Source organism: Flavisolibacter ginsengiterrae DSM 18136, assembly GCF_059568575.1.
The window spans coordinates 1-115,343 of the sequence record NZ_JCANTR010000005.1; the positions used below are offsets into that span (position 1 = coordinate 1).

Genomic DNA, 115,343 nt, shown 5'->3' on the forward strand with positions numbered 1-115,343 from the left:
GCAGCAACGAAAGCCAGCAACACCAGAATATTTGGAAAACCCTTGAAAGTCAACGTAACTTTATGAGAACAACCAGCTATCTCTTTACATAGGATACTTTTGTTAGCGGAAGTTTTTATTTATTTCTTTCTGCTGTAAAGTTTACAGGATAAAAGGTAACTACATTAGTATCATGATTCGCATAATAAAGTCTTTACTCCCTTTATTTGTAGTACAGTTCTTTACCTGGCTGGCTTTATTTTCTCTATGGATCTACTCGACTCCTGTAATTACTCGTTATATATTTCATAGCACAGACTCGGAAAGCCCTGCTTTTGAAAATGGGGTAACCTGGGTAGGAATATGTTTTGCTTTCTATGCAACGCTAGCGGCTTTATTAGCTTTTTTTATTCCAAAACTATTGAAGTACACTACTAAAGAACGATTGCATTCTATTGCTTTGCTGATTGGCAGTATTGGATTAGGTCTGGTTGGGTTTATCAAAAACCAATATCTTTTACTTATAGCTTTTGCTTTTATTGGAATTGCTTGGAGTAGTATCTCCAATGTACCATATAGTATAGTTGGCGATAAAGCTCCGGAAAGGGAAATGGCTACCTATTTTACCATATTCAATTTTTCTATAGTGATTCCACAAATAACAGCCGCATTTTTATTGGGATATATAAATAAACATTTTTTCGCAGGCGAGACAATAGATATTATTTTATTAGGTGCTTGCTCTATGTTCCTAGCTGGAGTAACAATGTTATTTACAAAATACGAGATTTCAAGTAAATGATCTTTGGTTTATTACCTAAATGCTAATTGCAAAATTTCCACTAACGTTAAAGTGTTTATGAAGTTGTAGTATTTGAAAAACGGCAGCTTCAATTAACCACATAAGCAAAATAATGATTTAAAGTAGAATGCTTAACCTCCAGTCACAATTTCATAAACATACTGTTACTGGCAGTTTTTATAGCGAGAACATTCTTTTTAGATCGTATTCTTCTTTAACCTCTCCATTAACCTCAAATAGCACTTTATCATCGTTTAATGAGTACCAAACGGAAAAATTTAAGTCTTTCATTTGAACACCAAATCTGTTATTATCGAGCCACTTATTTTGCTTTGCAACTTGATAGGCACTATCGTACCAAAACCAGTTCTGTTTTTCGAATAGCTTTCGCTTTATTGATTGGTGGTCTGTGTGAATGACAACCGACATTGTCGTTGTTCTTTCTGTCTTTTCAATTACCAGTTTGCCTTGTTTCTTTTTATCCTTTGCTGTCTTAGTAGAATAGTCAATGACGAAAGAAAAATCACAATCGATAATCTCGCTGTATGCCCTTTCAAAAACTTCTTTGTCCCATTTATATTCTTCACTTAACTGGAGCATACTACTGTGAACGATGTCAAGGATGTAATGATATTTTTTTCGCTTGTTCATTGCCTCATATTTCTCGCGTTCAAAAAGAGGCGCAATCGAAAAAAGAGAACCGTTTTTCCATGTTCTTTTCCAAACATTATAGAATGCTGGTTGTAATGTTACTCGTGTTGCTTGCGGAGGCTTATATCCATACATCTTTTGAACATAGAGGTCACAGACAAAATTAATGAGTGAAGTATCCTCCCAATATTCAGGACTGTCATTTTTATACGGTGTCGGAGCGTATAAGGTTATGTCATTGAATGTTGTCCCCATAAATTGCCACTAACGTTTCACGGCTTTGCGATGTGGTGGCATTCCGTGTTTCGTCAGTTTAAATTAATTACTAAAGTTCAATAGTAGTACAATCGCTCAGCACTTATTCATCAGCCACCATATTGAAAAGCCGATGTTATAGGCATACCTATTTACGGTTCATCTTTTTCTTTCCAAAATAGATGCTTTCTCTGCTATCAGGATCGCCAATAACAAACTCGATTCTATGATCTTTAAACCCTTTATCGATGTGCGCCATATAATATCCGCCACATTTAAAGGCAATCTCATTATAATCATTCGCATAGTCTACTTCGTATGTGCCGCTTTCACAAAGGTCTATATATGGAGTCTTTGTCAATTTAAACGTACTGTCACTGTTTAGTATCAGTTTATATTGGTCATATGAACTCTTGTCAATATTCAAATTACTCGCGTCAACGATCTCATATTCTCCGAAAAATTCTTCCGATGAAGGGTCATGCTTAAACAAATCACCCACATATCCAAAGACGGTAATTATGATCATTATAACAAATGGAAAACCGATAGTAAGCAGACCTATTCGTATCAGTCGTCTATTCTTCTTACTGAAAAGACCAACCAATGTCAATACTGCACCAAGAACTGCTGCGAAACAAATAAAAAAGAAAAAGAGAAACATTTATGAAGGTTGTTAAAGTTGCCTATAACGTTTTTGGGCTTTAAGAAGGACGGGCATTTGGAATACTGTTGTCTCACTTACTTCCTATAGTCCATTATAGTTTATTGTCGAAAGATAGATATTCAGCCCGACTTTTTTAAAACCCTGTTAGCGGTTCGGCTTTTTGTCTGCCAAGAGTTTTGTGCCGCCAGATGGCTATAACGTTTGTGTCAGCATGGTGCTCATCGGGGTTGTTCTCCAACAGTCGTCTTTGGACATCGTACGCCTTTTCAAAATCACTTATCAAGCCGAATTGGTTCAAGTCAGAAGGCAAGAACGTTTCGTCAAACCCGCCGCAGTTAGACAGAGCACTGTGGGTGTATTCCTGGTCTAAGAGGTCATATCCCAAAAACTCAAAATCATTAAGAGTAACGGATTTGCAGTCCTCTGATGGATTGATAGCAACTGCCAAAAGGTTGAATCGTTCTTTGGGATTCATTTTCCGCAAGACGTAATCCAAAGAACGATAGAAGCCTGTTTCATAATACCCGTCGTGAACAATATAATTCCAATCTTCCTCATTGTCTCTGTCTGGCTCAAATAGTTCTTCGTTGAGCGAGAGGTCAACTGAAACAAGTTCCGTTAAATGAAACAACTTACTCCATTCGGTGTAATCTTTCCAAGCCATGACATCAGAATCATAGCCTTTGCCGTATGGTTCACGTGCGGTGTAATAAATATTCATTGTCGCAGGAATGGTTGAGATCTAAGCTGACCGCTAACGGGGAAGATATTGCTGTCAGTAGGTGCATTTGAAATACCGCAGCTTCACTTTCATTCCGTTGCTCAATAAAGATAATGAGTTGAATACATATTCTTCAGCACCTATTGCAGCAAACCTTGTTAGGCGAAGTTTTGTGACATTTTACTTGGAAGTTGTCCAGATTATTTCACCTATGAAGGACTTATCGACTGTAAACATAGCTTCACCATTATACTCATGATTAGTACCATCCTCTTTTACAAATTCAATTTCGAAACTATTGTCATCCCACATTTCCAAGATAACACCTTGCATGCCTTTTGTTATTACAGGATTTAAATCCTTTGCAAGTAAAAAGACGTCATATTGTTTGATTGTCTGCTTTTTTGGGCTTAATTGAGCATGGCTCGTCGAAGTATTACTTTCTCTATTTTCTTTTCTACGATCTAATAAAAACCACTTTACGTTTAGATAGATAATTAGAAGAAGCACAAACCCAAACCAGATATAATTTGACCATCGTAAGTTTTTAAAGTTTGGCTTTTGGATTTTTTCTGAAATCCCTATTGTATAAGCTAACACTAACAGCGCTGTGAGCAAGATTAAAGGAAACTTCAAAAAGGATTTCATTGGAGTATAAAGTCTGTCTAAATTGAATTGCGCCTAACGAGTGCCGGCTTTGCGTTTGTGGCAGCAACAGCGTTACGTCAGCCGAATATAGAACAAAAGATAAATTGAAAAACGATTGTTCAGCATTTATTCGTCAAGCCGCCATAACGCAAAACCGAATGTTAGCTGTATTTATTCTCTCTTTTCAGAATTAAAGGTGTCAATATTAGTGCAGCAAGTCCGGCTGAAATTATTGTCACTATAAGATTTCCATATTGGTTTAATTGTAACCCGAAGAAAAGTCTAAGTAGCACAATAGCCAACATTATTAGAACAATGGAGAGCCAATATTTAGAAATGTTGTCACTTGTCATAGTTGTAGTCCTTTCAATTGTCAAAAAAGCGGTTACTGTGATAAGTCCACCAATTAAGCTGCTTAGATGTTGAATGACTTTATAAATTGGTACTGCCAAGCCATTCAAATGCACTGATTCTTTTAATAGAGAACTTCTTTCAACAAAATAGCCTGTTTCATGAGTAAAACTGTCCCAAAGCAAGTGAGAAAATGCTCCGATTATAACAGAAATACAGACGATAAACCAGTTTAATGAAAAATATTTTATCCAGTTAAATGACTTGAATTTGTCGAGCCGCTTTTGAATGAAAGCGGGAGCATTGTCAATAAAGCAGTTCCGAACAATACCGTGATAAATAAAACATAGAATAAGTCCTAATGGAAGGTCAAACCAAAAGACTCCGGCTAATGTGTGGCTGTAATCACTTTGAACTTTCATACGAATGAAATATTCGAAGTCAGGTGTCATGCTACCAACAATAAGTCCTGTCGCTGAAAGCCGAAGCCGTTTAGTTGTTGTCAACGGAAGTATTATGGCTGGATGAGAAAAGGTAAACGGCATAGATTATTGTGTCCAAATATAATTACAGCTAACAGTTAGTATTTGTGCTAATATACGCTGTTCTTTTAACCACGACAATATGAGATATCTCTTGTAAATGAAGCAGATAGAATAATAAACGCGGATTATCCTTTATAGCGCAAATACAACTTACAGTAGCTTTAGATCATCCAGACGACTGACAATTTTTAATATATTTTATTGCAGGTATGCAGATAGCGTAGGGTCGTTTTGATACTATTATGGCCCAATAAGCCTTATTCCATCCTCACCCATTCATCAATGATCTTTGGCTTTGGTTTGGTAAGCAGGGTTTGCAGACCTAGTTTCCTAACCTTATCTACCAGGTGGCCTGTAAAGCAGATTGGGATCTTGTAATCCTTTGCAAACTCTCCATGAAAAACTGCCTTCCAGTTATAATCATCCATATAATTCATGAAATGCTCTTCATCTTCCTCATTGGGCTTTGCTTCAATGACCACCAGGAAGTTTTCCTTCTCCGGCTTTGGCTTTTTTTCCTTTTTCTGTGCTTTACGCTTGTCTGCCTCCCTGATCATTAAAGGAAGGTATAGCTCCATGTCTTCTGCCTCCAGGGCTAAACAATGCAGGGAAGCCAATAGCTCATACAAGGCCCTTAACACCTGTTCATCTTCCATCCCCTGGTTCTTTAAGGCTATGGCCTTCCTTTTACATTGGTTATATAAGATATTACTCCTCCGGTGAGTATACACATGCCGGTACATCAGCGAGGCGAGTGTGCTTGACCTTCCAAAATGTGAGGAAGTCCGCCTGCTTCCTTCAAAGGCAGCATCCTTAAAAAAACGCTTAGTATCCACACCCGGTTTGGTGCGGACCCTGTACTCCCCTCCGGAGAGATAAAAATTGATATTGCCATCAATGGTGCCAATGCCCTTGATGTAGCCTACTTGTTTTGGCATAGGATATTGTTTTTAGGATTTGAGCACTCAAAATACTAAATTATTTAGTATTTCGGGTGCTTGTTTCCAGGAAATATTTATCCACAGGCATGCTTAAGCGCATTAACCCCCAAGCCTATCTTATGGCTGAAGTATAGCTGCGCCCTATCTACTCCCTGGCTGAAGTATAGATACCCCGGGCGAACACGGAGTATCCATACCGCAGCTATACCGTAGCTATACCCTAGATAGGGGGCTGGTAGGGAGAAGCCAGGAATGTCGAATATGGAACAGATGAACAAGTAACGATGAATGATGATAGGCAGAGTGGAATAGGAAGACATAGCCGTACCAATTATCACAGTTCATCTAAAAGGATTACAGGTTCAATGGAATGAGGAGGCCGGGGTGATTAGTTGCTTAGTTAACGAGGTAAGGGTAATTCGCTACATGCATGAAGGTTTTATTAGGATGCTGAAGAAGGTTTAGCAAATGATCACTGGAAGGGACGGCCTACCAGGTAAACAGGCAAATGATATTTTATACCCTTCAGGTCAAGGTTGATGGCATCTGAAGCGGGAGGGTTTTCCAGCAGGTCATACACATCTTTTGATACAACGAAGCTGTTGTTCAATTCCCTGGTAGCAGCCTGCAGCCTTGACGCCACGTTAACGGGTAGCCCCATGACCGTAAGGTTATTATTGACGCCTATGCCCACATTTCCTACAATGACATTGCCGGCATGAAGGCCAATGCCCACCTGGAAAAAATGATTGAAATACTTTTCCAGGTATTGCTCATTGAATTTATCCAGCTCCTCTAAAATAGAAAGGCCTGCTTTTGAAGCATTGTTAACCGAAGTGGTTATATCTTCCTTAAAACCAAAAACAGCATAGAGCCCATCGCCCGCGGTTTCAATGATCTGGCCAGCGTGCATCTCAATACATTTCCGGAACAATCCAAACAAACGGCGCATGACATGGATCACATCAAAAGCAAGGTAATTTTCTATGAAGGGCGTAAAATTCTTTATATCAAGGAACAGTAATGCCAGCTCTTTTTCTTCACCAATATTTTGAAGATCAGATTGTGTATCCCCATCTATGTATAAATGGATGTCGGTTTCATCGCGGATGATGCGGTGAACATGTATGGGAGAACCATTAACATAACTCTGGCAGGCCAACCGGACATTTGGAGGAAAGTAAAGGATCTTTTGAAGGGCCTTTTCGGCATCAGTCTGTGGGGTGATGTGGTCAATACCTTCTATTACCAATATGCGGCAGGTGGAGCATTTGGCATTGCCCCCACAGGCGTGGTAATGAGGAATGCCTGCTGCAAGAGAGGCTTCCAATATGGTCTGGCCTTCTTCTACTTTTACTGACCGGTCGCCGATAAATTCTACCCAGTAAGACCTGGAATCAATCATTGTAAAACAATTGTATTAAAATTAAACAGGAAAGGTGAACAATTGCAGCATGATCATTCTTGCTGGTTAGTAATCCATTTATTTAACCATCCTGCTGCAGTGTATTAACTACTGCTTAACCTCAGCATGAGCGGTTTTGATGTAAATTACTTCGTTGATTCAGGCACAGTTTTTAATACACATATGTGTATAAGTAAGCCGTAAAAATTACGGATTGTTTTAATTATCTTGTTTATGTAACAGCCATTTGTACCTGAAGTAAACACCGGCAAGGCCATGACACTGCAAATGATCACAAGGGCATGACCGGCAATTTTGAATAACGAAAACCTGAAACGAATTTGAGAGACACAATTATCAACCTGGAGACCGTTAACCCTATTGAATTTTTTGGAGTGAACAACGGCAAGCTGGATATTTTGAAGAAGAAATTCCCCCTGCTTAAGATACTTTCCCGCGGAACACAATTGAAGCTGAGCGGAGCACCTGAACAGGTGGAAGGCGCCAGGGAAAAGATCGATCTCATTGTGCAATACCTTGAAAGAAACGGCCATATGAGCGAAAACTATTTTGAACAGATCCTTGGAGGCGATGATGCCGAAACCGTGGACCATTTTGTGGAGAGAAACCCCAATGATGTTTTGGTGTTTGGACCCAATGGAAAAACAGTCAGGGCACGTACAGCCAACCAAAAGAGACTGGTAACTTCCTCTGAAAAGAATGATGTTGTTTTCGCCATCGGCCCCGCCGGTACCGGTAAGACCTATACCGCGGTAGCCATGGCTGTAAGAGCTTTAAAAAATAAAGCAGTGAAAAAGATCATCCTGACAAGACCGGCGGTGGAAGCAGGTGAAAGCCTGGGTTTTTTACCGGGCGACCTGAAGGAAAAGATCGATCCGTATTTGCGTCCTTTGTATGATGCCCTGGATGATATGATACCTGCTGATAAGCTGGGCTATTATATGAGCACACGCACCATAGAGATCGCACCTCTTGCCTATATGCGTGGACGTACGCTGGATAATTGCTTCATTATCCTTGATGAAGCGCAGAATGCCACGGACCTGCAGATAAAAATGTTCCTGACACGTATTGGTGGTAATGCGAAGGCGATCATCACTGGTGACCTTACCCAGGTGGATCTGCCGCGTAACCAGCGTAGCGGGTTGGCAAAGGCCAGCAGGATACTGCGCAACATAGATGGCATAGGTTATATAGAACTGGATGAAGAAGACGTGGTAAGGCATAAACTGGTGAAAGCCATATTAAAAGCCTACGATAAGGAAGGACAGCGGGAAGCGGAAATAGAAGAAACAGAAAAGAAGGAAAGAAAAGAAAGGCGATGGGACAGGAATGATGCCTGAACCTTTCAATAAAAGAATAAAAAGACTGCCCCTTTTCCAGGGTCAGTCTTTTTATTACAGGTAATTCCAGGTTCCAAAGTGAGCCTCAAGTGTATTTCCCAATAGCTGCGATTGCAAAGGGTTACCTTATTTTTGCTTCATGAGAGGATTTACATGGATCTGCCTGGCTTTATTTCTTACTGTTGCCGGTTGTACCAATGACAAGGAAGAGAAAAAGGAAGTGACCTCGGAAAATGATGTGGACGCAGCCAGGAATTTTATTCGATCAGCGCTTGACGGTAACTGGAGAGAAGCACGGCGGTTCATGCTGCAGGATAGCACCAATACCCAGCTGCTTGATGCATATGAGAATAATTACCAGACCCATATGAACAAGGAAGATAAAAGAGGTTACAGGGAAGCTTCCATAACACTTTATGATACGCGTGAAGTAAATGACAGTGTGGCGATCATCAATTATTCCAACTCTTTTAAAAAACAAAAGGATTCACTACGTGTAGTACGCATGGATGGTTCCTGGCTGGTGGACCTGAAATATTCATTTCCTCAAACCGATACATCTGCACATGCTCATTAATATCTTATTGGTGGGATTAGGGGGCGCTTCAGGAAGCATTGGAAGATACCTTTGCCAAAAATGGGTGAATGAATCTTACGATCATAGTTTCCCGCTGGCTACTTTCCTGATCAATATAACAGGTTGCCTGCTGATAGGCGTTCTTTATGCACTGGGTGAAAAAGGAAACATCCTATCGCAACAAACAAGGCTGTTGCTGATCACAGGATTTTGCGGTGGCTTTACTACGTTCTCAACCTTCGCCTTTGAAAATGTCAGCCTATTAAGGACAGGTGACCAGTTTTACTTTTTCCTGTATAGCATTGGCAGTGTGATAGTGGGCATTATTGCCGTGTATTTGGGTAGCCTGTTGATCAAACTGATGTAATATGAACCTGCAGGGACAATCAAAATTGCTACGCATATTTGCCGGTGAATCTGACAAGATCGGTCACGACCTGCTGTACGAGCTCATATTACTTAAAGCCAGGGAAAAAGGCCTGGCAGGCGGCACCGTCATCAAAGGCATCATGTCCTACGGAGCCAGCAGCCATTTGCACAGGGCCAGGTTGATAGAATTATCAGAGGACCTGCCTGTAGTTATTGAGATCATTGACCACGCTGATAAAATAGAAGCTTTTCTTCCCATTGTTAACGAGCTGTTTGAACAATGTGGAAGAGGAGGATTGATCACCCTTGAAAATGTTGATGTTATTTATTACCAATCCAAGAAATGAATTATGGAAAGAACAGTTTTACACCCATGGCACGGAGCACATTTCGGAGAAAATCCTCCAGAAAAAGTAAATGCATTGATAGAGATACCGCAAGGTTCCCGGACAAAGTACGAGATAGATAAAGAAACAGGGTTACTGAGGCTTGACAGGGTTATTTATTCCTCCTTTCATTACCCTGTCAATTATGGTTTTATTCCTCAAACACTGGGACATGACGGCGACCCGCTTGATATCCTGGTATTGTGTTCACAATCCATCCAGTCGCTTTGCCTGGTGGAAGCTACGGTCATTGGCAATATGCAAATGATCGATTCGGGAGAGAAGGATGATAAGATCATTGCCGTGGCTACCAATGATCCATCGGTCAACCATATATCCACCATTGATGATATGCCACCGCATTTCATTAATGAGTTGAGAAATTATTTCGAACAGTATAAGGTACTGGAGAATAAACAGGTGTATATAGAGGAATTCCAAACCAAGGATATTGCCTACCAGATCATTGAAGAAGCCATCGAATTCTATAAAAAGAAATTCAACAAATAAAAATACAGGCTAACTGAAAATAGGGTTGCTTTTACCGGCAACCCTTTTATGTTTTCGTAGACTCTTGAGCATTCATTAAAAAAAGCGCCTGAGTGAATGTAACTGGTGCGTTCTTTTGCCAGTGGTGCTACTAATAATGCCTTCCTTATTTAAGGTATCGATCCTGACCCTTCCTGAAGCATGAATGACCTGGTGTTTATTCCAAACCAGTCCAACATGCGTAACGCGCCCGGCTTCATTGTGAAAGAAAGCAAGATCTCCCAATTGTATTTCTTGCAGCGTAACCGGTTGCCCTTGCTCCGCCTGCTGGTAGGCATCCCTGCAAAGCTTTATGCCCAACAATTTGAAAAGGGTTTGAACAAATCCACTACAATCAACACCCATCAGTGTTTTACCACCCCACAAATAAGGTGCGTTCAACCAGGAGTGAGCAGAGCGAATCAACAGGTCCTGGTTAAATGGTTGCCGGATATCTCTGAAAGTACCATGGTATTTATAATCTTCATTCCATAACAAACGGGTTTCTGCATCATAGCCAACCAATGCCGATCCCATGGGAACATTGAGTAATGAATCCGGCAGTGTGATGGGATTTATCAATCCAGATGCATAATAATATATTTCTTGCTTTGCCAAAGGTCCAGGCACCTCATTGACCAAATGCCAGGTCAGCCAGCCTTCGTAATCATCATAAGTACTCTTTACTTTCAGCCACTCCCCTTTTTCTTCCAGCACTTCCATGGTATCACCAAACAGCAATTGGTTACTCATTTCAGACCGGTGTGCAGGTTCAGTTCTTACAGGGGCAGCAGGTACCGTGCAAATGGCGAATTGCATAAAAGAATGAATATTTAATTATGCAAATTTGCAGGGTTTGCATCTTATTACAGAGTCCTTTTCGTTAATAACATGCGAAGGCTTTGTAAGAAACATTTAAACCTATGGTCAGGCATTAAGTGTTAAGTTTGGAATGACCCTAATATGGAATACTATATAAATTGATGTGAAAGCCGGGCGCAGCGACCATATGACAGATTCGGAATTGCTGGAGCTTTATTATATCGATAAAGATCCGGAATGGGTGGGCCGTTTACTGGAACGCTATACCCTTTTACTATTGGGTGTATGCATGAAGTATGTGAAAGATGAAAATGAAGCAAAGGATTGCGTGCAACAGATATTTCTGAAAGTATTGACAGAAGTATCTAAATACCGCATTGATTATTTTAAATCATGGCTGTACATGGTAGCAAAGAACCATTGCCTGATGCGATTAAGGAATAATGGTATAAAAGGTCCGAAAGAACTGAAAGAGGAAATGTTGGTGCATACGGAGCCGGAAAAGGAAGAATTGATCAAAAATGAGCAGACCTACGATCTTTTGGAAGATGCCATAGCGGAATTAAGTGAAGAGCAGAGACAATGTGTAATTTTGTTTTACCTGAAGAAGAACAGTTACCAGCAGGTAACGGAAAAAACAGGGTTTAATTTGCTACAGGTTAAGAGCTATATACAAAACGGCAAGCGCAACCTGAAGATCATCCTCGAAAGAAATCTCGGGGAAAAGAAAGCGCATCAAAAATGAGCGAAAGCCTAAAAGACATATTATCCAATTTAAACCCAGGCATAGACCAGGAAACGCTGTTGTTGTACCTGCAGGGCAAGCTATCTGCGGAGCAACAACACGAGGTAGAAAAACAATTGCTGGATGATGATTTTGAATCTGACGCCATGGAAGGGCTGGAAGGCTTCAGCGACAAGAAAAAGCTCAAGGGTCTTTTAGAACAACTGAATTATGACCTGAAGCAAAAGACAATCAAAAAGAAAAAGCGCCGTAGTAAACTGGAATTATCGGTTGATCCCTGGATACTGGTGACTGTGCTGGTGGTATTGATTCTGGTGATCATTAGCTTTTTCATTATCCACCGGTATTTACAGCAATAAGGATAATAACATTCCCGCATAAAAAAAGCCCCTGTTCTTTACAGAAAAGGGGCTTTTTCAATCTATTGGTACCAGGGTTATTGGTACTGTATGTAAATAGGCTTTGGTCGCAGGTTCAAAACTTCCTGCTGGGACATCATTTCCTTTTGACCTGACTTCTCAGTATCATTCACGTAGAAAAGCTTAAATCCTGTGAATTGCACCGGCTGTGGAGCGATCCAGCTATAATAGGTGCTTTTTTTCTTTTCAGGATAGCCCCATCCATCCATGTCCATAACGATCTGCAATTCGGGCCTTGTTTTGATCTTGTTGGCGTTGGTAACCATTCCCTGTGTAAAACGGTGCACCATGAATATCTTGGGAGGAAGATTGTTTTTCTTAACCAAACCGGCTAGGTAATCACCAACGAAATTGATATCGGCTGCATCCAGGCTTCCGATAACACTTCCGGGCTTTTTGTTGCCTTTTGCCTTCATAGCGAATTCGGGGTCAATCCCAAGGTGCACATTGGGCAGGGAAAGGTATTTTTCAAACACAGGCACTTCTGTTTGAACATCGCTCAAACCAACCTGGATATCTATGAATACGATAGCATTGATCTCTTTAGCCCAGTTCAACAAGGTATCGATCTGGTGAAGCGGCATGCGATAGCGCCATTTGCCATCTTTACCGGGAGCACCTTGTGCCGTTACAGCAATGTAGTGCAGGGCCGGTATTGATTTGATCACTGTATCGGCCTGGTTCCATTTCTTAACCTCAGCCATCAATTTAGGGATCATTTCATTTTTTGGCCATTTGCCCAGGGCACCCATCCTGTTGGAGTAAAGGTTGCCATAATAGGCCACTACGCGGTTGAAAGGTAAAATAGCCCCTGGAAGAGGGTATTCGTGCTTTACCGGCCATCTTCCTGTGGTATCGCCATTGGCCAGGTATTTCTGCAGGTAATTGTACCGTGCGGTATCCAGGGCAGGATATCCATTAGAACCGGTATTGACTTTAGTTTCAGTAGCAGTAGAATCGGTTTGCTTAGCTTTTACTTCAGGTGCTGCCGAACTACCGCAACCCAATGAAAACAATGCTATAGCAGGAACCAGGAAGTTTTTCATACCCATGATATTGAACAATTAATTCGTTTTGTCAAAGAAAATGAAAAATATCATTGCTCCGTAAGAGTTTCGTCGATTTTGCAAAACTTTCTATGGCATATGTTTTTAAACTGATAGAAAAACGCGCATATGGAAGACAAGGAAAAAGTTGAACGCAACCGGCCTTCAGAAGAAGGCAGGAAAAATGACCCTGATCTGAGGGATGAATCAGCAGCTGAACCCGGGGCCAGTACCATTAGCAGCAGCAGTACTGATGAAGCCAACCAGCACCTGACCCAAACGGCAGGTGATAGTTTCAGAGATACAATGCCTGATAAAAAGGCTGATAAAAAGTTTGATGATAATGAAGAAAGCCGGGATGATTAAGCTTTCGAGATAAAATCACAAGTTAGGGATCATATTTGATCTGTAAATAAGTGGCTGTATAAAACGGCTATAACTTCAATAGAAACGCCTGGATCAATGACCCAGGCGTTCTTGTAAGATTACCTTAGTAGCACGATTTATTCGGCACTACCTTCATTCTTTTGTCCGCGCCTGTTGCCGGAACTTTGACCACCTCTCCTTCCGATCTCACTCATGTGCTCGCGATTACGGCTAACGATCTGTCCGCCCTTACGGCCGGCTTCTCTTGCTTCATCGCTACTCCACTCATGTGCCACACCCTGGCGGTGGGCAGCCCTTCCACCCTCACTGGCAATCTCTTTTTGCTTTTCCGGGTCCATAGCTGCAAATCCCCGGTTGGAATTTCTTCTTCCCCGTTCGCCCTCAGCATCACTTCTTCCATTTCCGGATGATTCTCCATTCAGTCTTGAAATTTCCTGCTGTTGCTGATCGTTCATACTTCCAAATCCGCGATCCATCTGCTCTTCCCTACCCTGGTTTTCTGTTTCTGCCATAACACATTATTTTTTAAAAGGTTAACAATGGTGTTGGATTTGAACTATGACAACAAAATAATGCCGAACCAAACTAAAGCGGGACAATGACCGCTTTGGGTAATTTTTGCTATACTCTTCAACATATTGAGCAATAGAGTGGGTAAGCGAAGTGAGCAGCCATTTTCAACGCTTTACAGATGTAAAAAGTATTAATAACGGAGTACCTGGAAGGAATCAAAGGAGTAATCACTTGTTTCAGTCACCTGAACCTTTGTGACGATTGCCCGGGGCGGACCTTTTTTGCACCAATCAATAAATGCCTGCACTTTTTCCTCATCGCCAGATGCTATTAGCTCCACCTCGCCTGCAGGTGTGTTTTTCACCCAACCCTTCAAATGAAGTGATTCAGCGACGTCCCTGGCTGTTGCGCGGAAAAATACACCCTGCACCTTGCCTTGCACCAACAGGTGAACAGATCTCATATGGTTGATTTAAAAAGCAAATTTCGTTGATGGCATAACATTTTACCCCTTTACACAAAACAATTTTATGCAACCTGGCGATCAAAAACAGGATAACCCTGTTCAAAAACCCCAACAGCCCCCCGAAGAAAAAGTAGCACAAAATCCAAACCCCAGGGCTAATGAAAATATTCGTGAGCGAACTGAGATCCCCGGAACTGAAAGTGCAGATATGGAAGATGAAGTGGGCACCGAGATAACAGATGGTGAAGATGGCTAAAGTTTGCCCCCTGTGTAATGCTTACCAGTTAACAGGTCCCTGTTCTTTTTCTTTTTTTAAGGTACGGAGCATTTCCGAAAATGTATTACCCGCAGCCAGGAATCGGATGGTATAGACTATCCGTTTAGCCTTTGTTTCATTTGTTTTTGCAGATTCGATCCACTTACTGAAATAATTCTGGTGACCCTTTGTAAGCCCATTGAATTTTTTCAAAGCTTCAGGTTCATCTGCAAGTACCTGCAGAAGGTCAGAGGATGGTTTTAATTCTTCAGTATCTAATTCCAGTTTAACAAGCAGTTTATCCCCCTTCTGTTTTTTGATTCCCTTTCTCATTTCCGCATTCAGGGCCATGATGAACGACCCATCTCCCATTGGCAATAAAGCCACTGCTTTTATAGGATATTTATCCAGTTTCCCTTTTACCCTAAAAGATCTTTTCACACCTGGATTTAATTGCTCAGACAATTCACCGGAAATCTCTATATAGGTCCAGCCGGTTTTCTCTCCCTGCCGGCCAAATTTTTGTATGGTTGTTGTAAAAGAAATCATGTATTTGTGCCCTGGTTAACTAACAATCCCATCTGTTCACCCTTGTAAATGATGGTCTAATTTAGCAATACTCCTCCACCTGGGTTTACCCTTTAAAAAATTAATTATGGATAACAGAAGAACAATCCTTATCTGCGATAATGATTATGGATTTTTAAATGAGATGGAGAAAGGGCTTTCACTGGAAGGCTTTGATGTAGATACCATTGATAATGCATCCGATCTTATTCCCAGCGCTATCCGCCTGCAGCCCCATGTCATATTGGTTAACCCCGACATGAAAGGATTTAATGAATATGATGTTTGTAAAAACATCATCCAGGAACAGCGGGCACAGGTGATATTGCTGGTAGATCCACATTCTACTTCCCGTGCAATGGTGGGAGAATGCATGATAGAAGATGTACTGACCAAACCAGTGAAGCTTGCCGACCTTGTATTCCTGGTGGTTAAGCATTTGTCAGTGGATCAATAGACATATGGGTTTTTAACTTGCCGGAAACATTCATGGCATCACTTTGGAGGAAAGGTGGTAAAAGGTATAGTGATGAACAAGATGAACCTTGGAAGTAAATTCATGTTTGCAACCGGAATTGAGAACAGCTATCCCACGATACTTTTACCTGATGGCAGCATCAAAAGAGTGGATGAAATGGAGAAGTGCTGCCACTACAAAAACTGGGAAAAAGATTTTGAATTAACCAAAGAGCAGGGAATAGAATTTCTACGCTATGGCCCGCCTTATTATAAAACGCATACAGGCCCGGGAACCTATGATTGGGACTTCACTGATACAACATTTAATCGCTTAAAGGAACTGGATATTACACCAATAGTCGATCTTTTACATTTTGGTGTGCCGGACTGGATGAGTAACTTTCAAAATCCGGAGTTCCCGGAACTATTTGCAGAATATGCAGGCGCTTTTGCGGAACGATTTCCAGACCTGCAATTATATACGCCTATCAACGAAATATTTATTACCGCTTTGTTCTCTGCGCAATATGGATGGTGGAACGAGCGGCTTAATTCTGACAGGGCCTTTGTTACCGCTTTAAAGCATTTGTGCAAGGCCAATGTAATGGCCATGCATGCCATCCTGAAAGTAAGGCCAGATGCCATCTTCATTCAAAGCGAATCATCTGAGTATTTTCATCCAATGAGGCCCGAAGTGCAGAAACAAGCCAATTTCCTGAACCGCAAACGATTCCTGGCCCTGGATCTTACATACGGGTATCCCATTTCCGTACAGATGTATGAATACCTGCTGCAAAATGGAATGACCTCTGGTGAGTATTACTGGTTTGAACAAAACCAGGTAAAAGCCAGGTGTATCATGGGAAACGATTACTATGCTACGAATGAGCACCTGGTATTGCCAAATGGTACTACACAGGCTTCAGGTGAGGTGTTTGGCTATTATGTGATCACCCATCAATATTACAACCGCTACCGACTGCCTATTATGCATACTGAGACCAATATGAAAATGCCGGATTCAGTAAATTGGCTATACCGTCAATGGGCCAACCTTCACAGGTTAAAGCAGGATGGTGTGCCCATAGTAGGATTTACCTGGTATAGTCTCACCCACCAGGTAGATTGGGATACTGCCCTACGGGAAGACAATGGCCGCATTCACGAAGTGGGGTTGTATGACCTGGAAAGAAACATTACTCCTGCAGGTAAAGCCTTTAAAAGATTAATAGAACAATGGAAGGAAGTGCTGGCTGCTGAAACATTTGGCATGGTATACACGCATTAAAAATACAGGCTCATAGTTCCGCGGCTTTGAACACTTCTGTAAGCGCATAAACATTCACTTTATTACCTGTATGAAAAGACACGTTGATCATTGCCTGCGCCACAACCCTTGCAGGCACAGGTTTTTGTTGTAAAGCTATTCCCAGCTTATTGACGAACTTCAAAACAAACAGTCCTATTACTTCTCCTGGTCGTTTTTCCTTCCGGTCACCCTCCAGCATACCGGGTTGCAGAATATGGATAGCTTGAAATGGCAACCTTTTGATATCTCTTTCCAGTTCCCCTTTCATCCTGGTGTAAAATATTCTTGATCTTTCAGAGGCCATAGCAGATGATACCAATACGTACACCGGAACATTGTTTTCCGCAGCTGCCCGTGCAAATTCATATTGATAGTTATGATCGATTTTATATTGCGCTTCTTTACTTCCGGCCTTCTTTATGGTAGTACCCAGAGCGGAAAATAATACATCTCCCTTCACCAGGTGCTTCCATTCCCCGGGATGGTCAAAATGTACCAGGTGCTCTTTTAATTTCGAGTGCTGAATACCTGTGGACCTGCGCACAAAAACCAGTACGGTTCCAAACCTGTTATCTGCCAAAAGTTGGTGCACCAGTTCATTGCCCACCAATCCGGTAGCGCCAATGACCAGGGCTGTTATATCTTTCATTCCTTAAAGTTATTTAACAATGAGTGCAACCTGCATGTAATTAATTTTTACGGTTGTCATTCACTGAGATAATAGAATATGTAACTTGGGATATGGCACTGATTGAAGTTATTCAAGGGGATATTACAAAGATTACAGTGGATGCGATAGTGAATGCTGCCAATAGCTCTCTTATGGGTGGCGGTGGAGTGGATGGGGCCATTCATCGCGCCTCTGGCCCGGTGTTACTAGAGGAGTGCAGGCAAATAGTAGCGAGGCAAGGTGGATGTAAAACAGGTGAGGCTGTAATAACCTCCGGTGGTAATCTGAAATGCCGTTATGTTATTCACACGGTTGGCCCGGTATGGAGGGGTGGGAATAATGAAGAAAAAGAGAAACTGGCTTCTTGCTATAAAAACTCACTTAGACTGGCAGTTGAACACGACATACGATCCATAGCTTTTCCTAACATCAGTACCGGGGTATATGGCTTTCCAAAAGAACAGGCAGCCCAGATAGCTATTGAAACAGTAAAGGCTTATTTGGCTAAACAGTCAACGATAGAGAAGCTGGTCTTTGTTTGCTTCGATACCGAAAATTTAAACCTATACACTTCAATATTAAAAAACTGAAAAGGCTTTTTTCTCAGGATAGCTTTTTCCTGAGCCCTGGATTTAATGAAGGGAATAAAAAGGAAGCCCATTTCATCAGTGTAGATGGCTGGTCCTTTACCTGCTGACCAACGGGTTTATAATAAGCCAGGTCGCCTTTTAAAGCTGCATGAATGGCAGATTCAAAATCATGCAAAGCAAATCCCATATCAGGATCTTCGTAAAATGCATGACCATTTGTATGAGAAGCATGGAGACTGATCCTTGTATACTGGTCGTTTAAAGGAAGTACCCTTACATCAATTATGTATTGCAGCTTCTTATCAGCCTTTTCATATGAAAACCTGTATGATTCAATGATTGGGTTTTCTGAAACCAGGACTATGTGGGAAACATAAGCTGGTATGGAAGAGATGGTTTCCCTTGTTTGTTTTTCAGTAGCATCTACAAAAGATTCCCTGGAAAGAAAAGTTTGTCGTGGCATGGGTTTTCATTTTTAGGATACGGCGTTACGCCTGCAAATTAGGCAATGCCCAAGGCATTGTCAATGGGTAAATACCTTTACTTATAACAAGTAATTTCCCTATATACGTAAACGTAAGCAAGGGTATTTATCCATACCCGCGCCTGTATATTTTAATTTCCAACTGCCCCATTGAAGATATAATCCTGTTTAACTGGCAGATTTATAACTATTTGTAACAAAAGGCAAGATGGCACGCCTTTGGAGAGCATATTAGTAGCACAAAGAATAAATTATGCCTACACAACAAATGAATGCCAGTGATTTCAAAGAAAAAGTTTTCAATTATGACAATGGTGAAGAATGGGAATATGCAGGCACCTTACCTGTCATAGTGGACTTTTATGCTGACTGGTGCGGGCCTTGCAAAGCGATTGCACCCGCCCTGGAAGAATTATCTAAAGAATATGAAGGAAAACTGGTCATTTATAAAATAGATACGGATAAAGAAACCGAGCTCTCCGGTCTTTTCGGGATTCAAAGTATTCCAACCCTGCTATTTATTCCAACAACCGGCGCACCCATGATGCAGAAAGGCGCACTACCCAAGAATGTGTTGCAACAGGTTATTGAAGAAAAGTTATTACCGGGTGTGAACCATGATGAAAAGAGTCAGCAATAGCAGTGTTGAAAAGAAATAAAAAACAACTGGTTGAATGGCCAGTTGTTTTTTTATGCAAATCATTTCCTTGTGATCAGCTCCTTGAGCTTATCAGATACAAAATGTCCAAAAGGTGGATTACTGTTTGAAAGTATAATCACTATGCTTTGGCTCTTTGGATAAATATTTAACTCCGTGCATTCATTAATATATCCACCACTGTGACCAATCACATGTTCCTTACCCAACCTGTAATGTTCGGTTCCCCAACCATATTGTTCATTTAAGGGAGTTGTATAGTTTAATAACTTAGTCGTTGTAGCAGGGTTTAAAAGTTTATAGTTCAATAAGGACCTGGCAAAACTATACAGGTCATTGATAGTTGATGTTCCTCCTCCTCCACCGCCACCAGGAACTGAATGCGTCATACCTGCCTTTAAAAAGATATTTTCCCTTATATAGTTTTCAAACGACGCACCGGTAAACTTTTCGATGATGATACCTAGCAGAACAAACCCAGTATTACTATATTGCCAGCCTTTACCAGGTTCAAAAGCAAGCTTTTCTTCCTCTATGACGGGTAATAAGCCTATTTGGTTTTTTACACTATCCTTGATCCTGTTATAGGTAGCATTCTCAAAAAAATCACCCATACCGGAAGTGTGTGTCAATAATTGCTCTATAGTAATTGCTGTTACAGCTTTATTATGCAGTTCAGGCAGGAATTTACCAACAGAATCAGAAAGATTTATTTTGCCTTTTTCCATGAGCTGCAGCATGCTGACAGCTGTAAATATCTTACCCATAGAAGCAAGGCCAAATTCCTGGTCTATAGTATTGGGAGCTCCTTTAGCATTATTACCATAAGACCTGGAAAATAATACTTTGCCTTTGTGGTTTATAAATACATTGCCCGAGAACTGGCTGCCTAATTTCTGATTTATATACCGGTCCACCTGGTCACCAAGATGTGAATAGTCCTGTTTTCCGGTCTGCACAAATTCACCTGGAAAGCGATCAGGCTTTACCAATCGTTGTTTGAATTGTTGGTTGGAATCTGTAATGATTGAAAACTTCCACCAGGAATCGAATTGTTCATCCTTACTCCACACATCGGCCTGTACCGGGGATATAAAATTTACTTTCTTCACACTCACTTTTCCAATAACAGCGTAAGTAAATTTATACCTGTCCATTAAGTGGTTTAATTCAGCAGTGTCTTTTACTACTGGTTGCAGCAACCGGTAATATTGAGAACTGTCACCGGAATTATAAATTTTGAAGAATTGGTCAACGGTTACCTGGAGTTTTTGCTGTTCTGCAAAGGATTGGCACCAGGCATTTGAACTCAGGCAAAGGCAGCATATGACTACCTGTAAAAAGAATTTTGGCTGTAACATAAGGCATAAGACTATTACACCTTTTTAAAGGTTACAGCTATCAACGGGTTAACCTATATTTTAAATAATCCTAACTCCTGCCCTTTTCCACAGAGCTTTCTTCAGCGGTAGTTTTCCGTGACTCTTCGTTCATTTTGTCCTGGTTGCTGCTATCTACTCTCTTATCAGGAGAACCATCTTCCTTTACTTTCACAAAAGCATGATCAGTATTTTTTAAAGGCGCGTCCTGCTCATTAAAGCGTTGTTGATCTTTATTCATAAGAATTAATTATTGCGTCAATCGTTTTTATCCCTTTGTTCTTCGTTAATGGATCCCTGGTCGAAATTCCCACCCTTAATGCCCGGATCCAAATCTCCTTCCTGGCGATCCATATCACTAAGGTCCCTGCTTACTTTTTCTATATTGGCTTCATTTTCTTTGATAAAATTGGTCCGGCCAATACCGCCCAGGCCAGGTTTTGGTGAAATATTTTCTTTGTCGCTCATATTGCCCTATTTAAAGAATAAAAGTTTGAAAGAATTATGCCATTTATCAGCAGTTGCAATATTTACCTGACCATTTAAGAGTTAGATATATCCCTTAAAAACCTTAGTCAGCAATTAACCTATTAATGCTTCCTCGTTGAATCTCCCAGGTTTCTTTGTGGCAACCTGGTACCATATGGTCCTGTACCTGTAAAAGGGCTTTTACCGTTTACACCCATAAATGGACTGATTGAACCTATCCCACCAGGACTGCTGCCGGTTCCTACTGATCCACTGCCTGTGCTGGTTCCGGTAGAGGTGGCACCTACCTGGTAAAGGCTGATCTTTCCATTGGCAAATCCATAGGTGCCCGACGGCACGCCGATCAGTGATGATTTGTCTATAGTATAGGGAGATCCACTTGCTTTTGCGTTGAGCAGGTTAATAACAGGGTCTGATATTCCCTGTGAAGAGGTGGGTTCAGCATAGGCATTATGAGAAGATGCATTAGATAAGGTATACCTTTTACTTTCCCGTGTATTTTCCAAATTCAATGGTTTAGATCTTTTTGAAGACATTGAAGCGTTATTTTGGGGAAGAGTGGCAGTTTTCTGCTGAGCCATTGAACTATTTATAATCAAGAAGAGAATGGCTATACAATGAAGAATGGGTTTCATATGAAGCTATTTCTATAAATGCAGCAAATGCGCTGCCATATTGCGAACTGGGTGAACCCGGTGTAGTGATTAGAAAGTAAAGCTGAGGTAACTTAAATAATAAACCCCTGTAGAAACAGGGGTTTGATTTCAAAACGTAAATATTTACCTGTTAAGGAAATAAAGTACAAAATCGGGCATTTATTTAAATATTACAATAGTATAAATACCACGGTAATGCTCAAGCTAAAATAGTATTATAGCTTAGTAGAATATTTTATCAAAAAAAGAAAACAATGTATACCGCCTATTGATTAGGCATTATTGATTCAATAAATATCATCAGATACCTGGTCATTTTTTCTTCCCTCTTCAATACCTTCCTGCCATTGTTTTTGCCTGTCATTCATATCCCAGGAATTTCTGTTAGTTGAAACTTCATCATCCAGGTAATTGATATGCTTTTCGCGGTTGGCTTCTGAAGGGGTACTCAAACTTCTGTCTACATCCTCAGTTGAACGGGGTTTTCTATCTTCTTTCATAGCTTTTTTTCAACTAACCGCTAATATGATGCCACTAAACAATTCTATTATTTGTATTCTGCTGGTATTCAGAAGATTTTTTTGATAGCGTTTACTTTTTTAAACCTTTTAAACGCTCACAAGGTATTAGATCAAGTTTCTGACCATCCTGGTAATGTATGGAGTTGTGGTCTTTATAAAAAACGGTATCATTTCTATTGACCATCGTACCTATGCCTCTTATCAAACTGCTCCCTGATTTTAATAAAGCTATTTCCATAACGGATCTCATACCCTCTGATAAGAAATTGTAGAGCACATACATTGTGTCTTTATTACTATATCCTTTGATCTCACCATGGCTGGAATCTTTCTGGTAATTATCAAATGCCATGAATCCACTGATTGAATCCCCGGTTTGGCGAAGCTGGAGAAGAATGGTATCACGCTTTAGCACAAAACGGTAGCAGTTCAGAGATTGCTTTTCGGCCTGGGAAGCATCAAGATGATTTATTTTATCAGGCGGCAGGGTGTCAGATTTTGCAGAACCCACTGAAGGATTACTATTACAAGCAGCCAGCTCAAACACAATAAGTAATAGAAGATATATTCTTCCGTAAGGAATCATTGAATAGTTAAGTCAGGATTATATAATCAGAGCAAACCGAAACTGATCCTGTAATAGATCAGCAATGCCCCAACAACCAGTAGATCAGGATAAAAACGACTATAGTACCTAAACATCCCCCACCCATTTTTTTTGCTCCATATCCTGCTATTAAAGCCCTTAACCAATTTTGCATATTCTATAAATTATAGGCTATCAGGATAAAAAATTATGCCATACCTCAGGTATGGTCCTGAATACATAAAAAAAACTGGCAGGCCTACCAGTCAATAAACCGCTCTTAGTTGCCAGTTTAAACTACAAACCACCTTATGTTATAAGGAAAAAACCGCAGTTCCACTCCAAAAGGCACGATATCCACTTACCTTATACCAAAAGATAAAGCGCAAAAATCTATGCGGTAATAATAATGCCTACAAGAAAAAGCCATTTCTGGCGAAATGGCTTTACTATAACACATGAGAAACTGGCTGCTGTGTGCAATTATCTAAGGGCAAAGGTGGTTATACATTTAAGAAATAACAACAGTATTATCACGCAAATCTTACCGTGTTTTATACATATAGGCACTAATCATATGCCTGCACTTTACACCCAATACCGGTATTAACTGCTATAGAACTGATGTGGATAAATTATAAAGAAGGGTTCAATTTCAATATCTATCCTCTGAAAACAGGGATGTGAATAAATAGTTTCCCATGGGGAATGTGTACTTTCCACACAGTTTTTATTAGATTTACTTTGATCTAAAATCTAAACCACCATGGAAAAGCGAACCCTTAAATTTAACTGCCTTATCAATATGGCTAAGTTTTCTAAGATGGTTGCTGTAGGATACCTTATGAACACCAATAATTTCACCCTGACCGGCCGGTTTTCAGATGCAGACATTGTTTTAGCTTCTGAAGAATTTGAAGCCACCGAGATTGACACAACAGAAAAAGTATTTTCCTACGAATCGATGTAGTTCAGTCTTACACCTTATTAAAAAAGCCCGGATTTTACCGGGCTTTTGAATTTATTGCTACTTATACTGTGTGGGGCTGTTCAACATCATTTCTGAATACCACAACCCTATCAAAGACATCGACCAACACCGGGTGAGTTTTATCTATATCTCCTGCAAGTATCTTTTTACTTAACTGGTTAACGATTTCCTTTTGAATCAGGCGCTTTAAAGGCCTGGCACCGAATTGTGGATCAAATCCATTTTCTGCCAGGTAATCCAACAGGTAATCAGAGAATTTCAACTGGATACCATTTTGGCCTACAAGTTTCCTTAGTCCATCCAACTGGATCCTGATAATTCCCCTGATCTCACTTTTCATCAATGGCTGGAAGAGAATGATCTCATCAACCCTGTTTAAAAATTCAGGCCTTATCGTTTCCCTTAGCCTGGCCATCACTTCCACTTTTGTACGTTCCACTATCTGTTCCTGATTCTTTTCTGTAACATCGGCGAAGTTTTCCTGTATGATATCGCTACCCATATTTGAGGTCATGATGATGATGGTATTTTTAAAATTCACCACACGCCCCTTGTTATCAGTAAGACGGCCATCATCCAATACCTGCAGTAATACGTTCCAGACGTCAGGGTGCGCTTTTTCAATTTCATCAAGTAATACCACCTGGTAAGGCTTACGACGAACAGCTTCGCTTAACTGGCCTCCTTCATCATAGCCTACATATCCCGGAGGTGCACCAACCAGGCGGCTAACCGTATGCTTTTCCTGGTATTCACTCATATCGATACGCGTCATCATGTGCTCATCATCAAAGAGGTAATCTGCCAGGGCCTTGGCCAGTTCAGTTTTACCTACACCTGTTGTTCCAAGGAATATGAATGAACCTATAGGTCTTTTGGGATCCTGTAAACCTGCACGGCTTCTCCGGATGGCATCTGCAACTGCAGTTATTGCTTCATCCTGTCCCACTACTCTTTTATGCAATTCATCTTCCAGGTTCAACAACTTTTCTCTTTCGCTTTGCAGCATTTTACTTACAGGGATGCCTGTAGATTTAGCGACGCTTTCAGCAATATCTTCAGCATCCACTTCTTCTTTCATCAGCCTGCGGCTATTGGCACTCATTTCATTCAATCCAGCCTGCAACTCTGTTATCTTTTCCTCCTGCTCTTTCACTCTTCCATACCTGATCTCGGCAACCTTACCATAATCTCCTTCCCTTTCAGCCTGTTCTGCCTGTTGTTTCAGCCGCTCAATTTCTGCCTTGGCATTCTGAATCTTTTCTACCAGGTCCTTTTCCTCCTGCCACTTGGCTTTTAAAGTATCCCTTTCTACCGCCAGGTTGGCCAGTGTAGTATTCAGGTCCTTCAGTTTTTCATCATCGTTCTCCCGCTTTATAGCCTCCCGCTCAATTTCCAGCTGGCGGATCTGCCTTTCAAGCTTGTCCAGCTCTTCCGGCATTGAATTCATTTCGAGTCGCAGCTTGGCTGCACTTTCATCTATCAGGTCAATAGCTTTATCCGGAAGAAAACGGTCTGTAATGTACCGCACAGAAAGTTCTACAGCTGCAATAATGGCTTCGTCCTTTATGCGCACATGGTGGTGTGTTTCATATCGATCCTTCAAGCCCCTTAAGATAGAAATGGCATCCTCAACAGAAGGCTCGTCGATCATCACTTTTTGAAAACGCCTTTCCAATGCCTTATCCTTTTCGAAGAACTTCTGGTATTCATTCAGTGTGGTAGCCCCTATAGCTCTCAATTCACCCCTTGCCAGGGCTGGCTTTAAAATATTAGCGGCGTCCATGGCACCCTCACCACCACCAGCACCAACCAACGTATGTATCTCGTCAATAAACAGGATGATCTCTCCTTCACTTGTTGATACTTCCTTTACTACGCCCTTCAAACGCTCTTCAAATTCACCCTTATACTTGGCACCGGCGATCAACTGCCCCATATCAAGGGCATAAATAATTTTAGACTTGAGGTTCTCCGGTACATCTCCGTTAACAATACGCATTGCCAGTCCTTCTGCTATAGCTGTTTTACCAACTCCAGGCTCACCCACCAGGATAGGGTTATTCTTACTACGTCTTGAAAGTATATGTAGTGTTCGCCTGATCTCTTCATCCCTGCCGATCACGGGGTCCAATTTGCCCTGGCGGGCTAATTCATTTAAATTCTTAGCATACTTGTTTAATGCGTTGAATTGTGTTTCCTGTGTTTGAGAGGTGACAGTAGATCCTTTGCGTAACTCTGTAATCGCAGCGGTAAGGCCTTTTTCTGAAAGACCAAAATCCTTTAATAATTTGGCCGTATTATCATTACCCTGGAGTATGGCTAATAAAAGGTGCTCGGGTGTAATAAATTCATCTCCGAATTGTTTCAATAAGGCACCTGCTCTGAGTATTACATTATTGGCTTCCCTGGATATAGACTGGGCCGGCTCCCCGCTTACTTTAGGCAGTTTATCAATTAATCCATCCAGTCGTGTTTCCAGCTGCTGCGTATTCACCGCATTCTTTTTTAGCAGGTATTCCACTGGTGAATCCTGCTGCTCAAGCAACGCTTTAAGAAAATGTTCCGTTTCTATATTCGAGTTGCTATAATTAAAAGCCAGCTGCTGCGATTGTTGTATCACTTCAGCGGCCTTAATGGTAAAATTCGATAAGTTCATATCTGAATATTATAATTTGATTAGTAATTTTTCGTTCTATATTGTCTACAGAAGTTGGGATCTGTATCCCATTCTGCTTGCAGATCAACTAAAGCCACAAAGAACAATCCAACCATAAATTCACCGAAAGAATGTCATACAAATTACGAATTAACTGCCTGAAATTCAGGTTCCTCACTCTTCTCCTGTTATTTCTGCAGCCTTGTTTTGCCCAGAAAAATAAAAAGAATGATAAAGAATGGGGAATTGAGAAATACCAGCAGCTTAATACAGTTCTTACCCAAAATCAGAAATCATTGGGTAATGATGTAGTTACGCTTATCTGGACTGATACGATTGCATTTAAAAAGGAAATGGGAGAGCTAACAACAAAGTCAGAACTGCCACTGGCCGGAACCAGTCAATGGTTAACAGCCGCCCTGGTTTTAAAACTGGTGGATGAAGGCCGTCTATCCCTTGACGATAAAGTAAGTAGCTACCTGCCCATTTTTGAGAAATATGGCAAAAGTTATATCACCCTTCGACATTGCCTTTCTCATTTTACAGGCATCCAGTCAGACCCGGGCATGTTGGGCATTTTTCAGAAAAAGAAGTTTGCTTCCCTGCAGGAAGAAGTGGAATCATTTGCCAAAAAAGAGATCCAAACAAATCCCGGGACTGAATTCAGGTATAGTAACATGGGGCCAGAGATTGCTGGTCGTGTTGCGGAAGTAGTCATGAAGAAAACCTTTGACCAATTGATCAAGCAAAAGTTGTTGAATCCTCTTGGCATGTCCAAAACATCCTTCAGTACGCTAGATGGTTCAGCCATAGACCCGGCTTCTGGTGCCAGGTCAACTCCCAATGATTACATTAAGTTCCTTGCTATGTTATTGCATAATGGAACTTTTAACGGCAAACAAATACTTACAGAAGCAGCCGTAAAAGAAATGAGATCCATCCAAACCTCTTCTCAAAATATCAAATTGACGCCCAGGGCGGCTAATGGTTTAAATTATTCTCTTGGTAGCTGGGTCCTGGAAACTGAAGGTCAAAAAGCAGAATCATCAAATGTAGCGTCAGCACTTACCTGCCCGGGAATAATAGCTAACTGGCCGGTTGTCGATTGGTGCCGTGGATATGCACTCATGGTTTTTACCAAACCATTGCGCGAGGAACAAAAACCAGATCTTTTCCAGCAAATGAAACTTGCTGTAGATGAAACCAGGAATGCCAACTGCAATACCCGGGAGTAATTCTATTGATACAAATAAAAAGAGCTGCCCATTGAAAGAATGGGCAGCTCTTTTTATTGTAGTATGATCCTATGGCGCAGACTTTTTCACTAATACCATCCTGCTCCTGTCTGACCTGTAAACAGATTCATAGAATTGAGCCAGGGCAATACCTTCCTTTGCAGGATACCTACCTGCAAAATGTTCTTTAACACGATTATAAATGATCTTGTTTCCAACCAGTTTGGCAGTGCTGGTATAGGTTCCAAATTTGGATTGTAAATGAACATCCGAAGGCACAGACTCTAATTGATAGCCTTCAGGAATTTCTATTTCATAAGTATCTTCATGATGAAAAGCATCATTAAATACATAATCAAAAGCCCTGTCTTTCTGATCGTTTAAAACATATCCACCCCTGTTTAAAATATTGGGCATGATAAACAGGCGCTTACCACTTATCGTTGCATACTTACTTACAGATATTTCCAGGTGCTCATCCACTTTTGGTAACACATCCTTAGTCTCTTCGTATTTAAAACTGTTGATATCATAGGTGGAAAGCTCCAATTCTCTTTGTAACACTTTTTGAACCTTTTCCTTTGACAACCCATTGATCAGGGAACTCACATCGTCCTGTTCAGTACCACCATAACTTGCACTTACGCTCATGCTAAGGTTGCCAGCTTCATCAAGCTTAGCTTTTATGGCTCTCTGCTGGGTATTTTCCTTGATTCCATATTGTGGTGTTTTTACGACTACTCCTCCCTCCTCAGTGATCATTAATGCTTTTCTGTTTCCAGTGAAGTCAGACATATAACCTGCAGGCAGGCTTTGGCTGGTGCATTCCAGCCACATACTATCTTTTGTAAGGGGTACGCAAAGTATCGCATGATTAAAACATCTGCTTGGGAAATCCTCGATTAGAACATCTTTATTTGCTCCTGCATATACCAAAGTATAGTTGGACTTAATACCAGCAGCCTTTAAAAGGCTATACATATAATTGGTCAATGCCTTACAGTCCCCATATCCCTTTGTGGCTACCTCATTGGCAGGGAATGGCTGCCAGCCGCCAATGCCTAATTGAATACCTATATACCTTGTATTCTTCTGGAGAAAATTATACAGTATCCTGACCTTTTCCCTTGTATCAGTTATTCCAGCCGTAAGATGATTAACGGTTTCCAGAATATTGGATGGTAACACATCCCTTCCTGCATTTAAACTGTTCTGGAACTTTCCCAAATCTTTCCAGGAATTCATATTTCCCTTAAATCCCTGGATCTCAAAATCAGATGGTGCAAGGGTTACCATTGTTGTTATTTCTCTCCAGGAAGGTGTAGCAAAAGGCAACTTAATGGCAGGAACAGAAGTTATACTCCAATGCATCTTCTTTTTGCCTTTTTCCATAGTAATTTCCGGCTCACCCTTATAATTAAATGCCCTGAATCGTATTACATATTCCGCAGGGCAGATCACAGTATAACTACTTTGTTCTACCGCATATTTTTCATCTTCCTGGGGATTCCAATCTGGAAAGAACAATGTATTGTTGAACTTTTGCTCTACTTCATATTCAACAGTATATGGATACTCCCGGAAATAAAAATGATGTGACTTCACACGGTTGTCATCCATAAGATTAATATCATTTACAGCACTTAGATCCGAGATATCTTTGTTTTTTGTTTTTTTCAATACTTTACCTGCAGCGTCATACAAAGTACCTTCCATGGAGGTGATGGAAGTAAGCTTATCATAATATTCAGAGATACCTGCATACTCATCACCATTTTCGTTTAAAATAGTCAATGCATATTTCTTATGCAATATGGTTTCCCCGGTACTGATGATCTGGAAACTAATTTCTTCCATGCGTTTCACCACATCAGCGTCTTTTTTCAGGTTTTCAGGAATGGCGCTAACAGGGTATTTTGGATCAGCAGCTTTCAACCCTGATACGCAGAGCAAAAAGCTTATTAATATAATAATGCGCATACTAGATTTTCTTTTTCAATACAATTTGTTCATTCTGTTTACTAACCACCATATTAAAGAATTCACGGAGATTAGCATATTCCTCCGGCATGTATAAAGAACGATTGAACTTTATACGGCAACGGAATGAGATCCTTCCCATTGAATGAGATATGCGGTATTCAAACAAGCCCGACCCCTCTTCATCTACTTTAGCGATCATTTGTTTAGGTAATTCATCAACCTCGTATCCTTTTGGTACTTCCATACTCAGTACATATGTTTCATCCATGACGTACGGCATTTCTACGGGATAATACCTTTCTGCAGCAGTAAAAAGATTTTTTTTGTATCCTTCACCAAACATAGGATTCACATATATCGTGCTCTCCCCATTATTCATGAATTCAACATCATAATGTAATGAAACAGGAGCTTCGTAATTCTTAAGCGAATCAATAGAAGGCGATACTATTTTTATATCAAGCCCAAAAGCTTTTTCAACATCTTTAAAAAATTCTTCCTTGCCTTTGTCTTTTACTTTTTCCCTGATATCATAAGAGCCATAATATCCTGGGGTTTGCGACATCCTGCCTTTCCATTTACCATTTTCATCATTATTGATGATCAGCAGGGTAGTTTTTGATTCTGTGAGAGAGTCAGGAGAAAATACCAACGGATCCGCGTTTTCATTAACCAGGCGGGCATGCCCGTTATAACATTCCAGCGGGAGTTTATTAAATCCCAATTGATTATCACTGGCATCCAGGTAATAGGTCTTTCCATTATCCTGCATCTGTACAATCACATAATCAAAGCTGCTGGTCATGGGTGAGTATTCCATAGCATAGCCATGTTTGGTAGTACTTAAAATGACTGGCGTCGCATCAAGCCCTGAATAACGCAACATGGTCGTAAGTAAAAGATTGATCTCGGAAACAGTACCCTTTTTGGTTTTAAGTACATTCTTAAGCGATTGGTCCATCCAGATATAACCTGCGCTACCTGTGCATGAAAAATTATCTCTAACATAGTTATAGATTTTTTTTGCTTTTTCTTCACCCGAAGAAACACTGGCGTAAACAGGTTTGATATCATCTGACAACCAGTTGTTACTATTATTCAAAATACTTCCAAAGCTTTCACTTTTCAGTAGACCTTTTGTCAATTCTGTCCAACTTGTGCGATAGTTATAAGGCTCGAGTGGATATTGTTTAGATGCCAGTTGAAACTCCATCCTTGACATATGATTCCTGATAGAAGATGTGAAAGATTCTCTTTTTAATTCAGGAACATCTTTCATTACCCACCTGTAATCGGTGACGCCTGCAGTAAAATTATAGGACTCTGTACTGCTAGCTGTTTGCGTCTGTCTGACCGTGAAACTAGCTGTTCTGTCTTTTCTTTCATTGATATCTATACTATGAAATCCGCGGCTTAAGAAATTATAGGTAAAGAATTCAGGAACGGTGAATGTAAACTCGCTCCATAAGGTTGGACTGGTGCTGCTTTGGAATAGCCATGGATCCAGGTTATCTATAAAATCAGAAGTTACCTGGTAATCATATTCAATAATGCAACCTTCCTTTACATTAGGCATGGTAAACTTTTTGACCAACCGGTTCTTATTGATCTTTTCTTTGAAAATAGCCGACTTCTCCAGGCTTGTTTCAACAACTTTTCCATTTTCAAGATTGTAAGTAACTGCCTTGACCCTATCTAATTTTTCTTCCTCACTTCCATTTGTGTATAATAAAACTTCTACATTGGCTTCATCATACCCATTTTTATTAAGTATGTGCACTACTTTATGTTTCCTGGAAACAAGAGAAAACCAGCCTTTACTGTTTCCTTCCAGGGAAGTGGAGCCGATATCACTCAGCACCACTGCATTAGCGCCGCTGTCTATGGCATATACTTTTTTTTCAAAATTTGCAAGTGAGATCTTTCCGAATTTTGTAAATGCACTTTCTTTCTGTGAAAATGCAGGCATAGTTAGGGTACAAAAGATCACAAGTGGGATCAGTCTCATGAGAAGTTAGTTTAATAATTCCGCTCAATATCTTATAAATAAATTGAATTTGAAAGCTATTGCATCAATACCTAACCCTCCTAAGTGTTTTCATGTATTAAATAAGGTTTGCTTAATAAATAAGGAGTTGTAGTTTAATGCCAAAAAAATGTACGAGCACAGATCACAAAAGATGCTACCTATACACTTGTTTTACAGGCGTGTACTTAAGAATATACTGGTTGCCTCTATTATACTTGCCATCAGCCTTATAATCGGGATAATCGGTTTTTATTTAACTGCCGGTTCCAGTATTATAGATGCCGTTCACAATTCCTGTATGCTGCTCAGCGGCATGGGACCCGTTTTAAATATTACCAACTTTGGAGGTAAGGTCTTTTCTTCAGTGTATGCATTGTTCAGTGGGGTGGTGTTTATAACCAATATAGGTGTGATATTGGCGCCAGTCATGCACAGGCTCTTTCACAGGCTGCATTTAGAAGACAATGATGCAACTTCGCCGTCCAAATAACATCTTTAGATCGTGGGATCAACAGCAGAACATACAAGATTGGTAAAGCAAATGGCTGTTCAATTTGGCTTTGATTACTGTGGCATAGCCAGGGCTGTTCCTTTGGATGATGATGCACGAAGACTGGAGAACTGGCTCAACAAGGGTATGCATGGCAATATGCAGTATATGGAGAATTACTTCGACCTGCGCATAGATCCTGCCCGCCTTGTGCCAGGAGCACGTTCAGTTATCACCTTATTAAAAAATTATTATCCTGCTGAAATACCCGAACAGGAATTGAAAATTTCCAAATATGCCTATGGAAAGGATTACCATGAAGTGATAAGGGCAGGGTTGAAGTCAATGATCTCAGAACTGCAGGATAAAATAGGTCAATTCAATGGGCGGGGCTTTGTTGACTCAGCCCCGGTGCTGGAAAGAGCCTGGGCCCGTAAAACCGGTTTGGGATGGATCGGGAAAAATGGAAATCTTATCAACAAACAAAGTGGTTCCTTCTATTTCATTGCCACACTGATCACAGATCTTGAACTGGATTATGATGATCCTCTTGCCAAAGATTATTGTGGCAGCTGTACAAAATGTATTGACGCATGCCCGACGGAAGCCATACTTCCGGGTAAGGTTATTAATGGCAGCAAGTGCATTTCCTACTTTACTATTGAATTAAAAGAGGAGATCATCCCATCTGAAATGAAGGGCAGGTTTGACAACTGGATGTTTGGTTGTGACATCTGCCAGGATGTTTGCCCATGGAACCGCTTTAGCCAGCCTCACCATGAAGAGGCTTTCAAACCTTTGCCGGAAATACTGAATCTGAACACAAAAGAATGGGAAGAACTAAGCGAAGAAATGTTTAGAAAGCTTTTTAAATTTTCCCCACTTAGCCGCAGTAAACATAAAGGCATCCAGAGGAATATACGGTTTCTAAAATCCTAAGCCCACCTTGACTGAGATTCTTCTGAATGTGTAATCGAAATACATCGTATTGCCCCAGTTCTCCGTATCATAGGGAGGAAAATCCCTGTATATCTTAGTGTACTGCGTTTCATGCAATGATTTCTGAGAATATCCCAGGCTAAAATTTAAAAACAGGCGTCCCTTGACCGGAATCTTATACCCAACGCCTGCTTCGTAAAATATTCCTTTGTTGTATTCACTCCTTTGCCAGGCGTTAACAGGTCCATCTTTCACCCATGGCAATGAGCTTCCCAGTGCAGCATAAATAAAGGGCGTTTCTCTTTTATTAAAAATGTCTTTTCTTACTTCCCCGAAAACCGGGACAGTTCTATAATAATATTGATCAACACCCACACCAATACCTAATGAATAACCCCAGTAACGAATGCCATTGATTGATTGATACTGCAATGCATCATTATTATGACCCTTTAGAAAACCTGCCTGGTTAATGGACTGGAACTGAATATTTTTTTGTGCAGACAACTGAATGCACATGAATAAAATACAAACAGGTAAAATGATTCTCATATACTATTTTGACAAGCTGATCTTGCTTAATAATTTGATGTCTGAGAGGTTGGAATAATCATACTGGTACAATCCATCGCTGGCAACTACCAGGGCTATTGAATTATGTGCGATCACATCATAAGTCTCTATGCCATTGATATGGTTGATGAGGCTAAGGTTCATCACATCAGCTGCATTATATATTTTGAGACCATCTGTTCCATCACAAATAAACAGGGTGTTTCCATCCTTCGATAATCCATGAGGATTGTGAAGGGAATACACTTTTAATAAAGATGGATTGACCACGTTGTTCAATTCCAATACTTCAAGTTGATTATTGAATCCCTGGCAAGTGGTACCTGACCTGAGGGTAACATAAGCGTATTTATTATCTGCAATTACAGGATCACAACTCTGAACATGACTGAACTGTCCTGTCTGAACAGGATTGTCAGCATTTAGAATATTAAAGATGAACATGCCTGCCTGCGAGCCAATGAACAGGTTATCCATGAAAGGATAGATCGTTTCAATATTCCAACCGATCTCCTTGTGTGCAGTTTGAACAGGATCAAAAGAACTGGTGATATTGAACACAGTAAGGTCTGTGATTCCTACAGTAAATAATCGTTCTTTGGCAATGGTAAATCTAGCCATTGACCCCCCTACTCCGTATGGAGCCACAGCAGCAGACCCCGAGTTTTGCGAAGCTGGTATTCCTGAATTTTGTGATGAAGCGGCATAATCCAGGAATATACCACCGCGGTTGTTCTTTAACCAGGATTCGGCATCGCCTTTTTCCCTGATGGTCGTATCTCTTTTTTCCCATGCCGCTATCACCATTGAGGAATCAGGCCGGAAATATCCATTGTAGTATCGGTGTGGGAAAACATTTTCAACTGTCTTTTTAAGTACCACGTTTTTTGGATCAGTTATATCGATGGCAACCAGGTCGGTATACAGATCGGCATATAATGTATTGCCTTTTACAGCAAGATCCATATTGCCGGGAATATCTATAAATCCAGCATTCCGTGGCTGGGCAGGATTTGAATTGTCAATAATGTGTATACCCTTGTCAATCTCATTCAGAAAAATATAGGAACCGTATAGATATAATTTACCAGGTCGCTCCACATTTTGAGGCGCATTGCTTTTAATATTGGCCCTCACCTCTGCCGTTGTTTTATATACAGGCTTATAGTAAGTATAAGTGTATGTTCTTTGAAAACTATCTTTCAGGCATCCCTGCATGAGCCAAAGGCCCAGGAAGGCAAGCACAATAACGGGAAGGGGCAATAGTTTTTTCATACCTTTTTTTGTCCTTGACAACAGCTTGTACCATACCGTTGCTTTGGTTATTATTTATTTTTAAAAAAGTACCGGGCCTGCAAACCCGCATAGACCAAATGATTGGATGATCCATTCTTTTCCATATTGCGGAGTCCAAAATGCGCCTGTGGTCCAAGAAATAAAGATGAGTGCAGCAACCCGTAGGAAAGTCCCAGGCCGGTCATAAACTGTGTTTTATTATAGGCGGATTGATCAGTATAATAATTTCCTGTCCTTCCATTAAAAATCAAACCATTGGTATGTACCATTTGCTGCAAGGAAAAACTGCCCTCAAGGTAAAGCGGTATATGGGCACCTGTTTTCCACATCAGGGAAACCGGGAGAGATAAGAAATGGTATTGATTGGAATAGTTCTGTAAAACGGGGCCATATCCCATATATGATCGGCTCACGCTATTATTCAATCCAATAAGTGTATCCTGTAATTTTTGACCCACCTTTACCTGGGTGCTGTAATAACGGTAATTAATTCCCAATTCAATAGAAAGACGCCGCGTTATATTCCTCCTGGCCTGAACACCAATGGCATAAGCATGGTTTTTATTTACCCGCGCGGGACTGTATCCGTTACTGTTATAGGAACCGGAAACAGAGCCCACATCTGCCTGCAATGAAGCAGGAATAACATCAAAACTTTTACTGATTCCAGAATAACCTGCACTCGCATTGATCCCTATTTGCCAATGATGCTCCTGATCTTTTTTTACTTTCACAATAGGACTATCCATAACATTTCCTGGTCCTGGTATTACATGCCTTGCCTTAACGCTGTCCACTATTAAGATAAACTCAGGATTATATAATGGGCGCCCAGGAATGAATGGAACAGGTGGCCTGGAATCAATTTCTGTTTCATTTATTTCAATAGCAGGTTCCTGCTCTTTTAATAATTCATTAGCCTGCTTTGGATGGGATATCGCTTTAGATACCTGCCTGGTTGTAATACCATTTATTGTTGGAGCATGTTCAGAATATGATCGCCTGGGACTGTTTGCAACAGTAATTTTTTTGAAGTTATTGATTGTTGGTGCAGCGGCGCTTTTAAAATGTTTATTTTCTTCCTGGTTATTTTCTTTAATGGTTTCGTTATTATACCCCGGTCTTGTTCCAATTTCTTTAGGGTTTTGTACACCAACCTTTTGGCTTATTTCTTTATTAAATTGCCTGTTATGTAACAACCAGGTGCCAGTCCCCGTAAGCAGTAAGACTAACGGCAGCCATAAAAAGAACCTTCTCCTGTCCTTTTTTGCACGGATCTGCTTTTCGATATGCTCCCAAACAGGCGCCGTTGGAACGAATTGCAATTCGTCCATTTTTTCCTTCACCTGTTTTTCAAAATTATTTGGCATACACCGTCTTTTTTATATCGTTATTCGTTTGTTCTATCCATTGAATCAATAAAGCGCGGGCACGGGCATATTGAGACCTGGAAGTACTTTCCCTGATACCCAACATTTTTCCTATCTCAACATGAGAATAACCTTCCACCGCGTATAAATTGAAAATTGCCTGGTAGCCGGGAGGTAATTGCCGGATGAGGTCTGCTAATTCCTTTGCCTGAAGTTTCACTTCCGGGTGCTGTTCATTATTCACCACATGCAAATGATCCTCAGTGAAAACGAGCTCAGATTGGTACCTGGCATTGCGTTTTAAATAATTAATGGCGGTAGTCACCATGATCCTCCTGATCCAGCCACCCAATTCACCCTTGAATTTATATTGATGGAGATTCAGGAAAACTTTTACAAATCCTTCCTGCAATACATCCTCCGCATCGGCCATAGACTTGGTATAGCGATAACAAACGCTAAGCATTAACCCCGCAAATTGATCATACAATTCTCTTTGCGCGGCAGGTTTCCCTTTTAAACAGTCTTTTACCAATGCATAATGGTCCATGAATAGCTATACGATGCCTTGACAACACTGTTTACAAAAGCGTTGCAGCATTCATAAAATAAAGTACAAATAAAAAAGGTTGCCCGAAAGCAACCTATGATATTTAACCAATCTTATTCATCAAAAGCTGGGATCCGGAAAATTCAAGGAAGGATTATTATCCCTTTCCCTGAAAGGATAAGGCATCAGGTTTCGTGTTCTTTCTGCATTTGGCCTGTTGAAACGGCGCTCATCCTCAATCCTAAGACCCGACATATACAATTCAATGCTTCTGAACTTATAGATCAGGTCAAGAATTTCTGCCTGGGTGTAAGGACCTGTTAACGGAGGAAGACCGGCACCAACTCCAAATGGATCGCTCGCTGGTGTTTTTGTTACCACCTTGTTTAACTCGGCCAGGGCATTGGTCAGGTCAGGTGGATTCATCCTGGCATAAGCCTCTGCCTTGATAAGTGTTATCTCGCCGGGAAGGTATATGGGGAAAGGTGTTGTAGTGGCAGCAGCAAATCCTTTCATGGCATATGGCGTGGCAGTAGAGCCACTGGGTACCATGTAAAAAGGAATACGCATATCTGCGGCATCAGGTTGCAGGCCAGTTGGCAATCCCATATCAGGACCTGCAGGCTGGTATACATTGAAATTTGATCCTGCCACATCATAAATTGGATTGGGATTGGCAGCTTCAAAATTAAGAACTGATTTTTTGGTCAGATCCACGGCGTTAGCCGCTGTTAATGCCTGGGTGTAATTACCACTAAATAGTGAATACCTGGCTTTGAGTGCCTGCAGTGTGTTAACAATATCAATACCTGCAGGTATGCTGGATGTAAATGAAGTGCTGATAGGATTGGCATTGATGGCTGCCAATGCATCATCTATCACTTTAATAGCTTTTGCATACCCTTCCATCCTTGTAATAAAACCAACATTTTGTCCTATACCCGCAGGGATCTTTTCCCAGAACATGGATAAAGCACCCAGGGACAGAGCTTTAAAAATGGAAGCATAGCCGATCAGGCCACTGGCGTAATTTTTATCTGCCAATCCTGAAGCTTTATTGATCACATTGTCCGCATCATAAATGATCTTATTACTGGTGGTCCAAAGTCCTGCCAACATTGTATTGGTACCATCCACCTGAGCACCACCCTGTACCAATTGGTATTCGGGCAAATTGCCCGGGTTTAGCAAGACCAGCTCTTTCGTTACCAATCCATTGGTGGATACTATATTGTAAAGAGAGCTGCCTCGACCCAGTGAATACGTGCGTTGCAATCCAACTGCAACACCTGTCAAACCGCTGGGTGAGTTTAAAACCTTGTCGTCTGTGGCCCTTGAAGGGTCCGAGTAATCCTTCTTACAGGAAGTGATCGACAATACTGACAATAGCAGTACTGAATAAAAATATGTTGAGTGTTTCTGTAGCATTTTCAATTGATTTAGAATTAAAATTTGGCTTGAATACCAAAACTATAGGTACGTGGAATAGGTACAGCACCAAAATCAATTCCCCGTAAAATAGTGCTTTGCCCCCCTGCATTTACTTCAGGATCATAACCTTTGTAATTATCCCATGAAATAAGATTTCTTCCGCTTAATGAAACAGAAAGGTCCTGGAAAATGTTTTTGATCTTTCCAAAGGAGTAACCCAGTGAAACTTCGCGGAGTTTTACAAAAGATCCATCATCAATACGCCATTCTTCAATTCCGTAAACGCCTATCACATAGCCTCTAGGAATCTCGCCTTTTTGTTCCTGTTCTGCAACCTTTCCATTACCTACCCCCTGCCGTGTGCGCCAGTCAGCATTGAATACATCTACACCCTGCACAGCATCCAACTGTACGCGCAGGCTCAATTTCTTATATCCTACTTCGTTTACCAGGCTTGCCGTATAATCAGGATTGGGATCACCGATCACTTTTCTTAATACTACTGTACCTGTTGTTGAAGGCAGGCCATTAGCATCGCGCTGCGGAGTGTATTGAAGGGGAGAATTTTGAATTCCTCTTTCTGTGAGAGGTATTCCTGTTGGATTCTTGATCTGGTTACCATTGCCGTCAACAGCGAAGAAAGTACCATAGAATACTCCAATAGGCTGACCTTCTAATATAGCCACAGGTGCGCCACCATTGGTGCTCAACAAGGTCAATGCCTGGCCGATCTTTACTGCTTTATTACGGTTATGATTAAAAATACCTGTGATATCCCAATGCAGATCGGTCTTTCTTACGGGTGCAACATTTACAACCACTTCAAATCCTTTGTTCTCCAGCGAACCAAAGTTGTCCAACAAATTGGAGAAACCTGTAGTCGGTGCTATTACCCTGTTGATCAAAAGATCACTAACCTTTTTGATGTAATAATTGAACTGCAATCCAAAACGATTGTTTAAAAAAGCCATATCAACACCTAGCTCTGTTTCCTGCTGGCGCTCCGGCTTTACATGTGTATTAGCGAGAGTAGAACTGGAGAAAAAGGATGTTTTTCCTAAAAAGGCAATGCTGGAGTAACTATTGAACCGATCATACGCGCCTATACCTGTAAGGTTACCCGATTGGCCATAAGCCGCCCTGAGCTTCAAAAGATCCCACCATTTATTGAATCCTGAATTAGCCCAGAAATCTGTACCTGATATCATATAGCTGCCACTTCCTTTCAGGTACACCTGGTTGCGTTCATCCTGTCCGAAAACAGAGGAACCATCCACCCTGACGGCGCCTGTAAGAAACAAATGATTCTTGTATTTAAAGTTTTGCTGCAAATAACCACCTGAGATAGATAACTCCCCACGGGCATCTGTTGATGGTAATGAAGTACTGGCCCCGTTAACTGTTTCTACAAATGGTGCCAACCCTCTACCCTGCAACAAGGAATAGGTAGATTTTTCATATTGCAAAGAGTAACCAACCTGCGTAGTAGAAGCAAGATCTTTCGTTATATCAAGGTTGTAGGTACCATTTAGCTCATTATTGATCTGGAAGTAATTGCTGGTGGCAGTACTGGCATAACCATTCTGGGCAGGGTCAAGACTAATACCACCTCCATAAAAACCAGTATTCACCGGGTAGGCAAACGGTGGAATAAATGTTTTACCATTCTGGGTATAATTATCAATACCCATGGTGTAGTCAATAGTAAAATTTCTAAAAGGCTTGATCTTTAATCCTGCATTGGCAAGTATCCGGTTAGTTTCCTCGCGTTGCCTGATATCTTCGATAACAGAAACAGGATTCACCCTTTGTCTTTCACCTACAGCCTTAATATTACCTAATGCATCCCGCGCAAATATGTCGTGGAAGTTTCCAATGATATTAATGGAGTTCAATGGAGAAAAGAAAGAGTTGCCATCAGGCTTTTCATTGGAACTGCTATTGATATAGTTCAGTCCCAGGGTAAAACTGATCTTATCATTCAGAGCCTGGTCCAGGTTACTCCTGAAACTGTATCTTTTAAAATCTGTATTTCTAACGATGCCCTGGTTATAGAAATAGGAACCCGAAACATAATACTTTGTCCTGTCCCTTCCACCGCTTACAGAAACGTTATTATCGGTGCCTATACCTTTCCTGAATATATAATCCTGGTAATCGTAACGATTGACTGGGGTTGTAGTTGTTTGTAACGGGGTTGCGATCACATCCTGTGTAAAAACATCCGGCGAGCCGCCAAATTTAACTGGTGAGTTATTCACCGGAACTTTTTTCCTAAGTTCATTACGCATGATGCTGGTAGAAAAACTTACCACCGAGGTGCCTGCGCTTCCACGCTTGGTAAAGATCTGGACTACGCCGGCATTGGCCCTTGATCCATAGATGGCTGCCGCAGCAGCACCATTCAAAACTTCAATTCTTTCAATATCGGCAGGATTGATATCTGCCAGCCTGTTTTGTCCTATGGTTCCAACGAAATTCTGTCCATCATAGTTTCCCGAAGTATTGGTAACCCGCGTCGTCGCATTGTTCACGATGATCCCATCAACAATGTATAGCGGTTCAGAAGAGCTGCTGATAGAACTGATACCTCTCAACCTTACAGAAATACCACCACCAGGATCTCCGTTGTTCTGTATGATCTGGGCACCCGCTGTCTTTCCCTGCAATGCTGCCAAAACATTGCTGGTAGCACCTTTTGTTAACTCGTCAGCTTTAACAGTGCTTATATAACTTCCCAACTGTCGTCGCGTAGTACCCTGGGAAGTACCTGTAACCACCACTTCATCCATCTTCAGGAAATCCTGTGTCAACTGTGCATCTGCGGTATAGGAGCCGTCGCTACCCACTTGCACCGATTTTGTGGCACCTTTAAATCCCACACCCGAAAAGATAAGCTCGTAGAGACCGGGCTTTAAATTGGACTGAAAAGAATAATTACCTGAAGCATCTGTAGCAGTGCCCAAACTGGTGTTGCGAACAGTAACAGAGATGTCAGGGATACCCTTGTTCTCTTCATTGGTCACTTTACCACTGATCCGCACCTGGGCCCACATCAGCATAGAAAAACATTGAAATAGCAAGAGTAAGGAAACATGCCTATGTCTCCTGGAAATAGCAGAGTGTTCAATCATATAAAAGCAGTTTAAATGAAGAATCTTCAGTTAAATTACTGCTTTCTATGAAAATGAATATACCTTCTGTACTAATTATTGGAAAGCTTCTTCAAATTATTTAGTCCCTGCTCCATCATCCTCCCATAAGTACCTTCATAAAGCAGGCTGCCGAATTTTTGCCATGGATACCAGGGTAAATGAAAATCCATATACCACTGCAGTGTAAGCGAATCTGTAGAAGCATGATGGTAAACCTTCCATCCACTGATCAAGGGTCTTGTTCCCGGTTGCTGCATCTGGTAGGCTACTTCTGAATCATTATCCAGTTGTGGCGTAATCACAAGGTTTTTATTGCGTTTGGTACTATCCTGCATAAAAGCAGGGTGCCATTGAGGCCATGTATTTTTGTTTCGAACATAATAAAGGATCGACTCATTGGTACCCCCCATATTGATAGCTTTTGAAAGCCTGATATGCGAAGGAATGAGCAATGAGATACCTGTAATGACCAGGAACAAAAAAAAGAAACTTATTAAGCCGAGTTTTATCAGTTGCACAATAGGTAATTTATTCCCAGCGAAAAACTCTCGCCGTGATTGCATATATAAATATTCCCCAAACGGTAAGGATCAATATCTGTGGCCAGCAGCTTGACAATGAAGCCCCTTCAAAAGCCACATTGCGCATGGCGTCATTGAGAGCTGTCAATGGCAGAAACTGTATAATGGGTTGGAGGAATGCCGGAAGCGCGGATTTTGAAAAAAATGTCCCGGATAAAAAATATTGAGGGAACATGAACAGGTTCGCATATATAGGAATGACGTTTTGATTCTTTGCAATACCCGTTATAAAAAAACCAAAACCCATAAATACCAGTAATGCCAAAAAGCTCAGGAAGATCATATCCAGGAAGGTAAAAAATCCATTGGCCAGCGTAAAATGATAAACATAATAACCAAAGGCGATCAACACCACTACCGTCATCAACTGGAAAATCACTTTGGCCAGGCTTTCACCAAGAATGATGTATTGTTTTTTCACTGGTGTGGAATACATGCGTTTAAGCACCAGCGTTTCCCTTAACGAGTAAAAGCTGAAAGCTATACCAAACACCGCCGCACCAATCAATGAAAATCCTATCATGCCCGGTAAAAAGAAATCGATCATCCTGTATCTTCTTCCACCCTCAACCATTGTCTGGCTAACAGTGGCCATAGTAGGCCTGTTGGGGTAGGTCATACTATCAATCCCGGTAATGCTTGAATTCAGCGCTGAAATCAAAAGGCCAAAATCCTTTTGAGCAGCCGGCGAAGTACGCAGGTGAATATCGTAGGGTGCATGTTGTGCCGTGTCCCGGTGCCGTGTTACGTTGATCACAGCCGTCACCCTTCCCTTTCTTAGTTCATCCTCTACATCTTTCTTTTTTTCATCCACAAAATGAAGTACAGGATTATATAAAAGGGCCTTTGATACAAGGTTATTGCTGTCAGCACCTTTTTCCCATGCTACATCCACTTTGGGAATTCCATTGCCACCCAATGATCCGAATATCCATATCAGGACAATGGGAAAGAATAAACTGAAAAAAATCGATTGCGGGCTTCTGAAAGTGGCTTTCAGGCTTGCCTTTGTGATGGCCAGCATGGCCCTGGCCTGGCTATAAGGTTGTGGCATGTAACAGTGTAAAAATGCTTGTTATCAAGAGTTCACATTATTCACTAAATCCATAAGCATATCCTGGCAGACTTGCAAAACTTGCTTTTATTCACCGGTTACGCTGTTGTAGATCCCTTAAATAAGCGCAGCAAAAGTAGTATTAATGTGTAATGAAATCAAAAGGCAGCCTTGCCTGTACTGACCCGGTCATTTCCTTGATGCGGACCAGTTGCTGGTAGATCCTGAAGTTTTCTTCTCCGACCTGCTGCTTTACCAGGGCTTCCGGCCCTGATTTCTTTTTATTGAGAATTTCATTGATCCAGCTTTGTCTTTCGGGAAATTCCTTAATACCATAACTCTCCAGTTTAGACATCCGCGACGCACAATTAATCGCATCCTGCAAATTACCCAGTTTATCCACAAGCCCTAATTGTAAGGCGTCCTCGCCGCTCCAAACCCTACCCTGCGCTATACTATCAATGTATGCAATATCTTTTTTTCTTCCCTGCGCCACTCTTTGCTTGAACTGCATGTAGATACGGTCAACACCTGCCTGCACCAGCTTTTGCTCTGTTTCATTCAATGGCCTGTAAACATTACCAGCATCTGCATAAGGAGCGGTTTTCACTCCATCGAAGGTCACGCCCAGTTTATCCTTGAAAAAAGATTCCATGTTAGGAATGATACCAAATACACCAATGGATCCGGTAATGGTATTGGGATTGGCAAAAATGCTGTCAGCACCACAGGAAATATAATAACCTCCCGATGCTGCCACATCACCAAAACTTACCACCACAGGCTTTCCATCTTCCTTTGCCAGTTGCAATTCCCTCCAGATATTTTCACTGGCCAGGGCACTCCCCCCGCCTGAATTCACTCTTAAAACAATGCCCTTTATTGATTTATCCAGGCGTGCTTTCCTAATGATATTACGGAAATTATCACCACCTATATTATTGTTTGAACCCATTCCATCCACTATATCTCCTTCGGCATAGATCACTGCAATGCGGTCACTGCCGGTTTTTCTCAGGCTTACACTTTCATTGTAAGAGTTGAAAGGAAGCACATTCATCTTGTCATATTTTCCTATCCCAAGCTTTTTCTTGATCTCATCTTTCACCTGGTCATCATACTTCATCCCATCTATCAACTTATGGGCAACGGCATCCTGGGGTGTTTGAATGGAGGCGTTATTAGCCAGTCCGTGTAAGGTGGCTGTATCTATACCCCTTGACTTACCTGATTGTACCAGGAAATAACGATACATATCACCCAGCCATTCCAGGGTCTGCAACCTGTTCTCGGGGGTCATTTTATCCACCCTGAATATCTCGGTGGCACTTTTAAATTTACCGGCATAAAATATCTGGGCTTTTATTTCCAGCTTATCCAGCATGCCTTTTAAAAACGGCAGCGTTACACTATAACCACTCCACTCCAATTGACCGGATGGATTGACATACACTTTATCAGCCGCACTTGCTATAAAATAAGCTTGCTGGGACATTACATCCCCTTGTGCGAGTACAAACTTTTTTGACTTTTTAAAATCAAGGATAGCATTGCGGATCTCATTGCTTGATGCAAAGCTGTTGGCATTGTTATCGGCCTTTATATAAATACCTGCAATATCATCATCTGTTTTGGCATTTTGGATCAACCGTACCACGTCAAACAACCCGGGAGCATCACCCTCCTGTGTAAGTGCATTGAATGGCTGCGATTCATGTTGTTCCTTAAAATGCTGTCCCAGGTCAAGCAGCAGCACGGAGTTTTTGGCCACTTCGGGTTTCTCTTTGGAAGTGAACTGGCTTACAACTGCCAGCAACAGGAATATTCCAACAAGGCAAAATACAATGATGGAAAGCAAGGAAGCAAAGAACATTTTAAAGAAGCTACTCATATCGGTTCATTCAGTTTTCAAAAATAAAAGATATTTGATGCCTATTGATAAAACAAATATGAATTCAGTTTATTTACTGATAGGTGGAAATATGGGAGACCGGATGGGTTATTTACAGCACGCCAAAGAGGCCATCGGTAAAAACGCTGGATCTATTCTTGAAGCTTCAGCCATTTATGAAACCGAGGCCTGGGGCCTAACTCACCAGGAAAAGTTTCTCAACCAGGCGCTCAAAATAGAAACCTGGTTGCTTCCAAAAGAATTATTGCGCTCCGTTTTAGATATTGAAGAAAGCTTAGGAAGAAAAAGAGATGTAAAATATGGACCACGCACAATAGACATTGATATCCTGTTCTATGGAGATGAGATCGTTCATGAACCGCATCTGGAAATTCCACATCCGGAGATTCAGAACCGCCGGTTTGCCCTTCAATGCCTCAATGATATTGCGCCAGCTTATCATCACCCAGTATTACACAAAACAATTGCTCAATTGCTGGCTGAATGTCCGGACCCCCTGATGGTGAATAAATTTAATTGACCACATGCTTCAACAATCTTTATTTTGCCGCCTCAGACCACAATCAATGACCAGGATTAACTGAAAAACCCCTGATAGATCTTTAAACCATCGTTCTTGGGTTCAATGCATGGCCACCAGGGCTTTGTGGGGCGAATAATATGAAGTACACATTTATTACGATTGAAGGAAATATAGGTGCCGGTAAAACTACTTTGTCACATTTGCTGGCAAGGCATTTCAATGCACGCCTTGTGCTGGAACAATTTGCAGACAATCCCTTTCTTCCAAAGTTTTACGAGAACCCCCAACAATATGCTTTCCCATTGGAGTTGTTCTTCATGGCTGAACGTTTTAAACAGCTCAAAGAACTGATACAACAGAAAGACCTGTTTCAAAACCTTACCATTTCAGATTACCTTTTTACAAAATGTCTCTTATTTGCCAAGATCAACCTGTCAGAAGAAGAGTTCAGGCTTTACCAGCGCTTGTTTGATATCATGTACCAGCAATTGGTTCAACCTGAGATCCTGATCTATTTGCATGCCCCGGTAACCAAACTTCAACAAAATATCAAAAAAAGAAATCGTCCTTACGAACAACAGATCCCCGACGATTATCTTTTCAGTATCCAGGAAACATATACACATTATATCAAGCAACATAATCTTAAGACCATCTATGTTGACGTTTCCAATGCCGACTTCCTGGGCAACCCGGAACATCTTCAGGTCATCATCGATGCCCTTGACAAGGATTACCCCGAAGGACAACATTATCTAAGCCTGCCTTGAGAGAGTCGATAGTCGATAGTCGGGAGTCAGGAGCCAGGAGCTTAAATAGAGTAACCCTCAAAATCCTTCATAATCCTATTAATCTAAGTTTTCTCCTCCTTGAAAATTGAATCATTGAAAATTGTTTATTAAGCATTTGTTTTTGTTCTAAAATATGATCGGATCAATTAAGGACTCCTCATCCTAACGTAACCACTTCATCATTCGCTATTCCTTGTTCTATTGTTCGACATTCCCTACTCTCCCAAATCTTAGTTCTCTTTTATCTTTGCCCCTTCATGGAATTTAAAACGCTTAGCCTCTCGCCACTTAATCAAAAAGAGTTCAGGTATTATATAGTTGTCCGCTTCTTTTATATCATGGCATTGCGCATGGTGGCTACAGTGGTTGCCTACAAACTGTTTCATTTAACAAAAAGCTCTTTTGCCATAGGCATCGTTGGTCTTTCAGAATTCATTCCCGTGTTTTCACTGGCCTTATACGCCGGCCATGTAGTTGACCGGTCCGATAAACGAACCTTACTGCTCAAAGGAATTCTCTCTTATTCTGCCTGTGTGTTGGGCCTGCTTGTAATTACTATTCCATCTATTGAAGGGAATCTTTCCGTATCGCAGCTATCATGGTTATTCTATGCTATAGTATTTTGCACAGGCATCATCAGGGCATTTGCAGCTCCTACTTCCAATGCCATTATTGCCCAACTGGTGCCAAGAGATATCCTGCAGTTTGCCGCGAGCATCAGTTCCACCTCATGGCTGGCAGCCTCCATACTCGGGCATGCAAGTGCTGGCTTCCTGATAGCATTTATTGGCGTGCATTCAACATTCTATGTTATCCTGGCTTATGTATTAATAGCTGCCTTTATCTTATCCCGGATAGAAAAGAAACCCATACTACATACCGACCTGACCATTAAAGCCTGGGACAGTGTAAAGGAAGGGTTGCGATTTGTGTTCAATCACAAGATCCTGCTGGGGGCCATATCCCTGGATCTGTTTGCAGTACTATTTGGTGGCGCTGTAGCTCTTATACCGGAGTTTGCAGACCGCATTTTAAAAGTGGGGGCTATTGGTTTTGGCTGGTTGAATGCTGCTATAGATATTGGTTCCATCATTATGATCATCACCATTACCTTCTTTCCCCTTCTTAAAAAGCAAGGCAGGATATTAATGTTTGTAGTGGCTGGCTTTGGCATATGTATCATTCTTTTTGGGGTTTCCCGATTTTATTGGTTATCATTCACGGCACTTGTCATGGCGGGCATGCTGGATGGGATCAGCGTTGTGATCCGTGGCACCGTTTTGCAGCTAACAACCCCCGATGCCATGCGTGGGCGTGTAAGCTCTGTAAACTCTATGTTCATTAATTCTTCCAATGAACTTGGACAGTTTGAAAGCGGCTTCACAGCAAGGATCATGGGTGCTGTACCGGCCGTGATCTTCGGAGGTTCCATGACCTTACTGGTAGCTATAATTTCATGGATAAAAGCACCTGGTTTACGTAAATTCGAATATTAAGACAGCGCATTGAACTTTTCCCGTGAAAACCTGTTAGCTTGTTTACGTACATATTGTAAAAACAAAACCCTAAACCATGCATCGCAGGCATTTCCTTCATCATTCAGCATTGCTGGCCTCCGCCAGCCTGTTATTTCAACAAAAAGCTATGGCATCCTTATTTTCTACAGGTGAGTTCCAGGTAAAAATGTTGCGAAATAATGTTGGCATCTTCACTGAAAGAGGAGGAACCATTGGGTTTCTTTTATCAAAAAATGGAATTGTTGTTATTGATGCACAATTTCCTGACACCTCTAAACACCTGATTGATGAATTAAAGAAGCAACAGGCAGCATCCTTTCTATACTTGTTGAATACACATCATCATGGCGACCACACCTCGGGCAATATTGCCTATAAAGGCCTGGTGCAGCACGTTGTGGCACATGAAAATTCATTGGCCAATCAAAAAAGGGTGGCAGAAGCCAATAATACGCTGGACAAGCAACTGCTGCCAGATATGACTTTTAGCAAAGACTGGAAACTAAAACTGGATGATGAAAAGATACAAGCCGGTTACTTCGGACCCGGTCATACCAATGGCGATGCGGTGTATCATTTTGAAAATGCCAATATTATCCATGTGGGTGATCTGATGTTTAACAAGCGTCACCCCTTTGTTGACCGGTCGGCGGGAGCTAACATAGCGAGTTGGATCAAAGACCTTGATGCCATCATGAAAATTGCTGATAAGGATACCATTATCATTTTTGGCCATTCCTTGAATCCCGGGGAAGAAACAGGAACCGTAGAAGACTTAAAGAAGTTCCAGGACTACCTGGGTAAGGTTTTATCCTTTGCGGAAACAGAGATCAAAAAAGGTGTAAGCAAGGAGGATTTCATTAAAAACACGAGCATCCCGGGAGTTTCTGAATGGAGCGGGCAAGGTATTGACCGGCCACTTACCGCGGCTTATGAAGAACTCACGGAAAAAAAATAAACCAGGAACCTTCTCCTCGCATTTCCATTACGAATCTACTGTTGCGCGGCTTTCAGCAGTCACAGGGCTTATTACATTCCTGATCTCTTCGATCCTGTTGGCAGGAAATCCGCCCATTTCTGCATGCTGTTTAATGATTTCTTTATTGGGAGCATTGTAAACACAGTACACCTTGTCGTCAGTAACAAAGCTTTCCACCCACTGAATCCTTGGACCAAGATCACTGATCACATCGCAGGATTTTTGGGCCATGGCTTGCAATTCGTCCTGGGTAAGTTTGCCTGCGCCGGGAACTTCCCTTTCAATAACATAACGTGGCATATAGTTAGGAATTTGTACCTAAAAGTTACGAAATCCTTTATCAACCCTGAATTTTAGCTTTCGCAACAAGCCTAACATTATTTCAGTTTTTGGAGTAATCCTTCCAGCACATAATAGGTAATGGGACAAAACGTGGAATTAGTAAGCGTAAGTTTTGGCCGCTTGATAATTACATCTTCATCAGTATAGGGAAAACGGGCGCAATCGGATGGACGTTCTTCATAAATAGAGCACCGGTTATCCGATCCCAGGAAAGGACAAGGGGATGACTTTACCACAAAGTCACCGTCTTCGTCAACCCGGAGGTAGGTTTCTATAAAATTACTTTCCTTCATTCCCAAATGCCTGCTGATACGCTTAACATCAGGTGTCTTGAACCGGGGGGAGTAATTTTTACAGCAGGCGGCACATTGCAGGCAATCCACCTTTTCAAAAGCCTCTTCATGGAGATCCGGAAGGTGTTTTAGCACCTTGTTCTTATCAGCACGGTCCAGCAGCTGCTTATATTGCTTCTGCTTTTCCTTGCTTTTTTTCTGCCAGTTATGTAAAATGTCGCCAGGCACGCTGCAAAGAACCGAAATCAAAAGTTAACAGATAGGTAAACGCTACCTTAAAGAAAAGTAAAGGCCAACCATAGGGAGGGATATCCCGACGATAAGCCGACGCTATAATAGTCAGGATATCCTCGGGACAACCTTGGTTTATAGATAGGAGAAGTATGGAATATCATGGAGGGAAAATAACTTTCGTACTGCCCTTGACTAATTGCGGTATAAGGAAATACAAGATTTGGCCGGGTTGAAGAATTGGCTGCCTTGTTTTGCCTAAAAATCGATGAATGCATGGTGTTTCATGGACGAAGGTCAGTTTCCTAAACCCCAAAGTATATTACCTTTGCGGCCTTATAAGGAGAATTACTACTATGAGTCTTTTTGAAGCCCAATCCAAAGAATTTCAGCTCCGTCATATTGGTCCCAATGAAAGCCAAACAAGGGAAATGCTGAAAACCATAGGCGTCAGCAGCCTCGAAGAGCTGGTTAATCGCACCGTTCCTCCTGCCATCCGTATGAAAGGTGACCTGAAGCTGCCTCCTGCCATGAATGAGGCAGAATACCTGAATCATATAAAAGAAATTTCTTTAAAGAACCAGATCTTTAAGAATTACATTGGACAGGGGTATTATGATACGATCACACCTTCTGTAATACTCAGAAATATATTTGAAAATCCAGCCTGGTACACACAGTACACCCCTTACCAGGCCGAGATAGCCCAGGGCCGGCTGGAAAGCCTGTTGAACTTTCAGACGGTGGTGAGTGAACTGACCGCATTGCCGCTTGCCAATGCTTCCCTTCTTGATGAAGCTACTGCAGCAGCAGAAGCCATGACCATGTTCTTCAATACCCTGAATAAAGAGCACCATATCCAGCGCCCTAAATTTTTCGTGGACAATGATACCTTTCCACAAACCAAAGATGTGGTTCTTACGCGTGCATTACCTGTAGGTATTGAAGTGGTTTTTGGTGATTACCAGGATGCTGTTCTTGACGAAAGCTATTTCGGAGCATTGGTGCAATATCCCAATGACAAAGGTTCTGTCGAAGACTACAGGGAATTTATCAATAAGGTTCATGGCTTAGGCGCATTTGTGGCCATGGCAACGGACCTGCTGGCACTTACACTTCTGGTTCCACCAGGCGAACTGGGTGCTGATGTAGCACTTGGGTCAGCCCAGCGCTTCGGAGTTCCATTAGGATATGGAGGTCCACATGCTGCCTTTTTTGCCGCTAAGGAAGATTTTAAAAGAAGCATACCGGGAAGGATCATTGGGGTAAGCGTGGATGCCCAGGGAAACCGTGCGCTGCGCATGGCGCTTCAAACAAGAGAACAGCATATCAAACGGGAGAAGGCAACTTCCAATATTTGTACAGCACAGGCATTATTGGCCAATATGGCGGCTATGTATGCCGTATATCATGGTCCTGAAGGATTGCGCAATATAGCAAGGCGCGTGGCCCTGTTAACCCAAACCCTGGCCAATGCGCTGGAAGAAAGAGGTTATAATGTTATTAATGAATACTTCTTTGATACCATCGTGGTCAAAGTGGAAGATATAACTCTCTTCAGGCAAAAAGCTGAAAGACAAAGACTCAACTTCAGGTATTATTCCAATAACATGATTGGGATATCCCTGGATGAAACCACTTCACCTTCAGATCTTTTCGATATCATCAATTCTTTTGTGAACGACGTTGACCCGGTAGCTTATGAACTGGAGCATGAGGACCAACTGGATATTATTCCTGCTCCTTTGAGCCGCAGTTCCCATTACCTCACGCACCCGGTTTTCAACACCCACCACAGCGAAACGCTGATGATGCGTTATATCAGATTACTGGAAAGCAAGGATTTTTCCCTGGTACACGGAATGATACCATTAGGTAGTTGTACCATGAAGCTGAACGCTGCCAGTGAAATGATGCCATTAAGCTGGACACACTGGAGCAAAATGCATCCGTTTGCACCAGCAGAACAAGTGCAAGGCTACAGTTTTATAGTAAAAGAATTAAGCCGCTATCTCTGCGAGATCACAGCATTTGATGCCTGCAGCCTGCAGCCTAATAGTGGAGCGCAGGGTGAATACGCAGGATTGCTTACTATCAAGGCATTTCATAAAGCTAACGGTGAGGCACACCGCGATGTGATGCTGATCCCAATATCTGCACACGGCACCAACCCTGCTTCTGCAGTAATGAGCGGAATGAAGGTAGTTGTGGTGAAAGCTTTGGAAAATGGATATATTGATGTAGAAGATCTTAAGGCCAAAGCTGAACTACATTCAGCGAACCTTGCGGGCATCATGATCACATATCCATCCACGTACGGCGTATATGAAGAAACCGTAACAGAAATAACCAGGATAGTTCACCAGCATGGCGGCCAGGTATATATGGACGGCGCCAATATGAACGCGCAGGTGGGCCTGACAGCACCCGGATTAATAGGCGCTGATGTATGCCACCTGAATCTTCATAAGACCTTTGCCATTCCTCATGGTGGCGGTGGACCAGGCATGGGACCTATCTGTGTTAAGAAGCACCTTGCTCCTCACCTTCCAGGTCATGTTACTATGGCAAATGGACAGGTGAATGGCTCTACCACTAAAGCTGGGCATGCTGTTTCAGCTGCGCCTTATGGCTCTGCATCCATCCTGCTGATCTCATATGCTTACATACGCATGCTGGGAACAGATGGTGTTAAGCTGGCGACAGAGTATGCTATTTTGAATGCCAATTATATGTTGGCAAGGCTAAAGGATCAATTTGATATTTTATATACAAACCACTATGGCGCCTGCGCACATGAATTCATTGTTGATTTGCGTCCATTTAAAAAATCTGCCGAAGTAGAGGCAGTAGATGTTGCCAAACGATTAATGGATTACGGCTTTCATGCACCAACACTCTCCTTCCCTGTTCCGGGCACTATCATGATAGAACCTACAGAAAGCGAGGATAAGGATGAACTGGATCGTTTCTGCGATTCATTATTAAGCATTCGCCGTGAAATTGCATTGATAGAAGAAAATCAAATTGACAGGAAGGATAACATGCTTCGTAATGCGCCTCATACCATGTTTACCGTATGCTCTGACGAATGGAAAAAGCCTTATTCCAGGGAAATGGCTGCCTTCCCTTTGAAAGAGATCAAAGAAAATAAATTCTGGCCATCGGTATCCAGGGTCAATGACACCTATGGAGACAGGAACCTGATATGTGTGTGCCTGCCTACTGAAGAATACGCCGAACAAGTTTAAAAAAGAATATTGTTTACAATAAAATTGCCTTCCCAAGGGAAGGCAATTTTATTGTATAGCATTGCTATCATTTACATGTTACACTTGTTGCAGGTATTGATTGTAAACATATCCCTCAACACCTTTATCTGTTTTGATCAGGCTCCATTGATCATTTGCCTGGCTTTGAACGGTAACGACTTCGTTGTGGGCAGCCTTACCAACAATAGGCTGGTCCGTTCCGGGCCCCTTTCGAATGTTAAGGTTTGTAGACTCGGTAATTACTTTAGCTTTAGAACCTGCAGCAGCTTCTGCTACATTTACATCCAGCACCACATCGCCTGAACGAAAATCAGGGTCTAACTTGTTATAAATACTCCAAAGGTTATCCTTGACCTGTCCACTGGGAGCCTGTCCGTCAATATAAAGGACATTATTTTCCTCCCTGACCTGCAGGTTATTGACACCTGAGCTTTTTGCAGCATTGATTAACTCTGCATATTTTTCCTGAACTGCCATAACGCTGTGTTTTATTTAATGGTAAGTTTATTGTTTACTTTTTTGGGGTTAAGCCCATTGATGGATTGCATCAGCTTAGGGAGCTTACTTCTTTCGATCGTTCCTGTTAATGTTACTTCACCATTACTGGTAGTAGCAGTAACTCCAGGATAATCTTTGGTAGCATCTCTCAAACCTGACTCCAGCGCTGCATCAGGGCTAACTTCAACAGGTGGGGCTGCAGGCATAACTGTAATGTTGTTCACTACTGATTTTACACCTTTTACATCCTTGGCTGCCTGCTCTGCCGATGTGCGGCAAGCTTCATCCGGGCAATCACCGGTAAGTGTCACAACACCATCTGTTACAGAGGTGGTTACATGACTCATACGGCTGTCTGCCTGTACTTTTTCATTTAACGATGTTTGAATGTCGCTGTCCTTGGGTTTGCTTTTACAGGAAGTTAATTGCATGCTTATGGATAGAAGGGCACCCATAAACAAAAGTTTTGCATGGCTTTTTTTCATTTGTTGTTATTTATATTTAGAAAATTGAAAAGCATTGAGAAAGACCAATTGAAAAGATTAAAAACCACCACCTCCCAAAATCCTGCCTAACAAGCCACCAGCACTTCCCAGCCCTCTGCCGCCACTTAACATCCCGATCAATGAACCCAATCCGCCTCCACCTAATAATCCGCCGAGGTTTCCACCTAATGCACCACCCAGACCTCCACCTCCAATACCGCCTGAAGTGTTTCCAGCCCCCCTCGAAAATATCCTTGAAAGAATCATCGGTGCAGCTATACTGATGAGACCTTTCAATAAGGAACTGCTGTTAATGCCGGCACTTTCCAGTTTGTCTTTAATACCTGAGGCATTGACAATATTTTGTGGATCATTCTGAGTAGTTTCTGAACTTGTAGCTTTTTCAGCAAACTGATCCAATAAAGAGAATTGTTGCTGATCTACACCAAGGTACTCAGCTATTTTATGAATACTATCATTTTCTTGCTGGTTGTAATCATTATCCGCCTTTGCAAAGGTCATCAAATCAGCAACCAGTGAAAACTTCAGATCGCTGTTTTTTAATACATTAAGGTTTTTAGTTAATTCATTACCACTCAGGTCTGTAGCAGCTTTTTGAACAGTCGCCGTTTGCTCAGGTGATAAGCTGGCTGCCTGGCATAACCCGGATATATAGTCTAATTCTTCCCCTGAAGCCTGCCTGTCGGCAGTGGCAATTGAAGCAATGGCGCCCAGGTAAGCTGTTTTTTCACTGTCGGAATGTCCTTCAAGGATACTATTGTTTTCCTCCATAAAATTCTTTTAACAGGGTTGATGTAATTATTGTGCCATACAACGCTATGAAAATTTATATGGCTGAAGTAATTGGAAAAGGAATTCGTTTTAATTTAAGGTATAACTTTTATTAATGCAGTTTGGTAAGACCCGGATGTTTTTCTATTTCAATGGAAGTATCGCATTAATTCTAGCACTCTATTTTTCACCATGGTTATTCGGGAGGGTTACTATGGCAAAGGTGATCACACCCTATGAAGTAACCACCATACTGTTGCAATATGAGGCTAACGGCAAGCAATATACGGGTGGGCATATGCGCAATGACATTCCATTTCAGCAAAGAATGGTTCGTATACGGTATTTAAATTTCCATCCTTCCAGTTCAAGAATTGATTCTTTTATGGGCATGTGGGCTGAACCCCTTGCCTGGTGGAGTGTACTGCTGGTGGCATCGGCCATGTTGCTGTTAATGCCAAATGGAGTATTTTCTAAAGGAACTATTTTCCACCTGTATAAAAAATTTCCCTGGATATCTATGGATGAATTTTTCCCTTATCATGGTAATTGGAAGGAAGATGAAAGGCAAAAGGAAAATCAAGCTGGAATTAACAATAACCTGGAAAAGCCAAATCTAAAGCCCAGGCACATGCTAAAAAGAAACACTTAATAAGTAGACAGTTTATTACATACTTAATTAATTGAAAATCATTATAAGGTGATAATGGCTTGAGTTAATCAAAAATATTCTCTATTTTGTTGACGTACCGTTACTTATAACCAGCCACCTTATGGAAATCGTGTATCAGAAGATCCAGTATCTGCAGGAGAAATTGCGTGCAGCAGATATTATGAGAACCCTGGATCCTATTCTTCATTATCCATTTCAATTGCTTAGCAGGATCAAAGTATTAGGCTCTGCCTCAGAAATGGGAGAATATGAAAAACGTAAGCTTGCCGTTTTTAATCAACTTAACTTTTTTCAATTACTTACAGGAACGCTGATCCCAATCATTGGAATGATCCATGCAGACAAGCTGCCAGCATCAGCCTGGATCATAGCCTGCCTGCCAGCGTTCACCAGTATTGTTGTATTATTTCTGAATTTTAAACGCAACTATGAATCTGCATTATTAACCTACTTCATTGCCTATCCATTCTTCACCTGCATTGTTTACCTCAATGGCATGAATGCAGGCATGGAACTTCATTTCATTCTCTATGGCATTTTATCGGTTTTCTTTCTGCAGGATATTGGCTATATGTTGTTTACGGTTGCTTTTTCAATGGTCAGTTATTTTATTCTTTCTGTTGTTTTAAAAGATTTTATCTACCAGGTAGAATTAGAGAATAAAGTTCTGTATCTCTGCAACCAGGCCCTGGCAATCGTTTTTATATTCTATGGATTGTACCTTATTAAAAAAGAAAATACGGAATACCAGGTCAGGTTATTAAAACAGAACAGGGCGCTGCATAAGAAGAACTTTGAGATCCAAAAACAAAAAGAGATCATTGGCCACAAAGCCAAATTGCTACAATCGCAAAAGAAAGAACTGAAACAATTGGATGCACTTAAGAACAGGTTGTTCTCGGTGATCTCACACGACCTCAAATCACCCATGTACGCCATGCGTAATCTTTTCCAGAATATGCAACAATATGATCTTCCGGCAGAAGAAGTGAAGTCAATGGTACCAGATGTATTAAATGACCTGAACTATACTATTGGACTGATGGAAAATCTTTTGCAATGGTCCAAGTCTCAAATGCAGGCAGATTCTGTTCGCGCCCAGGAGATTGATCTTTCACAACTTATCAATGAGGTTATCGTATTGCTGAGGCTCCAGGCAGAAGCAAAACAGGTTGCCATCGCAAGTATGGTTTCAGAAGCTACCCATGTATATGCTGACAGGGATATGATCAATCTTGTGTTGCGTAACCTGTTATCCAATGCCATTAAATTCACACCTGAAAAAGGAAGTATAGCCATCGGAATTCACCAGCATTCTTATTTTGTTGAAGTATTCGTACAGGATTCAGGACAGGGCATAAGCAGGGAAGCCATAGAAAAAATCAATGAGAATAACTTCTATACAACCAAGGGAACAGCAAGCGAATCAGGAACAGGTTTAGGCCTGATGCTATGTAAAGAATTTCTTGCGAAACACGGAGGTAAGATGCATATTGAAAGTGAACCCGGTAAAGGAAGTATATTTTCTTTTACGCTACCTCTGCCAGGGTAATAAAATTATTGTATACTATTTCCCACTTTGCATTTGAGCCTTATTCAGCACCGCCATGGTAAGCCGGCTGACACAAACCAAACGGTTTAGCTCATCCGTGATTTCTATATGCCATACCTGGGTAGAAGAACCTAAATGAATTGGTGAAGCTTTTCCTATTACCAGCCCGTGGCTTGCTGAGCTTATATGGTTGGCATTGATATCGAGTCCCACACAAGACTTTTGCTCCGGATCAACTACAAGGTTGGCAGCAAGACTTCCCAATGTTTCCGCTAATGCCACAGAAGCTCCACCATGTAATATACCCATTGGTTGCACTGTACGATGATCAACAGGCATGGTTCCATACAAGAAATCCTCTCCCAATTCAATAATTGAAATACCTATATGTTCTACCATTGTGCCTTTACCTCTTTGTTGAACGCTTTCGAGAGTGTAAGGTTGGAACCAAATGGGCATAGTTCATTTATTTACTAAATTAATGGCTTTATTATAGAGTATGAAGATCAGGGAAGTAATATTGGAAACCTTGAATGTTGAGGCTATAGCAACCTACTATAGTAATATATTAGAATTACCAGTTCAGAAAGTGAATAATATATGTACTATTGGTATTGGAACATCGCATTTAAAATTTATAAAAAGCCATGGCTTAACAGATCCATTTTATCATTTTGCCATTACTATTCCCTCAAATAAGATTGTGGAGGCTAAGGAATGGTTAGAAAGAAAACATATAGAACTATTATGGATGGAAGACTATCAAAATGTAATTGCCAATTTTGTAAACTGGAATGCTCACTCAATATATTTTTCTGATACAACAGGCAATATCGTTGAATTAATAGCACGACACGACCTGAACAATTCAACGAGTGATGTGTTTAATTCAAGTCATTTATTATCGCTCAGCGAAATAGGGATTGTCTTTAAAAAAGAAGCAATAGAGACCGGGACAAAAGAATTAACCAGGTATTGCAAATTGGACTATTTTAAAAAGCAACCTCCATTCCCTCATTTCAAAGCACTTGGAGATGATGAGGGGCTGTTTATAATAGTTCCGGAAAATCGTAACTGGTATCCAACTCAAAAACAGGCAGAAGTTTTTCCAGTTACTGTAGAATTCGAGATCAACGGTGTTCTTTGCTTTAAAAAATTTTAAAATTTACAAAATACTATAGCAGAACATTAAGTTTGGGTTTCCAGGCTATCTCAATATTTTATTTTTTCAACAAGCTCAAGATTAGTAATTGGCATTGTTTTTCCGGCAGATAATATTATTTATTGTAAACCATAAAGATTTAATTATGGAACAAAACAAAAACATGGGTAACCAACGTGATACCCAAAAAGGAAATCAAAGCGGGCAATCCCAGCAAACTTCCAGTAGCCAGCAGGGCCAGGGCAAAGGAAATATCTCACGGTCAGGTTCTGATCAACATTCAGGAAAAGGAACCGGTTCTCAAACTCAAAAGACAGGAAATACTGGTAGTGGAAGAAACGAAGGTAACATGTAGGTGTTTTAATAAAGACGCCTGGTACAATAGCCAGGCGTCTTTATTTATAAACTTAATAACTTAGATCTAAACCCGCCTTATTTAAATGTTTCTGTGTTTTCAAAAAATAATCAATTACCATAAAACTGATGTATCCAAATGCTGCTCCGGTAGTATTCAGGAAGACATCATCTATATCAGTGCTCCTGTAGCTCGTGATCAATTGCAATAGTTCAATTCCGACAGAGAAGAGCATACAAATCAATGTTACTTTAATAAACCCCGACATCTTACCATATAGCAATGGCAGGTAGATACCTAATGGAAAAAGCATGACAAGGTTTCCCAACACCTGCCTGTTCGTGATCCTGTAAATTTTAAATACTTTGAACAAGTCAAGATTTACCCTATCTCTTTTTATAACCCTCAAGATCATTTTATGCCACCACTCATGCATGGACACCTCCCTGAAAAGAATGAAATAACCGGTAAGAGTCAACACCATGAATATGTAAACATAAAAGCTGGAAAATATCCCTACCTGAACAAAAGTTACAGGTTCTCTGTTATAAAGATCCAGCAACATCCACCCATATAGTAAAAGAAGCGTAATAGAAAAGAAAACAATTCTCCATTTGGAGGTGTGTGCATAATCAATGGCATATCGATCATGCAAAAAGAATATAGTAAGCAGGATCACCGGGAAGATGACCAGTATTTTTTTTAAGCCGATAGTCATGGTTGATTGCAAGTATAACAAATGACTTTCATAATTCCATTTCCTATCCTTCTAAATTTCCAGGATTTCAATTCTTTAAAGAAGGATTTACATCAAGGTTCCTTATCTGTTCCTTATAGCCTGAAGGCAATATGATAGATTTAAAAAACCAGTCTAGTTTTACCATTCGGCTCAACTTATAAACCGGAATTACGGGTTTAAGTACAGAAATACCGGAATACTTCAAAAGAATTTTAACCTGGCGGGGTGCCACTAGTTTTTGTGCTTCCTTCAAAAGAAAATACCGGGCAGGTCCCAGGTGTTTCCTGTACTGTTTAAAAAGATCAACCGTATAAGGTGTATGGTCAAGATTGTATTCAAGATGCTTCCATCGCTTTTGTAACCATTCATTATAGGTGGAAGGCAATTTGGAAAGGTTCATTCTTTGTCCAACCCTAAGAAAAACATCGAAAACCTCTTGTTTTTCTCCATCTGTCAGTTTTCTTTCCAGCAATTCATAGGAAGCAATGGAATAATGGATCAACATGAACAATACATCCCTGTATGCCCAATCAGGAATAGGCTCGCCTCTTTTGACTTCCAAAGAATTATGGATATTGCTGATAGCATCGATCGTTTTTAGGGCTGCATCAGTTTCCTGGAAAACAATCTTACGGGCATAGGAAACCGTTGAAAAAAGCCTGCCTAAAGGATCAGAAGGAAGTTTGCCTGTAAAATAAAGCCAATCAACGGCCTTATTCAATGCAAATTCAGCTGCAGCACCGGCAAAAATGAACAATATGGTATCACCTTTACCCCATATCTGTCGCACAATTGAATCACGGGTGACAAATAATTCCATACTGTAAATAACGAATTTGTTGGTTGAGAAGTACAGAAAACTTAATGCATTCAATATTTCGGGAATCAGTGATGAACAACACCTTTATGTTCATCAGTTACACCATTACTCATGTCCAGTATGGTCTGTGCCACATGCAGGAGGTCCCGGTATAAAGTTGGCTTTCTAAAAAAGGTGCATTTATGATTCTGACATAAACGAACATCTTCTTCTCTTGAAGAAGTTGTAAATACCATCACTGGTATATGCCTAAATTCTTCCTCATTTTTCATCCAGGCCAGTACTTCCTTTCCATCCATAAGAGGCATATTAAGGTCAAGGATGACCACGCTTGGATGGTGTTCAGCATAATCGTTCTGAAGCAATGAGATCACTTCAGCCCCATTTTTGGCATTGACAATCTGATACTTATCGGTTAATTGTTCGAGGGCATCTACAAGGCTTTCAAAATCATCCAGATCATCTTCCGCATACAATAAAACCGGTTTGTTGGGAAAATTCATAATATTCAATAGGGTTAAGCTTGATTCTTCAGCTGTATAAAGGGAAAAGATTGTGCCATATACTTCCAAACTCAGCCATTAACTGTGTTTTAACTGTCCGGCTCGATTTGCACTATTCTTTTTCTTTTTTTACATTAGTAGAAATTAATCCAATGAAATCCTTTCCCATCCTTATTTGTGCTGTCCTGTTTGCTTTCAGCTGTAAAAACAAAGAGCAAACTCCACAGGAAGTTAAGGTGGCAGCAGCCGCTACTACTACACCCTCTTCATCAACAGCCTTAAACGATTCTGCTACCATTCAAAATGCCGTGTCAACCTATAGCCAACCAGGAGAAATGCATAAGATGATGAATGCATGGAATGGGACATGGTCAGGTGAAGTAACGATATGGGAAACACCTGGTGCTTCACCCAAAAAAAGCAATGCAACAATGGTCAATAAAATGGTGTTGGGCGGACGGTACCAGCAATCAACATTTAAAGGCAGCTACAATGGTAAACCCCTGGAAGGAATAAGTACACTTGCTTATGACAATTCCCGGAAGTTGTTTTTGTCAACCTGGATTGATAATATGAGTACAGGGTTAATGAGCGCTGAAGGACCATGGGACCTTGCCAGCAAGTCCATTACTTTTAAGGGAACCATGACAGATCCTGCCACTGGAAAATTGGTGGATACCAAAGAGATATTTAAACCAATAGATAACAACTACCAGGTTATGGAAATGTATGCTGTAGCCCCGGATGGAAAGGAATTTAAAACAATGGAAATAAAATATACACGCCGGAACTAATTGGTCCATTAGCCAGAATATCAAAAAGCTCCATGAAAACAGGAGCTTTTTTCTTTTAACACTGCAAAAAATTAATCACCCGGATGATACGTTCGTACCGTATGTTTTTTGATATCGTCCTGGTAAAAATTAACCTCTTTGAATTTCCCTTCAATATACCCTTCGGCCTGGTCGGTAAAGTGTTCCGAACCAGGAATAAAGGATTCTCCTCCCGTCATTATGGTTCGTGCTTTTAGCTTCTTGCCAAATTCAATAGCGGCTATGAAACTATTGCCGGAAATTCCATAACGCTTGTTGGTATTGGGAAACCTCCGGCTGTTGAAAGAAGGCAGGGAACCCCAGGTGGCAGATGCCAGTCCTACAGGTAGGCTCCATTTATTATCCTCAAAATTGGTATTGGTGCTTTTTTCGTTTCTCTGGAAACGATTGATATCTCCCCAGGCCACATGCCAGGTCCCAAACCTGTTTTCCAATCCTTTCAATGCAGATCTTAATAACTCCAATTTTTTTGCTGGCGGCACTTCTTTGGCTAGCCAGTTAAAGGCAGCAATGGCATTGGTGGCATCCCTGTCGGTAGCAGGTGCGGGAGCAAAAGCAGTTAAACTTGTGGCCCATTCAATTGCCAACGTAGTGGCTATGGAACTGGCTGATGAATTCTTATCCCAATTCTTTAAAACAATAATGGCTTCACGCAATTCTTCTTTGCTGGTATCCTTGTCTGTAAGGTTATCATAGGCCTTAAATAAAGAAGGTAGTAATATTTCAAAGGCGGATAGATAATGGCTGTATCCAATGCTTATGATCTTGTCAAGTGTAATATCGTTGGTTTCATTTAATAACCTGGCAGCATTAAGCGCCCTGGCGTTTTGTCCATCCGGAGCCATGTATTCCGGGTAATCCTGCTTTCGGGGACTGCTTGTACCAGAAGAGGTAAACGGCGTTGAATTACAATTTTGGATCCATCCACTGGAAGGATTGATCACATGTACGATTTCATCCAGCGTATGAATACCTTTCCATTCAGTAGACGCTGTTGTTCCATCAACAGGAAGTTGCCAGTCAAGTTTTGGATTCCTGACAGGAACAAAGTTGCCATGCCAGTAAGCTATATTCTTCTGGTCATCGGCATACACAGTATTATTGGAATTATTGGAACGGAGTTCCATAATTTTCCGGAATTCATTAAAGCTATTGGCCTTGGTCCGCAACCATGACTGCTCCAGGGCTTCCAACGACCGGTTTCTTTCTTTAAGGCTAAGCCAGCTATCTTCCCTGCTTCCCATCACTGGTCCATGATGCGTAAAATAAGTTGTGAATTTTTTCTCTGCAATCGCATTACCGTTCCTGTAGCGAACAATTACAGGTTTTGACTGCACCTGCTTTAACTGCCCATTGTATTCATAATACAGATCATTACCCTTATGAATTATTTTTTCTTTATAAAGGTCTGCCACGTCAGCATAACTGGAAGTATGCATCCATCCACAATGTTCATTAAATCCCTGGTAGATAAAGAAGTTTCCCCAGGTAGCAGCACCATAAACATTAAGCCCCTCATCGCTTATCATATGCGCTTCGGTTCTGAAATAAAATGTTACATGTGGATTGATATACAATATGGAGTTTTTGGAAGCTGTTTTAGAGGGGGCAATAGCAAAACCATTAGAACCTGTAAGCCGGAGTTGGGTGAAGTCGGTATAAGACGGCACAATACCTAATGACTTATCACCTGCCGGACCATATAGATTACGTGTGTCCCGCAGGTTTATTCCACCCATTTGTGTGGCAGAAATACTTCCATCAGTGTACATTAAAGGAAACCAGGGTTCAAATCTTTGAAAGACAGCAGGTTTTGTTTCGGGATGCAAAGCCAGGTAATAATTGATTCCATCAGCAAAAGACCGCAGTAGTTTTTTCAACCATTCAGGGCTGCGGGCATAATCTGATTTGGCAGCCACTGTATCATAGATCATCTGCATCTGGAGGTCGCCATATATTTGTTGTTCCCCATCTACTTCTGCCAGCCTGCCAAAAACTTCAAGGTAATTTCTTTCCACCCTTGAAAAGTTTTGTTCACATTGCGTATACATAAGTCCAAATACCGCGTCGGCATCTGTTTTCCCATGAATGTGCGGTATACCCCAATTGTCAATACTGATAGTTACATTCCGGGCCTGCTCCTTAAAATGGCTGATCTCTGCAGGCGAAAACACTTGTGCTGATCCAATAACAGGCACAAATAATAAAAGTAACAGAAGTTTCATAGGCACAATTTAATACATGAGCCCCATGAAAGGATAGCCTGCTATAAATTCCTAAGCCGTACCGGGAGCAAAAGGGAATCTCTATTGGTTATAAAAAAACTATTAGGCTCAAACGAAGGTGCAGCAGCAAAGGGTAATTGGTTGCGTGAAGCCCCATATCCCTCTTTAGGTATACCCAACCAATTTTTATCTAGCTTATTATTCCGGTTCACATCATGAAAAACAAATATGGCATACTTCCCCGTAGGTATATTATGGAATGTGAACACTGCTGCCTTATTGATAATAGGAGCTGTTAAACATTGAAGCGCCTCCATTTTTTGAAATGCGGCCGCATTGGTAAAAAGGCATGCCCTGCACACGCCTTTATCATTAGCAAGCTGTGTTACACTGGCAATTACCTGGTTTTGGGCGCATAATGAAATCGTGCCCCTTAGACATAATATAATGAATAGAATTTTTTTCACCTGGATAAACCGGGCCAAAGAAAAGGTTTAATCCGGTATGGAACAGTATTGTATTACCACAAAAATGTTAAAGAAGATGGTGTTTCAAATAATCATCCATGGAAACGCTTCCGCTACCCTTCTTTAATATATAAATCAGTAAGCCAAGAACTATCAGTGAAAGGATAAGGTCAGAACCCATATCATTCACTTCATGTGCTGGCAAAATAAAGAACAAGGCACCCAGCAATACCGGAATTTGAATAAGAGCCGCCCAACGTGTAAAAAGCCCTATTATAATAAAAACGCCCCCGAATAAATGGGCAAAGGTTACATAGGCTGTCAAAAAACCAACCCAACCTGAAAAACGGCTGTTCAGGATCAGTTCTTTCAATTGTTGTGCATGACTGATGAAAAAGATTCCTTTTGCAATTAATATAATCCCCAGAATGATCCTTGCTATCAGCAAAATAAATGATGGATAGGAATGTCTCCACCTTGCTATTCGTGTGGTAATATTCATAATCCCTGGTTTATATGCAAAGTTATCAAATCCTCTGAAACGGTTTATACACCTGCAACACATGAGATTGCCATGAAGAGTTCAATCCAATAAAATTAAAGTTACTTACCTCATCCATATATCTATATATTTGAAATAAACCGGGGAGTAGATTTAGTGAGAATAGTCAGGGAAACATATGATGGCACTCATTCCTTTTAACGGTTCAAATGATCATATTAGCTTAAAGAATTGGAATGTTACGGGGTACAAAACATATTTTACTACTACAGGTTATTTTCATGTTGATGGTGAGCAACTCCTATTCGCAGGTGCAGGAAGAAGGAAGCTTTCATTTTCAATTGCCTGTTGGCATTCATATCATGAATTCCACTTTCCGGCCCTATTCTGTAAATTACCTGGCAGGGCTTTCTTTCATGCATAAACTCAACGGAAGTAACCTTTCATTTGATGGAGGAATCACAGCAGCCATATGCCCGGCTAAAACTAAATCAGAAGATAGCCCTGGAAGCACTCTATTACAGCAACCTAATACAGGTTGTGAAATAGTTACTATTTATGCAGGGTTGGGACAAAAAAAATTATTGGGAAGGAACAGGTTTCAATATGCAGCAGGAGCCAGTTTTATATATACTGGTTTTACTCCCTGGTATGTACCCGGTACCATGATAAAAAGAAATACCATTGGAGGATATATTCGTTGTGGTATGCAGCACAAATTCTCCAATTATTTTTCCCTCGGACCGTTTTTGGCCTATTCAATATACCCTTCCGGCACCAGGAGAAATATTAAACTGAATCCCTCCAATATTTCGATCGGTATATTAGTAGGACCTTAAGCTTTGTTTAAAAAAACCGCCCCATAACAGGAGGCGGTGCATATTAAAAGATCAGTTATCAAATAGTCTTCTAACGTGTTCTTGCATCACTGCCTGATGTTCTTCCACCTTTACCCTTGTTTGTTTCCCGCCGGTTTACCTGGGTAGAACCGGATGTTGCCTTTTGCCTGGCGGAAGCAGATCTTTTTGTACCAGTTGAACGTCCCTGGGATGAAGTAGACCTCGTTACTTCCCTGCTTTGGGGTGAATCATTTTCAGCCGTTTCCTTCCTGGTATTAGCTGCAGTACTTCTTCTTTGATTAGATGCCATTTCCATTTCCGGCACCCTTGAACGTGTTCTTTGAAGTATTGTTGCTTTTTGCTCTCCTGCCACTTCCCTTGTCTTTTGATTTACTGAACCAGCTTCTGCATCTTTATTGACCCTGGTTACCGCCAGTTTAGTCAACAGATCATCAGCTTCGTACTCTTCATTCAATGTTTCTTCCAGGTGTTGGGAAACTTCAAGTAACCCCAGCTCCCTAGCATAAGTCCTTGCTGTTCCATACCCACAGATCTCATAATGCTCTATTTTTTGAGCACTGGCTATTATTACCGCATCCAGCACATCTGGATCCATATCTTCCTTTATGATCTTGTTGCCTTCTTCAATGATGCCCTGCATGCCTTTGCAAACATGCCTGCTCTTAAAAAGACGGCTGAACAAACCTTTCTTTTCATCAGGTTCCTGTTCAATTCCCATCGTATTTTGAACCTGGTCCAGCCTGGACAATTGTTTCCTGGTTATTTTTAAATGGTTTTGCAAAGCCTTTTTTAAATCCCTGTTATTTGCTTTTTCAATCATCGCAGGCATAGCAGCAATAATTTGCTCTTCTGCGGAATACAGATCCTGCACTTCGTGTTTGAGCAGGTCAAGGAGATCATTCATTTTATCCATAAAATGATATTTAGTATTACAGTTATAAATTTTGTGCCGCTGCAAATCAGGGCTATCCATTTTAGTTAAGAATCTCTTTCAACTACTCAGGTTTGCGATTGTTCCACGAACTTTGACCCCAAATAAAAATAGAACTATACGATGCTTACAGTGAAAAATGTGCTTGAGAGCAAAGCAAAACCCTTTAATGTGGTTACACCTGACACCCTGGTAATAGACGCTCTTAATCTTTTGAGTTCAGTAGATTTAAGTTACCTGGTAGTGATGCAGGACCAGGAGTATAAAGGGGTATTCAGTGAAAGAGATTATAGCCGCAACGTGATTTTAAAAGGCAGGGCAAGTAATTCTACAAAAGTAAATGAGGTCATGACCACCGATTTGCCCGTTGTTGGATTTGATGATACTGTAGAACATTGCATGCACCTGATGAATAGCCATAAAATACGTTACCTGCTGGCTTATGATGAAAATAAACGCTTCGCCGGCATTATAACGATTCACGATTTGCTTCGGCAGGTTATCAATAACCGTGATGCCATATATAATTCATCGGTTGCGCAGGAGTTGATCAACAATGATGAAAGCGGGAAGATCTATTAATTAAGAATTTGCCTGGTCTGATTAAGAAAAATAAAAACCAGGAGCATATAAACGCGAATGGACAAGTATGTTTTTATCAATGATGATTTTGTAAAGCGGGATAAAGCCTTCCTGCACTATAGTGATCTTTCCATTCAAAGAGGTTATGGCTGTTTCGATTTCTTCCGGACCAGGGATTCAGTACCGGTTTTTATAGAAAAACACCTGGACCGTTTGTTCCGTTCTGCTGAAATAATGCACATGACCATCCCCCTTTCCAGGGAAATAGTACGAACAGTGATCCATGAATTAATCAATAAAAATGGCATCACCGATTCGGGAATAAGGATCACGGTTACAGGTGGTTATTCACCAGATGGTTATTTATTGACTAACCCCAACTTAATCGTTTCAGAGAATCCTTTTAAGGAATTGAAAACGTCTACATATAAAGAAGGCATTAGGCTGGCGATGTATCCTTACCAGAGACAACTGCCCGAAGCCAAGACCATTGATTATTTAATGGAAATCTGGTTGCAGCCCTTTATCAGTTTACAGTCTGCTGATGATGTATTGTATTTCCGGGATGGATCAATTACTGAATGCCCCCGGTCCAACTTCTTCATCGTTACACAAAATGGAGAAATCCTTACACCCGGCGAAAACATACTGATGGGAGTTACAAGAGAACGTATCATTAAGGCTGCCGCCGAACAATTTGATTTCCGGGAGAAAAATATTTCCCCGGATGAAGCTATGCAAGCCAGTGAAGCCTTCATTTCGAGTACCACGAAAGGGGTTTTACCGGTTACCTATATCAATGGAAAGGTTATTGGAAGCGGCAAACCAGGGCCAGTTACTGAGTACCTTAGTGGCTTATTACGTGACGTTGTCAAAAGCTAAAGTTTAGAGCCCTGGAATGCTCCTTCGAGGTAAATCAGGTGAAAAAACGGGTGCTTTTACCGTGTTTTGCGCATTTCACCCGCCGGCAAGTTTTCTACCTTGCTTGTATGACAAATAATACACTTCTTTCAGAAATAGACCTTTGGGAAGCCTGGATCGAATTCGATCACGAAGGCACAGAAAGTTTCGGAACGCTTTATATTTTAGGAGAAGTACCTGTCTCTAAAAAATCGCATCACCCTTTCATTATAAAATGCATACAGGATAATGATCCTCATACACTCATATTAAGTGTTGAGTTGAGCGCTTCCGTCAGTGGCTCCAGCGAAGCTGAAGTTGTTTATTCTGAAAAGCTACCGGGATTGGACAAATACAATTGTATTAAGATCTACAGGGGCAAGGACCTGTTAACTGAAATAAACGAACTTGAGGTCCTCGTTTGATCTGCTCCTCATTGCACATTTGTCTTACTAACGCGCTATTACCAGTCCATGACTGGTAATTTTTTTGTTACGGCATAAAATTTTCAAGTATCCTATAAAACATAGGTATGGATACTAAAAGAAATAATACCCCAGGGGGGGAAAGGGAGCCCGGCAATAACCGTATAGAGGGTCGCTCATCAATACCTGGTGATCTACCTGACTCTCAAAAAGAACGGGAAGAAATGAGAACAAAAGAAGAATTTATTGATCTTCCAGATGTAAAAGATATACCCGGACAGGAATTTGTCAATGCACCCCCTTTGGGAGCATTGGGCGATACCACAATTGCTTCTGACGATGAAGAAGGAGTTGGTGTTTTTGACCTTGATGATAGCGAAGACTTAACTCCCGGAACTGAGGGCGATGTGAACAGGGGTGAAAGACAGGCCCTGGAGCAAACTGACTACCTCCCAACACGCGATGAAATTAACCTTGTCCAGGCGAGGATGGATAATACAGACTTCCAGAATGAACCTCTGAATGAAAGAAGTTTTGGAGAGGTAAGGACTGCCAGAGATCTTGATATCCCCGGGGCAGATCTTGATGATGCCAATGAAAGGATAGGTGAAGAGGACGAAGAGAATAATGACTACAGCCTGGATAGTTCAGATGATAATATTTCAGAAGAAAGATCCTGAACAAGGACAAGTTTTCAGTATTCCTGCAAAAAATTCAGTGCGAAAGGTAATGGCATTTATGTTGATCAGAACGAGTTGTTGCTTTTAAAATATAATAACCAATAAAACGGAGGTTTTTATGTCAATAATTAAAAGAAACAATTCATTTCCAGCCATGAACAGCATCTTTGATGACCTTTTTAACAGGGATCTTATCAATTGGGGTTTAGTAAACAATTCAGCTACCAACACTACTTTACCTTCTGTAAACATCCGGGAAAACAATGACAATTTTGTTGTTGAAATGGCAGCCCCGGGCATGACCAAGGAAGACTTTAAAATTGAACTGGATGGAAATCTTCTCACTATCAGTAGTGAAAAAGAAGACAGGAATGAAATGAAAGAAGGTGAAAAGTATACACGCCAGGAATTCAGTTATCAATCTTTCCAACGCAGTTTTCAACTTCCAAAAGATGTGGTTGATGCTGATAAGATCCAGGCAAAGTATGAAAATGGAGTATTAAACCTGGTCATTCCTAAAAAAGAGCATGCAAAGCAGAAGCCACCCAGAATGATAGAAATAGCTTAATGATAGTCCGCCACGGCGGACTTTTCTTTTATCTTTCCTTTTCAAAGACTATGAGTCCCCGTATATGTAGTATAATTTTGATCTACATAATATAATGCATGCCTTCAATAGATGTTTTACTGCTAAAACTTTTAATGGTTATTATAGTGGGCGGATTGATAGGAGCCGAAAGGGAATACCATAGTAAAAGTGCCGGGTTTAGAACCATGATCCTGATTTGCCTGGGTTCTTTTTTATTTACCACATTTTCCATCCATATTTCTGGTTCCAGTTCCGACAGGATAGCATCTAATATTGTTACTGGTATTGGATTTTTGGGTGCAGGGGTTATTTTTAAAAGTGATAACAGGATCAATGGGATCACAACGGCTGCAACTATATGGGCTGTGGCAGCACTGGGAATGGGTATAGCGGATAACGCTTATATGCTGGTAGGAATTTGCACTTTGATCATAATGTCAGCATTGATGTTGTTAACAAAACTGGAGCAATTTATTGACAGGATCAACCAGTCGCATACCTATAAAATAGTCAGCATTTACAGGGATGACTTGCTGAAACAATATGAGCAAATGTTCAAAGAGTGCGGCTTGTATTACAAACGATTAAAGCGCACCAGGAATGGAGAATACCTGGTAGGAACATGGATCGTGCACGGTTCTGAAAAAAACCATAACCGTTTCACCAAGCTGATACTGCACGATACTTCGGTAAAAGAATTTGAATTCTGATACAACAACAGAAATTGCACTTCAAAGTAATATTATTCACTGGTCCTTCCCAGCCTGGCATTGACCTTCCTGATCATATCATCAATGTCCATTTTTTTCATGCATTTGAAATGGCCCTGCGGACAGGAATCTCTTCCCATTTTTGTACATGGACGGCACCATAGCTTATTGACCTGGGCATCGTCATAAGGCCTGGCATGTGAAAGCAGGTAACTATCACCATAATAAGGAACCATCCCAAAAGAAGGTGTAGTGCTGCCCCATACTGCAATGACCGGTTTTTTAAGAGCCGCGGCAATATGCATCAGACCTGTATCGTGTGCTATAACAAGCTTTGATTTACGAACCAGGTCAGCACTTTCATTCAATGAAAACTTGCCACAGGCATTGTAAACTTTCACCGGGTCAACTTTGCGTATTTCTTCACCCTCAGCAAATTCTTCCTTTGCACCTAAGAGGATGATAGGATGATCCAGTTTTTGACACAATTCCTGCAGCTTATAAACTGGAAGTTTTTTGGTATAAAAAGAAGCGCCAATGACTATTGCAACAAAACCCAGCTGGTGTGAAGCAGGTATATCTTTTTGCTGCACCTCTTCTTCTTTTGGGATAAAATAATCCATGCCTGCACCATCATTGTGCACTCCAAATGATTTCACGGTTTCCATATAGCGGTCAACGATGTGAAGCTTTGGCATCACATTCCATTTCAGCTTCACGAAAATGAGCTTTTCAATATTCAGCTTATTAAAAGATATGGATGGGACCTTGAGTGCTTTTTTAACTCTTAGTGTTCTTAAATTATGATGCAGGTCAATGATATGATCAAACTTTTCTTCTTTTAAATCAGCAATCATTTGTTCCCAATCTTCATTCAGCAGGTGCAACTTATCCACGTAAGGATTATGCGCCATGACAGTTTTAAATTGAGGTTTTATCAAATAATGGATCTCGGCTCCGGGCACCTGCTTTTTTAAACAGCGAACAACAGGAGTTGTCAGTACAATATCACCAATGGAAGAAAACCTGATTATTAAAAACTTCATCTGCCTTTGGATTGGATTTTTATTAGGAAATGCAAAGTTGTAATTCCTGTTGATTAGAACTAATAAATTTTAGATTCAAATTGATCCATATACTTTAGGTTCATAACTATTACTCTTCAACATATTTAAGATCCTTATGGAAAGTTTCTTCAGTGAAATAAGCTGAAACCAGGGTAACTATCATCACCAATATCCCTGTCACAACAGCGCTTTTGACCAATGCCCATCCCCAGCTATCCTGGAACAGATTCTTAAATAACAGGTTGATCAATGGAAGCGACCCCCTTACCATATTGGGTATGGTAGTGGCAGCCGTGGCCCTCAGGTTGGTACCAAACTGCTCGGCACCCATAGTTACAAAAATGGCCCAAAAGCCGGTACTGAATCCCAGGGCGGTGCATATAATATACATCCGTGTATCGTTATTATTCCAGGGACTAAAAAACAGGATGGCTGACACAATACTCAAGGCATAAAAAAGATAGAGTGCTTTTTTCCGGCTTTTGAAATACTGACTGATAAATCCTATCAATATATCACCTACAGCTATGCCGATATAAGCGTACATGATGGCCTTACCGCTATTCACTGCATTTTCTCCATACAGGCTAAGCGCAAAACGGTTGCTAAGGTTTACCAATACACCAATAACAAACCATGTTGGTAAGCCAATCAAAATAGCCAGTATGTATTTCCTGAACCTTGCAGCATTATTGAAGAACATCAACAGGTTGCCCCTCACCACATTTTGCTGTTTGACCTCGTGAAACATACCGCTTTCCGCTACACTTATCCTGAGAAGTAACAACACTACTCCAAGGCCACCCCCTATTTTATAACATAAGCGCCAGTCTTGCGTGTATTCATAAGTTAAAAAAGCAAATACGGCACCGAATAAGCCTATGCCTGCTACCAGGGAAGTGCCAATACCACGCTTATCCTTAGGTAACAATTCACTTACAAGCGTGATTCCTGCGCCCAGTTCTCCGGCAAGACCTATACCTGCCACAAACCTGGCATAGGCATAATGGTCAATGGTGGTAACATACCCCGTAATAAAATTGGCAATTGAATATAGAAGTATAGAGCCAAACAATACACTGAGTCTTCCACGCTTATCACCCATTATACCCCAAATGATGCCGCCAATAAGAAGGCCGATCATTTGCCAGTTAATGATACGGGTGCTGGCAGCCAACACCTGTTTCGTATTGGCCAGGTCAATTCCTACGCCCTGCAAGGAGGGTTCCCTGACGATGGTGAAAAGCAACAAATCGTATATATCAACAAAATAGCCAAGGGCTGCCACCACTACAGCAAGGCTAAAAACAGAAGAATGATTCTTTTGTTTCATTTATCTTTTTGAGTTGTGATCAGTTGTGGTTGCAGGCTGCTTTTTAGTAAAGAATAATTTGTAAATGACAGGAAGCGTGGTGATAAGGATGATGGCAATCGTGATCGCTTCAATATGATCCTTCAAACTGAAATTATATTCACGCTCTACCCAGGACTGTAGAAAATATCCACCCAGCATCATACTGCATACCCAGGCAATACTACCCAGGATATTATAGAAAATAAAAGTGGCCCTTTCCATTTTTACAATACCGGCTACTATGGGCGCAAAGGTGCGGATGATGGGAAGGAACTTGGCTAAAAAGATAGTAGCCTTTCCATATTGGTGGTAAAATTCAGTTGCTCGCAATAAATGTTTTTTCCTGAACAACCATGTCTCTTTTCGTTCATATAATAAGGGCCCGGTTTTGCTGCCAAACCAGTAACCTGCAATATTGCCTAAAAAAGATGCAATGATCACAAGTACAATGACCAGGTAAGGCAGACCAAAAAATTCTTTCCCAAGATTCTCAAGATAGATTCCTGCGGCAAACAACAAGGAATCACCGGGTAAAAAGAAGCCAACAAATAATCCTGTTTCGGCAAAAACAACGAATAACAAGAAGTATAGCCCTCCGTTTGTAATGATCCATTCTATAAATCGTTGAATAAATCCTCCCTGTAACATCGTGATATGTAGTAAGCTATCCATCTGGTTGTTTCTGATTTAAAGGTTTGTACTGAGCTTTTTCCTGCGATGAAATACTTCTTATTCAGTTAGCTCTCCTTCCCATTTACTTACCACACTTGTTGCCAATGCATTTCCTACCACATTGGTAGCCGTTCTGAACATATCGCAAAAATGATCAATTGGCAATATTAAAGCTACTCCTTCAGGTGGAATGTTAAACATGGAACAGGTAGCCAATACCACTACAAGGGATGCCCGTGGAACCCCGGCTATACCTTTACTGGTTAACATCAGTACCAACAGCATCATTAACTGGGTTTCTATGGGCATATGCATACCATAAGCCTGGGCTATGGCAAGGCTGGCAAAGGTCATATACATCATGCTGCCATCAAGGTTGAAAGAATAACCGAGCGGCAACACAAAGGCTACGATCTTATCCTTACATCCAAACCTTTCCAGTTCTTCGGTAAGCTTTGGAAACACTGCTTCGCTGCTGGTGGTGCTGAAGGCTATCAGCAATGGGCTACCTATCCTTCGCAATAGTTCTTTGATCCTTCCTTTTAATATGATGGTTCCAACTGTTAGCAGCAATATCCATAGAATGGCGATGCCAATTAAAAAGAAAGAAAAGTATTTAAGGTAAAAAACAAATATGCCCAATCCTTTGGAAGCAACAACTGCTGCTATGGCACCAAATACCCCAATAGGCGCAAAGTTCATTACATAGTTCACCATCTTTAGTATTACATGGGAGGCAACATCCAGCGCTTTGATCAGGGGTTTGGTATAGTCGCCGATAGCGGCAGCAGCCACACCAAAGAAAATGGAGAATACCACCAGCTGCAATATTTCATTGTTGGCCATGGCCTCCACAAAGCTTTTGGGTATGACATGCTCTACAAAGTTTTGAAGCGAAAAACTCTTTTGCTTGGTAACAAGGTCTGTCAAGCCTTCAACATCCTTTTGAGAAAGGTCAATATATTGACCCGGCTTGAAGTAGTTCACCAATGCAAGACCAATAAGCAAGGAAGCCAATGAAGCGGTGATAAACCAAAGAATGGCCTTACCTCCCACTCTACCTACTGTTTTCAGATCACCCAGTTTGGCAATACCTACAACCAGTGTTGTAAAAACCAGAGGGGCAATGATCATTTGCACCAGCCTGATAAAAATGGTGCTTAATATTTTGATATTGTTAGAGAAGCTTTTTTGAAAATCAGGGGCAGTACTGGTAAAAACAAAGTATCCGACAAGGATACCCAGGATCATGGAAAGTATAATATATAGAGTGAGACGGTTCCCTTTATTCATACGGTGCGCTTGTTAAACAGCGTGCCGAAAATCGGAAAAAAAAGGCATATCATAGATTTTCAATTGTTTTTGCTATAGCCATACATCATAAAAGAAAAGTAGTGTTAATGAATTATTATTTATTTTACGAGCTTAAACGAACCATAATCAACAATTTCACATGAGTTTATTTGTTAAGAAACCCCTTGCGGGACTTTTAGCTGAGGCCCAGGATAGTAGCGGCCATACCTTAAAGAAAACGCTCGGTGCTGGCGGATTAATAGCCCTGGGTATCGGAGCTATTATTGGTGCGGGATTATTTTCTATCACCGGCGGTGCTGCAGCCAACCAGGCAGGACCTGCCATTACCATTTCTTTTGTTGTTGCAGCTCTCGGTTGTTTGTTTGCCGGGTTGTGTTATGCTGAATTTGCATCTATGATCCCTGTTGCGGGTAGTGCCTATACCTATAGCTATGCTACCATGGGAGAATTCATTGCCTGGATCATTGGATGGGACCTTGTACTGGAATACGCGGTTGGTGCTGCTACTGTAAGCATTAGCTGGAGCCGTTACCTGGTTAAATTTTTGGAAGGATTTGATGTGCACCTCCCTGTCTGGATGGCCACAGGGCCTTTTGATGGAGGCATGATCAATGTGCCTGCTGTATTCATTGTGGTCTTAATGAGTTTATTACTTATTAAAGGAACCCAGGAAAGCGCTTTTGTGAATTCAATCATTGTTGCATTAAAAGTGGCAGTGGTTCTTGTGTTCATATTCCTGGGATGGAAGTACATCAACAACGATAATTACAATCCATACATACCTCAAAACACCGGAACATTTGGTGAATATGGCTTTAGTGGAATCATCAGGGCTGCTGCCATTGTGTTCTTTGCCTATATAGGCTTTGATGCCGTGAGCACCGCCGCGCAGGAAGCAAAAAATCCCAAAAGGGATATGCCCTGGGGTATCCTGGGTTCCCTTGCCATCTGTACTGTCCTATATATACTTTTTGCACACGTAATGACGGGCGTAACCAGTTATACCTCCTTTAAGGGCCAGGATGGAATTGCTCCTGTAGCTGTTGCCATTGAGCATATGGGTAAGGCTGATGCTGCTGGTGTGATTCATGCCGATTATCCCTGGTTGAACCGTGCCATTATTGTAGCTATTCTTGCCGGTTATTCATCGGTGATCTTAGTGATGCTAATGGGTCAGAGCCGTGTATTCTACAGCATGAGCCGTGATGGTTTATTACCTAAGATATTTTCAGATGTACATCCTAAGTTCAGAACTCCTTCAAAAAGCAATTTCCTATTCATGCTTTTTGTTAGCCTTTTTGCAGCCTTTGTGCCTGCCAGGGTTGTAGGTGAAATGACGAGTATAGGTACCTTATTTGCATTCATCCTGGTTTGTATTGGCGTAATGGTTTTAAGGAAAAACGAACCGGATGCTCCAAGGGCTTTCAAAACTCCATGGGTTCCTTTTATTCCGGTGCTGGGCATTGCCACCTGTTTATTCATGATGGTGTTCCTTCCACTTGATACCTGGATCCGTCTTATCGTATGGATGATGATCGGCTTTGATGTGTACATATGGTATGGCATGAAATACAGCCATTTATCCAGCGGTAATACACAGGCCTGGGGCAGAAGCAATCGCATCATTGGCATATCGGGCTTGTCGTTGGTAGCCCTATTGATCATTGTTGCCTTTATACATCATAATGTTATGGATGTTAAGAATCCTGATACAGGCTTATTTTATTTTTCATTGGTCTTTGCTGCTGTTCATGCAGTGTTGTACGGCAACAGGCTAAATAAAAAATAGATATTTATTTTCCTAAATAAGGCAGCTATGGTTTTACATAGCTGCTTTTTTTATTTGTAAATAGTACTTTTGCGGCGCTTCCCTATTCCTTTTCATACTTAAGTTTTAATGGAAGGAGAAGTCTGTGAATCTGAAATAATAAATATCAAAGTTTTATGGGTCGCATATTTGAAGTTCGAAAATCCACCATGTTTGCCCGATGGGACCGCATGGCCAAGCAATTTACCCGCATCGGTAAGGAAATAGCCATTGCAGTAAAAGCCGGAGGTCCTGATCCTGCAGTAAATCCTGCTTTACGTCGCTGCATGCAAAATGCAAAGGCTGTAAATATGCCCAAGGATAGAGTTGAAGCAGCTATTAAAAGGGCGCAAGGCAAGGAGATGGAGAATTACGAGGAGATCTTATACGAAGGATACGCTCCTTATGGTGTAGCAGTATTGGTGGAAACAGCCACAGATAACCATGTTCGCACGGTAGCTAATGTAAAAGCAATATTTAATAAAGGAAATGGTGCACTAGGCAACAGCGGCAGTGTAAGCTTCCAGTTTAAAAAGGTTGGCTCTTTCAAGCTGGCTCCCCAGGGATTAAACATGGATGACCTGGAACTGGAACTGATTGATCATGGACTGGAGGAATTGGGTGAAGGAACGGGTGAAAATGGAGAGGATGTGATAGTTTTACGATGCGCCTTTAGTGATTTTGGAAACCTTCAAAAGGCACTGGAAGAAAAAGGTATTACCCCTTTAAGTGCTGAACTGGAATGGATCCCCACCACCACGGTTGAATTATCCGAAGAGCAGGCACAGGATGTTCTAAAACTGGTTGATAAGCTGGAGCAGGATGAAGATGTCCAAAAGGTCTTTCATAACCTTCAATAACTTATAATAAAAGGCTGTCTAATAAAAAGACAGCCTTTTTTTCTCCCCCCAATTGCTTGTAAGTAATATATTATAGGAAACTGCCAAAATCACAGTATTACAGGCTGTGAACTTCCTTTTATTTACACCAATTACATTTAAATCCCTACCAACCCCTGTAAACTTATTTGAACTCCTGGAAAACCCTCTAAAAGAGGGATTTTGTACCTACTTACTACTTATCTCCTCCCTACCTCCGGTATAGCTAAGGTATAGTAACGGTATGGATACTCCGTGCGGGCACGGAGTATCCATACCGTAGATAGGGAGTAGATAGGGCGAAGCCTGGGAGAAGCTATATGGTTACTGCCCTTATGTTTTATCTTATCTGCCATTTCAGCAGGGCTAAACCGTTAATAAAGTTTGCATATAAAGAAGCACTTAATATGAGCCTGGGCATACTATAATCATAATGAAGCTAATTTTGATAAGCTATGGATAACCCGGTGATATTATTTGATGGAGTCTGCAATCTTTGTAATAGTGCCATCAACTTTGTATTACGACATGATAAAAAAGGAATCTTCAGGTTCGCCTCGTTACAATCAGAGGCAGGTAAGCAATTATTGGCCGCGCATCATTTAGATTCCAAAGAACTGAATTCTTTTTTCCTGGTTGATAAAGGGAAGGTTTATAAAAAGTCCGCAGCTGCTCTAAGGGTGATGAATTATTTTGCCTGGTATTGGAAAGAATTACAAATATTGAGAATAGTACCTTACTTTCTGAGGGATGCGATATATGACTTTATTGCCGCGAATCGCTATAAATGGTTTGGAAAAAGAAATGAATGCATGGTCCCTACACCAGAATTGCAGGAAAGGTTTCTCCGGTAAGGTATATCTATATATCAATTTCTCCCTGGAGGAAAAGCACGCATTTGCCGCTCATTAAAACCCTGTCTCCTGCCAGCTCGCAATCAAGGTTACCTCCACGTTTTGATAATTGTTTGCACTTCAGCTTTGTTTTTCCCAGTTTTTGCGACCAGTATGGAACAATATTGCAATGCGCCGAACCCGTTACCGGATCCTCATTGATTCCGGCACCAGGATAGAAACACCGTGATACTACATCAGCAGATTGGCCCTTTGCTGTAACGATCACCCCAAAAGCATTCAGTTGCTGCATCAATAAAAAATCAGGTTCTATGTTCTTAACCGCTTCTTCATCAGGCAATACAACGAAATAGTCTCTCGACTTCAAAATTTCTACGGTAGTATTTGTGCCCAGGCTTTTTAGCAGGTCTGCAGGGGCAGAACATGGTTCAGGAATCCGGGCAGGAAAATCAAGTGTATAAATCCCTTCCTTCGCAGAGGCTTTTAACTGGCCAACCTTTTGGGTTGTAAAATGGATCTCTGCGATGTGAGGTTCTATAAAATTCTTTATGACATATGCCGAAGCTAATGTGGCATGACCACAAAGGTCAACTTCATTCTCGGGAGTGAACCAACGTACCTGGTACACTTCATCTTCCTTTACTATAAAAGCTGTTTCACTCAGGTTATTCTCCATTGCTATTTTTTGCATGAGGTCAACTTCCAACCAGGCTTCTAAAGGAATTATGGCGGCCGGGTTACCGGAAAAAACATTTTCAGCAAAAGCATCAACCTGGTAGATAGAAAGCTTCATGGTATTATTTTAAATGGATGCGCGGTAATGATAAATTAAAACGAACAGCTATAAAGCGTATTACAAATATCATCAGTATACAGATCACTTTAGCCACATCATCATTTAAATGGGTCTGCTTCAGAAAGTAGTAGGCAATCCCTCCAATGATGCAGGCCAGGGCGTAAATCTCCTTTTGAAATATTAAAGGCACTTTATTCAATAATACATCCCGGATCACACCACCAAAACATGCTGAAATGGTTCCCAAAGCAATGCAGATACCGGCACTGAATCCTTGCTTCAAACCTACCTCTAATCCTATGATGGTAAACAATCCCAGGCCAAGCGCATCAAAAATGAACAATGCCGTATTTAAATGTTTGAGGTAACTGCCAAAGATCATGGTAAGAATAGCAGATACAAATATGATCAATATGGTATTGCCATTCTGCAGCCAGTTGACCGGAAAATTCCCAACCAGCACATCGCGAACAGTACCACCTCCAATAGCCGTTACAAAAGCTATAATGAGTACTCCAAAAGGATCAAGCTTTCTTTCCATGGCTGAAAAACCTCCAGCCACAGCAAATGCAAACGTGCCCAAAATATCAATGAGATTTAAAAAGCTGGAGTACATTATTCTAAAGATAAGGGCAACAAGGCTGTCCTAAAAAAGAATCCCGGTTTATGCAACCGGGATCTTACAATATTTAATTGTGGCTTATTCTGCCATCATTTCACGGATCTCCGTTTCAATATCTTCCGCGTTAGGTTTGCTGAAGTAGTCGCCATCACTACCATAAGAGGGCCTGTGAGCTTTGGCTGTAATGGTTCGCGGTGCTACATCCAACCAACGATAACCTTTCTGTTCTTCCATTACTTTATTGAACATATAGGAAGAAGCACCACCGGGGACATCTTCATCAACAAAAACGATCCTGTTTGTTTTTTGTAATGATGCCAGGATCATATGATTGATATCAAAAGGTAACAGTGTTTGCACATCTATCACTTCACAGCTGACTCCCTGCTTTTGCAGTCGTTGCGCAACTTCCATGATGATGCGCAATGTGGAACCATAAGAAACAATAGTAATATCCGTACCTTCTTTTAATATCTCCGGAACTCCCAGGGGAACAGCATATTCCAAAAGATTTGCAGGGAGTTTTTCTTTTAAGCGATAACCATTCAGGCATTCAATAACTATGGCCGGATCATTGCCCTGCAGGAGTGTATTATAAAACCCTGCAGCCTGGGTCATATTCCTGGGCACACATACATACATGCCGCGCAGTGCATTGATAACAACACCCAGCGGAGATCCGCTATGCCAAATACCCTCAAGTCGATGTCCCCTGGTACGCACAATAATAGGACAACTCTGTTGCCCCTTTGTTCTGAAATGCAGGGTGGATACATCATCACTTAATGGTTGTAGACCATACAGCAAATAATCCAGGTATTGAATTTCGGCTATAGGTCTCAGGCCCCTCATAGCCAATCCAATGCCCTGGCCCATGATGGTAAGTTCACGAATACCCGTATCGAAAATGCGTTGATCGCCATACTTAGCCTGCAGTCCTGAGAAGCCTTGGTTTACATCACCAATAAAACCCAGGTCCTCACCAAAGGCCACGACTTTTGGATTATTGGCAAATAACTGGTCAAAGTAATGATTCAGTATTTCGAAACCATTTACAGTAGGTGAATCATTGTTATATTTTACAGGAGATCCTTTTACATTCAGTGTGCTTTTAGGTCCCTGGTTGTATAAATGAGAATTGTATAAAGCATCAGTTTCTTTCTGTAATTCCTTATAATAATCTCTTAGCCAAAAACCTTCATCACGGTTACCAATAAGTTGGAGTGCAGCATACAGGTTTTTCATTACATCCCTTCTCAATGGTTCCTTTATGGACAAAAGATCCTTGCTCATAGCTTCCAGTTCTGACTGGTGTTCTGTGATCTTGGAAGCAGTATCCTGTATCAATTCAACAGCTCTTGCCACTTGTTTTTTTATAGGTTGCAGGTATGATTCCCATGCATGCGCCTTACTTGCCCGTACATGGTCTTTAGCTTCTTTTTCTATAGCTTCCAACTCCTCTTCCGAAGCCAGTACATTAGCAAGGATCCATTCGCGCATTTTTTTCATGGCATCCCAGTCCCGCTCCCATTGCAGCCTTTCGTGAGATTTATATCTTTCATGGCTTCCGGAAGTGGAGTGACCCTGGGGCTGTGTTAGTTCTTCTACATGAAATAAGGCGGGCGTATGAGTTTCTCTTGCCAGGCGAATACCTTCTTCAAAGGTTTCACACATGCCGGCATAGTCCCATCCTTTTACTTTATATATATTGAACCCGTTAGAATTTTCATCTTTCTGCATGCCACTTAAAGCCTCGGACACTGAACCTTTCGTTGTCTGGTATTTTTTAGGAACAGATATACCATAACCATCATCCCATACAAAAACTGCAAGGGGAACCTGCATTACCCCGGCAGCATTGATGGTTTCCCAAAACTGGCCTTCAGAAGTAGATGCATCTCCTATGGTACAGAAACAAACTTCATTTCCATTATCAGAAAGATCAAAGAATTGCTGAAGCCCCGGGACATTGCGAAAAGTTTTGGAGGCGAAGGCTAGTCCCAGTCCCCTGACCATTTGACCGGCGGTGGGTGCAATGTCAGAAGAAATATTTTTTAGCTCCGTCAGGTTGAGCCAATCCCCTTTATCATCAACAAAAGGTGTAGCAAAATGAGAAACCATTTGCCTGCCGGCACTGAAAGGATCATTATTCAGATCCGGATCGGCATACAACTGGGCAAAGAACTGCTCTACTGTAGCCAATTCACTGGCAAATGCAAATGTCTGATCGCGGTAATATCCTGAACGGAAATCACCCGGCTGGAAAAATTTAGCCATGGCTACCTGGGCAACTTCCTTACCATCGCCGAAGATGCCAAATTTGGCTTTACCGGTCAATACCTCTTTACGCCCAATAAGGCTGGCCTCCCGGCTTATGCAAACCCATTGATAATCCTGGAGGACCTCAGCCTTAAAACTATCAAAGGAGAGTTTTTCAAGGGATTGTTCCTGGGTTTCAAATGTATTTTCCATCCGACAAAAATAGGGGAAACCCTACATCGTTAAAAAATCACAAATTGTGGGTTTTACTGGACTTTCACCGTAGATTATATTATTTTTGGCTTCAATAGCTTACTTATGAAGAAATTGCTGGTATTATTCTTAACCCTTGTGGGTTTCACTGCTTTAAAAGCACAAACACCTGCAGAAGCCATTGATCTCAAAGAAACAGAGTTTGACTTTGGCAAAATACCCCAGGGCAAGCCGGTTTACCATTATTTTGATGTTACGAATAAGACTGCCACGCCCTTAAAACTCGAGAATGTAACGGCCAGTTGCGGTTGCACCACGCCTGAATGGAACAAGGAACCTATAGCTTCCGGGGCAACAGATAAGATAAAAGTGGGGTATAATGCGGCTGCCGAAGGACATTTTGAAAAATTTATTACGGTTACATACAACGGAAATCAAACAAAACAAATCAAGATAAAGGGAACTGTCTGGAAAGCACCGGCAGGATCGGCCCCTTCAAATGCATCAGTAAACTTTTTAAAACAACAAATACAATAAGAACATGAAAAAAATTCTTCTACTTGCTGCCGTTTTCGCAACAGGTTTCACTGCTATGGCTCAACAAAAAGCCGAGGAAGTTATGAAAGTGAATACTGACAAATATGATTTTGGAAAAATCAAACAAGGTCAGCCTGTTACCACCTATTTTACTATTACTAACACAAGCGACAAGCCTATTACCATTGAAAATGCATGGGCAGGTTGTGGTTGCACTACCCCGGAATTCTCCAAAGAGCCTATTGCGCCTAATGCCACTTCCAAATTGAAAGTTGGTTATAATGCAGCCGCAATGGGTCATTTTGAAAAAGATGTCAACGTAAAGATCGCTGGCTACCAACAGCAAAAGATCGTTAAGATCACAGGCGAAGTAGTAGATGCAGCTGCATTTGATGCATTATCTAAAGCTGGCGCTACTAAAGCTGATGATGTAAAGAAAGTAAAAGTGGAAGAGAAGAACGGTAAAGTTGAAACCAAAGTGAAGAAAGGTTAATCAGAAAATCATAAATACATATAGATGCATCCCCTGCCTTGCAGGGGATGTTTCTTTTTATTACCCTTCAACTTTCTATTTTTAAGATGAATATCATGTGCTAACACTATTCACCAGTCAGTTACAAATTTTATCTTTGCCAGATGCTACAAATCTCAGAAAGGGGTCAACAAATGCCCCCCTCCCCCATAAGAAAATTGGTTCCTTATGCTGAAGCAGCAAAGAAAAAAGGAATAAAGGTTTACCATTTGAACATAGGGCAGCCTGATATTGAAACACCCCCGGCAATATTAGATGCAGTAAGAGATGCCGATATCCGTGTTTTAGAATACAGTCATAGTGCGGGTAATGAAAGCTACAGGCGTAAGCTGGTACAATACTATAAAAGTGTTGGAATCGAACTTACCAAGGAACAGATTATTATCACCACAGGTGGTTCAGAAGCTATTCTTTTCGGATTTTTAACCTGTATGAACCCTGGAGATGAAGTGATCATCCCCGAGCCTTTCTATGCAAATTATAACGGTTTTGCTGTTGCAGCAGGCGTTAAGGTGGTACCTATTACTTCAAATATCGAAAATGGCTTTGCGCTTCCCCCTATATCAGAGTTTGAAAATGTGATCACGGATAAAACGAAGGCTATTATAGTTTGTAATCCCAACAATCCTACAGGCTATCTGTATAGCCGGCAGGAAATGGAAGATCTAAGGACCATTTGTTTGAAACATAATTTATACCTGTTCTCAGATGAAGCCTACCGGGAGTTTGCTTATACGGGTGAATATGTAAGTGCACTTCATTTGCCGGGGATGGACGATAATGTGGTGCTTATGGATACCGTTAGTAAAAGGTATAGTGCCTGTGGTGCCCGGTTAGGTGCCTTTGTTACACGTAATAGATCGGTTTATGATGCGGCAATGAAATTCGCACAGGCAAGGCTTAGCCCTCCGGGATTGGCGCAGATCATGGGTGAAGCAGCAGTGGACCTGCCTGCATCTTATTTTGATGCTCCCAAAGCAGAATATATAGCCAGGAGAAATTTACTGGTAAAAAGGTTGAATAATATGCCGGGTGTGTTTTGTCCTAACCCCGGTGGTGCATTTTATGCCATGGCACAGTTACCCATTGACGATTCGGATAAATTCTGTCAATGGTTGCTTGAATCTTTCTCTGTGAATAACAGGACAGTAATGCTGGCGCCTGCAACAGGTTTTTATGGAACTCCGGGATTGGGCAAAAAAGAAGTGCGCCTTGCCTATGTTCTGAATTTAAAAGACCTGGATGATGCCATGGATTGCCTGGAAAAAGCATTGCAGGTTTATCCCGGCCGGACAGAAGTGAAGGCAGTGAAAAATGAAGAAGCCATTTTATAATCGATTGGTAATTCGATAAGGAACGGGATTGATTGACAGCCTTTCTTCCAATCATTTGCTCCATCTCCTGGGTAAAATACTACTCACTAAATCGTTTGAATGGAATAAGCCTCAACTAAGTTGGGGCTTATTTTATGCGTCAAATTTCAGCGCCAGGAGGCATAATAATTGCAAATTATTAGCCGAACGATCATTTTCAACTATTCATAAAAAATACAGATTATGGCAAATGAACAATATGGTAGCTGGCATGCCGATAATGAGTTTCAACCTCAGGCTGGAAGCGGAGTTATTAATGTAGGACAGGGAGAAAGAATAGCAAGTGCGGCCGTAGGAGCATGGTTATTATCCTCCGGTTTAAATGGTTTAATCAAACACCCTGTCAATAGCCTGGTAAAACTGGCTGTAGGTGGTGTTCTATTATACAGGGGTGCATCAGGACATTGCCCTGTTTATGAAAGCCTGGGAAAAACTAAAGGTGTTTCCACCACAGACGCGGTGAACATCCGTACGAGCATGATAGTGAATAAATCAAAGGAAGAAGTATATGCTTTTTGGAGAAAACTGGAAAATCTCCCTTTGTTCATGAAACATTTAGCATCCGTAACGGAAATAGATTCAAGACATTCCCATTGGGAGGCAGTGGTTCCCGGCAATATAGGAAGGATCAAATGGAATGCGGAAATAGTAAAAGAAGAGCCTAATTATATGATAGGATGGCAATCCATTCCCAACTCAACTATCAATAACGCGGGTAAGGTTACATTCCATGATGCAGCCGGCGGCGGAACAGAACTGGAAGTGGTGATCAGTTATCATCCACCTGCTGGTGAAATAGGTTCAGGACTGGCAAGGGCATTAAACCCTGTTTTTGAGAAATTGATTCGCCAGGATGTGATGAACTTCAAAGAATATATCGAAACAAAACATAAAGGTTCTACTGAAAACACCAATGACAATCCAAACATTTTACGCAGCGAAGCTGAGAGTGTGCAGGATGGTTCAGGAAACCAGTATGTAAATCAGTAAACCAGTTTCTTCGAGATGTGGGCAGCTGCAGTTTTGAAAAGTTCCTCGAACTGAGTGTGCTGCATCTCACCAAATGCAAGGGGTGGTGAAGGCTTTCGGTCATAGTGATTGACAGAAAGCTTCCACCACCCTACATTTTTCCACTCTCCCAATTTGTAGCCGATATTTTCATAAGTAGCAAAATGTACAAAGCCACATTTTTCGTGGAGCTTTACACTGGCTTCATTAGGTAATGTAATACCCGCATAGATATTACGGTATCCCTGCATTTTCAGCATTTGAAAAAGCACCTTGTATAACTCCCGTCCTATTCCCATTCCCTGGAAATCACTTTTAGTATAGACTGATGATTCACAACACCATTGGTAGGCTGCCCTCTCCCTATGGCCTGAAGCGTATACATAACAAATAATAGCATCATCAAGCGTACATACCAACCAGGCCCTTACCAGCAGGTTTTTCAGGATCCTTGCCTGGAATTCAGTTGCTGAAGGAACTTCCGTTTCAAAAGTACAGGCACTCCCCTTGACATAGGGTGCATATATTTCCAGAATTTGTTGGGCATCTAACGCGGTTGCCACTCTTACCTGTACCATTATGAGAGTTTTATAGAAAGATAAATTTTTACACCTTGTTAAAGAAGAAAAAATGATTTCCCATTAAACGCCTGAATACTTATTTTTGCACCCCCTAAACCAGGGGAAACTCCAAGAATATCTAAAAGGATGTAAGTGGAGTGAATATCTAAGGCGAGGTAGCTCAGCTGGTTAGAGCATCGGATTCATAACCCGAAGGTCGGCAGTTCAAGTCTGCTCCTCGCTACATAGAAAGCTTCCCATGTGGAGGCTTTTTTATTTCCTACCATTCAACATTCAAAAGCATCGGATTCATATCCGCCTGAGGCGGACGGCAGTTCAAGTCTGCTCCTCGCTATAGGAAAGCTTCCCATGTGGAGGATTTTGTATTTCCTACCATTCAATATTCAAAAGCATCGGATTCATATCCGCCTGAGGCGGACGGCAGTTCAAGTCTGCTCCTCGCTACAGAGAAACTTCCCACGGTAGGCTTTTGTGTTTCTATCCTCTCATATTCAAAGTATCGGATTCAAATCCGCCTAAGGCGGACAGCAGTTCAAGTTGTTTACAGAAAAGAAAACCATTAAATAAAAATGCCCCCCTGTTGTGGAAGGCATTTATTATAATTCAATTTTCCTGGTAACTATTTAGCACAGTCCTTACAGGTGCAATTGCTTCCGCAATTACAATTTTCACAAGTACAGTTTGGATTATCACATTTCTGAAAGCTTTGACTGGCGTTCTGGCTGATTTGAAATTCTTGTTTCATACTATTTGTTTTGATTATTTAATAGAACAAAACTAGCTCTGGCAACCAGGTTTACTGTTACACAACTCTGGATATAGTTTATATAATTTTGGGTATTTACAAAGGCCTGCTAGCCATCCATTAATTAAAAAGCTTCCCGGGAGGAAAGCTTTAATATACTGTGATCAAAATTCAAATCTCACTCTTCCCCTTATGCCCCAGGTGGCTATATCAGCATGATCGAGATAAGTAAACCGTTTTACAACATCAACACGTAGAAGCTTAAATATATTACTGATACCTACACTTCCCTCTATATAAGGCTCTTTATCCATTGCAAACGTAGTAGGAACCCCATTGTAAGAAGGAAACTTGTACAGGTCAGGATTTTTCTCAGGATCATTTTCACTGCGCACACCACCATATAATATTTTGGCAGTGACTACTTCCCTGAGATCAAGTTTTTTGATCAGGGGCAGCCTGTTAAAAATGAAACCATTAAAATGATGGTCGACATTAAGACTCACATACCTGTCACTTACAAACTCAAGAAAATTCATCAGGTTATAGGAGGCCAGTTGGTATGCGTAGGTCTGGTTGGCACGATGTACAGTCAATAAAGGATAAGGAACTTTTCCGAATATATACCCTCCTTCCAAAATCATGTCACTATTACCAAATTGAGACATGTACACTCTTTTAGAAATGGAAAGATTCAGGTTATCATAATTATACTGTCCATTGAAAGGACCCTTTAAACCTTTGATATACCTAATGCGGAAAATGGGATGCCTGTTGATAATAGGCGTTCTGAATACCGTTCCCTGGTAAAATTGTTCACCCGGCGCCCATCTCAACTCCAGCGAAAGATCCGTTGTAGTTACGGAAGAATCCTTGACAAAAACGCTGTTATGTTGCTTGATATATTCTATAGCACCTGCAGGTTCCTGCCTCCAGTTCTTTATTCCAAGATCATAGGAAAAATGGTTAGCCAGTTCATGAACATAATTCAACCTGTAAATGGTATTATACAACCATTTATCGTTCTTACCCCTTTTGAATGATAACAGGAAGTTGTCTTCCTGCACAAACTGCAGTTCCTGGCCTGGTATCCTTGTTTCTCTTTGGGCACTTGCCTTTATATAATTTAAGGGGAAAGAATAAATTGACTTATTGTTTAGTGAATACGTCAGGGCCAGGAAGCCTTTCCATTTTTCATCTTTGAAGCCGTAAGCCGCATAGGTTTCAAGGTATACCCGCTTGCTTAATTTAGGAGTGGTCCTTCCTCCAAAACGCAACCTGAAACCTTCCACCGGGTTGAAGCTATAAAAAGCATTGGCAGGCCCTATCTCAAATTTGCCAAAATTTTTATACCCTGCCAGGATGATATTAGCTATATCCATGAATCTCCTGTAAGGTTTCAGCGTTTTCAGGCTGTCAATATTTGTATACACCTTGGCCTCCGCTACCGTCAATGTATCATGCCTGCGTAAGGCCCAAAAGCTATCCCGGTTTTGAATAGAATTCTTTAAAGTAATGGTTGAAGGGCCTTCATAGAATTGTGGCTCCCTGGGCTTATTGATCGTATAATTTTTATAGGAGACAGTGCGTTCACCAAAAATGCCATTCCCTCTTCTTTTAGTTATGCTGGCCTCGGCCAAAACATTGCTCTTAATGACATGATATTTACTATCAGCCGGGTTTTGCTCGAATTCCTGGTTAATATACATTTCACGCACCAGGTTCAGGTTGATGTTGGGACTCACGGTCATGTTCAGTTTTTGAACAGCATAATTGGTGTCCAATGTGATGAACATAGTTCCCCTGAAAAGGAAGTCATTGGTATTGCGGGGTGTGAAATACATTTTCACCAATTTCTTCCCGGATGCATCTGTAACCGTATCCCTGATGAAGAACATATAGAAGCTAGGCGCCATATCAGCGATCGGGCTAAGGAACTCCCGTGTGAAAAGTGATATGTTATTATCGTAAATATTTACATCCTCATACAGCCTGTTTAGATAGGAACTAACTCCATTGCTATCCACAAATTCACCATAATTCACCTTACGGTCTGCTTCAACTATGGATTTCCTTTTCTCGGGATTTTTCCTGTAATAATTATCAGTAATTTTTTCTTCCAGGTAAATTGGTATCAGGGTCTTGCCAGGTATCTTGGTCGTATCCTTATTCTCAAAAAGGAACTGGAAAGGCTTTAATAATTTATTATTAGCTACTTTTTCAGACACCTTGCTCAAAGAAAGCTGCAACTTCTCATATTGCTCATATTCCACATAATCATAAAACTCTGGCTTATTCTTATCCCTGTTGGCAATAACGCGGCGAATCAGTTCTACGGCAGGATTGTCCTTATTATGATAATTGATCTTCTTTTTGCTTTTGATCACCACCTTGCTCAGGTCCTTGGTGTTATCCAGCCATAAATCCACATTTACAGTTTGCTCAATACCATTTTTTATGGGTACTGTGCGGGTCTTGTAGCCTATATAGGATACCACCAACTGGTTAACGATCCTGTTGGTCCTCATCTCAAAATGGCCAGTGGAATCAGCAGTAACTCCTTTTCCTTCCTTGAAGTAAACAGAGGCAAAAGGAATGGGATCCTTTGTGCCGGCATCCATCACAATGCCACTAACTACAGTGGTTTGAGCATACAAAGCATTCGCTACCAACAGCAAAAGGAGCATTGAGATCCATTTGACTATTTGGGAGTGATATGTGGAATGGTCCATTACAAGTTTTAATTTTTATCAGCTTTTTGGTGAATACTGCCAGTCGCCATAGAATTTATAAGTTCAGACAAATGCATTGATCTGTAAACCACCAGGTTGAGCCAGATCTTTTTAGCTTATCGAGGATCCAATGGTCTATCCAAAATCAATATAAGTTTCTATAAAGTTGTTTCTATCAGTCTTCAACCCGCAAATGTACAGGTTAGATCAATGTTGCGCTATTGATCCCCTAACCATTCAAATAATTTCACAATTTTAAAACGTCCCCAATACTGTACGCAAGGTATTCATAGTTTACTGGGATTACAAAGTTTCTTGAGGAATAGAATCATGTCGGCACTTAGGATTCAAGATTTGAATCATAAAAATATCATGTGTTATCCAACCTTAAATCCTACCAATCTCAGGATAGCTAAACTTAAAGGCAGTTGTAACGATGTAGAAATAGTTCTACAAAGCGGCTATTAATTCCTGAATAGCCTATAGTTTAAATTTAATTTGTAAGTCTGGTGGCACTATGTATCAAGGCCTGTTATTTGCGAACATGTCTGAGCCTGATCACCTCACCAATGGAAGAAGAAAAGAAACGAATTTACTACCCCGGGAAAATTGCCAGGATCTTTCTTAAGGTCATCCTGTTCCTTTTTTTATTTATTATCCTTATTTTTTTATTGGTACTCACCCCACCAGTTCAACGCTTTATGACAAGTAAGGTGGAAAATTACCTGGAGAATAAATTAAAGACAAGAGTAAATATTGGAAGCATTTCCTTTGGACTTTCAGGGAAACTGAACCTGCAGAATGTATATATAGAGGATAAAACAAAGGATACCTTGCTTTCGGGAGGCGCCATCAGGTCACATATTAATTTCCTGAAGCTATTTTCCAACGAGGTACAAATAAAGGATATCGAACTGCAGAATATTACGGCTAAAATCAAAAGGATTTCCCCTGATACCCTGTTCAACTACCAGTTTATTGTAGATGCCTTTGTAACTGAGAAAAGCAAGAATCCTGACACAGCACAAACAGCCCCTCTTAAACTGAATATAAGTGATGTAGCCCTTGATAATATCAGGTTACGGTTTACCGACGATATTACAGGTAATGATATGTTTGCCCATATCGGTAATCTTTCTGCTACAATTGATACCCTTGATCCCTATACCTATCATTTTGATATACCATCCATAATTGCACGAAATGTCCAGGCTACCATAAAGCAATATAAGCCACTGGTAAAATCAGAGCCTCTATCAAAGGACATGGCAGATGCTTCCAAACCCCTTCCCTATAAATTAACACTGGGTACCATCGATCTTTCCAAATTCAACGTACAATTTGATAATGACATTTCAGCTTTTTACAGTACGATTTCCATTGGTAAATTAAAAGCTGAGACCCGCCTGGTGGACCTGCAGAACAATAAGATCTACCTGGACCAGGTTAGTTTGAATAATACGAAGTCTGTGATCCGTCTGGGTAAAAAAGAAGCTGCAAAAGTTGTAGCTAAACAAGTTAACCAGGAGATCGTTGCCCAAAAAGCACAGGGGTGGGACTTCAAAGTTGACCACCTGTTCATTGATAATAACTCAGTTCGTTTTGATAATGACAACCAGAAGCCCATTTCTCAGGGAATGGATTATGCGCATATCAATGGCAGTGAAATCACTCTTCATGCTGATAATATCGTAATGAATCCTGATTCAGTAAGGGCTACCATTACCGCAGGCAAAATGAAAGAGAAAAGCGGGCTTGACCTGCAGGAGCTAAAAGGTGATATTCTCTATGCCAATAACCAAACCTATTTTAAAGACCTTTATATAAAGACGCCGGGTACAACTATTCAGAAAAGCCTTGTACTGGAGTATGCTTCTCTTGATGCCTTTAAGAAAAAGGCTGCCGAAACAGTATTTAATGTTGAATTGGTCAACAGCCATGTCCAGGTAAAGGATATCCTGGTTTTTGCACCTCAATTACGTTCCAATCCTGCCCTTTCCAACCCCAATGAAATATGGAACCTGAATGTTATCGGAAGTGGTACATTAAACAGGGTGTATTTTGAAACGCTTCAATTTTCAGGATTACGAAATACACAAATCGATGCAAAAGGAACCCTCGAAGGTTTGATGAACCCTTCCCAGGCAGGTGGCAATTTTGTGATCAATCGTTTCCATACAACTCAGTCAGATATTGCATTATTTACTGGTCAAAGACTTTCCAATGCCCAGGTAAATCTCCCGGAATCATTTGATATCACAGGAACTATCAACGGCAATTCGGGGAAATTAAACACGAACCTTCAATTGAATTCTACAGCAGGCAATATTGCCGTCAATGGCAGTTTTGCCAACCTTATGTCTCCATCTTCCATAAGTTATAATGCAAACTTTCGAACCAGCGGCCTAAGATTAGGTTCCATTTTGCGGCAACAGGGTACCATAGGAACTGTTTCCGGTGTATTTAGCGTGAATGGTAAAGGCATTTCTCCCAAAACCATAGATACTAAATACAAAGCCGATCTAAGCAGCCTGGGATATAATAATTACCAATACCACAATATTAATGTAGCCGGAACACTAAAGGGTTCAGCCTTTACAGCTGATGCTGATATAAATGATCCAAATGCTGATATGAACTTCACTACCAGCGGAACTTTTGGAAACAGCACCTCATTAAAGATCAATGGCATGGTGGACAGTATAAAATTGCTTCCACTGCATTTCACCACCCAGCCTGTGACGTTCAGAGGAAAGATAGATGGAACCGTAGCTAACCTGAATCCGGATTACCTGGATGCCAACATCCTTGTTACAAGAGCATTGTTAGTATCGGGTAATAACAGGCTGCTTCTGGATAGTGCACAATTAATATCAGGTCGAACAGATTCGGTCAACTACATGCGCTTTACCAGTGATATCGCCAATGCCCAATTGAATGGCCAATACCGTTTCTCTGACCTTGGCAATATCATTCAAAGCACCATACAACCTTATTTTTCAGTGACAACCCCCTCTAAGGCAGCCAATGTAAAGCCTTATGATTTTACTTTTTCTGCAGATGTAAACTATGATCCTATACTTTCCACCTTTATCCCAGGCTTAACGGCAATGGACACTATACATGCCGAAGGAAGATTTTCAAATTTAAATGGGATGCAAGCCAAAATGACCACTAACCAGGTCACATACAACGGCAATGAAATGAGTGACCTGGTTGTCCAGGCTAATACTTCAGAGGCAGGCTTAAGAATTACCGCAAATGTGGCGCATCTGAAAAGTGGTAATTCCTTTGATGTGTACAACACCAGTATCGATGCCACTGCCCTCCATAATGTTATTGATTTTAAACTGGGTATAAATGACATATCCAACAAGAATAAATATTACCTGAGTGGCATATTGAACCAGCCTTCACAAGGCACTTATTCCCTCAAATTACGTCCTGACAGCCTGTTATTGAATTATGAGAAATGGACAGTACCAACTGATAATCTCTTAACTTTTAGCACAACCAATATATCGGCTTCCAACTTTGTTTTACAAAAAGGCACACAACAATTAAGCATTACCAGTTTACCTGGCAATAGTCCTTCTCCATTACAGGTAAGCTTTAAAGATTTCAGGTTGGCCACGATCACAGCTTTTATGAAATCCGATTCTGTTCTGGCTGATGGGGTGATCAACGGGAATGTTACTTTTAAAAACTTACTTCAGGCTCCTGTATTTACCAGCGACCTTACTATCAATGACCTTAGCATGAACAAGGACACGATAGGCAATGCGCATTTCCTGGTAAATACAACTGACGGGATAAAATATAATGCAAATGCCACCATAACTGGCAGAGGTAATGATATAGGTCTTGTCGGCAGCATGACCCAACAGGGAAAAGAAGTGAACCTTGATATGGATCTGGCAGTCAGGCAACTCCAGTTAAATACTATACAGGGAGCAATGGCTACTGTTTTCACCAATGCTTCGGGAAGTGTGAATGGCGATATCAAGGTGATTGGCAACTTAAATAATCCTGATATCAAGGGCGATCTCAATTTCAATAAGGCAAGCTTTGCCCTGACCATGCTGGGCAGTCAGTTCAATATCGACAATGAGAAGCTTTCCGTGAGTGAAGACGGCTTCACTTTCCAGAGTTTTTCCATCAGGGATTCTGCTAATAATGCACTCACACTCAATGGTACTATCAACACCAATAATTTTATTAACTACCGGTTGAACCTGTATGTGAATGCAGATAACTTTTTATTGCTTAACAGCCAGAAGCGCCCTAATAGTATTTATTATGGACGTCTGAATATCAGCTCTGATCTTCACCTGTCAGGTGATGAGCAAAAACCTGTTTTGGATGGCGCCCTCAGTGTAAACGATGGAACAGCGCTTACCCTCGTTATCCCTCAATTAGAACCCGGAGTAGTGCAACGGGAAGGGGTAGTTGAATTCGTTGATATGAAAGCACCCGAAAACGATTCACTCTTTAAACGTTATGACTCCCTGAATTATTCCCGTTTACTGGGTATGGACATAGCAGTGAACCTGGAGATAAAAAAGGAAGCTATTTTTAATATCATTGTTGACGAGGCCAACGGGGATTTCTTAAATGTTCGAGGGGAAGCATTGCTATCCTCCGGAATAGACCCTAGTGGAAAAATTACGCTTGTAGGCACTTATACATTGGAAGAAGGGGCTTATGAATTGTCTTTCAATTTCCTGAAGCGGCGCTTTGATATAGAAAAGGGCAGTAAGATCATTTGGACAGGTGCCCCTACAACAGCGGAATTGGATATAAAAGCACTTTATGTGGCCAATACTTCGCCTATTGATCTTGTACAGGACCAGATTGCCGCTTCCACTCCCGCTATCAGGAATACCTATCTGCAAAAATTACCTTTCGAGGTACACCTGACGCTTACCGGTGAACTGATGCTGCCCAAGGTGGCATTTGATATTGTTCTACCTGAGAATAAAAACTATGGCGTATCCAATGATATTGTCACACAGGTTCAATCAAGACTTACCCAAATCCGAACGGACCAGGGAGAAGTCAATAAACAGGTATTCTCCTTATTATTATTAAACCGTTTTGTTGGGGACGATCCTTTCCAATCCAGCGGAGGAGGATTCAGTGCAGCCACCTATGTCCGTCAAAGTGTAAGTAAATTAATGACGGAACAGTTAAACAGCCTTGCTGGTGGACTCATACAGGGTGTGGATCTGAATTTTGATGTTGCTTCTACTGAAGATTATACCACAGGGGAGCGGAGAAACCGTACTGACCTGAATATAGGGTTAAGTAAAAAACTGTTGAATGACCGGCTACAGGTAACCGTTGGTAGCAATTTTGAATTGGAAGGACCTCAAAACAGTAACCAAAAAAACAATAACATAGCAGGAAATGTTGCAGTTAACTACCAGTTAAGCCGGGATGGACGCTATATGGTTCGCTTCTACCGGAAGAATGAGTATGTGGGCGTGGTAGATGGTTACATCATTGAAACAGGTCTTGGCTTTATTTTCAACATGGATTATAATAAATTCTCGGAACTGTTACGGAGAAAAAAACAAAAGGTTACAGAAGGGACTCAACAAAACTGAGCTAAGCAATGAAATTTTATTACCATCTTTTCCTGTTCATTTTCCTGGGTTTTGTATTGGCAGCATGCAGTAATACAAGACACCTTCCTGCCAATGAAAAATTATACGTGGGAGCTACAGTTAGTGTAAACGGACCCAATCTGTCGATTCGCGAAAAGAAAACATTGAGAGCAGACCTGTCAGCATTGACAAGACCCAGACCCAATTCCAAGCTGTTAGGGATGCGCTTTAAACTTTCCTTTTACAACCTTTTCCATAACAAGAAACCAAATTCTTTTTTTGGTAAACTAAGGGACAAATGGGGGGAACCACCCGTGTTATTAAGCCAGCTTGACCTTAATAAGAATGTTACCATTCTTCAAAATCACCTGGAAAATAAAGGTTACTTCCATGCAAAGGTGATAGGTGATACTTCCATCAGGAGGAAAAAAGCTACGGCCACCTATAAGGCTGAAACAGGTGTTCAATATTCCATTGCCTCTGTCCATTTCCCTTCAGATAGCAGTGATTTGTCAAATGCTATTCAGCAAAGCATTCCGAAAACTCTTTTGAAAGTAGGTACCCCCTTTGATCTCGATGTGATCAAGGGCGAAAGGATAAGGATCGATGCCTTTTTAAAAGAAAAAGGATTCTATTATTTCAATCCTGAATTCTTGTTGATAAAGGCTGATAGCACTAAAAAAAATAATACAGTTGATCTGTATGTAACTGCTAAACCTGAAATGCCAAAGATCGCAGGTCAGATCTATACGATCAACGATGTATTTATTTACAGCAATTATAGCCTGAACACAGCAAAAGAAGATACTGTTCGAAGTGATGCGGAATTATTCAAAGGATATTATGTAGTAGACAAAAGTAAACGCTTCCATCCGGGACTGTTCCAGGAGTCCATGCAGTTCTTACCGGGAGATGTGTATAACAGGACGGATCACAATTTAACCCTGAACCGCTTGATTAACCTGGATCTGTTCAAGTTTGTCAAAAACCGTTTTCAACAACTTCCTGACACGCCCAAACTCGATGTGTTTTATTACCTTACTCCCTACCCTTCCAAATCATTAAGAGCAGAGATAACAGCCACTTCAAGGTCAAACAACCTTAATGGTTCCGAGATAAGACTAAGCTGGCGCAACAGGAATTTCTTTAGAGGTGGTGAACACCTGAGTTTTAGTGCCTACGTAGGGTCAGATTATCAATTCAGCGGAGCATTGAGTGGTTATAATACCTACCGTACAGGAGCGGAAGTTGCACTGGCTATTCCGCATATCATTATACCTTTTCGAACACTAAGATATAAAGGTGGGTTTGCTCCAAGGACAACTATACGCTTGGGTTATGATATCCTGAACAGGAAATCGCTATTTACACTTAATTCCTATAGGTTTGAATACGGCTACGTAGCAAAGAGAAGCATCAAAAAGACCCATGAGTTCAATCCTGTGGCGATCAGCTATGTGCAGGCTCTAAATGTCAGTAATAAATTTGATTCACTGGTTAAAACAGATCCCATTCTAAAAAAGACGATACAAAGCCAGTTCATCTTAGGCAGCAACTACCAGTATAATTATAATGAGGTAGTCAATGGCCTTCAAAAATTAAACTCGTATTACTTCAATGGAAGAGTAGACTTTTCAGGCAATATTGCTGGCCTGCTTACCGGTGCAGATTATAAGGCAGGGAAAGAAAAACTTATTTATGGTGCTCCCTTTGCACAATACATGATGTTTGAAGCGGATGGACGCTATTACCGCAAGGTAGGTTTAGGATCATCATGGGCCAACCGTGTGATCTTTGGATTTGGTTATCCCTACGGCAACTCAGTTGAAGTACCGTACGTCAAGCAGTTCTTTGTAGGAGGTAACAATAGCTTGCGGGGCTTCCGCAGCCGTGCGGTTGGACCGGGCACTTACAGGTCTCCCAATTCTACTACTTTCATCCCGGACCAGACCGGGGATATCAAGATGGAATTTAATACGGAGTTCAGGCCTAAGATCTCAGGACCATTATACGGAGCTGTGTTCTTTGATGCAGGAAATATCTGGTTGGTGAATGACAGCAGTTATACCAAAAGACCTGGTGGTCAATTCTCATCCAAATTCTTAAGTCAACTGGCAATGGATGCAGGAGTTGGTATCCGGCTTGACATCACCTTATTTGTCATTCGCCTTGATCTTGGATTTCCCCTGCGTAAGCCATGGGAGAAAAATCCCTGGGTGGCCAACCAGATCAGCCCGGGTGACAGGTCGTGGAGAAGGGAAAACCTGATTTATAATTTAGCTATTGGTTATCCTTTCTAGCATAGAAAAGAAAATAAATTCACCCTTATCAGAACCGCAGCATTTTCCCCAACAGGGTTACCAGCTTTTCAGCATTGGGCAACATGGCTGCCTCCAGGCCAATATTCAATGGCACTGCCGGTAAGTTCATAGCACCCATTACTTCCACCGGTGCATCAAGGAAGTGAAAACAGGTCTTTGATATCCGTCCAGCCAGCGCTTCCGCAAATGAATTGTTTTGTTGTTCTTCTGTCAGCACCAGGCATTTGCCATGTTGCTTTACCCTGGAGAAAACCAGTTCTTCATCTAAGGGAAACAACGTCCGGAGATCAATTACTTCAATGGCTCCATTAAAGCTTTTGGCTGCTGCCTTAGCCCAATAAACCCCCATTCCATAAGTGACTATGCAAACAGATTCTCCATTATCCAGCCGGTCCCTGGAAGCCTCCAGCACAATGGCAGCTTTACCAAAAGGCAGGATATAATCTCTTGAAGGTTCAATGGTCTTGGCATCTTCTGTTCCAGGTACTTTGCTCCAGTATAAACCTTTATGCTCCAGCATCACTACCGGGTTCGGATCATGATATGCCGCCTTCATCAATCCTTTCATATCTGCGGCATTGGAAGGATAGGCGATCTTAATGCCCTTTATACTTAATAAAGTAGTTTCCACGCAACCGCTATGATAAGGACCACCACCACCATAGGCACCTACGGGTACACGGATGATAGCTGATACAGGAAAACGGCCCATGGAAAGGAAACAGGACTTTGATATCTCCGTTACCAACTGGTTAAACCCAGGATAGATATAATCGCCAAACTGAACTTCCACAATGGGTCTTAATCCCACTGCGCTCATACCTACGGTTGATCCTATTATATAGGCTTCCTGTATGGCAGTATTGAAAACCCTGTTATCACCAAATTGATCTCCCAGTGTGGCCGCTTCTCTGAAAACACCACCCAGGCGCTTGCCCACATCCTGCCCATATAAAACACAACGCTGATCGTCCTCCATCAATTCCCTGATGGCAAATAATGCAGCGTCCACCATGATCACTTTATTATTGCCTGCAGGCTCGCGCTCACCACTCTCTTCTTCAATAGGTGTCGGCACAAAAACATATTCATCTATAGCTTCCAGGTCAGGTTCAGCCGCCGCCACAGCTTTTTCAAATTGCTGTGCAATGTCTGCATCCACCTCTCTTTCCATGGCTTCAATGTATTCCCTTCCAAAATCATTGACAATGGCTTCCCTGAACTTAGGTAATGGATCGGTTAATGCATGTTTAGCCAGGTCCTCATCACTCCTGTAAAACTCTTTACGAACGCCACTGGTATGATGGTTCAACAAACAAACTTTTGCATGCACCAGCCAGGGACGCTGGTTTTGTCGTACGTCTTCTATAACTTCCTGCATTGCTTCGAAGCTCCTGAAGAAATCAGTGCCATCGACCTTCATCCTGTTCAAACCTTTAAAACCACCAGCATATTCATAAGCATCCATGGCCCTTCCTTCTTCTGCTGTCACACTGATACCCCAGTCATTATCCTGTACCAGGTAAATAATTGGCAGCTGTTTCAACACAGCAAACTGCAGGGCCTCACTCACCTCCCCTTCAGTTACAGAGGCATCCCCCAGGGAACAAATAACGATGGAGCCCTTCTCATAATTTTCAATCAATAAACTGGTATCAACAGCATTCGTTGGAACCGAAGTGCCAGCTGTCATATTGCCCTTGCTTAATAGTGAACCAGTTGAACTTCCTGCATCCTGGAATGCTGTTTCCTGCATGAGTGACAAATACTTCAGACCCTGGGCCACGCCTGTTGTAGGAATTACCTGCATGCCTGTGGCACTGCTTTGATGAATAATCCGGGGTTTTCCTTTTTCCCTGGAATTAGGATGGGAATAATAACTTCTTCCACCTGTAAAAGGATCATCTGCTTTCGTCAATAATTGAAGCATTAACTGGTAAGGCGTCCAGCCCATTCCCAACAACATACTTTCATCGCGGTAATAGGGGCTCACCCAGTCTGTAGGTCTTAATTGAAAAGCTGTAGCCAGCTGGATGGCTTCATGTCCTCTTGAGGTAGAATGCACATAACGGGTAACCTGCCTGTTGGCTTCATAGGTGTCGGACATAACCTTAACACTGTACATTAACCTGTATGCCCTTAATAATAAATTACGATCTATCATATAGCTTCAATCCGGCAAATTTAAGCTACTACATCCATCATAAGTCCTTAAATAAGAGAGGTACCATGACACTTATCCGAATAAAAAAACACCCATGTTGCCATGGGTGTCAAAGAATTTAAAAACGTAGATTGGGTTACAAAAGGCTAATTATTTCACGTCAAGCGTCAGTAAGTTTTCCTGTTCGATAAACGCTTCCACTTCATCACCCACCACAATCTCTCCCACTCCTTTTGGAGTTCCTGTAAATACCAGGTCACCAATATTTACGGAGAAGAAATTGGAGATATAGGAAACGATATAATCAAAATCAAAGATCATCTCGTTGGAATTGCCTTTCTGCACCAGTTCCTTGTTCTTATACAACCCGAAATTGATATCCTTCTTGTTCTTGATATTTGGAAGTGGTATCCATTTACCAACCACGGCGGAATTATCCCAGGCCTTGGCCTTTTCCCATGGTAGACCTTTTTCCTTTAGTTCATTCTGGATGTCCCGCGCAGTAAAATCGATACCTACAGAAATTGCATCGTAATATTTACTGGCAAACTTTTCCTGTATATACTTCCCGTTTTTTGAGATACGAAGCACGAGCTCACATTCGTAATTCAATTCGTTGGTAAACTCAGGATAATAAAAAGGAGTATGAGGCTGAAGTAAAGCGCTTTTTGGCTTCATGAAAATTACCGGCTCATCCGGTACATCATTGTTCAATTCCCTGGCATGCTCTGCGTAATTGCGTCCTACACAAAAGATCTTCATAAAAGAAGTTGTTTTTGGTTAAATACAAAGGGATACCCAATCTCCTGATCGTCATCCGATATATTTTTACGGCTTTTACAAAGAAATAAGGATCTTAAAGAGTAAGCTGATTGTGGCGCTAAAATAAATAAATACTCTTAGTATTTACAATTGAATTTCCACATTATTGAATTTATTCATAGCATTTGTTAAACCAATTGTCGCAATAGCCTCGATTACTTCCACACACTTTTCAATTTTCAATTTCACCACGGGTTCTTCCTGTTTATCCCACTTGCCCAATACAAATTCTGACTGCATTCCTTTAGGAAATGAATTGCCTATTCCAAATCGCAGTTTGGGATATTCCACTGTTCCTAATGTCTCCTGGATGCTTTTCAATCCATTATGGCCCGCATCGCTGCCACCGGGACGGATCCTGATTTTGTTCAAGGGAAGCGCCAGGTCATCTACAATGATCAAAACATTTTCAATGGCTATCTTTTCCTTATCCATCCAATACTTCACCGCCTTTCCGCTTAGATTCATATAGGTGGTAGGACAAATACAAACAAAGGTCCTTCCCTTCCATTTCACCTCAGACACATAGGCCAGCCTTTCCTGCTTTAGCTGTCCCCCGTGTTTGGTTACAAAGGCCATGACCACATCAAAACCAATATTGTGGCGTGTATGCGCATATTCATCCCCTATATTCCCTAAACCAACTATTAAAAACTTCATATGATCTGCAAATATCGCTTTCGGCTATAAATAAAAAATCCCTCCGCTGGGGGGAGGGATCTTTTCCTAAAGAAATAGCAATTATTTTTTAGCTGGAGCCGCTTTGGCCGGAGTTGCCGGAGCTGCACCTTTAGCAGGGGCAGTGGCTTCTTCCTGGCGAAGGGCACGAGTTGTTACCACTGATACGATAGGAATACGTGGGGAGTTAAGGATCTCGAAATTCTCTTCCTTCACATCTTCCACACGCAGGTTACCACCAATCTCAAGGCCTTCAATATTCACCTCGATCTGCTCTTTCAGGTAACGTGGATAGGTTTTCACCTTTAATGACTTCATTTTAGCTACCATTCTTCCACCTGCTTTCACACCAGCGGAAACACCAACATATTTCAATGGAATAGTAGCGATAACTTTTTTATCCTCTACCAGTTCCAACAGGTCTACGTGGATCAATTCATCTGATACCTTGTCAAATTGCAGGTCTTTCAGGATGCAGCGGTAAGTTTTACCATCTACGGTTACATCTGCATACTGGAAATTTGGTGTATATACTAAAGACTTAAAAGCCTTTGCAGGAGCAGAAAAATTGATCTCCTGCGCACCCCCGTAAATTACACCAGGCACTAATTCCTGAGAGCGAAGCTGGCGGGTGGCTGACTTGCCATGTTCGGTCCTCAGTTGTCCTTCGATTGTAATTGTCTTCATTTTATGAATGTTTGTTTTTAACTGTTTTGAACGAAAAAGGTCTTACGTTACTTATCTCTTCTCTGAGAATGGAAGAACAGGTTATTGATGCTCTTATTCTCAAAGGCATTACGAATGGCCACAGCGAATAACTCGGCCACGGTAATTGCTTTGATCTTGGCGGTTTCCCTTTTCAATGGGATAGTATCGCAAACAACCAGCTCTTCCAGCGCGCTGTTTTCGATATTTTCATAGGCCTTGCCGCTTAATACCGGGTGCGTGATCAATGCTCTTACACTTCTCGCGCCTTTTTCCTTTAAAAGAGCTGCACTTTTCGCCAGTGTGCCTCCTGTGTCGCAGATATCGTCAATTATGACAATATCCCGCTCCGTCACATCTCCTATCACTACCATGCTGGCGATCTCATTGGCACGTTTACGGTGCTTATCGCAGATCACCATTTCAGCCTCGAAATAAGAAGCAATTTCCCTTATCCGGTTTGTTGCTCCCACATCGGGGGCCGCAAAGGTAAGGTTTTCGAGTTTGAGTTGTGTTATATAAGGTATAAAAACGGCTGAAGAATCCAGGTGATCCACCGGTATATCGAAGTACCCCTGGATCTGTGGGGCATGCAGGTCCATGGTAACGATCCTGTCAGCGCCAGCGGCTACCAGCATATTGGCTACCAGCTTAGCTCCTATGGCTACCCTGGGACGATCCTTACGGTCCTGCCTGGCATAACCATAATACGGCATTACCACGATGATTTTACCCGCCGAAGCCCTTCTTGCAGCGTCTATCATCAATAGCAGCTCCATGATGTTTTCGGCTGGCGCATGGGTACTTTGAACCAAAAAAACATAATCTCCCCGGATGCTTTCCAGGAAAATAGGTTGGATCTCCCCATCACTGAACTTCTGGATATTGATCTTGCCTAATTGGCAACCATAGCTTTTACATATGGCTTCTGCAAGAGATTGAGAGCCGGTGCCGGCAAAAATTTTAGCTGAAGAATTCATGGCTGAAAATGTGCGGCGAAGATAGGAAGCTCAAAGAAAACAGCTAAAAAGAGTTTCCCCAATTTATTCCAGCCCAATAGGATAAGTGCAAATATGTAGAACCCTTCCTGGCAGTGTCCACGCCTATCTCAAGGCAGTAGCATTAGCTGTAGTAGTGTATTTGGCCTGTTGAACCGATGTTTCCTTAGCCGGCATATCATTCAGGCTATAGTAAACGGTACGGCATACAAAAATGGCCAGGAACAGTGAAATTCCATACACAAGCATAAAGAATAAGATCGGGTGAAAAGCACCAATTGCTGAAGTAGAATTACGTCTCATAGGAAGGATTTTAGGTTTTCTTTAAGGATATTGACAATCATAAAATTATTTTCTAATCTTGGCGCATGCAAGAGCAGAAATACTCAATTAAGCAATGGGCAATTGACGATAGACCCCGCGAAAAACTACTTGTAAAAGGGCCTTCCGTATTAAGTAATTCAGAATTGATCGCCATATTGATCAATAATGGTAATAAGCAAAAAACAGCCGTAGAACTTGCGCAGGAAGTGTTGCGGCTGGGAAAGGATAATCTAAATGAGCTGGGAAAGTTGAGTGTGAAAGAGTTAATGAAGATCAAGGGTATTGGTGAAGCTAAGGCCATCAGTATTGCAGCGGCTATGGAATTGGGTCGCCGTCGCCAGGCGCTGGCCTCCCGTGAAAAGCCGGTGATAACCAGCAGCGCAGATGTAGCAGGATACCTGCAGACCATTTTAAGGGACTACAAGCACGAGGTTTTCGCTGTACTCTTTCTAAACCGCTCCAATAAGATCAACCATTTCCAGATCATCAGTGAAGGTGGCATTACCGGAACCGTAGCCGATCCGCGAATTATTCTGAAAAAAGCCCTGGAGGAAGACGCCGTAAGTTTAGTTCTATGTCACAACCACCCTTCCGGAAGTCTCAAACCCAGCCGCGCTGACGAAGATCTGACCTTTAAAATAAAAGAAGCCGCCAAATATTTCGATATTAAGATCCTCGACCACCTCATCGTCAGCGATGACGGGTATTATAGTTTTGCGGATGAAGGACTGCTTTAATAAGTCTGGAGTCAGGAGTCTGAAGTCAGGAGCCAGAAACAGCTAAAAATAGCGGGACTTTTTAGAAAAAATAAACTACACAAATGGGCAATTACAAAGATCTATTGGCATATAGTAAGTCATACCAGTTAGCCATGTTGATTTTTAAAATCTCCAAAAAATTCCCACCCGAGGAAAAGTATTCATTAACAGACCAGGTAAGAAGATCATCCAGATCTGTGTGTACCAATTTAGCGGAAGCATACTTGCGCAGAAAATATAAGGATTACTTCCTTTCAAAATTGAATGATTCCCAAACCGAAAATGCTGAGACTGAAGTTTGGCTGAGTTTTGCAAATGATTGTCAATACATAACAACAGAACAATTTACCCATCTTACTTCACTCAATAATGAAGCAGGCAAGCTCATATGGTACATGATCAATAACCCCGAGAAGTTTCTGTAATTTAATTGGTCCAAAATTTCCCGACTCCCGACTCCCGACTCCCGACTCCCGACTCCCGACTCCCGACTCCCAACTCCCGACTCCCGACTCCCAACTCCCGACTCCCGACTCCCGACTCCCGACTCCCGACTCAGGCCTGCGCCGTTGGTCCGCCAAACATCATAGGCACCTGTACTTCTTCCAGGTCTTTGATATTGCCATTGGCAGCTTCGTACCTGTTCACATTTTCTATCAGGGCTTTCATAAAGCGCTTGGCGTGTTGAGGTGTAAATATGATCCTTGATTTTACCTTGCTTTTAGGGGTACCGGGCATCACATTGACAAAATCAATGACAAACTCAGCATGAGAATGGGTAATGATCGCCAGGTTGGCATAGGAGCCTTCGGCCACTTCTTCAGAGATCTCTATATTGATCTGGTTTTGAGACTGATCTTGCATTATCTGTAATATTTAAACAAATCTAAAATCAAAAGTCATAAGAAAAAACTCTAAAGCCTTCCATTATTAATTTGTACAGTATATAAATGATTTTTGAGCATGAATATTTACAATTTGCACTGCATTAATAGTTCAGCTCCTTATTGCAAAATTCAACCAATTTAACCAGGTCAGGCTCGTAAGTGAAATTGATTTTATTATCGTCTATAAACTTATCTATTTGTTTGCCTGTCCTGGATGGAAATGAATTGATGAATTGTTTCTTAGGTGTCACCTTATACAACTGGCCATTTTTCTTAAACCAATAATGTTTTTTTATTTCAACTGAATAATTGTCCTTATATAATTTGGTGGCATATACATCTGTGACTGTATTACTTACCTGGCTGGCACTCTGCTTGGAACTTCCGTTATGGTCTGCTGTAGATACAAGTGGATGAATTGTATTGGAATATGAAGCCAGCAATGTTATAGGTGCCGATTCTGTTACTACTGAAAAGATGGATTTGTTGACAGGTATAAATTTTTTGTTTTGCATGTAAACCGTATCAATAGATTCTAATCCTGTTAAAACAAGGTATTGCTTGTTTTTAATAAATACTACGGTTTGATTATCTGTATTATAATTTAGAGGTGCAGATTCAACTTCCCCGGATTTCATCAAAACCGAGCCACCAATAAATTTCTCAAAAAGCATAGTTTTTAATGGAATACTGTCATCTACAGATTGCGCCTTCATCAATAAAGAACATAAAGCGGATACAGTAAATAGAAAAGTTTTTTTCATAAAAATGTCAGTTAATTAAAATTGTTATACAAAATATGTTTCTTTTCCTGAATTGAAAAGCCCCTGTAAATTCAGGGGCTTTTCTACTACTAAAAAAAGTATTTATGGCAAATTATCTTGCTCCTTTATACTTTATTACTACTTCGTATGTTCTAACATTACTTGTTGGATTCCATATGAATGCAAGGTGAAATGTTTTCGTTGCAGGATCATATGTATTTTCATGCCCAGGCCAATTCTTAAGGCTTGCATTACCTAAAGCGAACATAGTTACTAAGTTGGTTGCAGGATCAACTGTTGCACGTAGGTTGTCAATACCAGCCATACCACCACCTCCATGCCATTTCAGGTTTGAAATTTCCACGGTAGTAGCACCAACGGTTGTTAATGTCACATCAGGGTTAGTACTAATGTCGCCACTCAACGCATCTCCTAAAGGTGCACCTGGTGCACTATACCTTGTTACAGCGCCTGATAATACATCATAAATACCATCGTACTTATTACGTACACCAAAAGAATATACTGCTTTTCCAAAATTACCACTGATCAAGCCACTGCTGGCAGAAGCTATTTTTAATGGTAAACCGTAAGCAGCATTATAATCATAGGTATTGGTAATTGTCACTTTAGCCTGACCTATAGCCATTCTTTCTCCTTTTTTAATAACTAGTGTTGAAGGAAAAGAAATGATATCTGATGCAGGTACGGCATAAGTTGTTTTATTATCCTCATTGTACTTAGCTAATACAGACTGGTCTATTTCCAGCTTTACCGTTATATCCTCTGGGGCAACATCAGCTCCTGAATAGCTTACTTTGATATCGAAGGTCTTCGACTCACCCGTGCCAAGAACGCCCAGATCGGAATAAAATCCTGGAAATTTGGAAGTTACCTTAGCCGAGTTACCCCCGGTGTTATCAAATTCTATTACATTTCTTGGACCCAGGTCCTGGTCAATGTTCATCCTGTCTTTTTTCAAACAAGAAGTTACACTTACGGCAGTCGCCAATAAGAAGAAAAATATTTTTGATTGTCTCATAATGAATTCTATTTAAAAATTATAAAGCCCAGAAAATTTTCGAAGTGAATGGAGTTATTCCTTTTGGAACGTTCTTGGTATTATAAGAACCCTCAGAAGTTGGATACAATATCCTTGTAGGCAACCTGTCTGGCGCTGTTGATTCTGAAACAGAAGATGCAAAGGTTTGAGTTGCAGTTGCAGCCACACTGTTTAAGATAGTAGGATAATGTGTTCTCCTGTATTCATTCCAGGCTTCTTCGCTATTCACCATATTCAGGGCAATATATTTTTGAGTGATAATAGCTTCGATCTTCTGGTCAGTTGAGGAAGCTAAATCAAAATTGACCAGGTAACTTGTATTGTTTTTTGTCATGTAGTCAGCTGCTGCTGCAACTGGGTCCCCAGCAAGGTTACCATTTGGCAACTCAAAAAGGTAATGGAAAGAAGCAGTTATTCCTTTTTCAAATAAGGTCTTTGCAACACCAGGAATATTTATACCTCTGACTACAGCTTCAGCTTGCAGGAAATAGCTTTCTGCAGCGGTGATAACTGGCATGCCAGCTTCTGGTCCTTTTAATACACCTGTTGTATTTCCGGCGGTCTTTCCATCCCTGTTAGCATCAGGATACCAAAAGCTACCTGATGGGCTGGATGCAATGTTGTTACTTTCTACACCAAGCCTGTTTGTCGGAGTGCCTGTTGCAAATTTGTAATAAATAGCTGCACCTCTTCCTGCATCATCAAGCTTGGTTTTGTTATAAAAAGACATGATAAAAGTGTTAGGCATCCAGGCCTTATTGCCATCAGAACCAGTGTAATCAAATGCCCAGGTATTCCATTTAGGATTTTGACGACCATTATCCTTTGCAAAACCAGGATTGATCAAAGCATCGTCATCAAGAAATCCATCATCTGTGAAAGTTGTATTGGTAAAAGTAACCTTACCGTTGCCATGAAGAATGATCCTCAGTTTCAGGGTATTGGCAAATTTCTTCCATTTAACAGGATCTCCCGCAAACATTACATCTGAACGACCTAAAGGAGTGACACCAGGTGTATTCATTCCAGTGTTGATCGTAGCAATGGCTTTATCCAGTTCATCTGCCAGGTCTTTATAGATCACTTTTGCATCTGTATAAGCAGGGTTCAAATTGTCTGCTCCTTTTAATGCTTCTGTATATGGAACATCATTGTAAGTATCTACCAATAATTGATAACTATGTGCTTTCATGATCCTGGCTACAGCATCAAAATAGCTCCATTTTGAATCACCCTTTGTCTGGTTTAAAATTGCCTGGTAATCTTCCAGGTTATCATAGGTGTTAGACCACCTGGCTGAAAAATCATTGGAAGAAAAGTTATAGGTGATAGAAGTACCAAAACCTCCATAACCACCGGCATTAGCCATATAGCCTACCAACTGTGCACCATAAGAATTATATCCATTCAGGTTGATCGCTGTTGCAGTCATTGCCTGTGGCAGGATCAATGGCGGCGTTGCAGACGTAGCCTGGTTTGGATTCTTATTAATATCAAGATATTTTTTACAGGAAGTCCCCAATACCATGACTCCCATAAAAAGATAAACAAGTGTTTTTTTCATAATAATTTATTTTTCAACTTAGGGTCTCCCAACTTTACCAGTTACTACGGGAACCATAATTGTTCTTTTTAAATAATCGTTTATCAGTGCATTAAAAGGTCAATCTTATGGTAGCACCATAATAACGGGAAGGAGGTGTCTGGCCAATACCAGTCAAACCAATACCATTACTATCATTACCTGCATCACTGTATTCAGGATCTGTATAGTAGTTGTCTTTTGCCATCCACATGAACAGGTTACGTCCCTGTACACTGATCCTTGCGCCTTTTATCACCTTGGTTTTACTTAATACCGATGTTGGGAAATCATAAGCTAAAGAAAGCTCTCTTAACTTCCAGAAATCACCTGAAGTAACATAGTTGGAAGTGATATCACGATTGATGCCATCTGTCCAGAAACCAGAGTTACCACCACCATTTTTTATAGTGACATCTGTATTGGTAACATATTTAGAACCATCCCAGATAACTGAATTAGGGAATACAAATCGCTGGCGGTTGTAAACTGCAGTTCTATATCCTTGTCCTGACCAATCAAGTTCTGGTCCCATTGAGTTATAAACCTGGTAAGAACCGCGGTAATCAAACAGGAAGGATAAAGACAGGTTTTTATATTTTACCAATCCATCTATACCAAGTCTTTGCTTGGGAGTTGCATTACCTAAAATAGAAATGGTATCAGACTTTGTAGGCAGACCTGAAATGGCATCTACAATAACATGGCCTTGAGGATCACGTTTGTAATCAAAACCCATAATTACAGGAAATACCTGTCCGGCAACAGCATAAGAGCCAGGTCCGTCTGTACCATAAGTAGCCAATGCTAAACGTGGCAGATCAGCACTGATGCTATTCACCTTGTTGTCCAGGTAAGAGTAGTTACCACCAATGGTGATATTCCAGTCCCTGTTTCTTAAAGGTGTAACATGAGCAGCAACTTCTAATCCACTGCTTTGTGTTTGACCAGTATTAGTTCTCAAAGAAGAGAAACCGGTGGTGCTTGAAATACGTGTAGTTACTGTCTGGTCATCAGTTTTAGTGCTGAAATATGTAACGTTGGATGTGAAACGGTCTTTGAACAAATTCAGGTCAAAACCAGCTTCATATCCTTTGGTGATCTCAGGTCTGAGGTCATTAGATACAAGGGTATTGTCAACAGTATATCCGGGTAAGCTTCCGTAAGGGAAACCGCTGGCTGTACTGCTGAATGTTGGTAATAACTGGTAAGCACCAAAAGTACCACCCAGGTTCACCTGTCCTACTTTAGACCAGCCAGCTCTTAATTTTAAAAAGCTGATAGTATTGCTTTCTTTTAAAGCCGCAACAGCATCACTTACAATCAAGGCAGCGTCAACTGATGGGTAGAAGAATGAACGGTTCTTTTCTGACAAAATGGAAACCCAGTCATTACGACCAGTACCATGAAGGAATGCAAATCCTTTATAACCAATACGAAGGTCTGCATAAGCACCGATCTGGCGTGCCTGGAAATTGCTTTCTGTCGCACCTGGTGTTCCTACTCCATTACCTACATTGAAAAGATCTGGAACAACAAGACCGCTTGCACTAACATTCACATTTTTAGCAGTATTCTGAGTCCATTGTCCACCAGCGATCAGGTCAACTTTAAAATCACTGATTTTCTTGCTAACCTGTGCGAAAAGGTCGGTAAGCATTTGTGTTCTGTATGCACTACCATCAGATACCGAACCAGCTATATCAGCCTTGGAGCTCGCATCTGTATTTTTGGAATAGTCAGTGTATTTGAATTCACCAACTGTATTTTTATTAGAAAGGTTACGCGTGGTGATACCCTGGCGGCCAACGATATCTAATCCCTGGATAGGTGTAAACCTGAGTTCCAGGTTCCCGATCAAATAATCATTCCGCTGTTTGGACCTCCAGTTATCAGCAGAAAAATAAGGGTTTTGATACCAGGGATTGTAATATCCAATTGGATTGGCAAATGGATCTGTTCTCCAGTTCTTATAACGGGTAATATCCACGTTGGAAGGCATGTTCAGCATGTTAGCATACATGGCACCAGTTTGAGTGGTGATATCATACCTGTTTTGCGTATATCCGGCTGTATAAGTAATATTTACTTTCTGACCCACTTTCCTGGTTCCGTTCAAACGAAGGTTGGCGCGGTTGTATTTATCACCAGGTGTTGTACCCTTGGTGTCTACGTACTGGCCAGACATGTAAAAAGTTGAGTTATCATCTCCGGATTGGAAATTGATATCAGATTGATTGGTGATACCTTTTTCCCAAAACTTCAAATGACCATCATTATACTGGTATAAAGCAGAGTCCTGCGTACCATCTTCCAATGGTGGGCCTAAAGGTCTTTTCACACCATCAAAAGCAGGACCATAAGCCTGGTTTTCGAGGTAAGAGAAGAAGTTAGGATTGCCATTATCATCATAACCATAGCTGGTACCACCGGAACCAAATGTCTTTTGGATCTTAGGGTAGAAAGCAACGGATTCCACTGTAGTGGTTTGAGACAAGCCAATGCTATTCACACCTCTTTTACCCTTTTTGGTGGTAATAATCAAGGCGCCGTTGGAAGCCTGTGAACCATACAAGGCAGCAGCACCGGCACCATTCAGTACAGATACTTCTTCCACATCATCAGGATTGAGGTTACCTAATACTTCATTAGGAACGATCACGTTATCTAATACCAATAAGGCCTGGTTATTACCGGTCAATGAACGCTGACCTCTTAAGATCACGCGGAAGTTGGGGTTTACACCACCACCAGTACCATTGATCTGTAAGCCGGCTACTTTACCCTGCAGTCCACCTGCAACGTTTACAGCTTTACCAGCCGTTAAAGTTTCCGCCTTTACTACAGAAGTTGCCGTACCAATTTCTTTTCTTTTCGTACGCACACCACCCGCAGTAACGATCACCTCGTCAATAACATTAGCAGCTGAAGAAAGCTGAACGTTAACTGAATTTCTTCCCTGGATGCTTATTTCTTTTGATTCAAACCCTGTAGAGGAGATAACCAGGGCGTTTGCATTTCTTACTTCCAGGCTAAAATTACCATTAGCATCTGCGGAAGTACCGTTTTTTGTTCCCTTTTCAGTAACAGTGGCAAAAGGAATGGGAACTCCTTTTTCGTCAACGACCTTGCCAGAAACAGTCCTGTTTTGTGCGAATGCAAATGCACTAAAGAGCATCAGCATCGCAAGCAGCGATACAATTTTTCTCATGTGAACGTTTTAAGTTAATAGATAAAAGCAAAAAAATAAACCAGTCCAGCTATAGATACGGCTGAGTAATTAAACAGACAGCCCATCCATTAAAAATGCTGCGCCAATTTAAGTGATTTTTAATAAAAGGTTAAATATGTTTTAAGAAAAATTTCGATGATGAAAGGAAATTTATATACATAAACGAAAAAAGGCTGCCCTAAGGCAGCCTTTTTAAATATGCTGGTAAGTGTTAATACTTATCCCACCACAATTTAGTCTCTACTTTATCACCACCAATTTTGGCGGCAGCAGCAGTATAATTTGCTCCGTTTAACTGTTGTTCATTGTTTGGATATGGAAACCTGTTAGGGAATCCAGATTTAGCCGCAACAGGCAAACTCAATACAGGGTAATCCAGTCTCCTTAGTTCCAGCCATCCAGCAAAGGGACGATTATATAAGGCAATCCATTTTTGCGTGCCAATCTTTTCCTTCCAGGTTCCTGTTGCTGTAGAATAGGCAACCTGCGGTTGAGCAAGATAAGCGGCGGCATCAGCAGCTGTTCCACCCCATGCAATGATGGATGCAGTAATGGCATTGTTGTAATGCTGTTCAGCAGTACCAGGTACGTTAAATCCACGCTCTATTGCTTCAGCCCTGTAAAATTCAGTTTCAACATAATCCAATAACACTAAAGGTGCTGTAGCGGCAGAAACCTTATCACTTGGTTTAGACATGTCAGAATAGGTATTCACCTTTCCTACAATACCACCCTTGTACTCTCCTGCATTGTTCACGCCGAAATAAAGTGATTTACGAGGGTCATTTAATGCTACTAGTTTGTTCATTAAATCTTCTGCTGCCACATAATCACCACGACCTCCCAAAACGATATCCGCATATAAAGGATTAGTATTAGGTGTAGATGCCAGGTAAGTAACCTTAGCATCATCTGCTGAAGAAGACATAGCACCTGCATCAGCAGCTTCAACTGTAGTTTTCGCAGTAGCGGGATCAACATCAGCGATGATCATCCCCATTTGCATTTTCAATGAATTGGCAAACTTGCTCCATTTACCCACATTACCTTTATAAACTAAATCCTCTGAAGATGTAAATGCTGCCTTACCAGTATTTAACTTGGCAATGTCATCATTTAACCTTTTCAACAGATCAGTATAGATAGTCTTTGCATCATCATATTTTGGAAATAAATTATTTGGATTTAGTGCATCTGTATAAGGCACATCACCAAATGTATTCACCAGAATATTATAGGTATAAACCTCCATCAGGTCAATAATAGCCAGTTTATTGGCTTTTTCTCCAGCCTCTAATTGTGCATCTGCAGTTACCAATCTTGCCGATTCATTTAAGTCAGCAAGTACATCACGATACATGGTTGTCCACCATGCCTGCGGAATATTTCTTGTGGAAAAATCATATTGAGCCTCATCCTGGTAAACAGCCATGGCCCAATGTTTCACAGTAAAGCGGAATACATTTGTATTTACACTACCGGATGCCAATGCATCGGATAGATTTCTCACTCCATTGGAAAATAAAGTTGCAGCCGGAACATTCGCGGGTTTCTTTGTTTCCTCATTAAACCGCGATATATCCTTTGTACAAGCTGTAAATAATAATGTGGGAGCAAGTATATAGATTAATTTTTTCATATTTTTTTAGAATTTCACTTTAAGATTTAAGCCCAAAGACCTTGTTGTTGGATAAGCTCCACTTTGCATTCCCTGAATATTTCCTGAAGAAAGATTTTCTTCGGGATCAGAGTATGGTAAATTTTTATGGATGATCCATAAATTTCTTCCAATAAGAGATAATTCAACTCCTTTAATAGCTCTTACACTATTGAAAATACTTTGTGGCAGTGCATAAGAAAGAGTTGCTTCTCTCAGTTTAACATAACTGGCATCAAATGCAAAGGCTGCTGCAGGAACCGCAGGTGAGTTTGCATCAATTACAACACGCTTTGTATTAGGCTTGCCGTCTGCAGTTACGCCTTCAAGAATAACACCTCCACCATCGGCTAAAGAATTTCTTACAGGTTTGCCTAGATCATTTAACCCGGCAGACTCTTCCAGTACACCTGTAAAGTTTACACCATAATACTGATCTAATGACCATACCTGGCCACCCTGGCGAACATCAATTAAAAAGCCTAAAGCAAGATTTTTATACCTAAAGCTGTTAGAGATACCACCAATCCAATCTGGATTTACATTACCGATCACATTGTTAGTAGTTGTAGTTACAGCATAATAACCATTAGAACCTATCAACTTAGGACCAGTACCATCCCATGCGATAGTTTTTGTAGGGTCTTTAGGATCGATCATTTTCCATGTTTTACCCTGGATAGTACCATAAGGTTGACCTAAAGTAGCATTGATGCTCACACCTCCCTGGAAGGATCCAAGCAAAAGGTTTTTGCTATCATTATACAACTCCAATACTTTGTTCCTGTTACGTGTAAAGTTTACATTTACATTCCAGGAGAAATCTTGTGTCTTTACAGGCGTACCATATAAAGACAATTCAATACCCCTGTTCTCAATATTGCCTGCATTCACAAACTTATTAGAGAACCCGGTTGCTGTTGAGGTAGCAACAGGAATGATCTGGTTTACTGTATTTGTAATATAGTAACTGGCGTCAAAACCTAAACGGTTATGAAAGAAGCCCATTTCCAAACCAGCTTCTTTACTGGTGGTAAGCTCAGGCTTTAACTCGCTTTCATTCTTTGTGCCTGGCAGGGAGAATAAAGTTGTAGAACCAAATGCATTTGGCTGGTCGTACACATCTTTGATACTTCCCCAAGGAGCATCATTACCCACTGTGGCGTAGTTCAAACGAATTTTGCCGGTAGATAACCAGGGAACATTTGTCAAATGGTGAGAGAATAACCAGCTACCTGAAATAGCATAATAATTATAGGCATTATTATTAACAGGCAGTGTAGATGAACGGTCTCTGCGAAGAGTTCCATCTAAAGTCAGGAAATCCTGGAAACCAAGTGTCAACCCCGCAAAATAACCATCAACAGCTTTTGGCTGGTATGTTTCTACTGCGTTAGGAATAGAACCTTTTGAATTGGCAATGGAATACAACCCCGGAACGATCAAACCACCTGAAGTAGATTGAAAAATTGATTTAATACTAGTCCTTGCCAGGTTGGTACCTAACAACGCCTTTAAATTAAAATCCTTATTAAGTTGCTTATCAACATTGGCCATTAAATCATAATTGGTCGAATTGAAAGTTCTGTCAAAGCGGGAATAAAAAGGCACAGCCTGGCTACCCACAGCAATACGTTCTTCCTGCAATTCAGTATAATTATCTAAAGAAATTCTACCTAAAAAGCTCAACCAATCAGTTGCCTTATAATCTAAAGCTACATCACCGAAGATCCTTGACCTGGTAT

The 115,343-nt window shown here is 41.1% G+C and carries 113 protein-coding genes and 1 tRNA gene (1 of these 114 running past the window's edge); 47 read left to right on the forward strand and 67 right to left on the reverse strand.

The window, feature by feature from the left end; all coding sequences use genetic code 11:
• Positions 1-172: 172 nt before the first annotated feature.
• Positions 173-781 (forward strand): MFS transporter, encoded by a 609-nt coding sequence (locus BP74_RS06870; RefSeq protein WP_496372414.1) that lies wholly within the window; start codon positions 173-175, stop codon positions 779-781.
• Between the two features lie 177 nt (positions 782-958).
• Here BP74_RS06870 and BP74_RS06875 read toward each other — a convergent pair whose 3' ends face one another.
• From BP74_RS06875 to BP74_RS06905, 7 genes are all read right to left on the reverse strand, one after another.
• A complete protein-coding gene (locus tag BP74_RS06875; protein ID WP_496372416.1) occupies positions 959-1,687 on the reverse strand; it encodes a hypothetical protein in 729 nt (242 codons plus the stop codon).
• 148 nt (positions 1,688-1,835) lie between these two features.
• Positions 1,836-2,351, reverse strand: a complete 516-nt coding sequence (locus BP74_RS06880; protein WP_496372418.1) for a hypothetical protein — start codon at positions 2,349-2,351, stop codon at positions 1,836-1,838.
• Between the two features lie 136 nt (positions 2,352-2,487).
• Entirely contained in the window at positions 2,488-3,075 is a 588-nt protein-coding gene (locus tag BP74_RS06885) for a hypothetical protein (RefSeq protein ID WP_496372420.1), read from the reverse strand.
• Between the two features lie 180 nt (positions 3,076-3,255).
• Positions 3,256-3,723, reverse strand: a complete 468-nt coding sequence (locus BP74_RS06890; RefSeq protein ID WP_496372422.1) for a hypothetical protein — start codon at positions 3,721-3,723, stop codon at positions 3,256-3,258.
• 161 nt (positions 3,724-3,884) lie between these two features.
• Positions 3,885-4,619 carry a DUF4184 family protein gene (locus tag BP74_RS06895; protein WP_496372424.1) on the reverse strand — a complete coding sequence of 245 codons (735 nt, stop codon included), beginning with the start codon at positions 4,617-4,619 and terminating at the stop codon, positions 3,885-3,887.
• Between the two features lie 257 nt (positions 4,620-4,876).
• Entirely contained in the window at positions 4,877-5,557 is a 681-nt protein-coding gene (locus tag BP74_RS06900) for a hypothetical protein (RefSeq protein WP_496372426.1), read from the reverse strand.
• Between the two features lie 475 nt (positions 5,558-6,032).
• Positions 6,033-6,965 carry an adenylate/guanylate cyclase domain-containing protein gene (locus tag BP74_RS06905; protein ID WP_496372428.1) on the reverse strand — a complete coding sequence of 311 codons (933 nt, stop codon included), beginning with the start codon at positions 6,963-6,965 and terminating at the stop codon, positions 6,033-6,035.
• Between the two features lie 341 nt (positions 6,966-7,306).
• Here BP74_RS06905 and BP74_RS06910 point away from each other — a divergent pair, with 341 nt between their 5' ends.
• From BP74_RS06910 to BP74_RS06930, 5 genes are all read left to right on the forward strand, one after another.
• Complete coding sequence (locus BP74_RS06910) at positions 7,307-8,329, forward strand: PhoH family protein (RefSeq protein WP_496372430.1); 1,023 nt, start codon at positions 7,307-7,309, stop codon at positions 8,327-8,329.
• A gap of 139 nt (positions 8,330-8,468) precedes the next feature.
• The gene (locus BP74_RS06915; protein WP_496372432.1) at positions 8,469-8,906 is read left to right on the forward strand and encodes a nuclear transport factor 2 family protein; all 438 of its coding nucleotides are present in this window, start codon (positions 8,469-8,471) and stop codon (positions 8,904-8,906) included.
• The gene (gene crcB / locus BP74_RS06920) at positions 8,896-9,273 is read left to right on the forward strand and encodes a fluoride efflux transporter CrcB (protein WP_496372434.1); all 378 of its coding nucleotides are present in this window, start codon (positions 8,896-8,898) and stop codon (positions 9,271-9,273) included. Before BP74_RS06915 ends, crcB begins: the two co-directional genes overlap by 11 nt.
• 1 nt (position 9,274) lies before the next feature.
• Complete coding sequence (locus tag BP74_RS06925) at positions 9,275-9,622, forward strand: DUF190 domain-containing protein (RefSeq protein WP_496372436.1); 348 nt, start codon at positions 9,275-9,277, stop codon at positions 9,620-9,622.
• A 3-nt stretch (positions 9,623-9,625) separates the two neighbouring features.
• Positions 9,626-10,171: an inorganic diphosphatase gene (locus BP74_RS06930; protein WP_496372438.1), complete on the forward strand. Its 546-nt coding sequence runs from the start codon at positions 9,626-9,628 to the stop codon at positions 10,169-10,171.
• Between the two features lie 75 nt (positions 10,172-10,246).
• On the opposite strand, the gene BP74_RS06935 is transcribed toward BP74_RS06930, so the two are convergent.
• Positions 10,247-11,008 (reverse strand): C40 family peptidase, encoded by a 762-nt coding sequence (locus BP74_RS06935; RefSeq protein ID WP_496372440.1) that lies wholly within the window; start codon positions 11,006-11,008, stop codon positions 10,247-10,249.
• A gap of 166 nt (positions 11,009-11,174) precedes the next feature.
• Between BP74_RS06935 and BP74_RS06940 the strand changes: the two genes are divergently transcribed.
• Together BP74_RS06940 and BP74_RS06945 are read left to right on the forward strand one after the other, a co-directional pair.
• Positions 11,175-11,756 carry an RNA polymerase sigma factor gene (locus BP74_RS06940; RefSeq protein WP_496372442.1) on the forward strand — a complete coding sequence of 194 codons (582 nt, stop codon included), beginning with the start codon at positions 11,175-11,177 and terminating at the stop codon, positions 11,754-11,756.
• Positions 11,753-12,115 (forward strand): hypothetical protein, encoded by a 363-nt coding sequence (locus BP74_RS06945; protein ID WP_496372444.1) that lies wholly within the window; start codon positions 11,753-11,755, stop codon positions 12,113-12,115. The genes BP74_RS06940 and BP74_RS06945 overlap by 4 nt, the downstream gene beginning before the upstream one ends.
• 77 nt (positions 12,116-12,192) lie before the next feature.
• Here the strand turns inward: BP74_RS06945 and BP74_RS06950 are convergent, their stop codons facing one another.
• A complete protein-coding gene (locus tag BP74_RS06950) occupies positions 12,193-13,221 on the reverse strand; it encodes a hypothetical protein (protein ID WP_496372446.1) in 1,029 nt (342 codons plus the stop codon).
• 129 nt (positions 13,222-13,350) lie between these two features.
• Between BP74_RS06950 and BP74_RS06955 the strand changes: the two genes are divergently transcribed.
• Positions 13,351-13,587 carry a hypothetical protein gene (locus BP74_RS06955; protein ID WP_496372447.1) on the forward strand — a complete coding sequence of 79 codons (237 nt, stop codon included), beginning with the start codon at positions 13,351-13,353 and terminating at the stop codon, positions 13,585-13,587.
• A 137-nt stretch (positions 13,588-13,724) separates the two neighbouring features.
• On the opposite strand, the gene BP74_RS06960 is transcribed toward BP74_RS06955, so the two are convergent.
• Complete coding sequence (locus BP74_RS06960; RefSeq protein ID WP_496372449.1) at positions 13,725-14,120, reverse strand: KGG domain-containing protein; 396 nt, start codon at positions 14,118-14,120, stop codon at positions 13,725-13,727.
• A gap of 191 nt (positions 14,121-14,311) precedes the next feature.
• Entirely contained in the window at positions 14,312-14,584 is a 273-nt protein-coding gene (locus BP74_RS06965) for an acylphosphatase (RefSeq protein ID WP_496372451.1), read from the reverse strand.
• A 67-nt stretch (positions 14,585-14,651) separates the two neighbouring features.
• Here BP74_RS06965 and BP74_RS06970 point away from each other — a divergent pair, with 67 nt between their 5' ends.
• Positions 14,652-14,843: a hypothetical protein gene (locus BP74_RS06970; RefSeq protein WP_496372452.1), complete on the forward strand. Its 192-nt coding sequence runs from the start codon at positions 14,652-14,654 to the stop codon at positions 14,841-14,843.
• Positions 14,844-14,864: 21 nt separating this feature from the next.
• Here BP74_RS06970 and BP74_RS06975 read toward each other — a convergent pair whose 3' ends face one another.
• Positions 14,865-15,392, reverse strand: coding sequence for a YdeI/OmpD-associated family protein (locus BP74_RS06975; RefSeq protein ID WP_496372453.1), 528 nt, complete (start codon positions 15,390-15,392; stop codon positions 14,865-14,867).
• Between the two features lie 106 nt (positions 15,393-15,498).
• On the opposite strand from BP74_RS06975, the gene BP74_RS06980 reads away from it, so the two are divergent.
• Complete coding sequence (locus BP74_RS06980; RefSeq protein WP_496372454.1) at positions 15,499-15,867, forward strand: response regulator; 369 nt, start codon at positions 15,499-15,501, stop codon at positions 15,865-15,867.
• Positions 15,868-15,939: 72 nt separating this feature from the next.
• Positions 15,940-17,157 carry a family 1 glycosylhydrolase gene (locus BP74_RS06985; RefSeq protein WP_496372455.1) on the forward strand — a complete coding sequence of 406 codons (1,218 nt, stop codon included), beginning with the start codon at positions 15,940-15,942 and terminating at the stop codon, positions 17,155-17,157.
• A 10-nt stretch (positions 17,158-17,167) separates the two neighbouring features.
• Here BP74_RS06985 and BP74_RS06990 read toward each other — a convergent pair whose 3' ends face one another.
• A complete protein-coding gene (locus tag BP74_RS06990) occupies positions 17,168-17,827 on the reverse strand; it encodes an NAD(P)H-binding protein (protein ID WP_496372457.1) in 660 nt (219 codons plus the stop codon).
• A gap of 92 nt (positions 17,828-17,919) precedes the next feature.
• Here BP74_RS06990 and BP74_RS06995 point away from each other — a divergent pair, with 92 nt between their 5' ends.
• Positions 17,920-18,438 carry an O-acetyl-ADP-ribose deacetylase gene (locus BP74_RS06995; RefSeq protein WP_496372459.1) on the forward strand — a complete coding sequence of 173 codons (519 nt, stop codon included), beginning with the start codon at positions 17,920-17,922 and terminating at the stop codon, positions 18,436-18,438.
• Between the two features lie 13 nt (positions 18,439-18,451).
• Here BP74_RS06995 and BP74_RS07000 read toward each other — a convergent pair whose 3' ends face one another.
• Positions 18,452-18,901: a hypothetical protein gene (locus tag BP74_RS07000; protein ID WP_496372461.1), complete on the reverse strand. Its 450-nt coding sequence runs from the start codon at positions 18,899-18,901 to the stop codon at positions 18,452-18,454.
• A 274-nt stretch (positions 18,902-19,175) separates the two neighbouring features.
• Here BP74_RS07000 and trxA point away from each other — a divergent pair, with 274 nt between their 5' ends.
• The gene (trxA, locus tag BP74_RS07005; protein WP_496372463.1) at positions 19,176-19,562 is read left to right on the forward strand and encodes a thioredoxin; all 387 of its coding nucleotides are present in this window, start codon (positions 19,176-19,178) and stop codon (positions 19,560-19,562) included.
• A 59-nt stretch (positions 19,563-19,621) separates the two neighbouring features.
• Here trxA and BP74_RS07010 read toward each other — a convergent pair whose 3' ends face one another.
• The 6 genes from BP74_RS07010 to BP74_RS07035 form a co-directional block, all read right to left on the reverse strand.
• Positions 19,622-20,941 (reverse strand): serine hydrolase domain-containing protein, encoded by a 1,320-nt coding sequence (locus tag BP74_RS07010; protein WP_496372465.1) that lies wholly within the window; start codon positions 20,939-20,941, stop codon positions 19,622-19,624.
• Between the two features lie 70 nt (positions 20,942-21,011).
• Positions 21,012-21,200: a hypothetical protein gene (locus BP74_RS07015; RefSeq protein ID WP_496372467.1), complete on the reverse strand. Its 189-nt coding sequence runs from the start codon at positions 21,198-21,200 to the stop codon at positions 21,012-21,014.
• Between the two features lie 17 nt (positions 21,201-21,217).
• Positions 21,218-21,427: a hypothetical protein gene (locus BP74_RS07020; RefSeq protein WP_496372469.1), complete on the reverse strand. Its 210-nt coding sequence runs from the start codon at positions 21,425-21,427 to the stop codon at positions 21,218-21,220.
• A 122-nt stretch (positions 21,428-21,549) separates the two neighbouring features.
• On the reverse strand, positions 21,550-22,029 hold the full coding sequence (locus BP74_RS07025) for a hypothetical protein (protein ID WP_496372471.1): 480 nt from the start codon (positions 22,027-22,029) through the stop codon (positions 21,550-21,552).
• A 362-nt stretch (positions 22,030-22,391) separates the two neighbouring features.
• On the reverse strand, positions 22,392-22,604 hold the full coding sequence (locus tag BP74_RS07030; protein ID WP_496372473.1) for a hypothetical protein: 213 nt from the start codon (positions 22,602-22,604) through the stop codon (positions 22,392-22,394).
• A gap of 91 nt (positions 22,605-22,695) precedes the next feature.
• Complete coding sequence (locus tag BP74_RS07035) at positions 22,696-23,172, reverse strand: hypothetical protein (RefSeq protein WP_496372475.1); 477 nt, start codon at positions 23,170-23,172, stop codon at positions 22,696-22,698.
• Positions 23,173-24,016: 844 nt separating this feature from the next.
• Between BP74_RS07035 and BP74_RS07040 the strand changes: the two genes are divergently transcribed.
• Complete coding sequence (locus BP74_RS07040; RefSeq protein ID WP_496372477.1) at positions 24,017-24,181, forward strand: hypothetical protein; 165 nt, start codon at positions 24,017-24,019, stop codon at positions 24,179-24,181.
• A gap of 61 nt (positions 24,182-24,242) precedes the next feature.
• On the opposite strand, the gene clpB is transcribed toward BP74_RS07040, so the two are convergent.
• Positions 24,243-26,861 carry an ATP-dependent chaperone ClpB gene (gene clpB / locus BP74_RS07045; RefSeq protein ID WP_496372479.1) on the reverse strand — a complete coding sequence of 873 codons (2,619 nt, stop codon included), beginning with the start codon at positions 26,859-26,861 and terminating at the stop codon, positions 24,243-24,245.
• Between the two features lie 131 nt (positions 26,862-26,992).
• On the opposite strand from clpB, the gene BP74_RS07050 reads away from it, so the two are divergent.
• A complete protein-coding gene (locus tag BP74_RS07050; RefSeq protein WP_496372481.1) occupies positions 26,993-28,096 on the forward strand; it encodes a serine hydrolase domain-containing protein in 1,104 nt (367 codons plus the stop codon).
• 69 nt (positions 28,097-28,165) lie between these two features.
• Here BP74_RS07050 and BP74_RS07055 read toward each other — a convergent pair whose 3' ends face one another.
• On the reverse strand, positions 28,166-30,076 hold the full coding sequence (locus tag BP74_RS07055) for a DUF3857 domain-containing transglutaminase family protein (protein ID WP_496372483.1): 1,911 nt from the start codon (positions 30,074-30,076) through the stop codon (positions 28,166-28,168).
• Position 30,077: 1 nt separating this feature from the next.
• Positions 30,078-32,087 carry a transglutaminase family protein gene (locus tag BP74_RS07060; protein WP_496372485.1) on the reverse strand — a complete coding sequence of 670 codons (2,010 nt, stop codon included), beginning with the start codon at positions 32,085-32,087 and terminating at the stop codon, positions 30,078-30,080.
• A gap of 148 nt (positions 32,088-32,235) precedes the next feature.
• Between BP74_RS07060 and BP74_RS07065 the strand changes: the two genes are divergently transcribed.
• Together BP74_RS07065 and queG are read left to right on the forward strand one after the other, a co-directional pair.
• On the forward strand, positions 32,236-32,598 hold the full coding sequence (locus BP74_RS07065; protein ID WP_496372487.1) for a hypothetical protein: 363 nt from the start codon (positions 32,236-32,238) through the stop codon (positions 32,596-32,598).
• A 12-nt stretch (positions 32,599-32,610) separates the two neighbouring features.
• On the forward strand, positions 32,611-33,537 hold the full coding sequence (queG, locus tag BP74_RS07070; protein WP_496372489.1) for a tRNA epoxyqueuosine(34) reductase QueG: 927 nt from the start codon (positions 32,611-32,613) through the stop codon (positions 33,535-33,537).
• On the opposite strand, the gene BP74_RS07075 is transcribed toward queG, so the two are convergent.
• The 9 genes from BP74_RS07075 to sppA form a co-directional block, all read right to left on the reverse strand.
• Complete coding sequence (locus BP74_RS07075) at positions 33,526-34,089, reverse strand: hypothetical protein (RefSeq protein ID WP_496372491.1); 564 nt, start codon at positions 34,087-34,089, stop codon at positions 33,526-33,528. The genes queG and BP74_RS07075 overlap by 12 nt on opposite strands.
• 3 nt (positions 34,090-34,092) lie before the next feature.
• The gene (locus tag BP74_RS07080) at positions 34,093-35,385 is read right to left on the reverse strand and encodes an LVIVD repeat-containing protein (RefSeq protein ID WP_496372493.1); all 1,293 of its coding nucleotides are present in this window, start codon (positions 35,383-35,385) and stop codon (positions 34,093-34,095) included.
• A gap of 50 nt (positions 35,386-35,435) precedes the next feature.
• On the reverse strand, positions 35,436-36,776 hold the full coding sequence (locus BP74_RS07085) for a hypothetical protein (protein ID WP_496372495.1): 1,341 nt from the start codon (positions 36,774-36,776) through the stop codon (positions 35,436-35,438).
• Positions 36,766-37,326 (reverse strand): RNA polymerase sigma factor, encoded by a 561-nt coding sequence (locus BP74_RS07090; RefSeq protein WP_496372497.1) that lies wholly within the window; start codon positions 37,324-37,326, stop codon positions 36,766-36,768. The genes BP74_RS07085 and BP74_RS07090 overlap by 11 nt, the downstream gene beginning before the upstream one ends.
• 120 nt (positions 37,327-37,446) lie before the next feature.
• Entirely contained in the window at positions 37,447-38,754 is a 1,308-nt protein-coding gene (locus tag BP74_RS07095; protein ID WP_496372499.1) for a RagB/SusD family nutrient uptake outer membrane protein, read from the reverse strand.
• Positions 38,755-38,771: 17 nt separating this feature from the next.
• Complete coding sequence (locus tag BP74_RS07100) at positions 38,772-41,891, reverse strand: SusC/RagA family TonB-linked outer membrane protein (RefSeq protein WP_496372501.1); 3,120 nt, start codon at positions 41,889-41,891, stop codon at positions 38,772-38,774.
• A gap of 71 nt (positions 41,892-41,962) precedes the next feature.
• Positions 41,963-42,430 (reverse strand): SRPBCC family protein, encoded by a 468-nt coding sequence (locus BP74_RS07105; protein WP_496372503.1) that lies wholly within the window; start codon positions 42,428-42,430, stop codon positions 41,963-41,965.
• A 10-nt stretch (positions 42,431-42,440) separates the two neighbouring features.
• Complete coding sequence (locus BP74_RS07110; RefSeq protein ID WP_496372505.1) at positions 42,441-43,547, reverse strand: ABC transporter permease; 1,107 nt, start codon at positions 43,545-43,547, stop codon at positions 42,441-42,443.
• A 142-nt stretch (positions 43,548-43,689) separates the two neighbouring features.
• Entirely contained in the window at positions 43,690-45,438 is a 1,749-nt protein-coding gene (gene sppA / locus BP74_RS07115; protein ID WP_496372507.1) for a signal peptide peptidase SppA, read from the reverse strand.
• Positions 45,439-45,496: 58 nt separating this feature from the next.
• Here sppA and folK point away from each other — a divergent pair, with 58 nt between their 5' ends.
• The 4 genes from folK (at position 45,497) to BP74_RS07135 (ending at position 49,248) form a co-directional block, all read left to right on the forward strand.
• On the forward strand, positions 45,497-45,979 hold the full coding sequence (folK, locus tag BP74_RS07120) for a 2-amino-4-hydroxy-6-hydroxymethyldihydropteridine diphosphokinase (protein ID WP_496372509.1): 483 nt from the start codon (positions 45,497-45,499) through the stop codon (positions 45,977-45,979).
• 140 nt (positions 45,980-46,119) lie between these two features.
• Positions 46,120-46,752: a deoxynucleoside kinase gene (locus tag BP74_RS07125; RefSeq protein WP_496372511.1), complete on the forward strand. Its 633-nt coding sequence runs from the start codon at positions 46,120-46,122 to the stop codon at positions 46,750-46,752.
• 278 nt (positions 46,753-47,030) lie between these two features.
• A complete protein-coding gene (locus BP74_RS07130) occupies positions 47,031-48,269 on the forward strand; it encodes an MFS transporter (protein WP_496372513.1) in 1,239 nt (412 codons plus the stop codon).
• Between the two features lie 76 nt (positions 48,270-48,345).
• The gene (locus tag BP74_RS07135) at positions 48,346-49,248 is read left to right on the forward strand and encodes an MBL fold metallo-hydrolase (RefSeq protein WP_496372515.1); all 903 of its coding nucleotides are present in this window, start codon (positions 48,346-48,348) and stop codon (positions 49,246-49,248) included.
• Positions 49,249-49,275: 27 nt separating this feature from the next.
• Here the strand turns inward: BP74_RS07135 and BP74_RS07140 are convergent, their stop codons facing one another.
• Positions 49,276-49,569 (reverse strand): DUF4242 domain-containing protein, encoded by a 294-nt coding sequence (locus BP74_RS07140; RefSeq protein ID WP_496372517.1) that lies wholly within the window; start codon positions 49,567-49,569, stop codon positions 49,276-49,278.
• Positions 49,570-49,646: 77 nt separating this feature from the next.
• Positions 49,647-50,153, reverse strand: coding sequence for a YkgJ family cysteine cluster protein (locus BP74_RS07145; RefSeq protein ID WP_496372519.1), 507 nt, complete (start codon positions 50,151-50,153; stop codon positions 49,647-49,649).
• Between the two features lie 338 nt (positions 50,154-50,491).
• On the opposite strand from BP74_RS07145, the gene gcvP reads away from it, so the two are divergent.
• Positions 50,492-53,386: an aminomethyl-transferring glycine dehydrogenase gene (gene gcvP / locus BP74_RS07150; RefSeq protein WP_496372521.1), complete on the forward strand. Its 2,895-nt coding sequence runs from the start codon at positions 50,492-50,494 to the stop codon at positions 53,384-53,386.
• A 78-nt stretch (positions 53,387-53,464) separates the two neighbouring features.
• Here the strand turns inward: gcvP and BP74_RS07155 are convergent, their stop codons facing one another.
• The 3 genes from BP74_RS07155 to BP74_RS07165 are packed head-to-tail and all read right to left on the reverse strand — an operon-like array spanning position 53,465 to position 55,182.
• On the reverse strand, positions 53,465-53,884 hold the full coding sequence (locus BP74_RS07155) for an SH3 domain-containing protein (protein WP_072836320.1): 420 nt from the start codon (positions 53,882-53,884) through the stop codon (positions 53,465-53,467).
• A gap of 11 nt (positions 53,885-53,895) precedes the next feature.
• Complete coding sequence (locus BP74_RS07160) at positions 53,896-54,390, reverse strand: BON domain-containing protein (RefSeq protein ID WP_496372523.1); 495 nt, start codon at positions 54,388-54,390, stop codon at positions 53,896-53,898.
• A 57-nt stretch (positions 54,391-54,447) separates the two neighbouring features.
• Positions 54,448-55,182, reverse strand: coding sequence for a TerB family tellurite resistance protein (locus tag BP74_RS07165; RefSeq protein WP_496372525.1), 735 nt, complete (start codon positions 55,180-55,182; stop codon positions 54,448-54,450).
• A gap of 115 nt (positions 55,183-55,297) precedes the next feature.
• Between BP74_RS07165 and BP74_RS07170 the strand changes: the two genes are divergently transcribed.
• Together BP74_RS07170 and BP74_RS07175 are read left to right on the forward strand one after the other, a co-directional pair.
• On the forward strand, positions 55,298-55,834 hold the full coding sequence (locus tag BP74_RS07170; RefSeq protein WP_496372527.1) for a hypothetical protein: 537 nt from the start codon (positions 55,298-55,300) through the stop codon (positions 55,832-55,834).
• 121 nt (positions 55,835-55,955) lie between these two features.
• A complete protein-coding gene (locus BP74_RS07175) occupies positions 55,956-57,407 on the forward strand; it encodes a sensor histidine kinase (RefSeq protein ID WP_496372529.1) in 1,452 nt (483 codons plus the stop codon).
• 15 nt (positions 57,408-57,422) lie between these two features.
• Here BP74_RS07175 and BP74_RS07180 read toward each other — a convergent pair whose 3' ends face one another.
• On the reverse strand, positions 57,423-57,866 hold the full coding sequence (locus tag BP74_RS07180) for a hotdog fold thioesterase (protein WP_496372531.1): 444 nt from the start codon (positions 57,864-57,866) through the stop codon (positions 57,423-57,425).
• A 40-nt stretch (positions 57,867-57,906) separates the two neighbouring features.
• Between BP74_RS07180 and BP74_RS07185 the strand changes: the two genes are divergently transcribed.
• Together BP74_RS07185 and BP74_RS07190 are read left to right on the forward strand one after the other, a co-directional pair.
• Positions 57,907-58,569 (forward strand): VOC family protein, encoded by a 663-nt coding sequence (locus tag BP74_RS07185; RefSeq protein ID WP_496372533.1) that lies wholly within the window; start codon positions 57,907-57,909, stop codon positions 58,567-58,569.
• Between the two features lie 145 nt (positions 58,570-58,714).
• Entirely contained in the window at positions 58,715-58,924 is a 210-nt protein-coding gene (locus tag BP74_RS07190) for a hypothetical protein (RefSeq protein WP_496372535.1), read from the forward strand.
• 52 nt (positions 58,925-58,976) lie between these two features.
• On the opposite strand, the gene BP74_RS07195 is transcribed toward BP74_RS07190, so the two are convergent.
• From BP74_RS07195 to BP74_RS07205, 3 genes are all read right to left on the reverse strand, one after another.
• The gene (locus BP74_RS07195) at positions 58,977-59,642 is read right to left on the reverse strand and encodes a VanZ family protein (protein ID WP_496372537.1); all 666 of its coding nucleotides are present in this window, start codon (positions 59,640-59,642) and stop codon (positions 58,977-58,979) included.
• 67 nt (positions 59,643-59,709) lie between these two features.
• On the reverse strand, positions 59,710-60,483 hold the full coding sequence (locus BP74_RS07200) for an oxygenase MpaB family protein (protein WP_496372539.1): 774 nt from the start codon (positions 60,481-60,483) through the stop codon (positions 59,710-59,712).
• 65 nt (positions 60,484-60,548) lie between these two features.
• Complete coding sequence (locus BP74_RS07205; RefSeq protein ID WP_496372541.1) at positions 60,549-60,986, reverse strand: response regulator; 438 nt, start codon at positions 60,984-60,986, stop codon at positions 60,549-60,551.
• Between the two features lie 152 nt (positions 60,987-61,138).
• On the opposite strand from BP74_RS07205, the gene BP74_RS07210 reads away from it, so the two are divergent.
• Positions 61,139-61,780, forward strand: coding sequence for a DUF1579 domain-containing protein (locus BP74_RS07210; protein ID WP_496372543.1), 642 nt, complete (start codon positions 61,139-61,141; stop codon positions 61,778-61,780).
• A 71-nt stretch (positions 61,781-61,851) separates the two neighbouring features.
• Here the strand turns inward: BP74_RS07210 and BP74_RS07215 are convergent, their stop codons facing one another.
• The 3 genes from BP74_RS07215 to BP74_RS07225 form a co-directional block, all read right to left on the reverse strand.
• A complete protein-coding gene (locus BP74_RS07215) occupies positions 61,852-64,044 on the reverse strand; it encodes a penicillin acylase family protein (RefSeq protein WP_496372545.1) in 2,193 nt (730 codons plus the stop codon).
• Positions 64,045-64,085: 41 nt separating this feature from the next.
• Positions 64,086-64,511 (reverse strand): DUF2141 domain-containing protein, encoded by a 426-nt coding sequence (locus BP74_RS07220; protein WP_496372834.1) that lies wholly within the window; start codon positions 64,509-64,511, stop codon positions 64,086-64,088.
• Positions 64,512-64,578: 67 nt separating this feature from the next.
• A complete protein-coding gene (locus BP74_RS07225; RefSeq protein WP_496372547.1) occupies positions 64,579-65,013 on the reverse strand; it encodes a DoxX family protein in 435 nt (144 codons plus the stop codon).
• A gap of 236 nt (positions 65,014-65,249) precedes the next feature.
• Between BP74_RS07225 and BP74_RS07230 the strand changes: the two genes are divergently transcribed.
• Positions 65,250-65,852, forward strand: coding sequence for a hypothetical protein (locus BP74_RS07230; RefSeq protein WP_496372549.1), 603 nt, complete (start codon positions 65,250-65,252; stop codon positions 65,850-65,852).
• 70 nt (positions 65,853-65,922) lie between these two features.
• Here BP74_RS07230 and BP74_RS07235 read toward each other — a convergent pair whose 3' ends face one another.
• Positions 65,923-66,786: a YciE/YciF ferroxidase family protein gene (locus tag BP74_RS07235; protein ID WP_496372551.1), complete on the reverse strand. Its 864-nt coding sequence runs from the start codon at positions 66,784-66,786 to the stop codon at positions 65,923-65,925.
• A 141-nt stretch (positions 66,787-66,927) separates the two neighbouring features.
• On the opposite strand from BP74_RS07235, the gene BP74_RS07240 reads away from it, so the two are divergent.
• The 6 genes from BP74_RS07240 to BP74_RS07265 all read left to right on the forward strand — a co-directional run bounded on the left by BP74_RS07240 (position 66,928) and on the right by BP74_RS07265 (position 70,690).
• Positions 66,928-67,386, forward strand: coding sequence for a CBS domain-containing protein (locus BP74_RS07240; RefSeq protein WP_496372553.1), 459 nt, complete (start codon positions 66,928-66,930; stop codon positions 67,384-67,386).
• A 57-nt stretch (positions 67,387-67,443) separates the two neighbouring features.
• The gene (locus tag BP74_RS07245; protein ID WP_496372555.1) at positions 67,444-68,268 is read left to right on the forward strand and encodes an aminotransferase class IV; all 825 of its coding nucleotides are present in this window, start codon (positions 67,444-67,446) and stop codon (positions 68,266-68,268) included.
• 107 nt (positions 68,269-68,375) lie between these two features.
• The gene (locus tag BP74_RS07250; RefSeq protein WP_496372557.1) at positions 68,376-68,711 is read left to right on the forward strand and encodes a hypothetical protein; all 336 of its coding nucleotides are present in this window, start codon (positions 68,376-68,378) and stop codon (positions 68,709-68,711) included.
• A 107-nt stretch (positions 68,712-68,818) separates the two neighbouring features.
• Positions 68,819-69,391, forward strand: coding sequence for a hypothetical protein (locus BP74_RS07255; protein ID WP_496372559.1), 573 nt, complete (start codon positions 68,819-68,821; stop codon positions 69,389-69,391).
• 118 nt (positions 69,392-69,509) lie between these two features.
• A complete protein-coding gene (locus BP74_RS07260; RefSeq protein WP_496372561.1) occupies positions 69,510-69,959 on the forward strand; it encodes an Hsp20/alpha crystallin family protein in 450 nt (149 codons plus the stop codon).
• Between the two features lie 98 nt (positions 69,960-70,057).
• A complete protein-coding gene (locus tag BP74_RS07265) occupies positions 70,058-70,690 on the forward strand; it encodes an MgtC/SapB family protein (protein ID WP_496372563.1) in 633 nt (210 codons plus the stop codon).
• A 32-nt stretch (positions 70,691-70,722) separates the two neighbouring features.
• Here BP74_RS07265 and BP74_RS07270 read toward each other — a convergent pair whose 3' ends face one another.
• The 4 genes from BP74_RS07270 to BP74_RS07285 form a co-directional block, all read right to left on the reverse strand.
• Positions 70,723-71,736: a glycosyltransferase family 9 protein gene (locus BP74_RS07270; RefSeq protein WP_496372565.1), complete on the reverse strand. Its 1,014-nt coding sequence runs from the start codon at positions 71,734-71,736 to the stop codon at positions 70,723-70,725.
• A 109-nt stretch (positions 71,737-71,845) separates the two neighbouring features.
• Positions 71,846-73,090 (reverse strand): MFS transporter, encoded by a 1,245-nt coding sequence (locus tag BP74_RS07275; RefSeq protein ID WP_496372567.1) that lies wholly within the window; start codon positions 73,088-73,090, stop codon positions 71,846-71,848.
• Positions 73,091-73,783: a DedA family protein gene (locus tag BP74_RS07280; RefSeq protein ID WP_496372569.1), complete on the reverse strand. Its 693-nt coding sequence runs from the start codon at positions 73,781-73,783 to the stop codon at positions 73,091-73,093.
• A 57-nt stretch (positions 73,784-73,840) separates the two neighbouring features.
• The gene (locus tag BP74_RS07285; RefSeq protein ID WP_496372571.1) at positions 73,841-75,076 is read right to left on the reverse strand and encodes a dicarboxylate/amino acid:cation symporter; all 1,236 of its coding nucleotides are present in this window, start codon (positions 75,074-75,076) and stop codon (positions 73,841-73,843) included.
• Between the two features lie 160 nt (positions 75,077-75,236).
• Here BP74_RS07285 and BP74_RS07290 point away from each other — a divergent pair, with 160 nt between their 5' ends.
• The 3 genes from BP74_RS07290 to BP74_RS07300 all read left to right on the forward strand — a co-directional run bounded on the left by BP74_RS07290 (position 75,237) and on the right by BP74_RS07300 (position 78,636).
• On the forward strand, positions 75,237-76,886 hold the full coding sequence (locus BP74_RS07290) for an amino acid permease (protein ID WP_496372573.1): 1,650 nt from the start codon (positions 75,237-75,239) through the stop codon (positions 76,884-76,886).
• A 155-nt stretch (positions 76,887-77,041) separates the two neighbouring features.
• Positions 77,042-77,764, forward strand: coding sequence for a YebC/PmpR family DNA-binding transcriptional regulator (locus BP74_RS07295; RefSeq protein ID WP_496372575.1), 723 nt, complete (start codon positions 77,042-77,044; stop codon positions 77,762-77,764).
• A 473-nt stretch (positions 77,765-78,237) separates the two neighbouring features.
• A complete protein-coding gene (locus tag BP74_RS07300; RefSeq protein ID WP_496372577.1) occupies positions 78,238-78,636 on the forward strand; it encodes a thiol-disulfide oxidoreductase DCC family protein in 399 nt (132 codons plus the stop codon).
• A gap of 7 nt (positions 78,637-78,643) precedes the next feature.
• On the opposite strand, the gene BP74_RS07305 is transcribed toward BP74_RS07300, so the two are convergent.
• The 3 genes from BP74_RS07305 to BP74_RS07315 all read right to left on the reverse strand — a co-directional run bounded on the left by BP74_RS07305 (position 78,644) and on the right by BP74_RS07315 (position 82,526).
• The gene (locus tag BP74_RS07305) at positions 78,644-79,429 is read right to left on the reverse strand and encodes a PhzF family phenazine biosynthesis protein (protein WP_496372579.1); all 786 of its coding nucleotides are present in this window, start codon (positions 79,427-79,429) and stop codon (positions 78,644-78,646) included.
• Between the two features lie 4 nt (positions 79,430-79,433).
• Entirely contained in the window at positions 79,434-80,015 is a 582-nt protein-coding gene (locus BP74_RS07310; protein ID WP_496372581.1) for a trimeric intracellular cation channel family protein, read from the reverse strand.
• Between the two features lie 117 nt (positions 80,016-80,132).
• On the reverse strand, positions 80,133-82,526 hold the full coding sequence (locus BP74_RS07315; RefSeq protein ID WP_496372583.1) for an alpha-ketoacid dehydrogenase subunit alpha/beta: 2,394 nt from the start codon (positions 82,524-82,526) through the stop codon (positions 80,133-80,135).
• A 105-nt stretch (positions 82,527-82,631) separates the two neighbouring features.
• On the opposite strand from BP74_RS07315, the gene BP74_RS07320 reads away from it, so the two are divergent.
• The 4 genes from BP74_RS07320 (at position 82,632) to BP74_RS07335 (ending at position 85,958) form a co-directional block, all read left to right on the forward strand.
• Complete coding sequence (locus BP74_RS07320; protein ID WP_496372585.1) at positions 82,632-83,063, forward strand: DUF1573 domain-containing protein; 432 nt, start codon at positions 82,632-82,634, stop codon at positions 83,061-83,063.
• A gap of 4 nt (positions 83,064-83,067) precedes the next feature.
• Positions 83,068-83,556, forward strand: a complete 489-nt coding sequence (locus BP74_RS07325; RefSeq protein WP_496372587.1) for a DUF1573 domain-containing protein — start codon at positions 83,068-83,070, stop codon at positions 83,554-83,556.
• 143 nt (positions 83,557-83,699) lie between these two features.
• Complete coding sequence (locus BP74_RS07330; RefSeq protein WP_496372589.1) at positions 83,700-84,929, forward strand: pyridoxal phosphate-dependent aminotransferase; 1,230 nt, start codon at positions 83,700-83,702, stop codon at positions 84,927-84,929.
• A 222-nt stretch (positions 84,930-85,151) separates the two neighbouring features.
• Positions 85,152-85,958, forward strand: a complete 807-nt coding sequence (locus BP74_RS07335; protein WP_496372591.1) for an SRPBCC family protein — start codon at positions 85,152-85,154, stop codon at positions 85,956-85,958.
• On the opposite strand, the gene BP74_RS07340 is transcribed toward BP74_RS07335, so the two are convergent.
• Positions 85,952-86,554: a GNAT family N-acetyltransferase gene (locus tag BP74_RS07340; protein ID WP_496372593.1), complete on the reverse strand. Its 603-nt coding sequence runs from the start codon at positions 86,552-86,554 to the stop codon at positions 85,952-85,954. The genes BP74_RS07335 and BP74_RS07340 overlap by 7 nt on opposite strands.
• Before the next feature lie 152 nt (positions 86,555-86,706).
• On the opposite strand from BP74_RS07340, the gene BP74_RS07345 reads away from it, so the two are divergent.
• A tRNA-Met gene (locus BP74_RS07345) sits at positions 86,707-86,780 on the forward strand.
• Positions 86,781-87,466: 686 nt separating this feature from the next.
• On the opposite strand, the gene BP74_RS07350 is transcribed toward BP74_RS07345, so the two are convergent.
• Entirely contained in the window at positions 87,467-89,989 is a 2,523-nt protein-coding gene (locus tag BP74_RS07350) for a DUF5686 and carboxypeptidase-like regulatory domain-containing protein (protein ID WP_496372595.1), read from the reverse strand.
• 581 nt (positions 89,990-90,570) lie between these two features.
• On the opposite strand from BP74_RS07350, the gene BP74_RS07355 reads away from it, so the two are divergent.
• Positions 90,571-95,643, forward strand: coding sequence for a translocation/assembly module TamB domain-containing protein (locus BP74_RS07355; RefSeq protein ID WP_496372597.1), 5,073 nt, complete (start codon positions 90,571-90,573; stop codon positions 95,641-95,643).
• Between the two features lie 8 nt (positions 95,644-95,651).
• Entirely contained in the window at positions 95,652-97,943 is a 2,292-nt protein-coding gene (gene tamL / locus BP74_RS07360; RefSeq protein WP_496372599.1) for a translocation and assembly module lipoprotein TamL, read from the forward strand.
• A gap of 28 nt (positions 97,944-97,971) precedes the next feature.
• Here tamL and BP74_RS07365 read toward each other — a convergent pair whose 3' ends face one another.
• The 6 genes from BP74_RS07365 to BP74_RS07390 all read right to left on the reverse strand — a co-directional run bounded on the left by BP74_RS07365 (position 97,972) and on the right by BP74_RS07390 (position 103,634).
• Positions 97,972-100,071 carry an alpha-ketoacid dehydrogenase subunit alpha/beta gene (locus BP74_RS07365; protein WP_496372601.1) on the reverse strand — a complete coding sequence of 700 codons (2,100 nt, stop codon included), beginning with the start codon at positions 100,069-100,071 and terminating at the stop codon, positions 97,972-97,974.
• Between the two features lie 207 nt (positions 100,072-100,278).
• Positions 100,279-100,890: a fumarylacetoacetate hydrolase family protein gene (locus BP74_RS07370; protein ID WP_496372603.1), complete on the reverse strand. Its 612-nt coding sequence runs from the start codon at positions 100,888-100,890 to the stop codon at positions 100,279-100,281.
• A gap of 144 nt (positions 100,891-101,034) precedes the next feature.
• On the reverse strand, positions 101,035-101,610 hold the full coding sequence (gene pth / locus BP74_RS07375; protein WP_496372605.1) for an aminoacyl-tRNA hydrolase: 576 nt from the start codon (positions 101,608-101,610) through the stop codon (positions 101,035-101,037).
• A gap of 81 nt (positions 101,611-101,691) precedes the next feature.
• Positions 101,692-102,315, reverse strand: a complete 624-nt coding sequence (locus BP74_RS07380) for a 50S ribosomal protein L25 (RefSeq protein ID WP_496372607.1) — start codon at positions 102,313-102,315, stop codon at positions 101,692-101,694.
• 47 nt (positions 102,316-102,362) lie between these two features.
• Complete coding sequence (locus tag BP74_RS07385; RefSeq protein ID WP_496372609.1) at positions 102,363-103,313, reverse strand: ribose-phosphate pyrophosphokinase; 951 nt, start codon at positions 103,311-103,313, stop codon at positions 102,363-102,365.
• A gap of 123 nt (positions 103,314-103,436) precedes the next feature.
• On the reverse strand, positions 103,437-103,634 hold the full coding sequence (locus tag BP74_RS07390; RefSeq protein ID WP_496372611.1) for a hypothetical protein: 198 nt from the start codon (positions 103,632-103,634) through the stop codon (positions 103,437-103,439).
• A gap of 65 nt (positions 103,635-103,699) precedes the next feature.
• Here BP74_RS07390 and radC point away from each other — a divergent pair, with 65 nt between their 5' ends.
• Together radC and BP74_RS07400 are read left to right on the forward strand one after the other, a co-directional pair.
• Positions 103,700-104,392 carry a RadC family protein gene (gene radC / locus BP74_RS07395; RefSeq protein ID WP_496372613.1) on the forward strand — a complete coding sequence of 231 codons (693 nt, stop codon included), beginning with the start codon at positions 103,700-103,702 and terminating at the stop codon, positions 104,390-104,392.
• An 83-nt stretch (positions 104,393-104,475) separates the two neighbouring features.
• Complete coding sequence (locus BP74_RS07400) at positions 104,476-104,838, forward strand: four helix bundle protein (RefSeq protein WP_496372615.1); 363 nt, start codon at positions 104,476-104,478, stop codon at positions 104,836-104,838.
• Between the two features lie 130 nt (positions 104,839-104,968).
• Here BP74_RS07400 and BP74_RS07405 read toward each other — a convergent pair whose 3' ends face one another.
• The 7 genes from BP74_RS07405 to BP74_RS07435 form a co-directional block, all read right to left on the reverse strand.
• The gene (locus BP74_RS07405; protein WP_496372617.1) at positions 104,969-105,277 is read right to left on the reverse strand and encodes a DUF3467 domain-containing protein; all 309 of its coding nucleotides are present in this window, start codon (positions 105,275-105,277) and stop codon (positions 104,969-104,971) included.
• A 124-nt stretch (positions 105,278-105,401) separates the two neighbouring features.
• Positions 105,402-106,064, reverse strand: coding sequence for a hypothetical protein (locus BP74_RS07410; RefSeq protein ID WP_496372619.1), 663 nt, complete (start codon positions 106,062-106,064; stop codon positions 105,402-105,404).
• A 112-nt stretch (positions 106,065-106,176) separates the two neighbouring features.
• Positions 106,177-107,106 (reverse strand): DUF1735 domain-containing protein, encoded by a 930-nt coding sequence (locus BP74_RS07415; protein WP_496372621.1) that lies wholly within the window; start codon positions 107,104-107,106, stop codon positions 106,177-106,179.
• Positions 107,107-107,125: 19 nt separating this feature from the next.
• Positions 107,126-108,691, reverse strand: a complete 1,566-nt coding sequence (locus BP74_RS07420) for a SusD/RagB family nutrient-binding outer membrane lipoprotein (protein ID WP_496372623.1) — start codon at positions 108,689-108,691, stop codon at positions 107,126-107,128.
• Between the two features lie 91 nt (positions 108,692-108,782).
• Positions 108,783-111,920 carry a SusC/RagA family TonB-linked outer membrane protein gene (locus BP74_RS07425; protein WP_496372625.1) on the reverse strand — a complete coding sequence of 1,046 codons (3,138 nt, stop codon included), beginning with the start codon at positions 111,918-111,920 and terminating at the stop codon, positions 108,783-108,785.
• A gap of 232 nt (positions 111,921-112,152) precedes the next feature.
• Positions 112,153-113,580, reverse strand: a complete 1,428-nt coding sequence (locus BP74_RS07430; protein WP_496372627.1) for a SusD/RagB family nutrient-binding outer membrane lipoprotein — start codon at positions 113,578-113,580, stop codon at positions 112,153-112,155.
• Between the two features lie 6 nt (positions 113,581-113,586).
• Positions 113,587-115,343: the 3' portion of a SusC/RagA family TonB-linked outer membrane protein gene (locus tag BP74_RS07435; RefSeq protein ID WP_496372629.1), read on the reverse strand. The gene runs 1,477 nt beyond the window's last position; 1,757 of the gene's 3,234 nt are visible here — the last part of the coding sequence; its start codon lies beyond the right edge, outside the window; the stop codon is at positions 113,587-113,589.

What these genes read in the sequence shown, in the direction of transcription:
- BP74_RS07290 (WP_496372573.1), top strand. Translation starts at nt 75,237, where the DNA reads ATGAGTTTATTTGTTAAGAAACCCCTTGCGGGACTTTTAGCTGAGGCC.
- BP74_RS06960 (WP_496372449.1), bottom strand. Translation starts at nt 14,120, where the DNA reads ATGGCAGAAACAGAAAACCAGGGTAGGGAAGAGCAGATGGATCGCGGA.
- BP74_RS07000 (WP_496372461.1), bottom strand. Translation starts at nt 18,901, where the DNA reads ATGCCACGACAAACTTTTCTTTCCAGGGAATCTTTTGTAGATGCTACT.
- BP74_RS06965 (WP_496372451.1), bottom strand. Translation starts at nt 14,584, where the DNA reads ATGAGATCTGTTCACCTGTTGGTGCAAGGCAAGGTGCAGGGTGTATTT.
- BP74_RS07160 (WP_496372523.1), bottom strand. Translation starts at nt 54,390, where the DNA reads ATGAAAAAAAGCCATGCAAAACTTTTGTTTATGGGTGCCCTTCTATCC.
- BP74_RS06955 (WP_496372447.1), top strand. Translation starts at nt 13,351, where the DNA reads ATGGAAGACAAGGAAAAAGTTGAACGCAACCGGCCTTCAGAAGAAGGC.
- BP74_RS06875 (WP_496372416.1), bottom strand. Translation starts at nt 1,687, where the DNA reads ATGGGGACAACATTCAATGACATAACCTTATACGCTCCGACACCGTAT.
- BP74_RS07015 (WP_496372467.1), bottom strand. Translation starts at nt 21,200, where the DNA reads ATGAATAAAGATCAACAACGCTTTAATGAGCAGGACGCGCCTTTAAAA.
- BP74_RS07370 (WP_496372603.1), bottom strand. Translation starts at nt 100,890, where the DNA reads ATGAAGATCTTTTGTGTAGGACGCAATTACGCAGAGCATGCCAGGGAA.
- BP74_RS06900 (WP_496372426.1), bottom strand. Translation starts at nt 5,557, where the DNA reads ATGCCAAAACAAGTAGGCTACATCAAGGGCATTGGCACCATTGATGGC.
- BP74_RS07365 (WP_496372601.1), bottom strand. Translation starts at nt 100,071, where the DNA reads ATGTCCGACACCTATGAAGCCAACAGGCAGGTTACCCGTTATGTGCAT.
- BP74_RS07135 (WP_496372515.1), top strand. Translation starts at nt 48,346, where the DNA reads ATGCATCGCAGGCATTTCCTTCATCATTCAGCATTGCTGGCCTCCGCC.
- BP74_RS07320 (WP_496372585.1), top strand. Translation starts at nt 82,632, where the DNA reads ATGAAGAAATTGCTGGTATTATTCTTAACCCTTGTGGGTTTCACTGCT.
- BP74_RS07350 (WP_496372595.1), bottom strand. Translation starts at nt 89,989, where the DNA reads ATGCTCCTTTTGCTGTTGGTAGCGAATGCTTTGTATGCTCAAACCACT.
- BP74_RS07215 (WP_496372545.1), bottom strand. Translation starts at nt 64,044, where the DNA reads ATGAAACTTCTGTTACTTTTATTATTTGTGCCTGTTATTGGATCAGCA.
- BP74_RS07305 (WP_496372579.1), bottom strand. Translation starts at nt 79,429, where the DNA reads ATGAAGCTTTCTATCTACCAGGTTGATGCTTTTGCTGAAAATGTTTTT.
- pth (WP_496372605.1), bottom strand. Translation starts at nt 101,610, where the DNA reads ATGAAGTTTTTAATAGTTGGTTTAGGGAATATAGGGGATGAATATGCG.
- BP74_RS07205 (WP_496372541.1), bottom strand. Translation starts at nt 60,986, where the DNA reads ATGAATTTTCCCAACAAACCGGTTTTATTGTATGCGGAAGATGATCTG.
- BP74_RS07405 (WP_496372617.1), bottom strand. Translation starts at nt 105,277, where the DNA reads ATGCAAGATCAGTCTCAAAACCAGATCAATATAGAGATCTCTGAAGAA.
- BP74_RS06925 (WP_496372436.1), top strand. Translation starts at nt 9,275, where the DNA reads ATGAACCTGCAGGGACAATCAAAATTGCTACGCATATTTGCCGGTGAA.
- BP74_RS07225 (WP_496372547.1), bottom strand. Translation starts at nt 65,013, where the DNA reads ATGAATATTACCACACGAATAGCAAGGTGGAGACATTCCTATCCATCA.
- BP74_RS06950 (WP_496372446.1), bottom strand. Translation starts at nt 13,221, where the DNA reads ATGAAAAACTTCCTGGTTCCTGCTATAGCATTGTTTTCATTGGGTTGC.
- BP74_RS07130 (WP_496372513.1), top strand. Translation starts at nt 47,031, where the DNA reads ATGGAATTTAAAACGCTTAGCCTCTCGCCACTTAATCAAAAAGAGTTC.
- BP74_RS07285 (WP_496372571.1), bottom strand. Translation starts at nt 75,076, where the DNA reads ATGAATAAAGGGAACCGTCTCACTCTATATATTATACTTTCCATGATC.
- BP74_RS07080 (WP_496372493.1), bottom strand. Translation starts at nt 35,385, where the DNA reads ATGAAAAAACTATTGCCCCTTCCCGTTATTGTGCTTGCCTTCCTGGGC.
- BP74_RS07380 (WP_496372607.1), bottom strand. Translation starts at nt 102,315, where the DNA reads ATGAAGACAATTACAATCGAAGGACAACTGAGGACCGAACATGGCAAG.
- BP74_RS07420 (WP_496372623.1), bottom strand. Translation starts at nt 108,691, where the DNA reads ATGAAAAAAACACTTGTTTATCTTTTTATGGGAGTCATGGTATTGGGG.
- BP74_RS06895 (WP_496372424.1), bottom strand. Translation starts at nt 4,619, where the DNA reads ATGCCGTTTACCTTTTCTCATCCAGCCATAATACTTCCGTTGACAACA.
- BP74_RS07210 (WP_496372543.1), top strand. Translation starts at nt 61,139, where the DNA reads ATGAAATCCTTTCCCATCCTTATTTGTGCTGTCCTGTTTGCTTTCAGC.
- BP74_RS07170 (WP_496372527.1), top strand. Translation starts at nt 55,298, where the DNA reads ATGCAGTTTGGTAAGACCCGGATGTTTTTCTATTTCAATGGAAGTATC.
- BP74_RS07075 (WP_496372491.1), bottom strand. Translation starts at nt 34,089, where the DNA reads ATGAGAATCATTTTACCTGTTTGTATTTTATTCATGTGCATTCAGTTG.
- BP74_RS07125 (WP_496372511.1), top strand. Translation starts at nt 46,120, where the DNA reads ATGAAGTACACATTTATTACGATTGAAGGAAATATAGGTGCCGGTAAA.
- BP74_RS07200 (WP_496372539.1), bottom strand. Translation starts at nt 60,483, where the DNA reads ATGGAATTATTTGTCACCCGTGATTCAATTGTGCGACAGATATGGGGT.
- BP74_RS07230 (WP_496372549.1), top strand. Translation starts at nt 65,250, where the DNA reads ATGTTACGGGGTACAAAACATATTTTACTACTACAGGTTATTTTCATG.
- BP74_RS07400 (WP_496372615.1), top strand. Translation starts at nt 104,476, where the DNA reads ATGGGCAATTACAAAGATCTATTGGCATATAGTAAGTCATACCAGTTA.
- BP74_RS07335 (WP_496372591.1), top strand. Translation starts at nt 85,152, where the DNA reads ATGGCAAATGAACAATATGGTAGCTGGCATGCCGATAATGAGTTTCAA.
- folK (WP_496372509.1), top strand. Translation starts at nt 45,497, where the DNA reads ATGAATTCAGTTTATTTACTGATAGGTGGAAATATGGGAGACCGGATG.
- clpB (WP_496372479.1), bottom strand. Translation starts at nt 26,861, where the DNA reads ATGAACTTATCGAATTTTACCATTAAGGCCGCTGAAGTGATACAACAA.
- BP74_RS07425 (WP_496372625.1), bottom strand. Translation starts at nt 111,920, where the DNA reads ATGAGAAAAATTGTATCGCTGCTTGCGATGCTGATGCTCTTTAGTGCA.
- BP74_RS07050 (WP_496372481.1), top strand. Translation starts at nt 26,993, where the DNA reads ATGTCATACAAATTACGAATTAACTGCCTGAAATTCAGGTTCCTCACT.
- BP74_RS06995 (WP_496372459.1), top strand. Translation starts at nt 17,920, where the DNA reads ATGGCACTGATTGAAGTTATTCAAGGGGATATTACAAAGATTACAGTG.
- BP74_RS06880 (WP_496372418.1), bottom strand. Translation starts at nt 2,351, where the DNA reads ATGTTTCTCTTTTTCTTTTTTATTTGTTTCGCAGCAGTTCTTGGTGCA.
- BP74_RS07315 (WP_496372583.1), bottom strand. Translation starts at nt 82,526, where the DNA reads ATGGAAAATACATTTGAAACCCAGGAACAATCCCTTGAAAAACTCTCC.
- BP74_RS06990 (WP_496372457.1), bottom strand. Translation starts at nt 17,827, where the DNA reads ATGAAAGATATAACAGCCCTGGTCATTGGCGCTACCGGATTGGTGGGC.
- BP74_RS07295 (WP_496372575.1), top strand. Translation starts at nt 77,042, where the DNA reads ATGGGTCGCATATTTGAAGTTCGAAAATCCACCATGTTTGCCCGATGG.
- sppA (WP_496372507.1), bottom strand. Translation starts at nt 45,438, where the DNA reads ATGAGTAGCTTCTTTAAAATGTTCTTTGCTTCCTTGCTTTCCATCATT.
- BP74_RS07195 (WP_496372537.1), bottom strand. Translation starts at nt 59,642, where the DNA reads ATGACTATCGGCTTAAAAAAAATACTGGTCATCTTCCCGGTGATCCTG.
- BP74_RS06890 (WP_496372422.1), bottom strand. Translation starts at nt 3,723, where the DNA reads ATGAAATCCTTTTTGAAGTTTCCTTTAATCTTGCTCACAGCGCTGTTA.
- BP74_RS07100 (WP_496372501.1), bottom strand. Translation starts at nt 41,891, where the DNA reads ATGATTGAACACTCTGCTATTTCCAGGAGACATAGGCATGTTTCCTTA.
- tamL (WP_496372599.1), top strand. Translation starts at nt 95,652, where the DNA reads ATGAAATTTTATTACCATCTTTTCCTGTTCATTTTCCTGGGTTTTGTA.
- BP74_RS07410 (WP_496372619.1), bottom strand. Translation starts at nt 106,064, where the DNA reads ATGAAAAAAACTTTTCTATTTACTGTATCCGCTTTATGTTCTTTATTG.
- BP74_RS07180 (WP_496372531.1), bottom strand. Translation starts at nt 57,866, where the DNA reads ATGCCCATTTGGTTCCAACCTTACACTCTCGAAAGCGTTCAACAAAGA.
- BP74_RS06930 (WP_496372438.1), top strand. Translation starts at nt 9,626, where the DNA reads ATGGAAAGAACAGTTTTACACCCATGGCACGGAGCACATTTCGGAGAA.
- crcB (WP_496372434.1), top strand. Translation starts at nt 8,896, where the DNA reads ATGCTCATTAATATCTTATTGGTGGGATTAGGGGGCGCTTCAGGAAGC.
- BP74_RS07275 (WP_496372567.1), bottom strand. Translation starts at nt 73,090, where the DNA reads ATGAAACAAAAGAATCATTCTTCTGTTTTTAGCCTTGCTGTAGTGGTG.
- BP74_RS07010 (WP_496372465.1), bottom strand. Translation starts at nt 20,941, where the DNA reads ATGTTACAGCCAAAATTCTTTTTACAGGTAGTCATATGCTGCCTTTGC.
- BP74_RS07235 (WP_496372551.1), bottom strand. Translation starts at nt 66,786, where the DNA reads ATGGATAAAATGAATGATCTCCTTGACCTGCTCAAACACGAAGTGCAG.
- BP74_RS06870 (WP_496372414.1), top strand. Translation starts at nt 173, where the DNA reads ATGATTCGCATAATAAAGTCTTTACTCCCTTTATTTGTAGTACAGTTC.
- BP74_RS07040 (WP_496372477.1), top strand. Translation starts at nt 24,017, where the DNA reads ATGGCTAAGTTTTCTAAGATGGTTGCTGTAGGATACCTTATGAACACC.
- BP74_RS06905 (WP_496372428.1), bottom strand. Translation starts at nt 6,965, where the DNA reads ATGATTGATTCCAGGTCTTACTGGGTAGAATTTATCGGCGACCGGTCA.
- BP74_RS07385 (WP_496372609.1), bottom strand. Translation starts at nt 103,313, where the DNA reads ATGAATTCTTCAGCTAAAATTTTTGCCGGCACCGGCTCTCAATCTCTT.
- BP74_RS07280 (WP_496372569.1), bottom strand. Translation starts at nt 73,783, where the DNA reads ATGGATAGCTTACTACATATCACGATGTTACAGGGAGGATTTATTCAA.
- BP74_RS07065 (WP_496372487.1), top strand. Translation starts at nt 32,236, where the DNA reads ATGTACGAGCACAGATCACAAAAGATGCTACCTATACACTTGTTTTAC.
- BP74_RS07185 (WP_496372533.1), top strand. Translation starts at nt 57,907, where the DNA reads ATGAAGATCAGGGAAGTAATATTGGAAACCTTGAATGTTGAGGCTATA.
- BP74_RS06935 (WP_496372440.1), bottom strand. Translation starts at nt 11,008, where the DNA reads ATGCAATTCGCCATTTGCACGGTACCTGCTGCCCCTGTAAGAACTGAA.
- trxA (WP_496372463.1), top strand. Translation starts at nt 19,176, where the DNA reads ATGCCTACACAACAAATGAATGCCAGTGATTTCAAAGAAAAAGTTTTC.
- BP74_RS07255 (WP_496372559.1), top strand. Translation starts at nt 68,819, where the DNA reads ATGGATACTAAAAGAAATAATACCCCAGGGGGGGAAAGGGAGCCCGGC.
- BP74_RS07030 (WP_496372473.1), bottom strand. Translation starts at nt 22,604, where the DNA reads ATGAAAGAAGATAGAAAACCCCGTTCAACTGAGGATGTAGACAGAAGT.
- BP74_RS07020 (WP_496372469.1), bottom strand. Translation starts at nt 21,427, where the DNA reads ATGAGCGACAAAGAAAATATTTCACCAAAACCTGGCCTGGGCGGTATT.
- BP74_RS07415 (WP_496372621.1), bottom strand. Translation starts at nt 107,106, where the DNA reads ATGAGACAATCAAAAATATTTTTCTTCTTATTGGCGACTGCCGTAAGT.
- BP74_RS07245 (WP_496372555.1), top strand. Translation starts at nt 67,444, where the DNA reads ATGGACAAGTATGTTTTTATCAATGATGATTTTGTAAAGCGGGATAAA.
- BP74_RS07240 (WP_496372553.1), top strand. Translation starts at nt 66,928, where the DNA reads ATGCTTACAGTGAAAAATGTGCTTGAGAGCAAAGCAAAACCCTTTAAT.
- BP74_RS07095 (WP_496372499.1), bottom strand. Translation starts at nt 38,754, where the DNA reads ATGCTACAGAAACACTCAACATATTTTTATTCAGTACTGCTATTGTCA.
- BP74_RS07175 (WP_496372529.1), top strand. Translation starts at nt 55,956, where the DNA reads ATGGAAATCGTGTATCAGAAGATCCAGTATCTGCAGGAGAAATTGCGT.
- gcvP (WP_496372521.1), top strand. Translation starts at nt 50,492, where the DNA reads ATGAGTCTTTTTGAAGCCCAATCCAAAGAATTTCAGCTCCGTCATATT.
- BP74_RS07140 (WP_496372517.1), bottom strand. Translation starts at nt 49,569, where the DNA reads ATGCCACGTTATGTTATTGAAAGGGAAGTTCCCGGCGCAGGCAAACTT.
- BP74_RS06975 (WP_496372453.1), bottom strand. Translation starts at nt 15,392, where the DNA reads ATGATTTCTTTTACAACAACCATACAAAAATTTGGCCGGCAGGGAGAG.
- BP74_RS07260 (WP_496372561.1), top strand. Translation starts at nt 69,510, where the DNA reads ATGTCAATAATTAAAAGAAACAATTCATTTCCAGCCATGAACAGCATC.
- BP74_RS06915 (WP_496372432.1), top strand. Translation starts at nt 8,469, where the DNA reads ATGAGAGGATTTACATGGATCTGCCTGGCTTTATTTCTTACTGTTGCC.
- BP74_RS07155 (WP_072836320.1), bottom strand. Translation starts at nt 53,884, where the DNA reads ATGGCAGTTCAGGAAAAATATGCAGAGTTAATCAATGCTGCAAAAAGC.
- BP74_RS06945 (WP_496372444.1), top strand. Translation starts at nt 11,753, where the DNA reads ATGAGCGAAAGCCTAAAAGACATATTATCCAATTTAAACCCAGGCATA.
- BP74_RS07025 (WP_496372471.1), bottom strand. Translation starts at nt 22,029, where the DNA reads ATGGCTCAGCAGAAAACTGCCACTCTTCCCCAAAATAACGCTTCAATG.
- BP74_RS07270 (WP_496372565.1), bottom strand. Translation starts at nt 71,736, where the DNA reads ATGAAGTTTTTAATAATCAGGTTTTCTTCCATTGGTGATATTGTACTG.
- BP74_RS07190 (WP_496372535.1), top strand. Translation starts at nt 58,715, where the DNA reads ATGGAACAAAACAAAAACATGGGTAACCAACGTGATACCCAAAAAGGA.
- BP74_RS07390 (WP_496372611.1), bottom strand. Translation starts at nt 103,634, where the DNA reads ATGAGACGTAATTCTACTTCAGCAATTGGTGCTTTTCACCCGATCTTA.
- BP74_RS07110 (WP_496372505.1), bottom strand. Translation starts at nt 43,547, where the DNA reads ATGCCACAACCTTATAGCCAGGCCAGGGCCATGCTGGCCATCACAAAG.
- BP74_RS07165 (WP_496372525.1), bottom strand. Translation starts at nt 55,182, where the DNA reads ATGGAGGAAAACAATAGTATCCTTGAAGGACATTCCGACAGTGAAAAA.
- BP74_RS07340 (WP_496372593.1), bottom strand. Translation starts at nt 86,554, where the DNA reads ATGGTACAGGTAAGAGTGGCAACCGCGTTAGATGCCCAACAAATTCTG.
- BP74_RS07430 (WP_496372627.1), bottom strand. Translation starts at nt 113,580, where the DNA reads ATGAAAAAATTAATCTATATACTTGCTCCCACATTATTATTTACAGCT.
- BP74_RS06985 (WP_496372455.1), top strand. Translation starts at nt 15,940, where the DNA reads ATGAACAAGATGAACCTTGGAAGTAAATTCATGTTTGCAACCGGAATT.
- radC (WP_496372613.1), top strand. Translation starts at nt 103,700, where the DNA reads ATGCAAGAGCAGAAATACTCAATTAAGCAATGGGCAATTGACGATAGA.
- BP74_RS06885 (WP_496372420.1), bottom strand. Translation starts at nt 3,075, where the DNA reads ATGAATATTTATTACACCGCACGTGAACCATACGGCAAAGGCTATGAT.
- BP74_RS07300 (WP_496372577.1), top strand. Translation starts at nt 78,238, where the DNA reads ATGGATAACCCGGTGATATTATTTGATGGAGTCTGCAATCTTTGTAAT.
- BP74_RS06970 (WP_496372452.1), top strand. Translation starts at nt 14,652, where the DNA reads ATGCAACCTGGCGATCAAAAACAGGATAACCCTGTTCAAAAACCCCAA.
- BP74_RS07325 (WP_496372587.1), top strand. Translation starts at nt 83,068, where the DNA reads ATGAAAAAAATTCTTCTACTTGCTGCCGTTTTCGCAACAGGTTTCACT.
- BP74_RS07250 (WP_496372557.1), top strand. Translation starts at nt 68,376, where the DNA reads ATGACAAATAATACACTTCTTTCAGAAATAGACCTTTGGGAAGCCTGG.
- BP74_RS07085 (WP_496372495.1), bottom strand. Translation starts at nt 36,776, where the DNA reads ATGCCAAATAATTTTGAAAAACAGGTGAAGGAAAAAATGGACGAATTG.
- BP74_RS07060 (WP_496372485.1), bottom strand. Translation starts at nt 32,087, where the DNA reads ATGAGACTGATCCCACTTGTGATCTTTTGTACCCTAACTATGCCTGCA.
- BP74_RS07330 (WP_496372589.1), top strand. Translation starts at nt 83,700, where the DNA reads ATGCTACAAATCTCAGAAAGGGGTCAACAAATGCCCCCCTCCCCCATA.
- BP74_RS07265 (WP_496372563.1), top strand. Translation starts at nt 70,058, where the DNA reads ATGCCTTCAATAGATGTTTTACTGCTAAAACTTTTAATGGTTATTATA.
- BP74_RS06980 (WP_496372454.1), top strand. Translation starts at nt 15,499, where the DNA reads ATGGATAACAGAAGAACAATCCTTATCTGCGATAATGATTATGGATTT.
- BP74_RS07090 (WP_496372497.1), bottom strand. Translation starts at nt 37,326, where the DNA reads ATGGACCATTATGCATTGGTAAAAGACTGTTTAAAAGGGAAACCTGCC.
- BP74_RS07055 (WP_496372483.1), bottom strand. Translation starts at nt 30,076, where the DNA reads ATGCGCATTATTATATTAATAAGCTTTTTGCTCTGCGTATCAGGGTTG.